The organism is Brucella sp. BE17 (assembly GCF_039545455.1).
Classification (GTDB): Bacteria; Pseudomonadota; Alphaproteobacteria; order Rhizobiales; family Rhizobiaceae; genus Brucella.
The window spans coordinates 1,848,640-1,959,677 of the sequence record NZ_CP154467.1 but is presented as its reverse complement, the minus strand read 5'-3'; the positions used below and the strand labels follow the sequence as shown (position 1 = coordinate 1,959,677).

Below are 111,038 nucleotides of genomic sequence, written 5' to 3'. Positions count from 1 at the left end.
GATTAATGAGCAACACCTTCATATCCACACGGTCGATATGTTCGCGCGCAAGTTCTGCGTCGAGCCGCGATGCATCGGAAATATCGGTGATGAGGCGATCGAGACGACGCACATCATGCTGGATGACATCGAGAAGCCGCTTCCGCGAATCGTCACTCTTTGCGAGCGGCAACGTTTCCACAGCGCTGCGCAACGAGGTGAGCGGATTTTTTAACTCATGACTGACATCGGCAGCGAAGCTTTCAATGGCTTCGATACGTGTATAGAGCGCATCGGTCATATCGCGGATCGATGTGGAGAGGTGTCCGACCTCGTCCTGACGTTCGGAAAAATCAGGAATCTCGACGCGGCTTTTAACACCATGACGAACGCGGTCGGCTGCGGCCGCAAGCTTGCGCAAGGGACTTGCAATCGTCGAGGCGAGGAACAGCGACAGGATCACCATTACCAGCGCCACCACGCCAAAGACGCGGAATACCGCCATGCGCTCGGCCTGAACGATCTTGTCGATGTCATCGCCTTCGGTGGAGAGCAGCAAAACACCTAAAATAGCACGCGAGCGCTGGACTGGAACCGCAACCGATACCACGAGCTCGCCTTTTTCATTGCGCCGTTGCGCCGTCTGCGGCGAGCCGGACAGCGCCTTGACGATTTCGGGAAAAGCCAGCCCGTTGCCGCCCGGTTGTTCCTGATAGGTCGAACCGCCGCCATAAAACAGGGCCATCATCCAGTTACTGAAACGCTCCCAAAAATCGGGGGCATCTTCTTCAATCGGCGGCAGATCATAGCGCAGCACCGGGCCGGCAGAGGGGAAGCTCGTCGAATAGAGCGCGCGCGAATCAAGCAACATATTGGCATAGCGGTCATAGATGCGCGCCCGTGTGCTGGTTGGCGAAATCAACCGGCGCAGCAACGGAGAAACCTTTTCGGGATTGATCGGAAACTCCCAATTGTCGGGCGAATCAGGCGAGGGCGTCAGGCTTTGCCCGGCCTGAAGCTCCAGGAGCTTTTCAGGGTCGATCAGCAGCGAATTGGTATCAATCGTCGCCGAAGCCGAAATTGCGGCTGCGATAATCTTGCCCTGTGTCAGGAGACTTTCGATCTTGGCATCGATCAGTCCTTCCCGAAACTGGTTCATGTAGAGAATGCCTGAAACCAGTACTCCGAGCGCTGCAAGATTGAGAAACAGGATGCGTCGCGTCAGGCTTGAAAACAGGTACTGGCCCAGAAACTTGCGGAAAGGCGCAAAAAAACGCCGCCAGAATACCGAGCGTTGCCGCCGGGCCCTGCGCTCCCGCCAACCAGCTTTAGGCCTTGCAAGGCCATCGTTCCGGGTCTCTGCGACCATCTTATCCTGTTACTCAAATTAACCAGTGCCGGACCCGTGTATGTGCCCGGCACCTTTGCTATCGATCACTCACGCCTCGCGGAAGCGGTAGCCGACGCCGTAGAGCGTTTCTATCATTTCGAAACTATCGTCGGCTTCCTTGAATTTCTTGCGGAGCCGCTTGATGTGGCTGTCAATCGTCCTGTCATCCACATAAACCTGATCATCATAGGCCGCATCCATCAGCGCGTCACGGCTTTTCACAACGCCGGGGCGCTGCGCCAGCGAATGCAGGATCAGGAATTCCGTAACGGTGAGGGTGACGGGTTCGCCCTTCCAGGTACAGGTATGGCGTTCCTGGTCCATGACGAGCTGGCCGCGTTCCAGTGATTTCGCCTGCTGGCCGGTCGACTTCGCCGTGCCATCGCGCGCTGCGACCCGGCGTAAAACCGCCTTGACGCGCTCCACCAGCAAACGCTGAGAAAACGGCTTGGTGATGAAATCATCCGCCCCCATCTTAAGCCCGAAAAGCTCGTCGATCTCATCATCCTTCGAGGTGAGAAAAATGACGGGCAGATCGGATTTCTGACGCAGGCGGCGCAAAAGCTCCATACCATCCATGCGCGGCATCTTGATATCGAAAATCGCAAGATTAGGCGGGCGAGCCATCAGACCGTCCAGCGCCGAAGCGCCATCCGTATAGGTTTCAACCCGGTAGCCTTCCGACTCAAGCGCGATAGACACGGAGGTCAGAATGTTGCGGTCATCATCGACCAGCGCAATCGTCTGCGTTGCCGAGGCTTCCTTCATGCGGGCCTTCTCCTTATTCATACCGTCCGGTTAAACCGGCTTTTTGCAGTTCTGTTGTGGTGGCGAGCCTGATTTTGCAACTTGCAGGCTCAAAGCGCCGATACTGTAACCCAATGCTATAACAATGGGGCCGCATTTGCAGTACAAATTAGGTACAAAATGTGGCAGCCGCGCAAGAAGCTTTAAATTGGGTTTTGACGAATCACAAATTGGCTCATACACGCACTGGTTGTTTGTGATAAATAATACACGCAAAAAATAGACAATTAAACGATTTAAAAGAAATTCAAATTTTTTAAATCGATTAAATATTTGAATTCTCTCAGTTAATCTGTTTCTGACTTCGCATCCCTGCATCATTCAGAAAGTGGCGGGGCATTTTTATTTAACGAACCACACCGCGGAGACACCATGAGAGAGACCGGCATTCACAATACGGCCGCTTCCATTTCCACTTCAGGACTAAAGGAGCTCTCCGCAGTCTTTTATAACTTTGGACCGGCCAAGCTTTATGAGGAAACCATCCGGCGCGGCGAAGCAGAACTGACCGCACAGGGCGCATTGGTGGCACGCACCGGCCAGCATACCGGTCGTTCGCCCAAGGACAAATTCGTTGTGCGCGACGCCAATACGCAAGATCAGGTTTGGTGGGACAACAACAAGCCGATGACGCCTGAGGCCTTCGCGCTTCTTCATGCGGATTTTATCGAACACGCCAAAGGCAAGGAGCTTTTCGTTCAGGATCTCGTCGGCGGTGCTGACAATGACAACAAGCTCAATGTGCGCACGATTACCGAATATGCCTGGCATTCGCTGTTCATCCGTAATCTGCTGATCCGCCCTGAGGAGGCAACACTTGCCGCCTTCGTCGCAGAGATGACCATTATCGACCTGCCGTCCTTCAAGGCCGATCCGACACGCCATGGCGTGCGCAGCGAAACGGTAATCGCCGTCGATCTCACAGCCAAGATCGTCTTGATCGGCGGTACATCCTATGCCGGTGAAATCAAGAAATCCGTGTTCACGGCCCTCAATTACATTCTGCCTGCCAAGGGCGTTATGCCCATGCATTGTTCGGCCAATGAAGGCCCGAATGGCGACACCGCCGTGTTCTTCGGCCTTTCGGGGACCGGCAAGACCACGCTGTCCGCTGATCCAAGCCGCACGCTGATCGGTGACGACGAACATGGCTGGGGCGAAAACGGCGTCTTCAATTTTGAGGGCGGCTGCTACGCCAAAACCATTCGTCTCTCCGCCGAAGCGGAGCCGGAAATCTATGCCACCACGCAGCGTTTCGGCACGGTTCTGGAAAATGTCGTGCTCGATGAGAACCGTCAGCCGGATTTTGATGACGGATCGCTGACCGAAAACACCCGTTGCGCCTATCCGCTCGATTATATCCCGAATGCTTCCAAGACCGGCACTGGCAACCAGCCGAAAAATATCATCATGCTGACAGCAGATGCGTTTGGTATCATGCCGCCCATCGCAAAACTCACGCCAGCGCAGGCAATGTATCACTTTCTGTCAGGCTATACCGCAAAGGTTGCCGGAACCGAAAAGGGCGTAGTTGAACCGGAAGCCACTTTCTCGACCTGCTTCGGTGCACCCTTCATGCCGCGCCATCCGTCGGAATACGGCAACCTGCTGCGCAAGCTGATCGCCGAACACAAGGTCGATTGCTGGCTTGTCAATACAGGCTGGACCGGCGGCGCATACGGCACAGGCAATCGCATGCCGATCAAGGCCACGCGCGCGCTGCTTGCTGCAGGCCTTGACGGATCGTTGAATAACGCCGAATTCCGCACTGATCCGAATTTCGGCTTTGCCGTTCCGGTTGCAGTCCCCGGCGTCGACAGTGCCATTCTCGACCCGCGATCGACCTGGGCCGACAAGTCAGCTTATGACGCCCAGGCCAAGAAGCTTGTCGACATGTTCGTCAGCAATTTCGAAAAATTTGAAAGCCATGTCGATCATGATGTGAAGGATGCGGCACCCACAATCCAGATTGCTGCCGAATAACAAAACTATCCTGAGGAGGAGAGAAGGCCCGGCTGAAAAGCCGGGTTTTCTTTTGTTCAACGCGGCCAAAATATTGTATGGCTTTGCCCATGGAAGAAAGCCGCAATATTATCCGCATCACAAAACGCCTGAGCATCCGCGAGGATGACCTTGAGGAGAGCTTTATCCGCGCATCAGGCCCCGGCGGGCAGAATGTCAACAAAGTCTCGACCGCTGTTCAATTGCGCTTTCATGCCGCCCGTTCCGGCCTGCCGGAAGAGATATTGGCGCGGCTTTTCAAACTGGCCGGACAGCGCAGCACCAAGGACGGCGATATTCTAATCGAGGCCAATCGTTTCCGCATGCAGGAGCGTAACCGCGAGGATGCACGCGAGCGGCTAATCGCTTTGATTGCCAAGGCCGCCGAACCACCACCGCCGCCACGTAAGAAAACCCGACCGACCAAGGGGTCTGTCGAAAGACGCCTCAAAGCCAAATCCGGACGTTCAGAAGTCAAGAAGGGCAGGGGCAAGGTCTCGTTCGATTGAAACCGATCAGATTTTCCTGAGCGCGACTTCCTCAATCAAGTGATCGCTACCCTTGCGAAGGATAAGATCAGCGCGCGGCCGGGTGGGAAGAATATTTTCGCGTAGGTTCTTCATATTGATATTGTTCCACAGGCCTTCACCGATTGAACGCGCCGCTTCCTCAGATAGCTGCGAATAACGATGGAAGAAGGATTGTGGATTGACGAAAGCCGTCTCGCGCAGACGCATGAAGCGGTCAATATACCATTTGTGAATAAGATCGGCTTCCGCATCGATATAGATCGAGAAGTCAAAAAAGTCCGACACGAACGGCACCATCTTGCCGTCTTCGGGCAGATCACGCACCTGAAGCACGTTGATGCCCTCGAAAATCAGAATGTCGGGCTTGTCAACGATCTGGTATTCGCCCGGAAGCACATCATAGGTCAGATGCGAATAGAGCGGCGCCCGAACCTGGGCCATGCCAGCCTTGATGGCGGATAAAAACCGCAGCACCGCCCCAACATCATAGCTTTCAGGAAATCCCTTGCGCTCCATCAGGTTTTCAGCCCGCAAAAACTCATTAGGATAGAGAAAGCCGTCAGTCGTCACCAGATCGACCTTGGGGCTTGAAGGCCAGCGAGCGAGAAGCTCTTTCAAAATACGCGCTGTTGTGGATTTTCCCACGGCAACTGAACCGGCAATGCCGATGATGAACGGCGTCTTGAAACGCTCTTCCATATTGAGGAATTGCTGGCGCTGGCGAAACAGCAACTGGCTTGCTTCCACATGCGCATAGAGAAGTCGTGACAGCGACAAATAGATGCGCCGAACTTCATCAAGATCAATAGGATCACCCAGCGAACGCAGGCGTTTGACTTCTTCATAAGTGAGGGTGAGGGGGGTGTCCGCACGAAAACCCGCCCATTCTATCGCCGAGAAGAAACGATAGGGCGAGTAGCGCGATGGCGTCAGCTGGTCCACTTTCTCCCACATAGTGTCGCGGTCCTCCCTCAACGCAAATTCTGCACTCAGAGCTTTTGGTTCCATTTGCATTCAGGCTTTACGACTGGCCTTCTCCTCAAGGCCCGTCTGCGCCGTGCGACGCTGCAACTCCTCAAGAACCTCATTGAGCGGCACGTCCGCAATCTTGAGCACCAACAGCAAATGATAAAGCAGATCAGCGCTTTCCGTGACGATTTCCGCGCGGTTGCCTTCGACTGCGGCAATCACCGTTTCCACGGCTTCTTCACCGAGTTTTTTGGCGGCCCTGGTCTGGCCCTTTGCAACAAGGCTGGCCGTATAGGACGATCCGTCGTTCACGCTGGCGCGTTGCGCAACAATGCGTTCGAGGTCGGCGAGCGTGAACTGGCTCATCAAAATTCCTTCAGATTTTTAGCGAACCGGATCGAGCCGCATTGGAATACCGGCTTCAGCCATATAGCGCTTTGCCTCGCCGATCGTATAGGTACCAAAATGGAAAATCGACGCGGCAAGCACTGCCGTGGCATGGCCATCGCGAATACCTTCGACCAGATGATCGAGATTGCCGACGCCGCCCGAAGCAATCACCGGAACCCGTACGCTGTCGGCAATGGTGCGGGTCAGCGCAATATCATAGCCCGCCTTAGTGCCGTCGCGATCCATGGAGGTCAAAAGCAATTCGCCAGCACCAAGGCTCACCACCTTCTGCGCAAACTCCACAGCATCGATGCCGGTAGTCTCACGCCCGCCATGGGTAAAGATTTCCCAGCGATCTGCTTCACCGGCACCCGAAACCTTCTTGGCATCAATCGCCACCACGATGCACTGATTGCCGAATTTGTCGGCGGCTTCGGCGACAAAATCCGGGTTCTTGACCGCCGCCGTGTTGATCGACACCTTGTCGGCACCCGCCAGCAGCAGCTTGCGGATGTCAGAAACCTGACGCACGCCGCCGCCAACCGTCAGCGGCATGAAACATTGCTCAGCTGTACGGGCGATAACGTCAAAAATTGTCTCGCGATTGTCCGAGGACGCCGTGATGTCGAGGAAGCACAGTTCGTCGGCACCCGCCGCATCATAGGCGCGGGCCGCTTCCACCGGATCACCGGCATCGATCAGATCAACGAAGTTGACACCTTTGACAACACGACCGTCTTTAACATCGAGGCACGGTATCACTCTTGCTTTCAGCATTGTTGTCCTCGATCTGTCGCGTCTCTTTTTAGCTTTGCCTGTCCTCGCGGTCCGGCCTGCGCCGGACTGTTCGCTGCGGGTAGGCGATGGCGACCGTCTTTGACATCGAGGCACAATATCACTCTTGCTTTCAAGGTCATTTTGATGCCCTCAGAACGGACAGCGCTTCCGCTGGATCAATACGCCCATCATAAAGTGCACGACCGGAAATCGCGCCTTCAAGTTTTTGCGCATCAGGTGCTGCAAGGCGCTTTATATCATCCATGGAAGCAAGGCCACCGGATGCTATGACTGGAATGGAAACGCTGTCGGCAAGTTTTAAAGTCGAATCCCAGTTGATGCCAGCCAATACGCCATCACGGTCGATATCGGTATAGATGATGGCGGCAACGCCTGCGCCCTCAAATTTTTGCGCAAGCTCGATCACGCCAAGCTCGGATGCTTCCGCCCAGCCTTCAACAGCGACATAGCCACCCTTGGCATCGATGCCAACGGCAATCTGGCCCGGAAATTTTTTGCACGCCTCAATCACCAGCGCCGGATCGCGCACGGCGATGGTGCCCAGGATGACACGCTTCAAGCCCTTGGACAGCCAGCTTTCGATATGTTCGAGTGTGCGAATGCCGCCGCCAAGCTGTACCGGATTTTTGGTGGCTTTGAGGATCGCTTCCACAGCTTTGCCATTGATACTCTCGCCCGCAAAAGCGCCGTTGAGATCGACCACATGCAGCCATTCAAAACCCTGATCCTCAAAGGCCCTGGCCTGGGCTGCGGGATCTTCATTATAGACGGTGGCCTGATCCATGTCGCCAAGCTTCAGGCGCACGCATTGACCGTCTTTCAAATCGATGGCGGGAAAAAGAATCATATTCTCAGGGCTTCCATTTCAGGAAATTGGCAATCAGCGCAAGGCCGAGCAACTGGCTCTTTTCGGGATGGAACTGCGTACCTACCATATTGTCGCGACCGACCGTTGCCGTGACATCGCCACCATAATCGGTGACTGCCAGAACGTCCGTCTCGTTTGTCGCAGCGAACATATAGGAATGCACGAAATAGGCATGCAAGCCGTTTTCGCCGGTATCGATTCCGTCAAAGATCGGGTGTGAATGTTTCACGTGAATCCGATTCCAGCCAATTTGTGGAATCTTGAGAGATGGGTCGGACGGCGTCATTTCGCGCACGTCACCGGCTATCCAGCCAAGACCTTGCGTCACTTCCTTTTCCAGTCCGCGTTCGGACATCAACTGCATGCCGACGCAAATACCAAGGAAAGGCCGCGCTTTATTCAGCACCACATCATTGAGCGCTTCGACCATGCCGGGGACGGCATCAAGGCCACGCCGACAATCGGCATAGGCGCCAACACCGGGCAGCACGATGCGGTCCGCAGAGGCCACACGATCGGCATCGGCGGTCAGTTCGATTTCGGCATCAATGCCGCTTTCATGGGCGGCGCGTTCAAAGGCCTTGGTGGCCGAGCGAAGATTGCCGGAACCATAATCGATAATTGCAACACGCATTGTCAGTTTTCTCCGCGATGGCCCACAAAGCCAATCGTCGAACCAGTGGAAGAATAAGCGGGGCGGGCGACCTGATGTGTCCATTCGGGCGCGGGTGCATGGGGGTGGACTGCACGCGGCTCTTTGCGATCATGGAAATAACGGATTTCCGCTTCTTCCAGATTGGCGGCATCGATTATCGCTTTTTCCGCAAACCCGTGACGCCTGTATTTGGCAATTTTCCAGTTAGCGCCTTCGAGTGCGACAAAGATGGAAACCAGCAAGGTGATAAGTGGAACGGCATTGGCAATACCGAGCATTGAACCGCCAAAACCCAGCAAGATCGTAACGCCGAAAACAGCCGCGGCCTCGAACCACAAACGCTGGAACAACAACCACACAACGGGGAGGATGAGTGCAAGCACATGGAATCCATCGCGCACGAACACGGCATTCTCAGCATTTTGAGAATCAACTGGTTCCAGCACGACGAATTGCGCCATAATTTATCCCTTCAGCGAACCCTTGGTCGAGGGAATTGCGTCCTTCTGGCGCGGGTCGGTTTCAAGCGCTGAACGCAGAACCCGGGCCACCGCCTTGAAGATCGATTCGGCAATATGGTGATTGTTGGCACCATAATGATTGTTGATGTGTAGCGTGATGCCGGCATTGATCGCAAAGGCTTGAAAGAATTCGCGCACCAGTTCCGTATCGAAAGTACCGATCTTGGCTGTGGTGAAATTCACGTTCCAAACGAGATAGGCGCGACCGGACACATCGACCGCAGCCCCCGTCAGCGTGTCGTCCATGGCCAGATCCATCGAGGCATAACGCATGATGCCACGACGTTCACCCAAAGCTTTGGCAAGAGCTTGCCCCAGCGCGATGCCGGTATCTTCCACTGTGTGGTGATCGTCGATATGCAGATCGCCCTTGGCCATGACGCGCATATCAATCAGCGAATGGCGCGAAAGCTGTTCGAGCATATGATCGAAAAATCCAACGCCGGTTGTGATGTCGGATTTTCCAACACCGTCCAGATCGACGGAAACAGCAATACTGGTTTCCTTGGTGGCGCGTTCGATACTGGCCTTGCGAGTGCTTTCAGCAGACATAGCGTTCCTCATGACAATGCTAAGCCGCGTTCTAGAACAGCTTGCGCGCTTTGCCAAATGCTTTTGCTTGATCAAGCCTGATTGAGCGGTGAAGTGATTTATCGGTTTGCATTTCAATCGCAGCTTCTTAAATATTCAGAACGAAACGCGATTCACCTCCTTTAAAAGGCGAGCACGTTTCAATTTCACATGCAGGGATCTGCGCAATCGCCGTTCGGGATTGCACGGATCGCCAAAGGAGTGATCCATGATCGAACACAATCCCACGACAATTTACGGCACCACCATCGTCACCGTGCGCAAGGGCGGCAAGGTGGTGATTGCCGGTGACGGGCAGGTCTCGCTCGGCAATACGGTGATGAAGGGCAATGCGCGAAAAGTGCGCCGCATCGGTAAGGGCAATGTCATTGCCGGATTTGCAGGTGCCACGGCTGACGCCTTCACGCTGCTCGAGCGCCTTGAAGCCAAGCTTGAACAATATCCCGACCAATTGATGCGCGCCTCCGTGGAACTCGCCAAGGACTGGCGTACCGACCGCTATTTGCGCAAACTAGAAGCCATGATGCTGGTCGCCGACAGCAAGGTGACGCTGGCGCTCACCGGCACAGGCGACGTGTTGGAGCCCGAACATGGCGTCATGGCCATTGGTTCCGGCGGCAATTATGCGCTCGCAGCAGCCCGCGCGCTGGTCGATACCGAAAAGGATGCCGAGGAAATCGCCCGCAAGGCGATGGAGATTGCAGCCGATATCTGTATCTACACCAACCACAGCATCCTTGTTGAAAGTCTCGACGCTGAATGAGCACGCTCACGCAGGCTTCCCCTTCCAAAGCACATCGTTGGGGCCTTGGTGCTCTGATTGTCCTAGCCATCCTCGGAGTGCAAGCTTTCTGGCTTTATCTCGACGGGCGAATTGTCATGTGCGAATGCGGCACCGTAAAATTATGGTCCGGTTCGTTGATGAGCGAAAACTCCCAGCATATATCCGACTGGTATACGCTCTCGCACATCATTCATGGCTTTCTGTTCTACTGGCTTTTGACCATCATTGCACCCAAAGCCCCGCTGGGTCTGAGGCTTGCTATGGCAGTCGGTATCGAAGCTGCGTGGGAACTGATTGAAAACTCGAATTTCATAATCGAACGCTATCGCGCCAATACATCCTCTGTGGACTATTTTGGCGACAGCATCATCAATTCGGTTTCCGACACCATTGCAGCTCTCATCGGCTTTCTTCTTGCTGCCAGATTGCCTACCAAAATCACCGTCGCGCTTGCGCTGTTCTTCGAAGTTCTGGCGCTGATCGTCATTCGCGACAATCTCATACTCAACGTGATCATGCTGCTGCATCCGTTCGAGTCCATCAAGCAGTGGCAAAGCGGACTATAATCATGAGTAATTTTTCTCCCCGCGAGATCGTTTCCGAACTCGACCGTTTCATCATTGGGCAGAACGACGCCAAGCGTGCGGTTGCGGTTGCTCTGCGCAACCGCTGGCGCCGCCAGCAGCTGGAAGGCCAGATGCGCGAAGAGGTGATGCCGAAAAATATTCTGATGATCGGACCGACCGGTGTCGGCAAAACGGAAATCTCCCGTCGTCTGGCAAAACTTGCCGGAGCGCCTTTCATCAAGGTCGAGGCTACGAAATTCACCGAAGTGGGTTATGTCGGTCGTGACGTGGAACAGATCATCCGCGATCTGGTCGAGGCAGCAATCGGGCTTGTGCGCGAAAAGAAGCGCGAGGAAGTTAAAGCCAAGGCGCATATCAATGCCGAGGAACGCGTTCTCGACGGTCTTGTCGGCAAGACGGCCAGTCCCGCCACCCGCGACAGTTTCCGTAAAAAACTGCGCGAAGGCGAGCTGGACGACAAGGAAATCGAAATCGAGGTGGCTGATACGGGTGCAGGCCAGAATTTCGAGATCCCCGGTATGCCCGGTGCCAATATCGGCATGATCAATATCGGCGATATTTTTGGCAAGGCCATGGGCGGACGCACCAAGACGCGCAAGACCACGGTCAAGGAATCCTATTCCATCCTGATCAATGACGAATCCGACAAGCTGCTCGATCAGGACCAACTTGTGCAGGAAGCGCTGCGTTCGACCGAAAATGACGGCATCGTCTTTCTCGACGAAATCGACAAGATCGCCTCACGCGAAGGGGGAATGGGCGCAGGCGTCTCGCGCGAAGGCGTACAGCGCGATTTGCTGCCACTGGTTGAAGGCACCACGGTTGCCACCAAATATGGACCGGTAAAGACCGATCATATATTGTTCATCGCATCAGGTGCTTTCCATGTCTCGAAACCGTCCGACCTTCTGCCGGAGTTGCAGGGCCGCCTGCCGATCCGCGTGGAGCTTAACGCGCTGACGCGGGAGGATTTCCGCCGTATTCTGACTGAAACCGAAGTCAGTCTCATCAAGCAATATATTGCACTGATGGCGACAGAAGAGGTGACATTGGAAATCACCGATGATGCCATTGATGCATTGGCCGATATTGCCGTCGACCTCAATTCGACCGTCGAGAATATCGGCGCGCGCCGTCTGCAGACGGTGATGGAAAAGGTGCTGGACGATATTTCGTTCCATGCACCCGACAAGTCGGGATCGGAATTTAAAGTCGATGCAGACTATGTCCGCAAGACCATTGGCGATCTGGCGAAAAACACCGATCTGTCGCGCTTTATCCTTTAAACAAATGACAGAGCCTGATTTGGGATACTTGGCGGTCTCTCAAATCAGAATTATGTGGCGGTAAAAAATTGTTATTTTCTACTTTACAAATTAAGTATAGAATATCCTTTTAATAAGGAGAATTGCGATGAAAAATTTTAGACGCATTTTATGCACTACACTTATTTTTGCATCCGCGATGGGGTCTAGTATAGTTTATGCTCAAGCTTGGATTTGCTTAACTGATCCTTTCGAGGCCCCGCTTTGCCCTGGTTTATGCAAGAATTCTTTTTTACCCTATGATGTATGCATGTGAAATGAATCGCTCTATCGAGTGACCGGAAAGCCACGGCTCCGTTTCCTTTCTTATCTTGGCAAAGAAACCCCTCGACTTCCATCGGGGGGTTTTTTAATTTGCGCCAAATTTTACATATCCTTTACCATGTCGGGGCGGTTTGCGCACAATGACCAGTCGATTGAACCGTGTTGCAGGCATCTGCCTCGCCATCGCTTTTTCCTGCCAGAGCGCTTTTGCAGCCATTACGGTCCCGCTAGGAAACCGGAATGCCGAACAGCCGCCCATTCCGGGCGCTTCGGCCAAGCGCACGCGTGAACTCAGCACCACTTACGAGAAAAAATACCAGAAGATTTATAATCTTCTCAAACGCGATGCATCGCTGCGCTCGAAAATCCGTGCGACGGCGACAGCCTACGGCATCGACCCTATCCATATTGTCGGCGCAATCGTCGGCGAGCACACCTATAATGTCGATGTCTATGACCGGCTCCAGACTTATTACGTCAAGGCAATGTCCTATGTGAAGCAGGGCGTAACGTTTGGCTATAATGGCGAGAGCATTGGCCAATTCGTCAAGCGGCCTGAATTTTCTGAATGCCTGAAATACAAGAACAGCTATGCACTGTGGTCCTGCCGCGAGAGTATATGGAACAAAAACTTTCGCGGAAAATCGGTTGGCGGAAAATCTTATCCGAACAATCGTTTCAGCGCCGTGTTCTTCCAACCCTTCTATGCAGGCCAGACTTTTGGTCTTGGCCAGATCAACCCGCTGACTGCGCTTCAGATGTCGGATATGGTCAATCGGGTCTCCGGCCTGCCTAAACTCAATGCCGAAGACGGGAATACGGTCTATAAAACCATCATGGATCCCGATCTGACGCTGCCCTATATTGCAGCAACGCTGAAACAGTCGATCACGGCCTATCGCCAGATCGCCGATTTCGACATTTCCAACAATCCGGGGCTGACGGCAACGCTCTACAATACCGGCGGCGCCGATGCCCGCGCACGGGTTCTTGCCAATGAAAATGCAAAGCGCAAGGCTTCGGGACAGAAACCTGTCATGCCGCAGGAAAATTACTATGGCTGGCTGGTTAATTCGAAGCTCGATGAACTGAAGGCGCTATTTTAGAGGCGCGGTTTTATACCCCGGCGGCGTTTGCGCGCCGCTTCTATTTCTTCACTTAAATGTTTGATCGTCTCCCGATCGATGAGGCGGATATTGCGTGCCAAAAGATTGGCAAGCTCGGTTGCCTGTGGCGACAAGCCTGACGTATCGATCACCACGCGTGGATGCGAAACAGCCGCAAGGTTCTGCAACTCCTCCGCCTCGTCCCAGATAATGTTGAAGAAAGTAATGATGCGTTGCAGCATATCCCATGTCGGCTGGCCGCGACGGCCATGTTCGAGCGCCGAGAGATAAGCAGGCGAAACCCGTAACGCTGCCGCCATATCCTTTTGCGTCACATTGCGCTCTTCGCGAAGTTCGCGCAGTTTTTTGCCAAACGGGGTCATCGCAGCATTCCGCCTGTCTGTGTCTGCTTACGCAGGCGCACATAAAGCGCGCCATGCCCGCCATGATGATGCGCCGCATCTTCATAGGCACTGACCAGAAGCCGGAACAACGGCGTCGAAAACCAGTGCGGCACCGCCTGTTTCAAAACCCCTTCGCTGCCAAGCGAACGCCCCTTGCCGGTAATCACCATGACATGGCGCAATCCGCGTCCATGCGCATTCAATAAAAAGCTGTAGAGCAGTTCATAAGCATCGCTTTGCGTCAGACCATGCAGATCAATGCGCGCCTCGATATCCACGCGTCCCTTGGAAATCTTGCGATGGGTTGGCTTGTCGAGCGGCCGGATTGGCAGGTCGCGTGGTGCTGCAGTTTTTTGCTTGGGTTGGGAGGGCGGCTTTTCAGACGCGGCCTGCTTCAGCGGCTTTTTTTCAATTTCCTGCGCCATTACAGAGTCGAAATCCGGGAATTCTTCTGCTTTCGGCTTTCTTGCGCTGAGCGGTTTGGCGGTCCTTGCAACAGATTCCCAGAGAATGCGATCCTCTGGCCGCAGATAATCCCTGCCCTCTTTGTCGGTGTTTCGCCTCATGCACACGCCCCCAAAAGCCCACGCGGCACCAGTGCATAAAATTCGACTTGATCCTTGATGCCGCCGGCGATTTCTCCTGCCGCATTGCCCGATCCAGCAAAGAGATCGCCACGCGCTGGCCCGACAATCGCCGTACCCGTATCCTGCGCGATCATCAGTCGCGAGAAGGCCGCATTCTCAAAGGCCTTCACATCGGGCGCATGCACATGGATTGGGGTGCCAAATGTATGAAGCAATCGATCAACCGCCATCGAGCGCCCCGGCGTGAGCGGCACTTTGGCCGCAGCGATCTGTCCGAGTGCGGGATCTACAACCGGGGCTTCGCGAAAAAAGATATAGGAGCGGTTCTGCCAGATGAGATCATCGGCCCGCTCCGGGTGCTCATTCAGCCAGGCGCGGATACTCTGCATTGAAATTTCAGCGGCTGCGATCTCGCCTTTATCCACCAGAATGCGCCCGATGCCGGTAAAGGGATGGCCGGTTTTAGCTGAGTAAGTGATGCGCGTGAGCGTGCCATCATCAAATTTCAACCGCGCCGCACCCTGCACATGGGCGAAAAAAGCGTCAACCCGATCCGCGACATAGGCTATTTCCAGCCCGCGTCCTGCGAGAGCGCCCTGTTCGATTGCCGCACGGTCCTCAAATTCAGCCAGGCCGTCCGCTGTCGCCTTGGCAAAGGCAAAAGAGGGATCAAAACCAGTCGGCCGGTTTTCATCGGTGATTTTGACGAGCTCGTCTGGCTTTTTGAGAAACGGAACGTTGAACTGAGCATCCGGAGTACGAGAAGCTTCAATTTCTGGCTCATAGAAGGCGGTTACAAAACCTTGCGCCTCAATTCGGCAGGGAATGAAATAGTGCTCAAAGAAAGCACGTGCGCTTAAAATATCGGGATTATTGAACAAACGAGCGGCGGTGAATGCCGGTTGAAGCGCCTCAAATGCAATACCGAGCCTACCGCTTTTATAGCTATTCTGCGCTGCATATTCGGCGGAACGGCGGAACGCGGCAAACGCGGCAGCCTGATCGTCGCCGTTCCATCCCGGACAATCGGAAAAGCTTACCGGATTGAAGATTTTGTCCAAACCTGTCACACGCGCCAACCCGGTTCAAATAAAAGGCTGTCTTCATAATAAGGAGACAGCCTGTCGATTTTAATCGTCGGCTTCGGTTGCGACAAGCTTCCAGTTGGGATCTCGCGACCCTGTATCACGGGCGAAAGTCCAAAGATCCTTGATCTCCACCACGTTTTCCGGGTCGCCGTCGATCAGCTTGTCTTCCTTATCGAGTGTGGAAGAAATCATCTGGCTGATGATGTTGATCGTCACATGGGCTTCCGAGCCCTTCATTTCGGCAGAAGCAATCTCGGCCTTCTCAATGCCGACGAAAGAAGAGCGGACGCTTTCGCCACGCTGTTCACGCTCGTCTATAGCCGCAACAAACCCCTCGTAAACCTCCTTGGAAAGAAGGTTTTTCAGACTCGTGCGATCGCCATTGGCAAAAGCCATCACGATCATTTCATAGGCAACCTTCACACCCTCGACGAATCGCGCCGGATCAAAGGTCTGGTCTGCCGCATAGATGGCACGAAGGCCGTCATTGACCGGCGTGCCGACGGGCGCAATTTTGTCGAAAGCCGCAAAGTCTTTTTCGGTGGAACGCCGGGGCAGGGCGACGACATTATCCGTTTCACCTGCTGGGGCACCCGAATCCGCACTACGCGCTGACGTATAGGGATCGAAAGGGGGCTTTTCATTTCCGGTACGGCGGCCAAGAACATTTCTCAGCTGGAGAAAAATAATCACCGCTACAATGAAAAAGAAAATCGTGCCAATGTCGAAAAATTCCATACCGCCTGCCATTTATTGACGGAGAAGGCAAAAAAGCCCGATCCAGTCGTGAATAATTGTTCCATACATATAGATCGGCTTGCCCCATCATTCAAATCCAGATCGCGCATACCTATCTTAATTGACGTGATATAATGTCCAAATTCGTTCCGATCCATAAAAAGCTACATTTAAAGCTATATTCGGAGCCTTTACGAAACCTTGAAAGGCCTTGATTGACGTGTCCCCTTCTCTCGCTCCACTCGCCCTTCTGGCTATGCCCTTTGTCGAGATCGCCGGTTTTGTGATCGTCGGCAGTCATATTGGCGTGCTGGCGACCCTGGGATTGGTGATTTTAAGCGCCATGCTCGGTTTTTTCCTACTGCGTGTGCAGGGCATAGGACTTCTGAAACGAATCCGCGAGGAAAGCGCGGCAGGCCGGGTTCCGAACCGTGAAATGGTCCACGGTGCCATGCTGGTCATGGCGGCGTTTCTGCTGATCGTTCCGGGTTTCGTAACCAGTCTTTTCGGCGTCCTGCTTTTCATGCCCTTCATACGCGATATCGTATGGGACCGTTTTTTACGCGGGCGCATGGTCGTTGCCACGTCCACCACCTATTCGCGCGGCTATGGAACGCATCAGCCCCCGGTTCAGGATCACGTGATTGATCTCGATCCGGAAGATTATACCGCCAAACCCAATGAGAATTCGCCGTGGAAAAGAGATCGCAAGGAGAACTGACTTTGCGCGTTTCCGGCTTGAAAGCCTTTCTTGCCTCATCTTCGCTCACATGCTAGCCAAGCATTCCGGCCTCAGGGCTCCCGTATCAAACATCGAGAAGAAGGCATACCGATAATGAGCGATAAAGCCGCTGCGGGCGAAATCAAGAATGGCAACGGCGCAAGTGCCGAACCGGCTCTCAACATTCTGGCGCAATATGTAAAAGATTTGTCCTTTGAAAGCCCAGGCGCGCCTTTGTCGCTGCGCCCGCGTGAAAAGGCTCCGTCGATCAATATCAATGTCAACGTCAACGCCAATCCGCTGTCCGAAACGGATTTCGACGTCGTTCTGACGCTGGAAGCTAAAGCTGTCGACGGCAAGGATGTGCTGTTCAACACGGAACTCGTCTATGGCGGTATTTTCCGTATTCAAGGTATTGCGCAGGAACATATGCTGCCCCTGCTGTTCATCGAATGCCCGCGTCTGCTGTTCCCATTCGCACGCCAGATCATTGCTGACGCCACGCGCAATGGCGGTTTCCCGCCACTGATGATCGATCCGATTGATTTCGCACAGATGTTCCAGCAACGCATGGCTGAAGAACAGGCCAAGAATGCTGTAAAGAGCTGATAGCTGATTATCTGGAATTATTAAAAAAAGCCCGGCATCGACCGGGCTTTTTTCATGAAAGATATTTTTTCCAGATTGCCTTATCGCCCATCTTGTCCACCAATGCATGATGAGCGGCGCGCTCGGCCTCGGAGAGGCGGGACGGCAAAGGTTGGGGACGGGCAATGATCTCGATTGCCGTATCGCGATCGTTTGTTTGCTGATTACGTGAAGTATTTTCCACACTCAGACCAAGAGCGGTCTGCTTGCCACCCATCAGCTCGATATAGACATCGGCCAGAATTTCGGAATCGAGCAGGGCCCCGTGCAATTTGCGGTGCGTATTATCGATGCCATAGCGCTTGCACAGCGCATCAAGCGAATTCGGCCCCATCGGATGCTTACGTCGGGCAAGCGCCAGCGTATCCAAAATACGGTCGACGGCAATTTCCGGCCTGCCAATGCGCGCCAGTTCCGCATTGATAAAACCAAGATCAAACATAGCGTTATGCGCGACCAGTATCGCACCATCGAAAAATTCGCTGAACTCATCAACAATTTCCGCAAATGTCGGTTTATCCAGCAATTGCTCATTGCTGATGCCGTGGATGGCCAGTGCATCGGGATGCACCTGGCGACCCTGCGGATTAATGAATTTATGGAAGGTATTACCGGTCGGGAATTTATTGATCAGTTCTACGCCACCGATTTCAATCACCCGATCCTCCAGTCTTTCCAGACCGGTGGTTTCCGTATCGAAAACGATCTCACGCATGGACGAACCTCATCATCATTTCGGTATTCATAACACGCCCGATTGTCTTATTCGGCGTGTTCCTGCGGCTTTCCACGTAATTTCTCGATCAAATCGGTAATCTGTCGACGCATATCATCAAGACCTGTGCTCGAATCGAGCACAAAATCCGCCCGCGTCCGCTTTTCAGCATCCGGCATCTGACGCGCAAGAATGGCGTCTAACTTTTGCTCGCTCATGCCGGGCCGCGCCAGCACACGCTGACGCTGTACCGCTGCCGGTGCTGAAACCACCACAATTTTATCGACACGTGCTTCACCGCCGGTTTCAAAAAGCAGTGGAATATCAATCAGCGCCATATCCGCGCCGCTTGTTTCAGCCTCACGTAAAAAAGCCTGCTCCTCTTCGCGCACCAGCGGATGGACGATAGCCTCCAGCTTTTTCAAAGCTTGCTGATCGCCCAAAACAGCCGCAGACAGTTTTTCCCTGTCCACGACAGTTTCATCCACCGTACCGGGAAAAGCCGCTTCAATGAGCGGTGCAGCACGGCCTTTATAAAGCCGGTGCACAGCTTCATCAGCACTATGAACCGGCACACCCACTGCCGCAAACATGGCGGCTGCAGTAGTTTTCCCCATACCGATTGAGCCGGTGAGCCCGATCACAATCATAGGGACCCGGCCTTTTTAATATCGTCAAGAATATGGTCGCGAAGCGCTTCGCTGACCTCAGGCCGCACACCAAACCAGCGTTCAAAGCCCGGCACCGCCTGATGCAGCAACATGCCAAGACCGTCCACTGTTTTAAGCCCCGCTTGTTCTGCCTGTTTGAGAAACGGCGTTTTGAGCGGTACATAGACAATGTCGGTGGCGACCGCATGTTTGGGCGCGTAAGCAAGATCGAGCGGAAAAGCCTCCTCATCGCCGTGACCGCTCATGCCAAGCGATGTGGTGTTGACGATGAGATCCGCCTCTGCCACATGGGCTTCAGCCTCATCCCAGCCACTGGCCGAAACGGCAGTGCCAAAATGCGCAGATAATTCCTCGGCACGGCTTAGCGTGCGATTGACAACGGTAATGCGCGAAAACCCGCGTGTGATAAGCGCATGGACGATAGCGCGACTTGCACCGCCCGCGCCCAGAACCAGCGCCGTATCCGCATTATCCCAACTCGGTGCACCGGCGTCGAGGTTGGAGGCAAAGCCATAGGCATCCGTATTGCCGCCCCATAATGTGTTATTTTCAAACCACAGCGTATTGACCGCACCAATGGCTTTTGCCGCGTCATCGAGCTTTTCGGCAGCACTAAAAGCTGCTTCCTTATGTGGTATGGTGACATTGCCCCCGGCAAATCCCTGTTGCCCAAGTGAAAGCACAAAGGCGGAAAAATCTTGCGGCGCAATTTCGATGGCGTCATAACTGCCTTCAATCCCCAATTGCTTCAGCCAGAAGCGATGGATCAACGGCGAGCGTGAATGCTTGATCGGGAAGCCGGTCACAAAGGCTTTGTGTGCTGTCGTCATTTCAACCATCGATCAGTTTTTCCTTACGCAGTTTGGCCAGCAACGGTAGCAACGGCAGACCTACAATGGTGAAATAATCGCCTTCGATCTTCTCGAAAAGCTGGATTCCCGGTCCTTCGATCTGGTAAGCGCCGACGCTTGAAAGGGCAGCCTCACCAACCTGACCCAGATAGCGGCCAATGAAAGCCGGATCGAGCGCACGCATGGTCATATGCGCGACCGAAACATGCCGCCACAGGGTTTCGCCGTTTCTCACCAGCACAACACCGCTGTTGAGCGCATGCGTACGACCGGAAAATTGCAGCAATTGCCGACCGGCTGCTTCCATATCGGCCGGCTTGTGAAAAATTTCATCACCGAGCGACAATGTCTGGTCGCAGCCGATAATCACGGCATCCGGATTTTTCTCACTGACATCAAGCGCCTTGGCTTCCGCCAACACCTGCGCCACATCTTGCGGTGTGGCACCCGTTTCATAAAGCGGCGCTTCAACGGCGCGCTCGTCAATATCCGCGCTTGCGGTGGAAAACTTCATGCCCGCATTTTTCAACAAGGCGGAACGGAAGGGACTTTTGGAAGCCAGAACAAGCTTTTCCGTCATGATCAATATCCTTCTTTCTTGTCCGTTCGAGATCCGCTTCGCAACAGAGCCAGAATCGCCGCCGCTGTTTCCTCGATGGAGCGGCGCGTGACATCGATCACCGGCCAACCGTGACGGCTGCATATATTGCGCGCATAGGTCAATTCCTCTGAAATTGTAGCGCGATCCGTATATAATCCCGTATCGAGTGATGGAACATTGCCAAGCGGGCGATTCTGCCTGATCTGTGAAATACGCTCGGCTGTAGCGACCAAACCAACAATCAGCGGACGCTGCGCGGTAAAAAGCACGTCCGATAGAGGAATGCCCGGCACAATCGGCACATTGGCGGCTTTCACACCGCGATTGGCGAGATAAATGCTGGTCGGCGTCTTCGAGGTTCGCGAAATACCAACGAGAATAACATCCGCCTCTTCGATATCGAGCGGCAATTGGCCGTCATCATGCTCCATGGTGAAGTTGAGGGCGTCGATGCGGCGAAAATAATCGGCATTAAGGACATGCTGCGCGCTGGCGCGTCGATGCGCCGGCGCTCCGAGATAAGATTGAAATATATTGAGCACCGGCTCCAGCACCGAGACGCTCGGTACGCCCAGTTCCGCGCAAGCTTCATCAACAATCACCGCAAGCTTCTGATCAACGATGGTGTAAAGCACAATCCCCGGTTCAGCATCGATATCTTGCAGAACCTTACGCAACTGTTTTTCGGTACGGATCAGCGGATAGATGTGTTCAATAGCGCGTGCATTGGCATATTGAGCGGCTGCCGCCCGCCCCGCAGCGAGCAGAGTCTCTCCGGTCGCATCAGAAATCAGATGAAGATGAAAGTAGGAAAGCGGTCTGGTCACAGTTTTCTTCCCCTCCTGTTGATGTCTGTGCGTAAAAGCACTGCACTTGAAACAAGCCATGGCAGGCTGGGCAAAACTTGGCAAGTCATCCACAGGCAGCGAACATGTGCCGATTATCCCCCCACATCTGTGGACAAGACTCACAATTTGGATAAGCTTTGTATTAATTCCCAGCTTTTCCACAATGGCACATAAACTGCGTCAATAAGTAACCCTTTATCTTAAAAGAGGGAATTGAGTTTTCACCGTTTTCGATCAGACTAGCGGTGGATAATCGCACAGGATGATTGTGGCAGAGTTAAAGCGGGGAAAAATCTCGAACAAATGCTAATCCCCGATACCAACAGACTCTAAGAATCAAAAGATTCCAGAATCTTCCCTTTTTATATGGAAACAGCACTGGATAACTTTCCACGCATATCCGCATAAACAACCTAACAGGTGGAATACGAAGACATGAAACGTAAGGTCCTGAAAGTTATCGATGGCGAAACGGTCTTTCCACCTCCAATCTGGATGATGCGTCAGGCTGGGCGCTATCTGCCCGAGTATCGAGAAACACGAAAAAAAGCCGGAAGCTTCCTCGATCTGTGTTATTCGCCCGATCTGGCAGTCGAAGTGACGCTTCAACCAATTCGTCGTTATGGCTTTGATGCAGCCATTTTGTTTTCCGATATTCTGGTTGTCCCGCACGCGCTTGGGCGTGATCTTCGCTTTGAAGAAGGCAAAGGGCCTTTGATGACTCCGATGGATGCCGATGAAATATTCTGGCTTGAAACCGAAGGCGTCGCCAAACGGCTGGAGCCGGTCTATGAGACGGTTCGGTTGTTGCGGGCACAGTTGCCTGCGGAAACAACGCTGTTGGGCTTCTGTGGCGCGCCGTGGACGGTTGCGACCTATATGATCGCCGGTCACGGCACTCCCGATCAAGCGCCCAGCCGTCTTTTTGCCTATCGTCACCCGGAAGCTTTTGAGAAGCTGCTGAATGATCTGGCTGATGTGTCTGCCGAATACCTTATCGAACAGCTTCATGCCGGGGCAGATGCCTTGCAGATTTTCGATTCCTGGTCCGGCGTTCTGGATGAAGATTGTTTTGAGCGTTTCTGTGTGCGCCCGGTGGCACGTATCGTTGAGAAGGTAAGGGCAGTTTATTCTGACGCCCGTATCATCGGTTTTCCAAAGGGTGCCGGCATGCTTTATGCTGGTTATCGCGAAAAAACCGGCGTTAATGCACTGGGGCTAGACTGGTCGGTTCCGTGGAGTTTTGCACAAGACCTGCAAAAAAAAGGCGCCATACAAGGCAATCTCGATCCCCTCCGACTTGTTGCGGGTGGCGGCGCGCTGGATGAGGGGGTGGATGCAATTCTTGAAAATCTGGGGCAGGGACCGCTGGTCTTCAATCTGGGTCACGGTATTACGCCACAAGCACCAGTCGAAAATGTCCAGCGCATGATTGATCGCGTGCGGGGAGCAGCAGCATGACAAACGTCAAACGTGAAAATCGTGGCTCAGTCGTTCTGATGCGTACCATCGTTTCGCTTGCTATCGTTGTCGTGGGAGTTTGGGCATTGTTTCACGTGAATCCGTCCGATGCCTATCTCTGGGTCAAGGCGATCCATGTGATAGCGATCATCGCCTGGATGGCAGGTATGCTCTATCTGCCGCGTCTGTTTGTCTATCATGTCGCGACAAAGTCCGGCTCGGAAGCATCCGAAACCTTCAAGGTCATGGAAAAGCGATTGCTGCGCTTCATCATCAATCCCGCCATGGCGGTAAGTTGGATTGCAGGGCTGTGGATGGCTTGGGAAATTTTTGGCTTCAAGGGTGGATGGCTGCATGGCAAGTTGCTGCTTGTCGTGCTGATGTCCGGCCTTCACGGCTATCTTTCCAAAGCGACGCGCCTTTTTGCTGAGGACCAGAATACGAAATCTGCGAAACATTGGCGAATCGTCAATGAAATCCCAACCGTGCTGATGATCCTCATCGTCATTCTGGTGATCGTGAAGCCTTTCTGATTTACGGTAATTTTTCAAAGAAGCCCGGCAAATTTCCGGGCTTCGTCCTTTTTCCTATTGAATAAAATTTTAATCATCCTTAAGTGGGACTTGCTCATGCTGCTGTTAACCGGTATGAATGAGCACACTTCCCACCATAATAGCAGCCTTCGATGCCGGTCACGCAACGCCGCTGACCAACTTTCCGAACTCACTGCATTTTCTCCTTATATTTCAAAAGAGTTCCTCATCCATGCAGGAAATGAAACTACAAGAACTTAAAAACAAAACACCGGTCGAGCTTCTGGCCTTTGCCGAAACGCTTGAGGTTGAAAACGCCAGCGCCATGCGCAAGCAGGAACTGATGTTCGCGATCCTCAAGAGCCTCGCCGCTCAGGACGTCGAAATTATCGGCGAGGGCGTTGTTGAAGTGCTGCAGGACGGATTTGGCTTTCTGCGTTCAGCCGACGCCAATTATCTGCCAGGACCGGACGATATTTATATTTCGCCTTCCCAGCTTCGTCGCTTTTCGTTGAAAACCGGCGATACGGTCGAAGGTCCTATCCGTGGGCCTAAGGAAGGCGAACGCTATTTCGCACTTCTCAAGGTCAACACAATCAATTTTGAAGACCCGGAAAAAATCCGTCACAAGGTGCATTTTGACAATCTGACGCCGCTTTATCCCAATGAGCGCTTCAAGATGGAACTGGAAGTTCCAACGTCCAAGGATCTGTCCTCGCGCGTCATTGATCTGGTAGCACCTCTTGGCAAAGGCCAACGCGGTCTGATCGTCGCGCCGCCGCGTACTGGTAAGACGGTTCTGCTGCAAAATATCGCCCATTCCATCACCGCCAATCATCCTGAATGCTATCTGATCGTTCTTCTGATCGACGAACGTCCGGAAGAAGTGACCGATATGCAGCGCTCGGTGAAGGGCGAAGTCGTTTCCTCAACCTTTGACGAACCGGCGTCACGTCACGTTCAGGTGGCGGAAATGGTCATCGAAAAGGCCAAGCGTCTGGTCGAACATGGCCGAGACGTAGTGATCCTGCTTGATTCCATCACCCGCCTTGGGCGCGCCTACAACACGGTTGTGCCGTCTTCCGGCAAGGTTCTGACCGGCGGTGTTGATGCCAATGCGCTTCAGCGTCCAAAACGTTTCTTTGGTGCTGCCCGTAACATCGAAGAAGGTGGTTCGCTCACCATCATTGCAACGGCGCTCATCGATACCGGCTCGCGCATGGACGAAGTGATCTTCGAAGAATTCAAGGGCACCGGCAATTCGGAAATCGTTCTTGACCGCAAGGTTGCTGACAAGCGTATCTTCCCGGCGATGGATATTCTCAAATCCGGTACGCGTAAGGAAGACCTGCTGGTGCCGCGCGCCGATCTGCAGAAGATTTTCGTTTTGCGCCGCATTCTGGCGCCGATGGGAACGACCGATGCGATCGAGTTCCTGATCGACAAGCTCAAGCAGACCAAGGGCAATGCCGAATTCTTTGATTCGATGAATACGTAATTCTTTTTGCCCAAAAAGAATTGAATTTAGCCGTACTGGTTTTTTGCCAGTGCGGCTTTTTCAGTTTCTTTGCTTGTATTTTCACACATGTCTTCGTCCCAAAACCGGTTCCTACTGGTTTTGGGAGATGTTTTTTAGAAGGCTCTGCAACGCTTCGGGGTTTCTGACGGGTGGCAGACAGACTTGGCCTTTGCAAAGCCAGGCGCAGGGTTGTGTTGTCTGTACGTTGCCGCCTGTCGGAAGCTGAATAGTCGCGTCTGGCTTGAAAGCGATAATCTTGTCCAGTCGGCGCGGATCGGGTTTATGTCGGGCAACAGAAACGAGCGCATCTGTTTCGCCTTCACTGGCAATGACTAATGAGAGTGGTTCTGCTGCAAAGCGGGCGGCGTTCAAAATGCCGATCTGTCCATATTGTTGCACCGTTGCCCGACCCAGTGCGTGTTCTATGAGTGTCTGATTGCTTTGATAAAGTCCCATATCGCCGGTTGCCAGAAAGAGCCGCGTCAATGCTTCGATAATCTGGCTGGTGGCGCTCGGGATGGCATCGTCATAATCGCCATAGCTGTGCAGAATGACGTCGTCAGCATCGAGTGCCGTCAGGCGATAATTGCCGGAATTATCTTTATGATGACGATCGAGCGCTCCCTTGAAACTGATTGCATCGTCCAGATAAGTTGTTTCGGCTGTAGCCTCATAAAGAGCGAGGGCCGCATTGATCATGCCAGCATAATCGGTCGAAAGCGCCGGATAGACTGTCTTCAATCCCATCCGGCAATGCGGTAGCTCTCCATCACGCTGCGATGCCCTGATTGCATCATACGCCTTGATCGCATGCGTAATCCACTCCGGCTGTTGAAAACTACTACCCGCCTCTGTAAGTGCGCGGATAGCCAGCGCATTCCAGTCTGTCAGTGCCTTGTCATCTCGAGCTGGAGCGATGCGCGTTCTGCGCAGGGTGAGAAGTTTATCTTTGGCTGCTTTAACGGCAGACGGTGGGAATGCTTGCACGTCCGTTGCATGCAGGCGGGAGAGGATGTTTTTACCCTCCCAGTTTCCGTCTGCGGAAACCCCATAAAATAATTTCAACGCTGGACTATCGTGACCCGTGACCGCATCAATTTCATCTTCACTCCAAACGTAATATTTTCCTTCTTCGCCTTCGCTGTCTGCATCGAGGCTGGATGCAAAACTTCCATCCGGTAAACGGAGGTCTTCAATCAACCAATCTACAGTTTCTTCGATTCGGATACGGAACAGTTCATTTTCAGTTTCAGCATAAGCATAATTGGCGTGGCGGATAAGCTGGGCATTATCATAAAGCATTTTCTCAAAATGCGGCACGAGCCAATTTTCGTCCGTGCTGTACCGACATAATCCACCTCCGAGGTGATCGTAGATTCCCCCTTGCAGCATGTTTTGGAGGGAATGGATAAAACTATTTCGGTGCTGAACCTGACCATTATAGAGCCAGGCCAACCAGAGCGCATCCATGAAAGGTGCATTGGGAAATTTGGGAGCGCCCCTTGTACCACCGCGGTCGGTATCGAACAGGCCATAGATGCGTGCGACTGTCTTATCAAACAGAGCAATATCGTTCTGCTTACCCTCATTCTGAGCGGCAAGGCGTCCTTCCAGATGTTCGAACAGCGCACGGGAATTATGGTTAATTTTTCCCTGATCATTCTGCCAGAGATTGTTTACGGCGGTCAGTACATCAATAAAGCCTGGCATACCCTGCCTTGGATGGCGTGGAAAATAGGTTCCGCCCCAGAATGGCTTGCCGTCCGGTCGCAAGAACATGGTTAGCGGCCATCCCCCTTGCTGCCCCATTGCGCCAAGTGCCGCCATATAAATCTGGTCCACATCCGGGCGTTCCTCACGATCGACTTTAATGTTCACGAAGGATTGGTTCATGACGTGCGCGACATCCGAATCCTCGAAAGACTCATGGGCCATCACGTGGCACCAATGACAGGCAGCGTAGCCAATAGAGAGCAGGATTGGACGGTTGAGGCTTTGTGCCTCCTCTAGTGCTTCCTTACCCCATGGTCGCCAGTGGACGGGATTGTTGGCGTGTTGGCGCAGATAGGCGCTCGCTTCGTCTCCTAGTTGATTGCCACGAATAACCGTCATGAGGCTTTCCTTTCTTCTTTTGAATGAATATGCACAAACCATTCGCAAACAGCTTCTGTTTTACAGTCGATATAGGTCAGGAAAAGCGATGAGCGACATTACAATGCATCAGGATACTATTTTTGCCTTGTCCAGTGGGCGACTGCCTTCTGGCGTCGCTGTCATTCGTGCGTCTGGCCCAAAAGTTCGATTCATTATCGAAACGATAGTCGGAGAAGAACTCACACCGCGTTATGCCGCATATAAAACATTCCGCTCCCGAAATGGTGATGCCATTGATCGCGGTCTGGCACTCTATTTTAAAGGACCAGAAAGTTTTACCGGCGAAGATTGTGTAGAATTTCATCTGCATGGCGGAGTCGCTGTCGTTGAAAAGTTACTTCGGGAACTGTCAGGCATTGCCAATTGCCGCATAGCAGAGGCCGGGGAGTTTACACGCCGGTCTTTTAGCAACGGGAAAATGGATTTGACCATTGCTGAGGGCATTGCAGATCTCATCGCGGCTGAAACCGAAGGGCAAAGGCGCCTCGCCATGCAAGTAGCGTCGGGTTCTCAACGCCAGCTTTACAGTGACTGGCGCCAGCAATTGCTTCGAGCAAGAGCTTTTATTGAGGCTGAATTAGACTTTGCTGATGAAGGCGATGTCCCCGGTTCTGTTGCGGAACAGGTGTGGGCATCACTGCAAACTCTGCAAAAAGTGATTGCGCAGCATATTGAAGGCGGAAAACGCGCTTCTATGTTGCGTGAAGGTTTGCATGTGGTGATCGCCGGAGCGCCTAATGCCGGCAAGTCAAGCTTGTTGAATTTTCTAGCCGGTCGTGAAGTCGCTATAATTTCCGAAGAGGCTGGAACAACACGCGATCTTATCGAAGTCAAACTCGATCTTGGCGGAATAGCTGTTTTCGTTACTGACACTGCCGGTTTGCGGGAAACTGAGAGCGCTGTTGAAAAAATCGGTATCGAGCGTGCTAAAGCGCGCGCCTCCGAAGCCGATTTGGTCCTGTTACTGCAAGATATGAACAATCCGCTGGAAGTATCCCTTCCTGACACAGAGACCGATCTTTGGCTGGTCGGGACTAAAGCCGACATATTCAGTGAGCACTCGCGACGCTGGGAGAACATGATATCGACCCTAACAGGTGAGGGGCTAGATGAACTCATCACCAAGCTTCAGAATTTTGCGGAATCGAAAATAGGCCGGATATCGGAGGCAGTGCCCACACGGCAGCGTCACATTAATCTCTTGAATTCAACATATGAAGAAATTGGCAAAGCCATTGCGAACGAAAACTTGCCACTGGAATTACGCGCTGAAAATATGCGCCTCGCCTCGCAATATCTCGGCCGCATCACAGGCGATGTTGATGTGGAGGAAATATTGGACGTAATTTTCTCTCAATTTTGCATTGGCAAATGATTCACGTGAAACCAACTCTTTAATTCGACAGGGAATGTTTCACGTGAAACAAACTGTGGAATCATGACTATGAAGTTGACTCAATCATCCTTCCGTGAATCGAGCTAACAGCGGCGATAGGCCAAAATATTTTCGATAGAGCTTTTGTTTCAAGGCTATTCGTGGCAAAGAAGGCTAAGATGGTTGTGCGTGAATGTCGTATTAGACAATCACTTTTGCGGCCGACGATTTAATGAATCAGGATTAAATGCAATGAGCTCGGCCGATACCGCCGTTTATGATGTCATTGTTGTTGGCGGTGGTCATGCTGGCTGCGAAGCGGCATCAGCTGCCGCACGCGCAGGCGCAAAAACCGCCCTAGTTACCCATCGCTTTGATACGATCGGCACCATGTCGTGTAATCCTGCCATTGGTGGGCTTGGTAAGGGCCATCTTGTGCGAGAAATCGATGCACTTGATGGATTGATGGGGCGTGTTGCTGACAAAGCAGGCATACAGTTCCGACTTCTCAATCGACGTAAGGGCCCGGCAGTCCGTGGCCCGCGCACGCAGGCTGATCGCAAACTTTATCGTCTGGCTATGCAAGAAATGATTGGCGCTCAGGAAAACCTGAGCGTCATTGAAGGTGGCGCTTCTGATATCAAGACGAAGAACGGTTATATCACGGCAGTTGTTTTGACTGATGGCCGCGTTTTGCATTGCGGTTCAGTCGTATTGACGACAGGAACGTTCCTTAATGGTCTGATCCATATCGGCGAGAAAAAGATACCTGCCGGTCGCATGGGAGAAAAACCGTCGTTGGGGCTTTCCGATACGATGCTTGCGCTTGGCTTTACATTGGGTCGATTGAAGACTGGCACGCCACCACGCCTTGATGGACGCACCATCGACTGGCAGAGCCTTAACATGCAATCGGCGGATGCCGACCCGGTTCCGTTTTCGCTTTTGACCGACCGTATTACCACACCGCAAATCGATTGTGGTATTACACGCACAACGCCTGAAACCCATGATGTCATCCGGGCCAATTTACATCGTTCGGCGATGTATTCCGGTTCAATCGAGGGGATCGGGCCGCGTTACTGTCCCTCAGTGGAAGACAAGATCGTCAAGTTTGGTGATCGTGATGGACATCAGATTTTCCTGGAACCAGAAGGTCTGGACGACGATACGGTTTATCCGAATGGTGTTTCCACCTCTCTACCGGAAGATGTGCAACTGGATATACTCAAGACTATTCCAGGTCTTGAAAAAGCAACCATGTTGCAACCGGGTTACGCTATTGAGTATGACTTCATTGATCCGCGCGAATTAAAACGTAGTCTGGAAACGCGTCGTGTGAGTGGATTGTTTCTGGCCGGCCAGATCAATGGCACTACCGGTTATGAAGAAGCTGGCGCTCAAGGCCTTGTCGCAGGCTTGAATGCCGCCCGCCGGGCAGGTGGCATTGAGCCAGTCATCATCCAGCGGACCGAAGCGTATATTGGCGTGATGATCGATGATTTGACGTCGCGCGGTGTGAGTGAGCCTTATCGCATGTTTACGTCACGTGCTGAATTCCGGCTTTCGCTGCGAGCTGATAACGCTGATCAACGATTAACACCTTTGGCCGAAGACTTTGGCATCTTGGGGCATGAACGCAAAGAGCGCTTTCATGCACGTCTGAATGCGCTTTCAGGTGCACGTTCCTTGAGTCAATCATTGTCCATTACGCCCAATCTGGCCAGTCGTTATCAACTGCACCTCAATCATGATGGGGTAAGGCGCTCCGCGTACGATCTTTTGTCATACCCTGACATCGATATTGAACGCTTGAAAATAATCTGGCCTGAATTGGATACAATTGACCCTGTTACGCGCGAAGCGTTGGAAATCGAAGCGCAATATGCCGTTTATATGGAGCGACAACGGAGCGATATCGCTGTTATGGAGCGGGAAGAGCGCTTGTATATTCCCGAGGGTCTGGATATTGATTCCATTTCGGGGCTCTCCAACGAATTGAAGCATAAGTTGAAACAGCGCCGACCTGAAACAATTGCAGAAGCCCAGCGCGTGGATGGAATGACACCCGCTGCTCTGGCTTTATTGATCGCACAGATAAAAAAGCATGGCGTTCGCCAACGTGCCGCTTCTGACCTTTCCGAAGGAGCGGGAGCGGCGTGAAGGAGGATGATCGTTTCAGTAGTCTGCGCGCCATTCACCCGACTGTTTCACGTGAAACAGCGGATAGGTTGGTTGCATTCGAAAGTCTGTTTTATAAATGGTCAAAGGCGATCAATCTTGCATCTCCTTCAACGCTCTCCGATCTCTGGAACCGTCATATTCTTGATAGCGCGCAACTGTTTGCTTTCGCACCAGAAGCGCATCGTTGGTTAGATATAGGTTCCGGCGGGGGCTTCCCAGGTATTGTCACGGCCTGTTACCTTGCGGAAAAGCCCGGAACAAGCATCGATCTTATTGAGAGCGCTGGTAAAAAAGCAGCTTTCCTGCGTACGGCTGCGGGACATTTGGCTATTCCCGCCCATGTCCATGCTGCCCGTATTGAGGCGATGTGGGGTAAACTTGATGCTCCGGATATCGTGACAGCGCGTGCGCTCGCCTCTTTAAGTGATCTTTTTCACCTTTCGGAGCCCTGGTTAAAAAGTGGGGCCAGAGCACTTTTTCAAAAAGGACGGGATTACCAGCGTGAAGTAAGCGAAAGCCGTATTCGTTGGGATTTTGATCTGGTAAAACATACAAGTGCTATCGATCCAGCGTCTGTTATTCTCGAGATCAGCAATCTGCGACGTAAAATCGATTGATGACGGGATTAGTGTGCATCGGCAAGCAGCAAGGGCGGCGAATGAACAGGATGTCCAGAATCATAACCATTGCAAACCAGAAAGGCGGGGTCGGTAAGACGACGACCGCTATTAATCTGGCAACAGCTCTGGCTGCTATCGGGGAATCGGTACTGATCGTCGATCTCGATCCTCAGGGGAACGCCAGCACGGGGCTCGGTATTGATCGTCGTAATCGGCCACTGTCTTCCTATGACGTGCTGACACAGGCTGCGACCATCCCGGAAGCGGCAATACAGACCGATGTACCAAATCTGTACATTGTACCGTCAACGTTGGATCTTCTTGGTATCGAGATGGAAATAGCACAATCGGCAGATCGTACGCGTCGCTTACGCGATTCGTTGCGTTTCGATTCTGCCGTTTCTGAACGGTTTTCCTATATTCTCGTCGATTGCCCTCCTTCGTTGAATCTTCTGACTCTGAATGCTATGGCTTCAGCCGATTCGGTGCTGGTGCCTCTACAGTGCGAATTTTTCGCGCTGGAGGGATTGAGCCAGCTCCTACAGACGGTTGATCAGGTGCGTTCGACAATCAATCCCGATCTAAGTATTCAGGGGATAGTGCTGACCATGTTCGATAGCCGCAACAATCTCGCGGCGCAGGTGGTAGATGATGTTCGTTCCTTCATGGGAGAAAAGGTCTATCGTACAGTTATTCCGCGCAATGTGCGGGTGTCCGAAGCGCCTTCGCATGGAAAGCCGGCGCTCCTTTATGACCTTAAATGTGCGGGCAGCCAGGCTTATCTGCAACTCGCCTCAGAAGTTATCCAGCGTGAGCGACAGCTAAAAGCGGCATAAAGTAGCAAGAGGCTGAAATATCGATACCAATCCAACTGCAGGAATTGCCGACCAATGAATGACGATCCCTCAAAAAAGCGCCTTGGCCGCGGGCTGGCTGCTCTGATCGGCGAGATTGATCGCCCGGTTGAAGAGCGTAAAACGTCGGTTTCAGTGGAGCGTAATGTGCCGATCGAATTCGTCACGCGCAATCCACGAAATCCCCGACGCATGTTTTCTGAGACTGAACTGGAAGATTTGGCGCAGTCGATCAAGGAACACGGCGTCGTCCAGCCGGTTGTCGTGCGTCCGGCACCAGGACAGCCAGACCGTTTTGAGTTGATTGCTGGTGAAAGGCGCTGGCGCGCATCGCAGCGCGCTGGGGTTGATACGATTCCGGTCATCCTGCGTGATGTTGATGATCGTGTAGCGCTGGAAATCGCGATCATTGAAAACGTTCAGCGAGCAGATCTGAACGCGGTTGAAGAAGCTCTTGGGTATCAACAGCTTATTGATAATCATGATTACACACAAAATGATCTTGCGCAGGTAATTGGCAAGAGCCGTAGCCATGTGGCTAACACGTTGCGTCTTTTGAAGCTGCCTGAGAAAGTGCAGGAATTCATTTCTGATGGCGCTCTATCGGCTGGTCATGCCCGTAGCCTGATTACGATGGAAAACCCGACCCAATTAGCGGAAAAGATCGTTAAAGAGGGGCTTTCGGTTCGTCAGGTTGAGGCTCTGGCTCAGGCTGAGGCGCGCGGCGATAGCCGGAAAAAGCCAACAAGATCAGTTCCTTTTGAGAAAGATGCGGATACCAAGGCGCTGGAAAAGCTCCTTTCCGATGTCACCGGCATGAACGTCGAGATCAATCATCGTGAACGTGGTGGCGAAGTCAAAATCCGCTATAGTTCACTTGAGCAGCTCGACGAGATTTGCCGCCGCCTTCAGAGCTGATGATACCTAAGTATTCAGAAAGCCCCATATGTATAAAAGAATCTGTCGCAAAAATTTTTGTGTGACAAAGCGTGGCTGATCGCTGGACGCAACTATGCTGCAAGCGCTGTAAAGGCACTGTTACCTTAATCGAAGCGTAAACATCAGCGGCGGAAAATCGCTTGTCTGAATTCCGCATAACAGATGCGTCAAAGAATAAGTTACGTCAGTAATTTCGTTAAAGTAACAGTGCCTTTCTATCAGATTGCGTAGGCTAAGATTGTAAGTCAGGTACCATCGAACACACAGAAGGATGACGGACTTATCGAAATGGCGGCCTTTGAAAATCGAATAATCCAGCTTCTTGAAAGCTCGAAACCCTATATCAGCCCTCGTTGACGAAACATTTGCAACAGGTCCGTATAAAATGGAGCTTTATTTTTTATCGTCTTGCATTGCGTAGTGCTTCAACACCAATTGCCAGTAGGCATTGACGGATAATTGGTATGGATAATGCTGCATTCTGCCGACTTTCAAGCACAGCGCGCTGAATACGGTCAAGCGCACGGCTGAGGCTTTCGCCGTTCCAGCGGCTAACCACCGTCTCTATGAGCTTCTTGCGATTGAAAAAAATGGGTGGTCTGGCACCTGCTATCACCACAGATGCACTCTTGCGCTCGGTGTCGGCAATATAGCGCAAATTCTGGATTTGCTGAAACTGACGCATGGCGGCGTTAAGCAGCAAAAAGGGTGCGGTTCCCGACTTCACCAAGCGATCGAATGCGGCTTCGAAACGCGAAAGATTGCCAGAAAGCACGGCATCGATGACTTCGTCGATTGAGAGACCGGCCACATCGCCAACGGCTTCACGTACATCATCAATGTCTATCCGCTCCTTTCCCAGCGCATACAGGCATAGCTTTTCCAGTTCACCGCGCGTGGCAAGGCGGTCACCTCCGAGGCTTGCCTGTAACAATTGCCTGCCATCAAGTGTTATCTGCATTTTCCATTCGGCGAGTACTGAATCAATCACGGCATCGATGCTGCGTGCGTCATCCGTATAGCAGGGTAGCGCCATTGCGGCGGACGCATTTTCCACCGCGCTGCGTAGGCCTGCACCTTTTTTAAGGTCCCCGGCCTCGACCAGAATATAGGTTTCGACAGGCGGTTGGGTTGCCAGATGCTTGATCGCTTCAGCCAACTTCTTCTGGCCCGCGGCATTTTTGATCCAGATCAGCCTTTCCCCGCCGAACATGGAAATTGTGCTAGCCTCGTCGGCAAGTTTAGCCGGATCGGCGTCAATCTCGTCCGCCTCCATGCGAATGACGGCAAAGGGATCGTCCAACGGAAGTTTGGTCGCCTCTGCATAACGGCGCGCGCGCTCGTTCACCAGTCCCTTGTCGGGACCGTAAAGCAGAACGACCGGAAACGAGCTGTTGGGCCTGGAGAGGAAACCCTCGACTTCGTGTGCTTTCTTTTGTGCCATATGCCGTTCTTAGAGCATTTTGTAGGAAAGTGCGAAGCGGTTTTGCTCATTATGAAGCAGGGTGAGACTTTGCTTTTGACTATTCGATCAACAGCGCGTCGTCATCCAGCGTCTGGCCGCGTACCTTGCGGAACATTTCGATGAGATCTTCAACGCCCAATGTCTTGCGTTTATCGCCAGTGACGTCGAGCAGCACCTTGCCGCCGTGCAGCATGATGGTACGATCGCCGTAATCAAGCGCCTGACGCATGGAATGCGTCACCATCAGGGCTGTGAGCTTGTTTTCAGCTATAAGTGTACGGGTCAGTTCCATGACGAACTCGGCCATGCCGGGGTCAAGCGCTGCCGTGTGTTCATCGAGAAGCAGCACTTCGGAACCGGCAAGTGTTGCCATGATCAATGAAAGGGCCTGACGCTGCCCGCCGGACAAAAGCTCCATGCGGTCATGCATGCGGTTTTCGAGACTGAGATTGAGGCCCGCTACCCTGTCGCGAAACCAATCGCGCCGACCCGAGCCAAGGGCATGGGCCAGGCCGCGGCGCTTGCCACGTGAAGAAGCCAGCGCCAGGTTTTCCTCGATGGTGAGCGCGCCGCAGCTGCCAGCCAGCGGATCCTGAAATACACGTGCGACCAGCCCGGCGCGATCTGCTGTGGATTTACGGGTGACATCCCGTCCTGCAATGTTGACCTTGCCACCGGTCGCTATGACATCACCGGCCAGCACACCCAGCATCGTCGATTTGCCAGCGCCATTGGAGCCAATAACCGTAACAAACGACCCTTGATGCATCGTCAGGTTGATCTTTTTCAAAACCTGCTTTTCAAGCGGCGTGCCGCGTCCAAAAACAACATCGATATTCGACAACTCGATCATGCTGATGCTCCCCCGCGGCGCAGACGCGGCAATATCAAGGCAAAGGTGACGAGTAGGGCTGTGGCAATATTCAAGTCAGATGCCTGCAGGCCGACGGTACTGCCGTTTGAAAGCGCGAGCTGGATTGCAATACGGTAAATCACAGAGCCGATTACACAGCCAATAAGGATGACCAGCAGATTCCGGGTGCGCAAAATTGTTTCACCGATGATGACAGCGGCAAGGCCAACCACGATGGTACCGACGCCTGATGTGACATCGGCGAAGCCGTTTGTCTGTGCAAAGAGCGCGCCTCCCAGCGCCACAAGCGCATTGGAAAGCGCCATGCCGAGATAGATCTGGCGGTCTGTGCGTACGCCCTGAGCGCGCGCCATTTTCGGATTTGCGCCGGTTGCCCGCATGGCGAGCCCCATATCGCTCTCCAGAAAGCGCCAGACGAGAATGACCGCCAGCACAACCAGAACGAACAGGAACAGAGGGCGGACATAGTATTCTGCCAGTCCGTGGCCGAAGAAGGGGCTCAGCATGGTGTCCTGATTGATGAGCGCTATGTTCGGTTTTCCCATGACGCGCAGGTTTACCGAAAAAAGCGCAATCATCGTGAGAATGGACGCAAGCAGATTGAGAATTTTAAAGCGCACATTGAGGGTCGCTGTCACCAGCCCGGCAATCGATCCAGCAATCATTGCAATGCCGGCTGAAAGCCACGGATTCCAGCCAGCCAGAATGAGCACGCCGGTTACCGCAGCGCCGAGCGGGAAGGAGCCGTCGACTGTCAGATCAGGAAAGTCCAGCACGCGAAACGCCAGATAGACGCCGATGGCTACAAAAGCGAAGACGAGGCCCAACTCGACCGCACCCCAAAAGGCGATCTGACTCACAACGGCGATCCTTGTATTTTGCCGCGACCAATTGCGATCACGTATAGTTCTGGTTAGAGCCTGTCCAGCAGGAAGCGGAGCTTCTTGTGAATGCCTCTGGTGATCATGCAAACTACGGATTTCCCGCCGCGCATTCCGACCCGATACAACTGCAACGTTCTTGCACGCAAGCTTTATCGTTCCGGATGCGCCAAAATGTGCCGGTCTGTGGGACTAATACAACTTTGAAAAAGGCGGAAATTTATCAAATTTCCGCCTTTGCATCATTATTCAGGCCCGAAAGACAGTCAGTTGAAGCTTACTCAACCTTGCTCGTGGCGCGGTCGATGACGGCCTTTGGGATTTCAACGCCCATCTTCTTGGCGGCGCTGAGATTGATCACTAAATCGGTGCCCTTGGCGATATCGACGCCAATGTCACCTGGCTTTTCGCCATTCAGAATCTTGACGACAACCGCGCCCGTCTGCTTGCCGACATCGTAATAGTTGAAACCGAGTGCTGCCATTGCACCACGCTTGACCGAATCCGTATCGGCGGTGAAAAGCGGCATTTTGCTTTCCTCAGCAACACCCACTGCACTTTCAAGGGCTGAAACAATGGTGTTGTCGGTTGGCACATACATGGCATCGGCACGGCCGGAAAGTGCCTGTGCTGCACCTTTCACTTCTGCGGATTTCGTCGCAGCTGACTCAACGATTTCGATATCTTCGGCAGATGCTGCTTCCTTGAGAGCTGCCAGAAGCGATACGGAATTTGTTTCACCCGAATTATAGAGATAGCCAAGCTTCTTGATATCCGGCATGATTTCCTTGATCAGCTTGATATGCTCGACCACAGGCGACATGTCGGAGAGGCCGGTTACATTGCCACCGGGCTTTTCCATATCCTTGACGAGTTGCGCGCCGAGCGGATCGGAAACGGCTGTGAAGACAATCGGAATGTCGCGGGTGGCCGAAACCACAGCCTGCGCCGAAGGAGTTGAGATCGGCACGATCACATCAGGGCCTTCGCCGACGAACTGACGGGCGATCTGTGCGGCGGTTGCCGGGTTGCCCTGAGCGGACTGATAGACGAATTTGAGATTTTCGCCCTCTTTGAAGCCGGCCTCGGCCAGCGCATCTTTCACGCCATCGCGGGCAGCATCAAGAGCTGGATGTTCGACAATTGCCGTCACGGCGACCGTGACATCTTTTGCGTGGGCAGTTATGGCGATCGATGTTGCGGCGAGCAAGGCCAGAAGCGTGGCGCGAAATTTGGAACCCATTGAAATCTCCCCTATCCTGATGCGTTAACGCTGTTAGATTTGCTTAATGAAGTTGTGCAGTTAAATCAATAAGCACGCGCAGCGCATATCCGGTGGAAGTACTTACGGGAGGAAATATGAGCGATTTCGCAATTGTCACGGGCGGAAGCAAGGGGATCGGTGCACATCTCGTTTCAGCTTTCGTGGACGCAGGCTATGCCGTGGCCTTCAGCTATAAATATGATGAAGAAGCGGCCCTATCGCTGGCTGATACAATAGAGGCGGCAGGCGGGCAGGCGCTTGGCCTGGAATGCGATGTGGGCATTGGCGAGGAGGTGGAGGCCTTTTTCGACGAGGCCTGTGGCTGGTTTGGTGACGCGCCGGATGTTTTGGTCAACAATGCCGGTATTCAGACTTGGGCGTCGCTGCTGGAACTCTCCGAGGAAGATTGGGACGAAGTCATCCGCACAAATCTCAAAGGTTGCTTTCTCAATACGCAGACCGCAGCAAAACGCATGGTTGAAGCCGATAAAAGCGGTTCCATCATCAATTTAGGCTCGGGCTGTAACAAGCTCGCCTTTCCACGGCTCGTTTCCTATACGGCATCGAAGGGGGGGATCGAGCAACTGACCAAGGTGACGGCTGCAGAACTGGGCCCGCATGGCATTCGTGTGAATTGTGTCGCGCCAGGTGCCATACTCAATGATCGCACCGCACAGGAACAGCCGGATTATGCGGAAAGCTGGAGCCGCATTACGCCATTAAGGCGCGTCGGGGTCGTAGAAGATATTTCGGGGCCTGTGCTGTTTTTCGCCTCTGAGGCCGCGCGCTTCGTAACCGGTCAGACACTTTGGGTCGATGGCGGGGTCTTTTCGCAGGCGAACTGGCCGTAAGAGCCGGTTCAGGAACTGCAATGGTGATCCCGACAGGAATCGAACCTGTGACCTACAGATTAGGAATCTGTCGCTCTATCCTACTGAGCTACGGGACCAACCGATAAACCATCCGCAAGCCGATGCTGTGCGAATGGTTCGACACATACTGTCTTTCGCCTCTGCCGCCAACCCCGCAAAAGCAGCCGCAAACGTTTTTCTGGGTGAATATTTAAGGTGCAAGTGCTGTTTCCACCAAAGCCACAAAATAGCTAACCCCATAGGGAATGGCGTCGTCGTTGAAATCATAGGCGGGATGATGCAACCCGGGCGTGTCGCCATTGCCGAGAAAAACATAGGCACCGGGACGGGCTTCGAGCATATAGGAGAAATCCTCTGCCGCCATCATTGGTGCGACGGCTGCATTCACCTTGCGTTCGCCCGCAACGCTGTGCGCAACACGCGCAGCAAATTCGGTTTGGGCATCGTGGTTAAAGGTCACCGGATAATTGTTGCGGTAGCGCATGATAATCTCGGCGCCAGTCGCAGCCCCAATACCGTCAGCAACTTCACCGATCCGGAGTTCGGCAAAGGCGCGGGTTTCCTTGCGCAATGTCCTAACCGTTCCTGAAAGCGTGGCTTTTTCGGGAATGACGTTATGGGTGTCGCCAGCATGAAATTGCGTCACCGAAATAACGAGCGAATCCAGTGGATCGGTATTGCGCGATACGATGCCCTGCAAGGCGTTGAGCAATTGCGATCCCGCAAGGATCGGATCAATGACACGATGAGGCTGGGCCGCATGGCCACCGCGTCCGGTGATAAAAAGATCGAACTCATCGGTTGCCGCCATGATCGGGCCCTTGCACATGGCAAACTCACCGACGGGGAGGCCCGGCATATTATGGATGCCGTAAACTTCCGAAATACCGAACCGGTCCATGACACCGTCTTCGACCATGGCCTTTCCGCCAGCTCCACCTTCTTCCGCAGGCTGGAACAGGAGGATGACAGAGCCGCGAAAATTGCGCGTTTCGCATAAATATTGCGCGGCACCCAGCAGCATGGATGTATGGCCGTCATGGCCGCAGGAGTGCGCCTTGCCGGGGGTTTTCGATGCCCATTCCACACCGCTCGTCTCAAGGATCGGCAGGGCGTCCATATCGGCACGCAAAGCAATTGCCCGTCCATCACCATGTCGGCCTTTGATAACGCCGACAACGCCGGAGCGTCCAATTCCTGTTTCTATCTGGTCACAACCAAATGTCTGCAATTTTTCCGCAACGAATTTTGCGGTTTCATGTACGTCATAAAGCAGTTCGGGATTCTGGTGCAGCTTTCGGCGCCATGACGCTATTACAGGTTTATTTTCAACGGAATGATTGAGCACTGGCATTGGAAAAGCTCCCCGGACTGGCCGAACTGGGATGATATGATTTGTGAAAATAACGATATGACGTTTGGGTGAAAGCAGGCAATCCCTGTTTGCCTTTTACTCGCCACATGGCATAGATAAGAGCAAGGTTAATCCTTTTTTAATCACGATTGTTGTGCTTGGTCATGTTCGAGGGCGAGCTGGCTGCATGGAATTGGACTGAAAAGGTCAAGCTCGTCTTGCGTGCTGTTGTTGATTGGAACTGTACAATGATGTCGAAGTCGTTGAAAATCTGGTTTGTCACTGCAACCATGAGTGTTGCGGCAATGGCATCGGCTGAAGCCAATCCGTCGATCGCCGTCGACGTGGCGACCGGCAAGGTTTATTCCCAGCAGGAAGCTTTTCAGCGCTGGTATCCGGCATCGCTCACCAAGATGATGACTGCCTATGTGGCTTTCCGCGCTCTTCAGTCTGGACGGATGACGCTGGATTCGCCCGTTAGAATGACGGTGCGCGCGGCCAAGGAGCCGCCGAGCAAGATGGGCTACAAGCCCGGTTCCGTTATGACACTTGATACGGCACTGAAAATCATGCTGGTAAAATCCGCCAATGATGTTTCGGTTGCGGTTGGTGAAGCGGTGGGCGGGAGCGAGGCCGGTTTCGTCAAGTTGATGAATTCGGAAGCACAGCGCATCGGCATGGTCGGCTCGCATTTCACCAATCCGAACGGCCTTCACGATCCCAACAATTATACCACGGCGCGCGATCTGGCGATTTTGGGCGTGCAGTTGCGCCGCGAGTTTCCCCAATATGCACATTATTTTTCGACTGAAGCGATCAATCCGGGTGCCGGCAGAAAAGTCGAGGCCAATTACAATATCCTGCTCGGTCGTTATGACGGCGCCGATGGGATGAAAACAGGTTTCGTTTGTGCCTCGGGCTTCAATCTTGCCGGATCGGCAACGCGCAATGGCCGTACCGTACTGGCAATCGTGCTTGGTGCGGACCGGCAGGAAGCTCGCGCCGTTCAGGCCGCACAGCTGATGTCTGAGGCTTTCCGCACCCGCGCTTCGGGTGATGTTACCCTGGCCACGCTGCGTCCTGCGGCGGGCGGTAATCTCAATCAGGCCACCGATATGCGCAAGACCATCTGCAACCAGCAGGCCATGGCGGATCGCTGGGACGGCCGCGACGTTGAAGGGCGCCTGCGGATCAATTCGCCCTATATCCATGCCATGGATCGTGATCCGGTCGCGGTGCAGGTGGGCCTTGTTTCAGAGCCCGGGCCGGTTACCAAGCCGAGCCAGCTTGATATTTCACAAATTCCGGTTCCCATGCCGCGCCCGCAGCGCGGGGTAAAGACGACGGCCATCAACTGATCGCCCGAATGACCGGTCCAGAAATGTGCCTTTCGGAATATCTTGTTATTTCCGGGCGATAGCATCTCCAACATCAAGTATTTATAATGGCAAATCCTATTCCCGTTTCTGTTTTGACCGGCTTTCTTGGCTCAGGCAAGACGACATTGCTCAATCGACTTTTGAAGGACCCGGCGCTCAGCGACACGGCGGTGATCATCAACGAGTTTGGCGAGGTGAGTATCGACCATCTGCTTGTCGAGCAGGCGAGCGAAGGGGTGATTGAGCTTGCGGATGGCTGCCTGTGCTGCACGGTGCGCGGCGAACTTGTCGATACGCTTGCCGACCTTATAGACCGTTTGCAGACGGGCAAGATCAAGGCGCTGAAACGCATCATTATCGAGACCACAGGCCTGGCCGATCCCGCACCTGTCCTGCATTCAATCATGGGACATCCGGTGCTCATGCAGGCGTTGCGGCTGGATGGCGTTCTGGCAACGGTTGACACCGTCAATGGTATGGCGACACTGGATAATCATGAAGAAGCGGTCAAGCAGGCGGCCATGGCCGACCGGGTCATCCTGACCAAGAGCGATTTGCCGGAGGCGCAGGCCGGATTATCCGCCTTGAAGGCGCGGCTGAAACTGCTCAATCCCGGCGCGGAGCTTTTAACCGCAGGCAAAGACGAAGCGGGTTATGCTGCGCTTTTTGAATGCGGCCTCTATAATCCTGAAACCAAATCGGCTGATGTGCAGCGCTGGCTCAAGGCCGAAGCCTATGCCGATCACGATCATGATAACGGGCATCACCATCATGATCATCACGCACATACGCATAATCATGAACACCACCACCATCATGATGATGCGATCCGGTCTTTCTCGTTAAGGCATGATGCGCCGATCCCGCTTTCGACTTTTGAGATGTTTCTCGACCTTCTGCGCTCGGCGCATGGCGAGAAGCTTCTGCGCGTCAAGGGCGTTGTGCAGATTGCCGAAGACCCGGAGCGCCCAGTGGTCATCCATGGCGTGCAGAAGATTTTTCATCCGCCGGCAAGGTTGCCGCACTGGCCGCAGGATCAGGAAGGCAAACGCGAGACACTGCTGGTAATGATCGTCAAGGATTTGCCGGAGAGCTACGTGCGCGAGCTTTTCGATGCATTTCTCGGGCGGCCGAGCGTTGACCGGCCTGATCGCGCCGCACTCACCGAAAACCCGCTCGCCATACCCGGTTACTCGCCAAGAACGTAGAAGCCTTTACCGGCTATTTCTTGCGGATAAGAAACCGGTGCAGGCTTTCATCTTGTTCCTGCGTAACCAGCTCGTGGCCCTCCTGGGTACAGAAATGCGGGAGGTCGATGCCGGATAGCGGATCGGTTGTTTCCACCCACAGCAGCGCGCCACTCGCCAGTCTGACCAGCCGGTTGCGGGTTTTCAAAACGGGAAGAGGGCATTTAAGCCCCCTCAGATCGTAAACAGGAATGCAAGCGTCCGGTAGCATCACTTACCGCCGATTTTCCACCATGGCTTCTTTGCGTCTGGTGTAGCGGCAGGCGGGGTCTGCTCCGCCGTTTGCGTGACCGTGCTTCCGGTTGTCATGGGTGAGATGCCGTTGGGCGCTTCGGCTGCCGGGGTGGCTGCGATAGCAGTTGGTTGCGGTGCCGGGGCAGGTGTCGCGGGGACCGTATCCGGTGCACCGGCTTTTTCAGCCGAGGCTGGCGAAAGCGACGGCGGTTGGCGGCTTACCTTTTCGCCACGTGCCCGCGCCGCACTCCAGGCTGAAACGAGTTTGGCTTCCGCAATCCCCTGAATGGAAGGTGCTGGCTTTTTCTGTGCTGCACTGAATGCGCTCTGGAAGGTTTTCTCGTAAGATGCGTAGGACATGGCTTCGGCATTCACCGAAGGCGGGCAAGCCTCGGTCGGCGACAAAGCCTGACCATCGGGCGTTGAAACGTTGAACACATAGCGCTTTTCGCAGACGTCGACTTTCGGCGGAACCTTTGTCGTCTCAAAGGCGTCGTAGCCCTGCTTGAGCATTTTCCAGAATGCGTAGTTTGGATCGCTCTTGTAGCGCGCCATATTGGCAGTGGTCATGCGGAAGGGGAATGCCTGAATCTGGAAATCGCGCTGACCGCCCTTGAAGGCGTCGCGCCCAAACGCATAGATTTCAGCAACACTTTCATCGGTCATCGAATAACAACCCGACGAAGAGCACGCACCATGCACCATCAGATGCTGGCCTGTGCGCTGGTTGGCTTTATCGTAAGCGTTGGGGAAGCCGATGTTGAAGGCTAGATAATATTGCGATTCCGGATTCATCTGCGCCGGACGGACGTTATAAAAGCCTTCGGGTGCCTGACGATCGCCCTCGACAAATTTCGGGCCAAGCTTGCCCGACCATTTGCAGATTTCGTAAGATGCAATCTGATCGTACTTGCCGTTGTTCTTCTGCTTCCAGACTTCCAGAACGCCCTCTTCCTTGAAGATACGCACCATGACTGGCGACGTGCGGGTCATACCCTTCGCCTTCATCTTGGTGATGATCTTGTGCGGCAGCGGCTTTTCAGCCCGCAAGCTCAGATCGGATACGGATGAGCCCTGACAACCCGCGAGAAGAGCGGTTGCCATGACTGTGCCGAGTATTGCGCTTCTGATCTTCATATCGCATCGAGTCTGTTTATGGCGGCAAAAGAGCCGGTTTCCTGTAAGGGGATTTTACAAACCAAATCTTACGGTATCGTTTACGAAACCCTTATCGGGTATCTAAAAATAAACGCCACGGCAATATGGCTGAAATCTCAGGAGGATGCAAATTCCGATCATGCGCGGTATGCGGGCAGAAATGACGCCGCATACAGAGCGATTAGAGATTGCGTCCGATCTGCAAAAACTTCTGGCGGCGTTCCTGTTTCAGCGTTTCGCCGTCAACATCCTTCATTGAACGCAGCGATGCAGTGATAATATCGCCTGCCGCGTCAATCACCGCTTCCTTGCCGCGATGGGCGCCACCGAGTGGCTCTGGGATAATGCCGTCGATCACTTTCAGCTCGAACAGATCTTGCGCGGTGATCTTCATATTGGATGCTGCATCCTTGGCGCGCGTGGAGTCATGCCACAGGATCGAGGCTGCGCCTTCCGGTGAAATGACCGAATAGATGGAATGTTCGAGCATATAGACGCGGTTGGCGACGGCGATCGCGATAGCGCCACCCGAACCGCCTTCACCGATGATGATCGAAATGACCGGAACGCGCAGTTTGAGGCATTGAGCCGTAGAGCGGGCAATGGCTTCGGCCTGACCGCGTTCTTCTGCGCTCACACCCGGATAGGCACCGGCTGTATCGACCAGTGTAATGAGGGGAAGCTGGAAGCGGTCGGCCAGTTCCATGATGCGGACAGCCTTGCGGTAGCCTTCAGGTCGCGCTGAGCCGAAATTATGCTTGAGTCGGGTTTTGGTGTCCGAGCCTTTTTCCTGACCAAGGATTGCCACCGGCACACCGTTAAATCGGGCAAAGCCGCCCTGAATGGCTTCGTCATTGGCGAACTGGCGATCACCGGCCAAGGGTGTGAATTCCGTGAACAGCCGTTCGATATATTCGAGGCAATGCGGACGATCCGGGTGGCGGGCGATCTGGGCTTTCTGCCATGGCGTCAGCTTGCGATAAATATCTTTCAACGCATCGGCTGAACGTTTCTCGAGGCGACTGATTTCGTCGCTCATCTCGACGCTGCCTTGTTCCTGTGCGAGCTTCTTCAGCTCCAGAATCTGGCCTTCGAGATCAGCGACGGGTTTTTCAAAATCGAGATAATTGTACATCGGGCCTGACTGTTCGTGCGTTTACCAGAGATTAGCGCCATGGAAAAAGGCTGTTTTACGGCGCATTACATATTCGCTACGGGTGCAACTTGCAAATTTTAGCTTTCTCATAGCGGCAGGTGGATTAATCGGCAAGCGGATGATGCTCACTGACAAGTTTATGAAGTCTTTCTTCCAGCACATGCGTGTAAATTTGTGTCGTCGAGATATCGGCATGCCCGAGCAATTGCTGAACGGTGCGCAGATCGGCACCATTTTGCAGAAGATGACTGGCAAAAGCGTGGCGCATGACGTGTGGGGAGACGGCTGCGGCCGATAATCCCGCACGTGCCGCAAGCCCTTTGAGTTCTCGCGCAAAAACCTGTCGGGCTAGATGGCCGCTTTCGGAAAAGGCAGGAAACAGCCACGAATTATCCTCGATGCCGGGCAGCGAATCACGTGCGCTGAGAAAATTTTGCAGTGCGTCAAGGGCCTTTGGTGATAGCGGAACCATGCGGTCTTTCGCGCCCTTGCCACGCACCATCAAAAAGCGGTGATCTGTTCGCGCAACGCTGGCTGGCAGGCTGACCAGTTCGGAAACGCGCAAACCGGTCGCGTAAAGTGTTTCGATCAGCGCATGCAGACGCAGTGCCTTAATGCGTTCGCCTGGATCGGATGGCTCGATGGCTTCCAGGGCCGCGCGGTCAAGCAGGCGGGTAACATTTTCCACGCTCATGATCTTAGGCAGCGGCTTTTGCTTTTTGGGCGCATCGATGATGCCGGTGGGGTCGTCCTTGCGATAGCCTTCGGCGTAAAGAAAACGAAAAAACTGCCGCAAGGCTGACAGGCGACGCGCCTGTGAGGTAGCGGCAAAACCTTCGGTTGCCATGGCATTAAGTATTGCGCGTATGTCGTCGGCGTCCGCTTCCGCAAGATTGACCTTTCGTGTGACCAGCACGTCTGCTGCTGCTTGAAGATCGCGGGAATAGGATTCGAGCGTATTGCCCGCCGCGCCCCGTTCTGCACTCATCATTTCCAAAAAATTCTCGATTGCCAGCGATGCGCGCATTGTCATTCATTCCCGGGGATTTCTGTTCCAGCCTGTTTTGGTGAAATCGCAAGGGGTTTTAAATGAGTTGCAGGAATTTCAACCGACATCTCATGTGTTTGCGGTTTGACGAAATTGGCGAGTGCATAGATCGCGCCATAGGTGATGGCGGCAAGGAGGCCAAGAAAAGCAAGAAGGCGCGTCAGAGTGGGCATGCTGCCTTTATGATGCGGCATGAAGGCGAAAGCAAGGATATGCATGGATTGATGCGGCGGTTTTGAAAACGCTGTCTTTGCGTCTCATTGGATGAAAGCCATTGACGCCGCGTGGTTTTTCATGTCGAACCGATGCAAATGGATGAGGTCGATGAGCAGTACAGACAAACAAGCCGGTCCGCATGAGAAAGCCGAGGCAATCCGCACCCTGCTTGGTACGAGGGTGGTCGTTCTTGTCGGGCTGATGGGGGCGGGAAAGTCCACTATCGGCCGTAAGGTCGCATCCATGCTTGGATTGCCGTTTCGCGATGCCGATAACGAGATCGAAGCGGTTTCGCGCATGTCCATTGCCGAATTGTTCGAAAGCTATGGCGAGAAAGAGTTCCGCGATCTGGAACGGCGTGTCATCTTGCGGCTTCTCGACGATGGTCCCATGGTTCTTGCTACAGGTGGCGGCGCTTATATGAATGCCGAAACCCGCGCAGCAATTGCCGAGGCTGGCGTTTCAGTATGGCTCAATGCGGAGCTTGATGTGTTGATGGAGCGCGTTTCACGTCGCCAGAACCGTCCTTTGCTTAAAAACAGCAATCCGCGTGGTGTCATGCAGAAACTGATGGACGAGCGCTACCCGGTCTATGAGATGGCCGATCTGCATCTGGTGACACGCGACGAGAAAAAAGAAGTGATTGCCGACGAACTGATCGAGGTTCTCAACCGCCATCTTGATACATCGACTGGAGAATGAATATGACTGCCGCTTCGCCTTCTTCCAAAAACGTCACCGTTCCGGTTTCGCTGGGCGAGCGTTCCTATGACATCGTGATCGGTGACGGGCTGATCGAGCAGGCGGGCGAGGAGATCATCAAGCGTGTCAGGCACGCCCGCGTCGGGATTGTTACCGACGAAAACGTTGCACAATCCCATCTCGAGAGGCTGACGCAGAGTTTTGAGCGTGCGGGCATTGCCTCGACATCGGTGGTGGTCGGACCGGGCGAAAAATCAAAATCCTTTGAAACGCTTCAAACCGTCACCGAAGCAATTCTGGAAGCGCGGCTGGAGCGCGGTGATCTGCTGGTGGCTTTCGGCGGCGGAGTCGTTGGCGATCTGGCAGGCTTTGTTGCGGGCATCGTGCGGCGCGGCATGGATTTTGTGCAGATACCGACCTCGCTGCTGGCACAGGTGGATTCGTCCGTGGGCGGCAAGACCGGCATCAATACCACTCAGGGCAAGAATCTGGTCGGCGTTTTTAACCAGCCACAACTGGTGCTGGCCGATAGCAGCGTTCTCGACACGCTCAGCCCACGTGAGTTTCGCGCCGGTTATGCGGAACTCGCCAAATATGGTCTGATCGACCGTCCTGATTTCTTCGAATGGCTGGAGAAAAACTGGCAGGAAATCTTTGCGGGTGGTGCAGCGCGGGTGGAGGCGATCGCTGAAGCCTGCCGCTGCAAGGCGGCCGTGGTTGCCCGCGACGAGCGCGAAACCGGTGATAGAGCACTTCTCAATCTTGGCCATACTTTTGGCCACGCGCTGGAAACAGCCGTGGGCTATGATTCGACCCGTCTGGTCCATGGTGAGGGCGTTGCCATCGGCATGGCACTGGCGCACCGCTTTTCGGTCAAGATGAATCTCTGCGGTGTTGAAGCGGCTGAACGGGTCGAGGCGCATCTCAAAGCTGTCGGCCTGCCGACCTCGCTTGCGCAAGTGCCGGGCGGTCTGCCGCCTGCGGAAAAGCTGATGGATTATATAGCGCAGGATAAGAAAGTTGCGCGCGGTGCTCTCACCTTTATCCTGACGCATGGCATTGGCAAGTCCTTCATTGCCAAGGACGTTCCGCCTGCCGCCGTGCTGGAGTTTCTGAAAGAACGGTTGGCCAGGGACGTTTAAGTTATGGCTGTACCGACGAGCAAGCTCGAATTACTGGCAGCGATCCAAAAGAATTACGACACCCTTGTACGTGATTTGAAAAAGGTCACGCTTGAACAGGCCGCTTTGAGCACCATGGAAGGGCATGCGCAAGGCACCTTGATGAGTGTGCATGACCTCGTCGCCTATCTGGTCGGCTGGAACGAACTGGTGCTAAAATGGTGTCGACGAAGCGATCAGGGCCTGCCAGTCGATTTCCCGGAAACCGGCTTTCAGTGGAACGAACTCGGCAAGCTCGCGGGAAAATTCTATGAGGATTATGCCGAATTGAGTTTCGAAGCGCTCCTTGCGCGTTTCGATCAGGCGAAATCAGATCTTGTCCGGCTGATCGAATCATCGAGTGACGAGGTGCTTTACGGGGCGCCCTGGTATAAGAAATATACGCTGGGCCGCATGATCCAGTTCAATACATCCTCGCCCTATGCCAATGCACGGGCACGCTTGCGCAAGTGGCAAAAGGCGCTGCGCGAGGCATAATCAGCGGCGCGTGGGTTCTTGCGGTGCGGATGGCTCCAGCGCAAGCGCGTGCACGCCGGTTGCAAGCTCGTGGCTGAGAACCTCATTGATGGCGCGATGGCGTGCGACACGGCTCATATCGGCAAAGGCTTGTGCCAAGATGCGGACGCGAAAATGCGTCTCACCGGTGCCGTCATAGACTTCATCATGGCCGCGATCATTATGATGATGACCGGCGTGAAGGTGGCTTTCATTAATGATTTCAAGTTGTTCAGGAGAAAACGCTTCAGTTAGCTTTGCTTCCATAGCGCTTTGTTTGCTGTTTTGAATGGACATCCGGGTCGATTCTCCCCATATAGGTGCTGAGCCTCATATAGATGCCGCTCCGGCAGCGATCGGTGGGGCAAATCCGCACAGGAAACATTTTGCTTCGAAAATTCGCCCTGAACACCAGCCAGTAGCCGGTCGGAGCGAAATGTCAATTCTTGTTTCGTCACTCTTAAATTCGCATAATCCGATTCGATGACAACGAACTCAAAATTTTTCGACAGTATCCGTATCCCGACCAAGAAGAAGGCGCAGGCGAAATCCAGCGCCCAGATTTGCCAGTGGGATGGTTGTGAAAAGCCGGGCACACACAAGGCACCGGTTGGACGTATGCGCGAGGGTGAATATTTCCACTTCTGCATCGACCACGTGCGCGAATATAACAAGAGTTTCAATTATTTCTCAGGCCTGGAAGATGGCGATATCGCCAAGTTCCAGAAGGATGCCATCACCGGGCATCGTCCGACGTGGTCCACAACGAACAACTCTACGGCCAAAGCGCGGACTTCGCCGGATATGGCCAAAATGCGTTCAGGATCGGCGGCCTATCACAACCGCATCCGTGATCCATTCAATGTGATCAATGAAGCCAAGGCGCAGGTCCCGAACCAGAAGGCGCAGCGCAAGCCGCGCACACTGGAGATAAAAGCGCTGGCCACCCTTGGTCTTGAGCCAAATTCGACTAGCGATAAAATCAAGGCGCGTTATAAAGAGCTTGTAAAGCAACACCATCCTGATGCGAATGGCGGTGATCGCGCCTCTGAAGAGAGATTTCGCGATGTCATTCAGGCGTATCAATTGCTCAAGCAGGCAGGGTTTTGCTAAAACCTGATTGCGAGAGCGCATCCCGAAAAGTGTGAAACGGTTTTCGGAAAAAGATACGCGTAAACAAAAGCGGTGTAGCTTTGACGGACATTCTTCTGCCGTGCCTTGTCCGCGCGGTTTCAAGCACGGATGCCCGCAACGAATGACGGAAGGGGCATCGTCCGGCTTGCCGGAGAACAATGCCTCTCATATATGAATGTTGCGGCGGGATGATCCTGCCGCCCTGGAGGCATGATGAACAAGGTTGAGCGGGATATCGCCAATTTGCCGGATACGAAAGTATCGGTCCGCGAAGTGTTTGGAATCGATTCCGATATGACGGTGCCAGCCTATGCGGCAGGCGACTCTTACGTACCGGAGACGGACCCGGACTATCTTTTCGATCGTCAGACGACGCTCGCGATCCTCGCCGGATTTGCCTATAATCGCCGTGTCATGGTGTCTGGCTATCACGGCACCGGCAAGTCGACCCATATTGAGCAGGTCGCGGCACGCCTCAACTGGCCGTGTGTTCGCGTCAATCTCGACAGCCATGTCAGCCGTATCGATCTCGTCGGCAAGGATGCCATCGTGGTCAAGGATGGCATGCAGGTCACGGAATTCAAGGACGGTATTTTGCCATGGGCCTATCAGCACAATGTTGCGCTGGTCTTTGACGAATATGATGCCGGTCGTCCGGATGTGATGTTCGTCATTCAGCGGGTTCTGGAAACGTCCGGCCGCCTCACGCTTCTCGACCAGAGCCGCGTCATTCATCCGCATCCCGCTTTCCGTCTGTTTGCTACGGCCAATACAGTCGGTCTTGGCGACACCACCGGGCTCTACCACGGTACACAGCAGATCAATCAGGCGCAGATGGACCGCTGGTCGATTGTCACCACGCTCAACTATCTGCCGCATGACAATGAAGTGAATATCGTTCTCGCCAAGGCCAAGCATTACCAGAATGCGGAAGGCCGTATTATTGTCGATAAGATGGTACGCGTTGCCGATCTGACGCGTCAGGCTTTCATCAATGGCGATCTTTCGACCGTGATGAGCCCGCGGACGGTGATCACCTGGGCGGAAAATGCGGCGATCTTCGGCAATGATATCGGCTTTTCCTTCCGCCTCACATTCCTCAACAAGTGCGACGAGCTTGAACGTGCCACGGTGGCTGAATTCTATCAGCGCGCCTTTGGTGAGGAACTGCCGGAATCGGCGGCCAATATCGTTCTGTCATAGAGCGCCTTGCGTTCTTTCGGACGCATAAAGGACGCTCTATGTATTGAATCTACGCATCGTGCTTTCCAAAAAATCGTAACCGATTTTTAGGCCGATGCGCTAGGCCGTGTGCCTGCCACTGTAAGCAAGGTGGCAGGCGATGAAATGTTGATGCAGGATTGAGCATATGTCGGGCCAAATGTCAGGAATGGGCGATAATTCGCGTGAGCGTAAAACGGGACCGGTTGATTCCGAGCCGTTCAAGCGAGCGCTGACGGCTTGCATGCGAGCGATTTCCGGTGAGAATGAGCTGGAAGTGGCATTCAGCAATGATCGCCCGGCACTGACCGCCAACCGCGCCCGACTTCCTGATCTGCCCAAGCGCCCCACATTGCACGATGTAGCGGTGACGCGGGGCCTGAGCGATTCCATGGCGCTTCGACAGGCCGAACACAATCCGCGCATTCACGTGACGCTTGCACCCGAAGGAAAGCAGGCCCGTGCCATCTTCGACGCGGTCGAGCAGGCACGCGTGGAAGCGATTGGCGCACGTGCCATGCGCGGCGTTGCCGATAATCTGGCATCCATGCTTGCGGATAAATATGCCCGATCCAGTTTTGCGACAGCGACCGAGAAGGACGATGCGCCGCTTGAAGAAGCGGTATCGCTTCTTTTGCGTGAAAAACTGACCGGACGTAAGGCACCACCCGAGGCTGGAGCGGTGCTTGATCTGTGGCGTGATTGGATCGAGGAAAAAGCCGGCTCTGATCTAGATCGGTTGAGCGACAATCTCGGTGATCAGCAGGCTTTTGCACGCACGGTTCGCGATATGCTTGCTTCCATGGATATGGCGGAAGAGCTCGGGCAGGAAGAGCCGGGCGACGAGCAGGAGCAGAATGAGGAACAGACGCCCGATTCTGATGAAAACGAAGAGGGTGGTGACGAGACTGAGGAAGGTTCTGATTCCGCGGAAAGCGATGAATCCGATGATTCAAGCGACGAGGGCGAACAGGGCGAAATGGAAGCCGCTGACGCCTCTGCGGATGACATGGACGACAGCGAAGATATCGACGCGGAAACGCCGGGCGATACGCGGCGTCCCAATCAGCCTTTCGCCAATTTCGCCGAGCATGTCGATTACAAAGTCTTCACCCGCGAATTCGATGAGGAAGTCGAAGCGGTCGATCTCTGCGATGAGGCCGAACTTGAGCGTTTGCGCGCATTCCTCGATAAGCAGCTTGCCAATCTGCAGGGTGTGGTTGGGCGGCTTGCCAATCGCCTGCAGCGCCGCCTGATGGCGCAGCAGAACCGCTCCTGGGATTTCGATCTCGAAGAGGGTTATCTCGATACGGCACGCCTGATGCGCGTCGTGACCGACCCGACACAGCCGCTTTCTTACAAGATGGAGCGCGACACTGATTTTCGCGATACGGTGGTGACGCTGGTACTGGATAATTCCGGCTCCATGCGCGGACGTCCGATCACGGTTGCCGCGACCTGTGCCGATATTCTTGCACGCACGCTGGAGCGCTGCGGCGTGAAGGTCGAAATTTTGGGCTTTACCACCAAGGCATGGAAGGGCGGCCAGTCGCGTGAGGCATGGCTTTCACGCGGAAAACCTGCCAATCCGGGCCGTCTCAACGATCTGCGCCATATCATCTACAAGAGCGCGGATGCACCCTGGCGCCGTGCGCGGCGCAATCTTGGCCTGATGATGCGCGAAGGGTTGCTGAAAGAGAATATTGACGGTGAAGCGCTGATCTGGGCGCATCAGCGTCTGCTCGGCCGACCTGAACAGCGCAAGATATTGATGATGATTTCAGACGGTGCGCCGGTCGATGATTCGACACTTTCGGTCAATCCGGGCAACTATCTGGAGCGGCATTTGCGGGCTGTCATAGAAGAGATCGAAATCCGCTCACCTGTGGAACTGATCGCCATTGGTATCGGCCATGACGTGACGCGCTATTACCAGCGTGCCGTGACCATTGTCGATGCCGAGGAACTCGCGGGCGCCATGACAGAGCAGCTTGCTTCGCTTTTTGAAGAGCAAGGTTCTGGCGCATCCGCTGGGCGCGGCAGACGTCGTGCAGGCGGACGCTAAACTTTATCGAGTGGATTGGCGGTCTGGCGCATAGAGCGTCGGCGCAAAGATCGCCAGAATCGCGCCATAGGGAATGAGCATCAACGTTCCCATAACGACTTTCACGAAGAAATCACCAAAGGCCAGTGACGCCCATAGCGGCATGCCAAGGCCAAGGAAGGCCGCAGATTCTGTCAGCGAAGAATCTGGCAGTCCAGTGATCCTGTCGAGCCATGCGAACTGAGCGGCGAAAGCGATGGAGAAAAACAGTACCGTATCGACCACGGAGCCAAACATGGCGGCTGCAAATGGTGCTTTCCACCATGTCTTGCGGCGTAATTTGTCGAAAACCGTAATATCCATCAGTTGCGCGATCAAAAATGCGCTGCCCGATGCGATGGCAATGCGCGGGCTTGCCAGCCAGATCGACATGATGACGCCAAGGATAAAGCCAGCATAGACGACCCTGCGTGCGGCGTGAGGGCCAAAACGGCGGTTTGTCAGATCGTTGACGAGGAAGGCGACTGGATAGGTGAAGGCACCATAGGTCAGTAATTCGCCAAGGCCAAAATGCTCGAACGGATACTGAACCAATATATTTGACGCGGCAACTGCCGCACACATGGCTGCAATGGCTGGCAAAAGGCGTGAAAAAGCGGGTGTCTCAAGAGGCATTTTTTTATCCTGGGGTATGGAACCAGCAAAAAAGGCCGACACGTGCCGACCTTTTTTGTCAAATTTTCGAGGCCGGTTGCTTATGCAGCAGCAGCTTCAGCCTGCTTCTTGGCGATCTGACGCTTCAGAAGACGGGCGCGCTGTGACAATTCCTTGTCGTCGGACTTGACGAGGAACGCATCCAGACCGCCGCGATGCTCGACCGAACGCAAGGCGTTGGCGGAAACACGCAGACGATAGCTCTGGCCGAGGGCTTCGGACATCAGCGTCACGTTGCAGAGGTTCGGCAAAAAGCGGCGACGCGTCTTGTTGTTCGCGTGGCTGACATTGTTGCCGTACTGGACCGACTTGCCGGTCAATTCACAAGCGCGGGACATTTTGGTCTCACCTTTAATTTCGTTTTCAGGCCCTGACCTAATTGTCCGAACTCAAGCAATCAAAGCAGCACATGTGCTGCTGGCGCGCGATCTCGGACAGGCGGCCTATCGGGAAAGTCGCGTTTCTATAGTGACAGGAGCGCACGCCGTCAAGATAGATTCCGTCATAGGCGGCAATGGACGCGCCAAAAATGCGGTTTTGCGGCATCTGCCAGTCTCACGAAGGGCATGCGATCATAACTTCGCCGGTTTTGCCTGCTGCACAGTTATTGTATCAAGGAATCGAAAGCAACTTTTTGGCAGCTCAATAGGGTTGAAAACTATGCGATCCCGATATTTTCGGGTGGGAAGCAGAAAGGAACGCCGCGCATGATCGAACCGCCGCTGGGTACGAGCCCTATTTGGGTACGGTGTGCAGGGACGGCGCGCCTTATTGCTCTCGCTTTTGTGACAATAGCTTTTTCGACTGTTTTCGCGCTCGGGGCTTTCCCGATTGCTACGGCGACGGCAAAAGATCTTTATAGGACCGAATACGATATTTCGATTTTTGGTCTGTCGATTGCGCGGTCTGCTATCGAGACGGCGGTCAGTGGCCCAAAATACAATCTGAACGGGCGCTTTCTCACCTCTGGGCTTGCCCGGGTCTTCGACGATACCAACGGCGTGGTGCGGGTTACGGGCACGGCGGCGAAAGGTAAGGTCGTCTCCGGTAGTTTTGATCTCGATTACAAACATGGCCGCAAGAACAAACGCACCACGATCCGCTTTTCCAATGGCAATGTCGTTTCTTCGGATAATCAACCGCCAGTCAAGAAACGCGATCCATGGGTGGAAATCTCCCCCCAAGACCTCCTTAATGTCAGCGACCCGTTGAGCGCCCTTATGATACCGGCCAGCGACCCGCTTTCTGTGTGCAACCGCTCTATCAACGTTTACGACGGGCAAACGCGTGCCCAGATCAGGTTATCCTTCAATGGAACGGAATCTTTTACAACTGATGGCTTTACCGGCGAAACGGTGATTTGCTCGGCTAAATTCGTTCCCGTTTCCGGCTATCAGAAGGGCAAGAAATCGATCGATTATCTGGCAAACCGCAGCCGCATCAGCGTTTCTTTTGCTGCACTTGGCAATTCCGGTATTTACGCGCCGGTCGTCGCGCGGATCGGCACACGAATCGGGACGCTGAAAATTTCCGCCACCCGCTTTGGAAAAGTACAATGAATTCTCATCAATGCTGCTCGTGCAAGCATTCCTCATGATTGCCCAAAATCTCGATTACCCGGCATTGATCGATCCGCCCATGCGCCGTGCAGTCCACCATGCGTTGCAATTCAGTTTTCAAGGATAAAAGCTTGGCGATGCGCTGTTCGACATCGGCAAGCCTCGCGCGTGCAATGGCGTCGGCAGCGGCACAGGATTGATCGGGATTATCCTGCAGACCAAGCAATGTGCGTATTGCTTCCACGTCAAAGCCGAGATCACGGGCATGACGAATAAATAAAAGCCGCTGGATATCGCTTTTGTCATAAAGGCGGCGATTGCCTTCAGTGCGGGGTGGGGCGGGCAGAAGCCCGATCTGCTCGTAATAGCGGATCGTCGGTACTTTAACCCCACTGGTTTTCGAAGCTTCGCCAATTGCAATATTCATCTGCATTTTTCTCTTGCTCCTCTAGTCACTAGAGGATGTAGACCTTTCTCAAGGTACTTCAAGATGCAATCTTCAAGAGTGAGAAAATGAGCCACACAGATCGCGCACACGACCATGAAGAGCATAGTCATGAACATGCGGGGCATGATCATGATCACGGACATGCTCAGGAAAAGGAAATCGCGGCCTCGAAAAACAGTTTCCGTTTCCGCGTCGAGGGAATGGATTGCGCTTCCTGCGCAACCAAAATCGATACAGCGGTGCGCAGGGTTTCGGGCGTAGAAGATGTTTCAGTTTCGGTCACCAATGGCGCTATGACCGTCAATCACGATGGTTCAGCACAGCGCGATGAAATCGCCGCCAGGGTGAGCGCATTAGGCTATAAGGCAAATGTCGAGGCTGCGACGGACAAATCCGCAAAACATGCCTCTCCTGTTGAGATCAAGCGCTGGTGGCAGAGCGGCAAGGGACAGATGATGCTCGCCTGTGGCGGTGCTTTGGTTTTGGCCTATGTCATAGGCCATCTTTATCCGCCTGTAGCGCTCTGGGCCTTTACCGCCGCCATGCTGGTCGGTCTGGTTCCGATTGCCAGACGCGCCTATGTGGCCGCGATCAACGGAACGCCGTTTTCCATCGAAATGCTGATGACGATTGCAGCCATTGGCGCCGTTATCATCGGAGCAACCGAAGAAGCCGCCGCTGTCGTTTTCCTGTTTCTCGTCGGTGAGCTGCTTGAAGGGGTTGCCGCAGGGAGGGCGCGCGCCAGCATCCAGTCGCTGACGACCTTGGTACCCAAAACCGCTTTTCTCGAAAGCGATGGCACGACACGGGAAGTATCTGCCGAGGAACTCAAGGTCGGCGATGTGATTTCCGTGCGACCGGGTGATCGCATGCCTGCCGATGGCGACATCATTTCCGGCGAAAGCGCTGTTGATGAAGCACCCGTCACTGGTGAAAGCACACCGGTGGGCAAGGGTGTTGGTGAAAATGTCTTTGCAGGCACGATCAACGGCGATGGTGTGTTGCGCGTCAAAGTCACGGCGGAGGCCCAGGACAACACCATCGCTCGTGTCGTGCGGCTGGTGGAAGAGGCGCAGGAAGCCAAAGCCCCGACCGAACGCTTCATCAATCGCTTTTCGACCTGGTATACGCCGGGCGTGGTTGTTGTTGCCGCGCTGGTTGCCATTCTACCGCCGCTTGTGGCGGGCGCTCCATGGGGCGAATGGGTTTACAAGGGGCTTGCCATTTTGCTGATCGGTTGCCCCTGTGCGCTGGTTATCTCGACACCGGCAGCCATTGCAGCGTCACTCTCGGCAGGCGCACGGCGCGGACTTCTGATGAAGGGTGGCGCAGTGCTGGAAAACATCGGCAAAGTGAGCGCGGTCTGCTTTGACAAAACCGGCACATTGACCGAAGGCAAGCCGACGGTGACAGATGTGCTGCCATCAGCACTGTCGTCAGATGATGTGTTGCGTCTGGCAGCTTCGCTGGATGCGGGTTCCAGCCATCCGCTGGCCTTGGCGATTGTGGGCGCGGCAGAAAAACAAGGCCTCAAAATAGCCCCGGTTACCGCCGGCAAGGCGCATGGCGGCAAGGGCGTGTCGGGCGTGGCGGATGGTCGAGAGCTTTTTCTGGGTTCGCGCAAGGCGGCGGATGAAATCGCAGCCATTCCAGACGATCTGGCTAAGCTTATTGCGGCTTGCAATGATGAGGGCAAGACGGTTTCGGTACTGGTGGCGGATGGCAAGATTGCCGGAGCGATTGCCATGCGTGACGAGCCGCGTGCCGATGCGATTGCCGGGCTTAAAACCCTCAACGATGCAGGCATCCGCACACTTATGCTGACAGGCGATAACAGCCGCACAGCAGAAGCGGTTGGTCGCGACATTGGGATTGAGGTTAGGGCCGAACTCTTGCCGGAAGACAAACAGCGTATCGTCGGAGACTTGCGTAAGGAAGGCGCTATCGTTGCCAAGGTTGGTGACGGCATCAACGATGCTCCCGCCTTGGCTGCCGCGGATGTCGGCATCGCTATGGGCGGTGGCACCGATGTTGCGCTGGAAACTGCCGATGCCGCGGTCCTGCATGGCCGTGTCGGCGATGTTGCGGCTATGGTTGATCTCTCCAAACGTACGATGCGCAACATTCACCAGAATATCACGATTGCGCTTGGCCTCAAGGCGGTCTTTCTGGTGACGACAGTGCTGGGCATTACCGGTCTCTGGCCAGCCATTCTGGCCGATACGGGCGCAACGGTCTTGGTCACGATCAACGCGCTACGGCTCCTGCGTCAGCCGCAATAGGATAACAACGGACCGGCGAAGTTGCTTCGCCGGTTTTCTTTATTCGCCAATCAATTCGCGAATGCGCTCGCCATATTGCTTGCCGAACTCAACATGTTCGGGATTGATACCCTTTACCTCATCGATCAACTGATCTTCTTCTTCCGCATCGGCTGCTGCAAGCGCGCTCATCATGGCGAAATAGGCCAGAAGATAATCCCTCGGCTCGATGTTTTCTTCTTTCATGATCGCGACGACCTGTGGTCTTGATTCCAGACTTTTGAGCATGGATTCGAACGAAGGCTGTGCGATCTGCCCTTCTTCCGCAGTCGGTGAAAGCTGCATGGATTCAAGCTTTGCATGGATTTTTTCCATACGAGCAAGCAAATCCTCGCTGAGTTTGAAATTATTGACTTCCGCAGGCGTTTCCTTGGGCTGCGCAACTGCGAAAATATCCTCCGCCTGTGCAGAATGGATCGCTACAGGCAGCATCAGGACTGACACACCAACGCACACGGCACGATTGAGACGCTTGACGGTAGAAAACAGTGTGATCTCATTCATCCTAGAAGAGGTCCTTTCGCTTGCGGATTTCTGCAAATACAGCCTCGTCGGAAGCATCATCCATATTGAGTCGGGTGCGGATTGCGCGGTCATGCCAGCGTAAAAACGGGTTGGTTGCCATTTCGAGCGCGATAGATGTTGGCAGCGTCATGCGGTCTGCGGCCCGTAATCTGGCGATCGTATCGGCACGTTCCTTCAACGCCGAATTGTCCGGGTCGATGGTGAGCGCAAAACGGGCATTGCTCTGCGTATATTCGTGGCCGCAATAGACCGCCGTGTCGCCCGGCAGTGCCACCAGTTTTTCCAATGATTGAAACATGGTTGCAGGCGTTCCTTCGAGCAGTCGTCCGCAACCGAGCGCAAACAGTGTGTCGCCGGTAAAGGCGGCTTTCGCCGAAGGAATGTAGTATGAAACCTCACCCGCTGTATGTCCCGGCGTCGCGATTACATTTACGGTGAAGAGCCCGAACGTGAATGCATCGCCGTCCCGTACCGTGCGGTCGATGCCGGGAATTTTATCTTTCTCCGCCTCGGGGCCGATGATGCTGACGCCGAATTTGGCCTTCAGCGCTTCATTGCCTTCGACATGGTCGAGATGGTGATGGGTCGTGAAGATGAAATCCAGTGTCCAGCCGCGCCGATCGAGCGCGGTTTCGATGGCTTTTGCATCGGGCGCATCGATGGAGGCCGTCAAATCGCTTTCCGGGTCATGGATGAGAACGCCATAATTATCGCTGCGACAGATAAACTGTTCGATATCGAGCCGTTTGTCGATGTGTGCCATGGCATCCTCCTTCAATCAGTCGTTTTTGGCTTCCGGTAATGAATGTTTCTGGATAAGCGGCATTTGTGAAAGTGTGAAGACGACAGTGATCGGCATGATACCCCAGACCTTGAAGGCAACCCATGCATCGGTCGAGAAATTTCGCCAGACCACTTCATTGGTAACGGCGAGAAACAGGAAGAAAAGTCCCCAGCGAAAGGTGAGCTTTTTCCAGCCTTCTGCATCAAGCTTGAAAGCCGAATCAAACACATAACCAAGCAGTGATTTTCCAAACCACAGACCCATGAGCAGGATAGCACCAAACAGGGTGTTGACGATGGTCGGCTTCATCTTGATAAAAGTGTCATTATGCAACCACAGCGTCAAGGCACCGAAAACCAGAACCACGACGCCTGAAATCAACGGCATCATGGGTAGCGTACGCGTCATAACCCATGAAATACCAAGCGCCAGAAGCGTTGCGACCATGAAGAGGGCAGTGGCCAGAAAGATCGGCTCGCCGATCTGGCCGAGCACTGGGAAGCGCTCGATCAGGCTTTCGCCGCGTGCATTGGCAAAAAAGAAAACCAGAAGCGGTCCTAGTTCCAGCGCAAGCTTCAACAGCGGCGGCACTTCTTTGCGCTCAGCTTCGGTCTTTTGCGCGGGATCGCGTTCAAAAATAGGTTTTGTCATCAATGTACTCCTGAAATGGCTTTTGCAAAATCGCTTGCTGAAAAAGGTTCAAGGTCATCGACGCCTTCGCCCACACCGATAAAGTAGACGGGTAATTTATGTTTTGCCGAGATCGCCACCAGAATACCACCACGTGCGGTACCGTCGAGCTTTGTCATGACCAGACCGTTGACGCCTGCGATATTCTTGAAAATCTCGACCTGATTGAGTGCATTCTGTCCGGTGGTGGCGTCGAGTGTCTGAAGAACCGTATGCGGGGCTTCCCCGTCGTGTTTTCCCAGAACACGAACGATTTTTGCCAATTCGTCCATCAGCTCAGTTTTGTTCTGCAATCGCCCGGCCGTGTCGATGATCAGCACATCGCTGCCAGCTTCCTTGGCCTGTTGCCAGGCATCATAGGCAAGGCCAGCCGCATCGGCACCAAGCTTGCTTGAAACTACAGGAGAGTTTGTGCGTTCGCCCCAAATGTGCAGCTGTTCGATGGCGGCGGCTCGGAATGTGTCACCAGCCGCCAGCATGACTTTCAGCCCGCCTGCGGTGAGCTTTGCCGCAAGCTTGCCGATGGTTGTGGTCTTGCCGGTGCCGTTGACGCCGACCACCAGAATGACATGCGGCTTGTGCGACAAATCAAGTTCGAGCGGTTGGGCCACGGGTGTGAGCACTTTTTCGATTTCCGCGCCCATGATGGTGCGCACTTCCTCGCCGGTCACGTCCCTGCCATAGCGCCCTGATGACAGCGCATCGGTCACGCGCATGGCTGTTTCAAGACCGAGGTCGGCTTGGATCAGCACGTCTTCGAGGTCCTGCAATGTCTCGTCGTCAAGTTTGCGCTTGGTGAAAATGCCGCCGATGGAGTCGCTCAGCGAGCTGGAAGAACGGGCAAGGCCGCGCCGCAGACGCTCGAACCATGAAAGCCTTGGTTCTGGCGTAGCTTCAACCGGTGTTTCTTCCTGCTTTTCCTCAACCGCCTTGCTGACCTTGACCTTCTGGGGCTTTAACGGTGCCGGGGGCATAACCTCTTCTACAACGGGGGAGGCAGTGACGAGTTCCGCTTCGGGCAGCGTCGGTTCAATAATCGTTTCGGATTGCGGCTGCGCGTCAGCTTCAACCGGCACCTCGACGACAGGCTCCGCAACGGGAGGTTCCATGACCGGCGGCTGCTCGATCGGAATTTCGATTTCGGCAATCGGGTGTTCTGGCGGGTGTTCTGGCGGCTGTTCTGGCTCTGCTTCGGCAACCGTTGTGACGACAGGCTCGGGTTCAACAGGGACAACATCCGCAACGGGCGCCTCTTCCGGCGCTTGCGTTTCGCGCATGTCGGGGATCGGTTGTTCGACCGGCTTTTCCTCGACCTCCTTCTTGCCGAAGGAGAACATTTTCTTGATGAAGCCCATTGCCATGAATTTTTATGCCCTTTTAAGCCGCTTTCGGCTCCGCCTGACGGGTGAGGAGTTTTTCACCATCATGGCCCGTCACAATTCGTTCGATGATTTCGCCCGGCTGGCCCGTTTCGACAGCGGCAAGCGTAAAGCCTTCCGTGCGGCCAAAACCTTCCTTCTCGATCAGGAGGCGCTGTACGCTATGTGTCAGCGAAGCGAGATGTTTTTCATAGGCGCGGTCGCCGACTGCGCGCAGGCGCGCGGCGCGTTGCTTGACGATGTCGCGCCGGACTTGCGGCATGCGGGCCGCAGGCGTGCCTTCACGCGCACTATAGGGAAAGACATGCAGATGCGTGAGGCCGCATTCCTCGACGATTTTCATCGAGTTTACAAACATATCTTCGGTTTCGGTGGGAAAACCCGCGATGATGTCGGCACCGAACACGATATCGGGGCGCAGCCTGCGCACATCTTCACAAAAGCGGATCGAATCCTCGCGCAGATGGCGGCGCTTCATGCGCTTTAAAATCATGTCATCGCCCGCCTGAAGAGAGAGATGCAGATGTGGCATCAGGCGCTTTTCAGTGGCGATTGCCTCCATCAGCTCATCATCGGCTTCAATGGAGTCGATAGAGGACAGGCGCAGGCGCTGCAAATCCGGCACTTGAGTAAGAACCGTCTTCACCAGCTTACCGAGGCGGAGGTTTCCCGGAAGGTCCGGGCCGTAGGATGTCATATCGACGCCGGTCAGCACCACTTCTCTATAGCCATTATCGACAAGGCGCTTGACCTGATCGACCACGCCGCCCATCGGGACCGAACGTGAATTGCCGCGGCCATAGGGGATGATGCAGAAGGTGCAGCGATGATCGCAGCCGTTTTGTACCTGCACGAAAGCGCGTGCGCGGCCTTCGATGGCATCAACCATATGGCTTGCGGTTTCACGCACTTCCATAATGTCGTTGACGCGCACCTTTTCGAACTGGTTGACGCCAAAATCCGGCAACATGCGGTAGGAGTTGGCCTTGAGCTTTTCCTCATTGCCCAAAACCAGATCGACTTCATCCATGGCTTCAAACTTGCCGGATTCAGTCTGTGCGGCGCAGCCGGTGACGATGATACGCGCTTGCGGGTTCTCACGTCGTGCCTTGCGGATTGCTTGGCGTGCCTGACGCACGGCTTCTGCCGTCACTGCACAGGTGTTGAAGATGATTGCGCCGTCTTTCAACTCGCCAAGGCCAGCGCTATCTGCCTCCCGCTTCATTACCTCGGATTCGTAAGTGTTGAGGCGACATCCGAATGTTACGATATCGACAGCCATTACGCTGCTCCGCGATTGTTGTTTCTGGCGTACTCCCATTCGCCGGTTGCGGGATCAAAAATTCCGTCAAATTCCCATTCGGCGGGGCCGGTCATCATGACGTGATCATCATCGCGCCATTCGATCTGCAAGGGGCCGCCGGGCACATGGACAGTGACTTTGCGCTCTGTTCGGTTGGTTCGTACGCCGGAGACGGCTGCGGCACAGGCAGCCGATCCGCAGGCAAGCGTCAGCCCAGCGCCGCGTTCCCATGTTCGCAAAGTTATTGCATCACGGGCCGTTACTTGCGCAACGGAAATATTGGCGCGTTCCGGAAAGATCGGATCGTGTTCAAGCAGCGGTCCATAGGCATCAAGCGCATAGGACCAGACATCGTTTTCGACCCAGAAGATCGCATGCGGATTGCCCATGGAGGCAATGGACGGTGATTGCAGGACGGGCGCGTCGGCAGGACCGGCGAAGAGGTCAACGGCGCGTGTGTCGGCGACTTCATGGGCGAGGGGAATGTCCTGCCAGCCAAAGCGCGGCTTTCCCATGTCGACGGTGATGAGGCCGTCTTCATGTTCGTTTGCCGTCAAAACGCCTGCAAGCGTCTGAAAGACGTATTCTTTTTTGCCACTTTCTTGCGATAGCCATTGCACGACGCATCGTGTCCCATTGCCGCAAGCCTGTGCCTGTGTGCCATCGCAATTGATGATCTCGATATAGTGATCGGTTCCAGCAGTCCTTGCATCATGAATGGCCATGATCTGGTCGAAAGCAGTGGCACTTTGGCCTGCAAGCTGAATGGCAGCAGCAGGCAGAATGCGATCATCGCGCCCGCGCATATCGGCAACAATGATCTTGTTGCCGAGCCCGTTCATCTTGGTAAAGGCTGCCCTATTGGCCATAGCTGTCGTGGTTCCGTTCTTTCTGCAACTTGCTTTTTGCAACGCAGACGTTTGAATGTCTATCCGGCGTCTATATGGCGGAAAAGCAAGCAAATTGCCAGTGCTACGCGCATATGCGCAATCCATTGTCGTTTTGGCTAAGTCGTTTGGGTTGTGGTGTCCTGAAACTGTGGCCTTCCTGTGCCAGTCCCATATATTTATGCGCGATTTCCGGTCGGATCAGCTACCATAAGGCAATTTGACGGGATCCAGTGTTGATTTTTTAACCATATAGCCATTTTATCGCAGCAATATCGTTCCAATTGCCGGATCTCGCGCGGATGAGATGCCGCACAATCCCAAGATTTCGACCGAAATGGAGAACCAGATGGGTATTTCGAAAGCAAGTTTGCTGAGCATCGTGGCAGCCGGTATCGTGTTGGCCGGTTGCTCCCGGATGGGTAATCCCGGACCTGTCGCGGCAACTGGTCCGGCGCCGCTTAATGCTGCCCCGCAAGGCACGGTGCATAAGGGTAATCTTAATTCACCAAATGCTGCGCAGTTCCCGACGGCTCCGGTCAGCAATATGCCAGTAGATGATGCAAATACACAGGTTGCCAGTCTGCCACCCGAATCGGCACCGGATCTGACGCCGGGCAGCGTTGCTGGCGTCTGGACCGCTTCGCTCAATGGGCAGAGCTGCAAGGTTGCGACGCCTCAGACCAAATATGGGCAGGGTTATCGCGCGGGACCGCTACGCTGTCCGGGCGAATTGTCGAACCTCGCCTCCTGGGCCGTCAACGGCAAGCAGCTTGTTCTTTATGATGCATCCGGGGGTACGGTCGCATCGCTCTATTCGTCTGGTCAGGGCCGTTTCAATGGTCAGACATCGGGTGGTCAGTCCTTGTCGCTGTCGCGCTGATACAAGCAAAAACTCCTTAGAGTGCATTCCGAAGAGCATGAAACGGTTTTCGGAATGCACGTTCATGCAAACAATGAGAGCGCCGATCTGATTGTAGCAGATCGAAACGCGCTCTAATAACGAAGCGTCTTCGGACTGCTCCGTCTCTTTTAGCGAGGCTCAACGCCCGATCATGTCTTTCGACGGCAATCTGAAGGCTTATCCGTCTGTTCGCGAACGCTATGATGCGATGGTTGCGGCGGGCGAAGTGGATAAAGACCCGGCCCAGCTCGATCTCACCGACCGTTATGACCGGCTGATGGAAGAAGTCTGTACAAAGCGACTTTCGCGCAAGTCCAGCGCGCTGGGATGGCTGTTCGGCAAGCGCAAACCAGCACAGGAAATCGTCAAGGGGCTTTATGTTCATGGCGAGGTCGGGCGCGGCAAGACCATGTTGATGGATATGTTCTTTTCGCTGTTGCCGGTTGAGCGCAAGCGGCGGGCGCATTTCAATGATTTCATGGCCGATGTGCATGAACGCATCAATGCGCACCGGCAGGCGCATAAGCGTGGCGAAACCAAACAGGATGATCCTATTCCACCCGTCGCCGATATTTTGGCGGAGCAGGCCTGGGTTCTGTGCTTCGACGAGTTTACCGTGACCGATATTGCGGATGCGATGATCCTGTCGCGTCTGTTCAGTGCCTTGTTTTCGCGGGGCGTGGTGCTGATTGCAACCTCGAATGTCGCGCCGGACAATCTTTACAACAATGGTCTCAACCGCCAGCTTTTTCTGCCCTTTGTCGACATTTTGAAAAAACACGTCGAGGTCATCAACCTCGATTCGCGCACCGATTACCGTCTGGAAAAACTGGATCGGCAGCCGGTTTATCTGACACCGCTCGGGCCGGAAACCACCAAGCGCATGGATGCGGCATGGGCTGCCCATAAAAATGGTGCTGAGGAAAAAGCCGATATCATCCGCATCAAGGGCCGCGACATTTCCGTGCATCGTTCGGTTGCGGGGGCTGCACGGTTTTCATTCGATGAACTTTGTGCGCAGCCGCTGGGTGCGTCTGACTATATCGCTATTGTCAATCGCTATCCGTCTTTGTTCGTCGATGACGTGCCGGTGCTCGATCAGGCACGACGAAACGAAGCCAAGCGCTTCATCCTGCTGGTCGATGTTCTTTATGATAATCATGCCCGCGTGTTCATGACGGCTGAAGCGCAACCCGAAAAGCTTTATCTCGCGACAAGCGGAACCGAAGCCTTTGAATTCGACCGCACCGCTTCACGTCTGTTTGAGATGCAGAGCGCGGATTATCTTGAGGCTTTTTCCCAAAAACACCCGGCCTGACGGGATCGTTTACCCACTTTCATCCTGTTGCCATAGACTGCGCTTAAGGAAGATGGGGCCAATTTATTGGAAGGGCGCGTGTTCTGCGGAATCCGGACAGTTGCGGCTTTTGCCTTTAATTCGCCAGATTATTTTGACGTTTACGTAAGAAAAATTAAATCTAACCGATTGAAAATATTGGTCGCAAAATAATGAGTTGAGTTTTTCTGCAAAGAGTCATATCGAACGCATTGCAGCGCGTAGGTGTTTCCGGGCCGTATCCGGATGGCTTCATGCGTTTCTGGATCAAACTTGAGGAAAGAAACAATCATGGCACGCAACAAGATTGCCCTCATCGGCTCTGGTATGATTGGCGGCACGCTCGCTCATCTTGCTGGTCTGAAAGAGCTTGGCGACGTCGTCCTTTTCGATATTGCGGAAGGTACGCCGCAGGGCAAGGGACTGGATATTGCCGAATCTTCTCCGGTTGACGGTTTTGATGCGAAGTTCACCGGCGCAAATGATTATGCTGCCATTGAAGGCGCTGATGTCGTCATCGTCACCGCAGGTGTGCCGCGCAAGCCGGGTATGAGCCGCGACGATCTCCTGGGCATCAACCTCAAGGTCATGGAGCAGGTAGGCGCTGGCATTGCAAAATATGCGCCTGAGGCTTTCGTTATCTGCATCACCAACCCGCTCGACGCGATGGTCTGGGCCTTGCAAAAATTCTCGGGCCTGCCCGCACACAAGGTCGTCGGCATGGCCGGTGTTCTCGATAGCGCCCGTTTCCGCTACTTCCTCGCTGAAGAGTTCAAGGTGTCGGTTGAAGACGTCACTGCATTCGTGCTGGGCGGTCATGGCGACAGCATGGTGCCGCTCGCCCGTTACTCGACTGTTGCAGGCATTCCGCTGCCCGATCTCGTCAAGATGGGCTGGACCTCGCAGGACAAGCTCGACAAGATCATCCAGCGCACCCGTGATGGCGGAGCTGAAATCGTCGGTCTCCTGAAGACCGGCTCAGCTTTCTACGCACCGGCTGCATCCGCCATCCAGATGGCTGAATCGTACCTCAAAGACAAGAAGCGTGTTCTGCCGGTCGCAGCACAGCTTTCCGGTCAGTATGGCGTCAAGGATATGTATGTCGGTGTTCCCACCGTCATTGGTGCCAATGGCGTCGAACGCGTGATCGAGATTGATCTCGACAAGGCCGAGAAGGCCGAGTTCGACAAGTCGGTCGCCTCCGTTGCCGGGCTTTGCGAAGCCTGCATCGGTATTGCTCCGTCACTCAAGTAATTCCAGTTAAGGCCGGGTGTGAACCCGGCCTTTTCAGGCTGTCAATTCGTACCGGCTCGCCAAAGCGGTCGGGAATCCGCAGAGGACAACCAGATGAATATCCACGAATATCAGGCCAAGCGCCTGCTTCACACATATGGCGCACCGATCGCCAATGGTGTGGCTGTTTATTCCGTCGAACAGGCGGAAGAATGGGCAAAGACGCTTCCCGGACCGCTTTATGTCGTCAAAAGCCAGATCCATGCTGGCGGACGTGGCAAGGGCAAGTTCAAGGAACTGCCTGAAGACGCCAAGGGCGGCGTGCGTCTTGCAAAGTCGATCGAAGACGTTGTTTCCCATGCCAAGGAAATGCTTGGCAACACCCTTGTCACCAAGCAGACTGGCCCGGCTGGCAAGCAGGTCAACCGTCTTTACATCGAAGATGGCGCCGATATCGAGCGTGAATTGTATCTCTCGATCCTGATCGACCGCACGGTTGGCCGTCCGGCTTTCGTGGTTTCCACCGAAGGCGGCATGGATATTGAAGCCGTTGCCGAAGAAACGCCTGAAAAGATCGTCACCGTTGCCATCGATCCGGCCAAGGGCGTGACCGATGAAGATGCGGCCAAGCTTGCGGATGCATTGAAGCTCGAAGGCGAAGCCCGTGAAGACGGCGTAAAGCTTTTCCCAATCCTCTACAAGGCCTTCACCGAGAAGGATATGAGCCTTCTCGAAATCAATCCGCTGATCGTCATGAAGAATGGCCGCGTGCGCGTTCTTGATGCCAAGGTGTCGTTCGACGGCAATGCGCTGTTCCGCCATGCCGACATCCTCGAATTGCGCGATCTGTCGGAAGAAGACGAGAAAGAAATCGAAGCTTCCAAGCACGATCTTGCTTATGTGGCGCTCGATGGCAACATCGGCTGCATGGTCAATGGCGCGGGCCTTGCCATGGCAACCATGGATATCATCAAGCTCTACGGTGCAGAACCTGCCAACTTCCTCGACGTTGGTGGCGGCGCTTCGAAAGAGAAGGTGACGGCTGCATTCAAAATCATCACCGCCGATCCGGCTGTGCAGGGCATTCTGGTCAACATTTTTGGCGGCATCATGAAGTGCGACGTCATCGCTGAAGGCGTGATTGCGGCAGTCAAGGAAGTCGGCCTCAAGGTTCCGCTGGTTGTCCGTCTTGAAGGCACTAATGTGGAACTCGGCAAGAAGATCATCAACGAATCGGGCCTGAATGTCATTTCGGCTGACGATCTCGACGATGCGGCGCAGAAAATCGTCGCTGCAGTGAAGGGGAATTAAGGCATGTCCATTCTCGTCAACAAGGACACCAAGGTTCTCGTACAGGGCCTGACCGGCAAGACCGGCACTTTCCACACCGAACAGGCGCTTAGCTATTACGGCACGCAAATGGTCGGCGGTATCCATCCCAAAAAGGGTGGCGAAACCTGGGAAGGCGCCAAGGGCGAAAAACTGCCGATTTTCGCAACCGTCGCGGAAGCCAAGGAACGCACCGGTGCTGATGCTTCGGTGATCTATGTTCCACCGGCAGGCGCTGCGGACGCAATCATTGAAGCCATCGAGGCTGAAGTCGGTTTCATCGTCTGTATCACCGAAGGCATTCCGGTTCTCGACATGGTGCGCGTCAAGGAGCGTCTGGAACGCTCGAAGTCGCGTCTGCTCGGACCGAATTGCCCCGGTATCTTGACCCCTGAAGAGTGCAAGATCGGCATTATGCCGGGCAATATCTTCAAGAAGGGCTCAGTGGGTGTTGTTTCGCGCTCCGGTACGCTTACCTATGAAGCAGTGTTCCAGACCTCAAACGAGGGTCTTGGCCAGACAACCGCTGTCGGTATCGGCGGCGATCCGGTCAAGGGCACTGAGTTCATCGACGTTTTGGAAATGTTCCTCGCCGATGATGAAACAAAGTCGATCGTCATGATCGGTGAAATCGGCGGTTCGGCAGAAGAAGACGCGGCGCAGTTCATCAAGGACGAAGCCAAGCGTGGTCGCTCCAAGCCGATGGTCGGCTTCATCGCGGGTCGTACCGCGCCTGCCGGTCGCACCATGGGGCATGCCGGAGCGGTTATTTCCGGCGGCAAGGGCGGCGCAGAAGACAAGATTGCCGCCATGGAATCGGCTGGCATTCGCGTGTCGCCGTCGCCGGCACAGCTCGGCAAGACGCTGGTCGAAGTGCTTAAGGGCTGAGACCGGTCACACGGTTGAATATCCCGGCATCGGCGTGAAGCCGCTGCCGGGTTTGGCATAGGAAGCGGTAAGCCGATTCCTGAAGCGTTTGAGTAAAATGGCATTTTCCGGGGCTGTTGCGGCTTCTCCCCGGTAGCGTGAGGGATGAAGGTTTGATAAAAATCTTCCGGCCCGCGCAATCAGTCGCTGACAAGGAGACGGAGCAAGGCTCCGGGTAGACCATGGCAAGGCAAGAACAGGCCAACGACGTTTTCGCCCTTACCTCGTTTCTCTATGGCGGCAATGCCGACTATATCGAGGAACTGTATGCCCGTTATGAGGACGATCCGAATTCGGTCGATCCCGAATGGCGCGATTTCTTTGGCAAACTCGGCGACAATGCCGAGGATGTGAAGAAAAACGCTCAAGGCGCGAGCTGGACCAGGGAAAACTGGCCAATTGCCGCCAATGGCGAACTGATTTCCGCACTCGACGGCAATTGGGCCGAAGTTGAAAAGCATGTCACCGAAAAGCTCAACGGTAAGGCTGCCAAGGGTTCAGCCGGTGCCCCGCTTTCGGCTGAAGAGATCGCACAGGCAGCGCGCGACAGCGTGCGCGCCATCATGATGATCCGTGCCTATCGCATGCGCGGCCATCTGCATGCCAATCTCGACCCGCTCGGTCTTTCTGAAAGGCCGGAAGATTATAACGAGCTGGAGCCGTCAAATTACGGCTTTACGCCTGCCGATTACGATCGCAAGATTTTCATCGACAATGTGCTTGGTCTTGAATATGCGACCGTGCCGCAGATGCTTGCAATTCTCAAGCGCACCTATTGCGGCAATATTGGCGTCGAATTCATGCATATTTCCGATCCAGTGGAAAAGGCATGGATTCAGGAACGCATAGAAGGTCCGGACAAGGGCTATGCCTTCACCGCCGAGGGCAAGAAGGCCATTTTGTCCAAGCTGATCGAGGCCGAAGGCTTTGAGCAGTTCATTGACGTCAAATATAAGGGCACCAAGCGCTTCGGCCTTGATGGTGGCGAAGCGCTAATCCCGGCGCTGGAGCAGATCGTCAAGCGCGGCGGCTCGATGGGTGTCAAAGAAATTATCTTCGGCATGCCGCATCGCGGTCGTCTGAACGTACTTTCCCAGGTCATGGGCAAGCCGCATCGCGCTATTTTCCATGAGTTCAAGGGTGGCTCCTATGCGCCCGACGATGTGGAAGGTTCGGGCGATGTGAAATACCATCTCGGGGCTTCTTCGGACCGCGAATTCGATGGCAATTCGGTTCACCTGTCGCTGACGGCAAACCCCTCGCATCTTGAAATCGTCAATCCGGTCGTCATGGGCAAGGCACGCGCCAAGCAGGATCTGCTGGCAGGTCGCTCGCGCGGTGAAATCGTGCCATTGAGTGAACGCGCCAAGGTTCTGCCGTTGCTTCTGCATGGCGATGCGGCCTTTGCCGGTCAGGGTGTCGTGGCTGAATGTTTTGGCCTTTCGGGTCTTCGTGGTCACCGCGTTGCCGGAACATTGCATTTCATCGTGAACAACCAGATCGGCTTTACGACCAATCCGGCCTTCTCGCGCTCTTCGCCCTATCCGTCGGATGTGGCCAAGATGGTGGAGGCACCGGTGTTCCACGTCAATGGCGACGACCCGGAAGCTGTGGTCTTTGCCGCCAAGGTTGCAACCGAATTCCGCATGACTTTCCACAAGCCCGTCGTCATCGATATGTTCTGCTATCGTCGCTTCGGTCATAATGAAGGCGACGAGCCGTCCTTCACGCAGCCGTTGATGTATAAAGCGATCCGCGCCCACAAGACCACCGTTCAGCTTTATGGTGACAAGCTGATCAGTGAGGGGCTTGTCGGCCAGGAAGACATCGACCGCATGAAGGCGGAATGGCGCGAAAGGCTTGAAACAGAGTTTGAGGCCGGACAGAGCTACAAGCCGAACAAGGCCGACTGGCTGGACGGTGCTTGGGCAGGTCTGCGCGCCGCCGACAATGCCGATGAACAGCGCCGCGGCAAGACTGCCGTTGCGATGAAGACGCTGAAAGAAATCGGCAAGAAGCTTGTTGAAGTGCCAAAGGATTTCCACGTCCACCGCACGATCCAGCGTTTCCTCGACAACCGTTCCAAGATGATGGAAACCGGTGAGGGTATCGATTGGGCAACGGCTGAATCGCTGGCATTCGGTTCGCTGGTCGCTGAAGGCAACCCGATCCGCCTTTCGGGTCAGGATGTCGAGCGCGGCACCTTCTCGCAGCGCCATACGGTACTCTACGATCAGGAAAACCAGAGCCGCTATATTCCGCTCAACAATATCCAGAAGGGTCAGGCGATCTACGAGGTCATCAATTCGATGCTCTCGGAAGAAGCCGTGCTTGGCTATGAATATGGCTATTCGTTGTCGGAACCGCGTGCGCTGACGCTCTGGGAAGCGCAGTTCGGCGATTTCGCCAATGGTGCGCAGGTCGTCTTTGACCAGTTCATCTCGTCGGGCGAACGCAAGTGGCTGCGCATGTCGGGTCTGGTCTGCCTTCTGCCGCATGGCTATGAAGGTCAGGGACCGGAACATTCCTCGGCGCGTCTGGAACGCTGGTTGCAGATGTGCGCAGAAGACAACATGCAGGTCGCAAACTGCACGACACCGGCCAACTACTTCCATATTCTGCGCCGTCAGATGAAGCGTGACTTCCGCAAGCCGCTGATCATGATGACGCCGAAATCGCTGTTGCGTCACAAGCGTGCCGTGTCTTCCTTGAGCGAGCTTTCGGGCGATTCATCCTTCCACCGTCTGCTGTGGGACGACGCACAATACAACAAGGGCGAGATCAAGCTCCAGAAGGACGCAAAAATCCGCCGCGTGGTATTGTGCTCGGGCAAGGTCTATTACGATCTTTACGAGGAGCGTGAAAAGCGCGGTATCGATGATGTCTATCTGTTGCGCGTCGAGCAGCTTTATCCGTTCCCGGCCAAGGCACTCATCAATGAGCTGACGCGTTTCCGTCAGGCAGAAATCGTCTGGTGTCAGGAAGAGCCGAAGAACATGGGCGCGTGGTCTTTCATCGACCCGTATCTGGAATGGGTGCTGGCGCATATCGATGCCAAGCACAAGCGTGTGCGCTATGCTGGCCGTCCGGCTGCTGCATCGCCTGCAACGGGCCTGATGTCCAAGCATCTTGAACAGCTCGCCGCATTCGTTGAAGATGCGCTTGGAAAATAAGATTGATTGTTGCGGAGCCACTCTCGTGGCTCCGTTCTCAAATGCATACAAATCCTGAAGTTTGAAGATCAACGGAAGAAAAAACCATGGCTACCGAAATTCGCGTTCCCACGCTTGGGGAGTCCGTAACCGAGGCAACCATCGGCAAGTGGTTCAAGAAGGTTGGCGAAGCTATTGCCGCCGATGAACCGCTGGTGGAACTGGAAACCGACAAGGTTACGGTCGAAGTACCGGCGCCGTCTGCCGGTGTGCTGGTTGAAATCGTGGCACAGGAAGGCGACACGGTTGAATTGAACGCGTTGCTCGGCCAGATTTCCAGCGATGGCGCCGCAGCCGCCCCCGCTGCGAAAAAGGAAGAAGCCAAGCCCGCCGCTGCTCCGGCATCTGCGGCCGCAGCTGCCGCTCCTGCATCGACAGGTCCGGCCATGCAGCCCGCACCCGCCGCATCCAAGTTGCTTGCTGAAAACAATCTTTCCGCCGGTCAGGTCGAGGGTTCTGGCAAGCGTGGACAGGTACTGAAGGGCGACGTTCTCGACGCAATCGCCAAGGGTGTTTCAACGGCTCCTGCTCCAGCCGCCGCTGCTGCCCGCCCGGCATCTTCAGGCGATGACGCATCGCGCGAAGAGCGCGTAAAAATGACCCGCCTGCGCCAGACGATTGCCCGTCGACTTAAGGACGCGCAGAATACGGCAGCCATGCTCACGACTTACAACGAAGTCGACATGTCCGCCGTTATGGATCTGCGCAAGCGCTACAAGGACGTGTTCGAGAAAAAGCATGGCGTGAAGCTCGGCTTCATGGGCTTCTTCACCAAGGCGGTTACGCATGCGCTAAAGGAACTGCCGGCTGTTAACGCCGAGATCGACGGCACCGACATCATCTACAAGAACTTTGCCCATGTCGGCATGGCTGTCGGCACTGATAAGGGCCTTGTGGTTCCGGTCATCCGTGATGCCGACCAGCTGTCGATTGCAGGCATTGAAAAGGAACTGGGCCGTCTTGCCAAGGCAGCGCGGGACGGTTCGCTTTCGGTCGCTGACATGCAGGGTGGCACGTTTACCATTACCAATGGTGGCGTTTACGGCTCGCTGATGTCCTCGCCGATCCTCAATGCGCCGCAGTCGGGCATTCTGGGCATGCACAAGATTCAGGAGCGTCCGGTTGTCGTCGGCGGTCAGATCGTCATCCGTCCGATGATGTATCTGGCGCTCTCCTACGATCACCGCATCGTGGACGGCAAGGAGGCCGTAACCTTCCTCGTGCGCGTCAAGGAAAGCCTGGAAGATCCGGAACGTCTGGTTCTCGACCTCTAAGGATCAAAGCCTATGGAGCCGGGTTTGTTGTCCGTTTCGCCTTTTCTACCCTTGATTGGCTGGAGTGTGGTCCTGCTGATGGTTCACATCTTGCTGCAGGGTTTTATGGCGACACGCGAACTCGGCTCAAAATGGAATGCCGGTCCGCGCGATGAAGGGCGAAAACCCACCGGGCCTCTGGCCGGTCGTGCGGAACGTGCATCCAACAATTTCCGCGAAACCTATCCGGCTTTCGTGGCGCTGGCTTTGGCACTTGTGCTCAAAGGCGATGCGCAAGGTTTTGGGCTTTATGGCGCGTGGCTGTGGTTTGCATGCCGTATCGTCTATATTCCGCTTTATCTGGCCGGTATTCCCTATATTCGCTCTGTTGTCTGGCTCGGGTCTCTGTTGGGAATTGCCCTGATGTTTGCAGCTCTCGTCTTCTTTTGACGGCAATGGGGAGGTGAGGAGATATGATGCATCCATATCTGTTTGAACTGGCGTCCCTGATGGCGATCTTCGCCTTTGCCATTGTGTCGCCGGGTGCTGACCTCGCTATGGTCATCCGCCAGTCGCTGGTGCATGGGCGGCGGGAGGCGATCATTACGAGTTTTGGCATTGGTGCTGCACTGATGATGCACGTCACCTATACGGTGCTGGGTCTTGGCCTTATCATTTCGCAGTCGATCTATCTGTTCAACATCGTCAAATGGTGCGGTGTCGCCTATCTCCTCTATATTGGCTTCAAGGCCTTGCGGGCGGGTTCAACGAAGATAGACGTCGATACAACAGCGGATAACGCTTCTAAAAGGCAGAGTTTTGCCAAGGCTTTCGGGCTTGGCTTTGCCGCAAATGCGCTCAATCCCAAGGCTGTTTTCTTCTTCCTGTCGATTTTTTCGACCGTTGTGCACGCGCATACGCCAACGGAAATCAAGCTCGGTTATGGTGTTGTGATGGCTGCAACACTGATCGGTTGGTTCGTGAGTGTGAGTCTGTTCATGACCACGCCAAAGATGCGCAATGCATTTTCGCGCGCGTCGAAATGGATCGACAGAACAAGCGGCGTGGTTTTCATTGCGCTTGGACTTAAACTTGCTACTGAAAAATCTATGTAAGAAGCATTGAAGTCATAGTTTTGGGAATCAAAATTCCCGCTGAATTATCTGCCGCAGGGCTGAGGGAGAACAACGAATGCATGCGATGCAAAAGATTTTCAGAATGGCGGCGGTATCCGTCATCACTGTGTCGATTTTCTCCTCGGCGGCGCAGGCAGCATGCACGCAGAACCGCGCCATTTATAAGGATCACAACGGTGACTACACGCTGAGTTTTCAGCCCGAGCAGCCCAACGATCTCAAGATGAGTCCGGCGCCGACCAACGAGTTTACAATCACGACCGACAGTAAACCGGATTTCAAGTTAAAAGGCATGGTGATTTGGCCTGAAGAGGGCATCGCACGTCCTTATGCGCTGCTGACATTCAACTGCCAAAATGATGGGTCGGATTCCGAAGATCTGGACGATTGCAGCCTCTGGCAGGGCGTTATCTATGCGCTGAAGGAAAGTGCGGAAGCCGAAGTTCTGCCAAAGGCCGAAGAACCAGCCGCGCAGGCCGTGCTTTTGCCCGATCTGGTCACGGCACTGGACGGATATGATTTTGGTGCGGCCAAGCCGGAAAAGCCCCTTGATTGGGAAGTCTTCCGCTTTCAGGGTTGCACACCAGACGAAAACTGACCGGCATTGCGCTTGGTTGTATGAAAAACGTTAAGACAAAGTCTGAAAAGGGTAATTCAATGTCTTATGATGTGGTTGTCATCGGTACGGGTCCCGGCGGATATGTGGCTGCGATCAAGGCCGCACAGCTCGGACTTTCTGTAGCTGTGGTCGAAAAGCGCAAGACTTTCGGTGGCACCTGCCTGAATGTCGGCTGCATTCCCTCAAAAGCGCTCCTGCATGCGTCCGAAGTCTTTGCCGAAGCCGGTCATTCCTTCGATGCTTTGGGCGTTGAAGTGGGCCAGCCAAAACTCAATCTGGAAAAGATGCTTGCCCATAAGGACACGACCGTGAATGCCAATGTGTCCGGCGTTGAATTTTTGTTCAAGAAGAACAAGATCAAGACCTTTATCGGTACAGGCAAGATCGTCGCCAAGGGCAAGGTTTCGGTGACCGCTGAAGACGGCAAGGTCGAGGAAATCGAAGCGAAAAACATCATCATCGCCACAGGCTCGGATGTTGCAGGTATTCCGGGTGTGAAAGTCGATATTGACGAGAAGGTCATCGTTTCTTCGACCGGTGCGCTTTCCTTTGACAAGGTACCCGGCAACCTCGTTGTCGTTGGCGGTGGTGTGATCGGTCTGGAACTGGGTTCGGTCTGGGCACGTCTTGGCTCAAAAGTAACGGTCGTGGAATATCTCGACAAGGTGCTTGGAGCGATGGATGGCGAGGTTTCCAAGCAGTTCCAGCGTATGTTGGAAAAGCAGGGCATAAGCTTCAAGCTTAGTGCCAAGGTAACGGGCGTCGAAAAATCGGGCAAGGGTGCCAAGGTGACCTTCGAGTCGGTCAAGGGGGGCGAAGCCGAAACGCTCGACGCCGATGTGGTTCTCATTTCCACCGGTCGCCGCCCCTATACGGATGGTCTGGGTCTTGCCGAGGCAGGCGTCAATCTCGATGAACGTGGTCGTGTGGCAATCGACGGTCATTGGCGCACCAATGTTGAAGGCATTTTCGCCATCGGCGATGTGGTGCAGGGACCAATGCTCGCGCATAAGGCGGAAGATGAAGGCATTGCTGTTGCCGAAATCATCGCCGGTCAGGCCGGACATGTGAATTTCGATGTCATTCCAAGCGTCGTTTACACGCAGCCGGAAGTGGCTTCAGTGGGCAAGACCGAGGAAGAGTTGAAAGCTGCCGGTATCGATTACAAGATCGGCAAATTCCCCTTCACCGCCAATGGCCGTGCGCGCGCCATGCAGCACACCGACGGCTTTGTGAAAATCCTCGCTGATAAGGCGACGGATCGCGTTCTGGGCGCGCATATTCTGGGCTATAATGCTGGTGAAATGATCCATGAACTGGCTGTTCTGATGGAATTTGGCGGCTCGTCGGAAGATCTAGCGCGCACCTGCCATGCGCATCCGACCATGTCGGAAGCGGTGCGCGAATCGGCACTCGCGACTTTCGCAAAACCGATCCACATGTAAATAATAAGGCCCGCGCAAGCGGGCCTTTCTTTATGCATCGTCTTCACTACTGATTTGCAGGCGGGCTGGCTGGAGCAGGCGTTGCAGGCTCACTCTGGGTCGCTGCAGGCGGTGGCGCTGACGTGTCGGTTCCACCATCGCCCTTATAGAAGAAATAACCGATCAGAAGAACAGCGACGAGCAGTACGGCTGCAAGAAGATAGCTGCTCCCGCCTCGTGTAGGCTGAGGCGGCATTCCTGTCGGGTCGACAAGTCTCGGATCGGTATTGATGGGGTTGGGCCTTGCGTCATTTCGGGGATCAAGCGGGTCAACCATTGCACACTCCTCCATTTCCGCACCTTAGTGATAACGCGGGCAGAAGAGGATTGTTCCATCAGGTTGAATTCAGAGTGGTGTCAAGCGATAGCCTTTACCGCGCAAAAGTTCCACCACTCCTTCCTTTCCCGGTAAATGCAGAGCCCCAACGGCGATGAAAACATTGCCCTGTTCAAGCAAGGGCAAGGCGCGTTCCGCCATGGTGTGGTTGCGGTCGTTGATCAGCACCTTCTGAAACAGATCATAATCCGCGTCAGGCAGATCATCCGGTACCAGTTTGCGCAAGGCAGGCATGATCAGTCCTGTTTCACCTTGAAGATAAAGCTGCAAGGTGGTTTCCATCGCGTCCTCGACCTGGTCACCATAATCGACCATGGCAACAAAATTGCGGATATGGAAATCGAGCGGCAACCGGTTTATGGCTTCGAACTGTGCGGCGGTGGTTTCCAGGCCTTCTATCGGACGGCCTTCGGCCTGCGCATCGGTTGCAAGCACGATGTCGAGCATTTTTTGACCATTTCCCGCCCGCTCGCGTTCGCATTGCGGCAGCATCAACATGCTGGAAAGCACAAAAGGCTTCATCTTGCCAATCGCATCCAGCACGAAGCCGCGTTCGGTGAGCTTTTGTTCGATCTCCGCCGCTCTTTCCGGTGGTAGGTGGGATTTTAGCGTGCTGCCATCGGTGAACAGCAGAAGATCGGGTTGTTCGATGCGGATATTCAAAAAAGTCCTGGGGTCTATGATATCCGTGGCCTCGATGACCACTTTGTCCGCGGATTGATACGCGCTTTTTACGGCTGGCGGCAGGTTCAGAACACGCGGATCACTGAAATGAATGGTGCCGAAGAGATAGGAAGATGGGGCTCCATCCTTTTCGATTTTCCAGATGCGGCCGCGATGATTGGGAATGGCCGCAGCTTCTTTCTGCAATGTGTTCCATGTGGTGGGATCGTTCTTTTGCAACGCGTCAAGCAGATTGACGCCGCGCGTGGTGCAGGCCGAAGAGTTTTCATCTGCACGAGCATTGGGCGCACCGGCGAACACGGCGCAGAGAAGAAAGAGGAAGAGCTTTTTCATGGCTGCACTATAAATTGTTTTATTCATGGAAACAGACACAAACTTACGCGCGTGGGTGCGCCTTGTCATAGACTTCGAGCAGGCGCTCGGTGTCGACACCTGTATAGACCTGCGTCGTGGAAAGGCTGGCATGACCGAGCAGTTCCTGAATGGTACGCAGATCACCACCGCGTCCCAGAAGATGGGTTGCAAAGGAATGGCGCAAAGCATGTGGGGTCGCGCTGTCTGGAAGTCCCAGACCGGCGCGCAGTTTTTGCATTTCGCGCTGGATGATGGCGGCATGAAGCAGACCGCCTTTGGCACCGCGAAACAAGGGCTTGTCGGCGGAAAGATCAAAAGGGCAAAGTTCGCGATATTGTGCCACCGCACGATAGACGATCGGCAGCAAGGGCACGAGCCGCGCCTTGTTGCCCTTGCCTGTGATGATGATCGAAAGTGCTGAAGAGTCAGAGAGCGCATCGCCCATAAGCCCGAGCGCTTCGGAAATCCGCAGGCCGCAGCCGTAAAGAAGCGTCAGGACGGCGGCATTGCGCGCAGCAATCCATGGTTCTTCCGCCATTTGCTCATGGGCGGCCACAACGCGGCGTGCGTCATCGGCTGTGAGCGGTTTGGGCAGCGATTTGGGTTGTCGGGGCGCTCTTATGGCACTGGCTCCGGCGGCATTGGCAAGACCGCGTTTTTCCAAGTGTCGCAACAAAGAGCGAACTCCGGCCAACCCACGTCCGAGCGTGCGTGCACCCGCACCATCATTGCGACGATTGGCGAGAAAGGAGCGCAGGTCGGCCACGCGCAGATTGCTGATTTCTTTCAGTGATGGCGGTTCACCGAGATGTGCGGTGAGAAAATGCAGAAACTGTCGCGTGTCACGCTCATAGGCATCAAGCGTATTGGCGGAAAGACGGCGCGTGTCTTTGAGCGTTTTCAGCCATTCTTCGCGCGCTGCTGCTAAATCCGCGCTGGCCGGGATAAGAATTTCACTCTTCATCGTCATTTTAAGCAGCCGCCTCAAGTTGCAGCCTGTAGTCTGGCAGGGATAAGTTTCCGCCTCGTAAATGTACAAGCCGCATTTTTCTTGGACGTGGGCGCAGGAATTGAGTAAGCGATGATTAATCGACCTAAAAGAACGGAATTCTTCATGCCGCGCCCACAAAACCCGATCCAGCTTGCCGTCATCGGTGCCGCGCAAGGCATACGCGGCGAAGTCCGGGTCAAGTCCTTTACTGACGATCCGTTGTCGATAGCTGATTACGGACTGCTTTATGACGATGCGGGAAAGAGCTACGAAATCCTTGAAGCGCGACCGGCCAAGACAGTTGTCGTTGTGCGGTTCAAGGGCGTCAACGACCGCAATGCCGCTGAAGCGCTCACCGGGACTGCGCTTTATATCGACCGTTCGCAATTGGCCGACGACGATCTCGATGAGGATGAATATTTTCATACCGATCTCATCGGGCTTGCAGCAATCGACGCGGAGGGCAAGGATTATGGTGTGGTCAGCGCCTTGTTCGATTTTGGCGGCGGGGATCTCATTGAGCTGAGCCTGAAAGGCAAGCGTCCGATGCTTATTCCGTTCACTGAAGCCGCTGTGCCGGAAATCGATTTCGACAAGGGTGTACTTGTTGTCGATCCCGTTGCTGCAGGACTTATCGCTGATGACGATGACGGGGATGATGATGGGCATCGCGAGCGACCGAAAAAATCATGACCGGGCTACAGTCGAAAGAAATTGAAACCAACGGCTTTCATGCATCGGTACTGACGCTTTACCCGGAAATGTTCCCGGGGCCGCTCGGTATCTCTCTTGCGGGCAAGGCACTTGCCGAAAGTAAATGGCAGCTGGATACCGTACAGATCCGCGACTTTGCAGAAGGCCGACATCGTATGGTGGACGATACACCGTCCGGCGGTGGTGCCGGAATGGTCATGAAGCCCGATGTGGTGGCGCGCGCACTCGATTGCGTTGCCGATGGCCGTCCGATGCTGCTGATGAGTCCGCGTGGGAAACCGTTGGCGCAAAAGCGGGTGCGCGAGCTGGCCGATGGTCCGGGAGCCATCGTTCTCTGCGGGCGTTTTGAAGGTGTCGACGAACGGGTGATCGAGGCGCGCAATCTCGAAGAGGTTTCCATTGGCGATTACATTCTTTCGGGTGGCGAGACGGCAGCTATCGTTCTGCTTGATGCCATTGTGCGGCTTTTGCCCGGTGTGATGGGCAATCAGCAGTCAGGTGAGACGGAAAGTTTTGAAACCGGGCTTCTGGAACATCCGCATTATACCCGCCCGCAGGTGTGGGAAGGCCGCTCAATCCCCGATATACTGACCTCCGGCAACCATGGCGCCATCGACAAGTGGCGTCACAGCGAGGCCGAACGCATAACGCGTGAGCGGCGGCCCGATCTATGGGACGCTTATCGCGAGGGTAAACGCAAATGAACCTGATCCAGCGGCTCGAAAGTCTTTCACTCGCGCTGCTGGCGCTTGGTGCTTATTGGGTAAGCGGCGTGAGCTGGTGGTTGTTTGTGATTCTTATCCTCGCGCCCGATGTGTCATTCTTTGCCTATCTCAAAGGTCCGCGCACTGGTGCCGTCATTTATAATATCGCGCATAGCTGGATTGGTGTTGTGCTCGTGGCGGTGCTTGGTTGGGTGATGAGCTGGCCGCTTTGCTTTGCGATTACGCTTATTTGGGCGGTTCATATCGGTATTGACCGCGCTCTCGGCTTTGGTCTTAAATATGGAACCAGTTTTCAGGATACGCATCTCGGACGCATTGGCGGGAAATAGCGAAATCGTAGCCTTGATATTGATTCATTTCACCCAATGGTGTATTGCCGCGCCAGTTCGGAAAAATCCGGACATCCTTGATCTACGTTGGGCGAAGCCCGACGGCTATAAACCAATAAATGGTGTACCGCTCCTGCCTGATTTTTCAGACATAGCTGCAAGGCCAAAGATGCTTAGTGGCAAGTGCAGAGCGCTCTGACTGTTTGAGAAGAACTCAAGAAGGATAAAGACGATGAATATTATTCGTCAGCTTGAAGCCGAACAGGCAGCAAAGATTGAAGAAAAGCGCAAGCTTCCCGCATTCCAGCCCGGCGACACTGTTCGTGTTCAGGTTCGCGTGACCGAAGGTACGCGTACCCGCGTGCAGGCATACGAAGGCGTTTGCATTGCGCGTTCCGGCGCTGGCCTCAATGAAAACTTCACCGTTCGCAAGATTTCCTACGGCGAAGGCGTGGAGCGTGTATTCCCGGTTTATTCGCCGATCGTTGAAGGCGTTGAAGTTGTTCGCCGCGGTAAGGTCCGTCGCGCGAAGCTGTACTACCTGCGTGGTCTTACCGGTAAGGCTGCTCGTATCGCAGAAAAGAAAGACAACCGCTCCAAGGCCGAGCGCGAAGCAGACAAGCGCGCCGCTGAACGCGATGCCGCCGCTGCCAAGGCTGCCGCCGCAGAATAAGTTTTTGGCGCAATTTTACGAAGAAGGCGGCTTCGAGCCGCCTTTTTTGTTTGTTATCCATTTTTAATTGGTAATATACGCCATATTTTTTTAGAAATTTTGTAATATTCTTACTGCGACACCCTGTTGCGGTTGCAGTTTCTTGACGAATTGCAGCGGCAGGTGCATATGACAGCCAAGTTAAGAACCGTTCAAAGGAACCTTCGCAATGAGCGCGCCGCGTACACTTTATGACAAGATCTGGGATGACCATGTAGTGGATCAGCAGGACGACGGCACCTGCCTCCTTTATATTGATCGCCATCTTGTGCACGAAGTGACAAGCCCGCAGGCTTTTGAAGGTCTGCGCATGGCAGGCCGCAAGGTGCGTCATCCCGAAAAAACGCTGGCCGTGGTCGATCACAATGTGCCCACCTCACCGGATCGTATCAACGGCATCAAGAACGAGGAAAGCCGCATTCAGGTCGAAGCTTTGGCCAAAAATGCCGCTGATTTCGGCGTTGAATATTATTCCGAGCGCGATCGCCGTCAGGGCGTCGTACACATTGTTGGACCGGAACAGGGCTTTACGCTTCCGGGCATGACGATTGTCTGTGGCGATAGCCATACCTCGACCCATGGTGCCTTCGGCTCTCTGGCACACGGTATCGGCACGTCCGAAGTGGAACACGTTCTGGCAACGCAGACGCTGATCCAGAAAAAGGCAAAGAACATGCTGGTGCGTGTTGATGGTCAGCTTGCCCCTGGCGTAACCGCCAAGGACATCACCCTTGCCATTATCGGGAAAATAGGTACCGCTGGCGGTACTGGTTATGTGATCGAATATGCGGGTGATGCCATTCACTCTCTGTCGATGGAAGGCCGCATGACGGTCTGTAATATGTCGATTGAGGGTGGCGCCCGCGCCGGTCTGATCGCGCCTGACGAGACGACATTCGCCTATATCAAGGATAAGCCGCGTGCGCCGAAAGGTGAAGCTCTCGCGCAGGCGATTGCTTATTGGAAGACGCTGCATTCGGATGAGGGTTCGCATTTCGACAAGATCGTTGAACTGGATGCGGCAAAGATTTCGCCGGTCGTCTCTTGGGGGTCTTCACCCGAAGACGTGGTTTTTGTGACCGACAGCGTTCCTGATCCCGACGAGATTTCGGACGAAACCAAGCGCGCATCCAAGTGGCGCGCGCTGGACTATATGGGTCTCAAGCCAGGTACAAAGATCACCGACATCGCGATTGATCGCGTTTTCATTGGTTCCTGCACCAATGGCCGTATCGAAGATTTGCGCGATGCAGCTCGGATGGCTGCGGGCAAGAAGGTTGCCGCAGGCGTGAGTGCCATGATCGTGCCGGGTTCGGGGCTGGTCAAGGAACAGGCCGAAGCGGAAGGTCTCGATAAGATTTTCATCGAAGCAGGCTTTGACTGGCGTGAGCCGGGCTGCTCGATGTGCCTTGCCATGAATGACGACCGCCTGAAGCCGGGCGAGCGTTGCGCGTCGACCTCGAACCGAAATTTCGAGGGCCGTCAGGGATTTAAAGGCCGCACGCATCTGGTTTCGCCAGCCATGGCGGCGGCTGCAGCCATCGCCGGACATTTTGTCGATATCCGCAACTGGAACTAGGTTTTAACCTCTTGCATTAGAAAGCCGCCGGGCGCCCCCGGCGGCTTTTTTGTTTTGAAGAATATAATATGCGTCGTGCGGATGACCTTGAAGAAGGTACAACTGCATTTAAATCGAATTAGATGCGCTCTTTTTGCATGTCCTTGAAAACAGTTGCAAAACTGCTCTCAATTTCTCCATGAGGTGCTTTACCTTTGCCCCATACGACGGATAGAATTGCATGACCTCTTTGAAGTCCTGACGTTTCACATGAACGCGATGCAGGGCATAAACGACAGGGATTGTGTCAATGACTACAGAACATGCCGTCGATATTGCGTTTCTTCATCTGCGCGATGCGCACGACCTCGCACCCCTGCTTGCGAGCTATACGCAGGCCTTGAAGCGCGGCGCACCACGCCGGCCGGATGATTTTTACGCCGAGCATCTGCTTCAGGATCGTGCGACGGAAATTCTCGGCGCAAGCGTGGACGGCAGTCTGGTGGGTTTCGTCATTTTCTATGATCTTCCTGAACCCGTTTCTGGCCTACGCGCCGGACAGGTGGACCATATCTATGTTCATCACGATCACCGCGGCAAAGGCATCGCCAAGGCGCTGATTGATGTACTTGCCGATAAGGCGGAAGAGCGTTCCTGGTCGAAGCTGGTGCTCAACGCGCCGCGGGTGCCCGAAGACGGTCGCAAGCTCTATGAGCAGATCGCAATGGCTGCCGACTGGTCGAGCTATGTGATTCGATTCGGCAATTAAACCGCTTAGAAAAAGTGGATGAAATTACACATGTTTTTTTGGATTGCGGACTTCAAACGATTGAAGTCCGCAATCACGCGAAAGTGTCGCCATGGTGCGACCAATTGCTAGCCTTTTGATGGAAAAGCGTCTTTGACGTGGTGGTAAAAGCGCAGTAGAAAGCGCCACATAGACCGTATGCCACGGCCTTGCCATATTTCTTGGGTCGCGCAGCGCGGGATAAATTTAATCCCTTGCGTCTGGCGCAAAACCCAGCCCGGGTTGCAACAACCCGTCATCTGATCCGCTAAGCGTTTTTTTGCGCAGACGGGTTAGCGAGGAACCGTCAGGGAAGCACGAGTGCCATGACACAATCGACTGTAACACGCCAGCGTCCTTTGTCGCCGCATCTGTCCATTTACAAGCCGAAAATCACCATGACGATGTCGATCGTGCATCGCATCACGGGCGCAGCACTTTATTTTGGTACGCTGCTTCTCGCCGCATGGCTGATCGCTGCGGCAGTGAGCGAAGAAGCCTTCAATTGCGTGAATGCGCTTTATGGCTCCTGGATCGGACTGCTTGTGCTTTTCGGCTACACCTGGGCGCTGCTGCATCATCTGGCAGGCGGCGTGCGCCATTTCATCTGGGATATGGGCGCGGGTCTTGAAAAGCATATAGCGACCAAAATTGCCGCGATCACCCTTATTTTCTCATTGGCTGCGACCGTGCTCATCTGGGCCGGCGTGTTTTTGCTGGGCTGAAAGGATGTCTCACATGGGTGATATGCGTACGCCGCTCGGCAAAGTTCGCGGTCTTGGCTCGGCCAAGGAAGGCACAGGCCATTTCTGGTATCAACGCATGAGCGCGGTTGCGCTTGTACCGCTGGTTCTTTTCTTCATCGTTCTCATCATATCACTGCACGGCGCAAGCTATGCGGAAGTGCGCACAGCCCTTTCCCATCCGCTCACAGCGATCATCATGGCTTTGTTTGTGCTGACCGGCGTTTATCATATGCGTTTGGGCATGCAGGTTATTATTGAAGACTATATTCATAGCGAAGGCATGAAGATCGTGCTGGTGATGCTGAACACCTTCTTTGCGGCGGTGGTTGGTTTTGCCTGTGTTTTTGCGATCCTTAAGCTGAGCTTCGGAGGTTGATAGCCCGATGGCTAGTGCAGTAAATAACGCAGCGCCTGCTGCGGGGGCCAAGGCCTACAAATTTATCGATCACAAATTCGACGTCGTTGTCGTCGGTGCCGGTGGTGCCGGGCTGCGCGCGACGCTCGGCATGGCCGAGCAGGGGCTGAAGACGGCTTGTATCACCAAAGTGTTCCCGACCCGCTCGCACACAGTTGCAGCACAGGGCGGCATTGCGGCTTCGCTGAAAAATATGGGACCGGATAGCTGGCAGTGGCACATGTACGATACCGTCAAGGGGTCGGACTGGCTGGGCGACACGGATGCCATGGAATATCTGGCGCGTGAAGCGCCTGCCGCCGTCTACGAGCTCGAGCATTACGGCGTGCCGTTCTCGCGTACCGAAGAAGGCAAGATTTATCAGCGCCCCTTCGGTGGCCATATGCAAAATTTCGGTGATGGTCCGCCCGTGCAGCGCACCTGTGCTGCTGCCGACCGCACAGGTCACGCGATCCTGCACACGCTTTATGGTCAGTCGCTCAAAAACAATGCGCAGTTCTTCATCGAATATTTCGCGCTTGATCTGATCATGACCGATGGCGTGTGCACCGGCGTCGTTGCATGGAACCTCGATGATGGCACCATCCACCGCTTTGCCGCAAAAATGGTGGTTATGGCAACGGGTGGTTATGGCCGCGCCTATTTCTCGGCGACCTCCGCGCATACCTGCACGGGTGATGGCGGCGGCATGGTGGCGCGCACCGGCCTGCCGCTTCAGGACATGGAATTCGTGCAGTTCCATCCGACCGGCATTTATGGTGCAGGCTGCCTCATTACCGAAGGCGCACGCGGTGAGGGCGGTTATCTGGTCAATTCCGAAGGCGAACGTTTCATGGAGCGCTATGCGCCGTCCGCCAAGGACCTTGCCTCGCGTGACGTTGTTTCGCGCTGCATGACCATGGAAATCCGCGCCGGTCGTGGTGTGGGCCGCAACAAGGATCACATTTTTCTGCATCTCGACCATCTCGATCCGGCGGTTCTGCATGAACGCCTGCCGGGTATTTCGGAATCGGCCAAGATTTTCGCAGGCGTGGATTTGACCAAGGAGCCGATCCCGGTTCTGCCGACGGTTCACTACAATATGGGCGGCATTCCAACCAATTACTGGGGCGAAGTGTTGAACCCGACGCTGGATGATCCCGATCGTGTGCAACCCGGCCTGATGGCTGTTGGCGAAGCCGGTTGCGCTTCGGTGCATGGTGCCAATCGTCTCGGCTCAAACTCGCTGATCGACCTTGTGGTGTTTGGCCGTGCGGCGGCAATCCGTGCCGGTCAGGTCATTGACCGCAATTCCAAAATACCGGATATCAACGAAGCGGCCGTTGAAAAGATCATGGATCGCTTCGACCGTCTTCGTTATGCCAACGGCTCGACGCCCACCGCTGAGTTGCGCGAAAAGATGCAGCGCACCATGCAGGAAGATGCAGCCGTGTTCCGCACCTCCGAATCGCTCAAGCAGGGTTGCGAGCGCATGGCGGCAATCTGGAAAGAAATGCCGGATATAAAAGTTTCGGACCGTTCTATGATCTGGAATTCCGATCTCGTCGAGACGCTGGAACTCGAAAACCTGATGGCCAATGCCATGGTGACAGTGGTTTCCGCCGAAGCAAGACAGGAAAGCCGCGGCGCACACGCGCATGAGGACTTCCCCGACCGCAATGATGCCGAATGGCGCAAACACACACTATCGTGGCTGTCGCCGGAAGGCGATGTCAAGCTCGATTACCGCCCCGTGCATCTCGATCCGCTGACGACCGAGGCGGAAGGCGGCATCGATCTCGCCAAGATTGCGCCCAAGAAGCGCGTTTACTGATCGGGGACATGAGCAATGGTTGAACTCGTACTTCCCAAGAATTCCCGCCCGCAGGAAGGCAAGACATGGCCGCGCCCGGATGGTGCCAGCAATGTCACGGAATTCCGCATTTATCGCTGGTCGCCGGATGACGATGAAAATCCGAGCATCGACACCTATTATGTCGATCGCGACGATTGCGGCCCGATGGTGCTCGATGGTCTTTTGTATATCAAGAACAAGATCGATCCGACGCTGACGCTGCGCCGTTCGTGCCGCGAAGGCATTTGCGGCTCCTGCGCCATGAATATCGATGGCGCCAATACGCTCGCCTGCACCAAGGGCATGGACGACATCAAGGGCGCCATAAAAGTCTATCCGCTGCCGCATATGCCGGTGGTGAAGGATCTCGTGCCGGACCTCAACAATTTCTACGCCCAGCACCGTTCAATCGAGCCATGGCTCAAGACGGTATCGCCGGAGCCGCAGAAGGAATGGCTGCAAAGCCATGATGACCGCCAGAAGCTCGATGGGCTTTATGAATGCATCCTGTGCGCTTGCTGCTCGACCGCGTGCCCGAGCTATTGGTGGAACGGCGACCGTTATCTTGGTCCAGCGGTGCTGTTGCAGGCCTATCGCTGGCTGATTGACAGTCGCGATGAAGCCAAGGGCGAGCGCCTCGATAATCTGGAAGATCCGTTCCGGCTTTATCGCTGCCACACCATCATGAACTGCACGCAGACCTGCCCCAAGGGGTTGAACCCCGCCAAGGCGATTGCGGAAATCAAGAAGATGATGGTCGAACGCCGCGTTTAATGGTGGCAAAAATTATGGAACAGGAAAAAGGAGGGCGGATGCCCTCCTTTTTCATTTGGTGCCTTGATCTTTGCTTGGGCGAAGATATGTCTTGAAGAAGTCATTACGGACAGGACGTAACGCCCATGCTCGATCATATCGGCTTCAATATTTCCAGCATGCCAAAGTCATCTTCATTCTATGATGCGGCTTTGGCGCCGCTTGGCATCACGCGCGCCATGGAATTCGGTGACTGGCTGGGTTATGGCCGCAACGGCAAGCCCGAATTCTGGATCGGCAAGCAAAAGGGCGCAAGGCTTGAAGGTGTCCTCCATGTGGCCTTTTCTGCAGGCACCCGATCCGAGGTCGACCGCTTTTACGAAGCGGCGATGGCCGCAGGCGGCAAAGATAACGGCAAGCCGGGCATCCGTGAGCATTATCATCCCGATTATTATGCGGCTTTCGTGCGCGACCCCGATGGCCATAATATCGAGGTCGTTTGTCATATGCCGGAATGAAAAGGCGGACCTGAAGTCCGCTTTTAACCGGTCGCTTAAATCAGCGTCGCATCCAGCGTCACTTCGATTGCGCCCAGCGCCTTCGAAAGTGGACAGGATTCCTTAGCCTTAGTCGCAAGGCCTTCGAAATCCTCCGCTGAAATATTTGGGACACTGGCATTGAGCGTCAGGGCACTGCGTGTGATCTCGAAACCACCGCCATCGGCAGGTTTGACCGTGACTGCCGCGGTAGCTTCAAGCTTTTCAGGCGGCGTACCATTTTCGGTGAGCATTGCCGATAGCTGCATGGCAAAACAACCGGCATGCGCCGCTCCCAGAAGCTCTTCAGGGTTGGTGCCGCCCGCTCTCATCCTCGAAACGCGCCTTGAAATCATAAGGCAGGTCCTTGAGGGCACCGCTTTGGGTGTTGAGCGTCCCTTTACCTTCCTTGAGCGTACCTTGCCAGACTGCGGTTGCTTTCCTGTCCATTGCAAAACTCCTTATCGATGATGGTTTCACATCGATATAGGGCGCTTCCCGGCTTCTTCCAGCTCTGTTTTTAGATGGCTTCACCCTGCAAAAGGCGTGGAGACTTGTCTGAAAGCCCCGCTGCTTGTCTCGTGAAAAAGCTTTTGAGGCTTGGCACACGGTCGACCAGACCCAGACCGATATCACGAACCGAGCGGATGGCGGGATTGTCATTGGAAAAGAGCCGCGTCAGCACATCGGTGGTGACACCCATCTGCACGGTCTCGAAACGACGCCAGCTCTGGTAGCGCTCAAGGGCTGCAAAAGAGCCTATGTCGAGGCCGAGGCGGTCTGTTTCGACGACCACTTCGGCAATGGCTGCGGCATCGCGGAAGCCGAGATTAAGGCCCTGTCCGGCTATCGGATGAATACGGTGGGCGGCGTCGCCAATGAGCGCAAAGCGCGGCTTGATGAAATCGCGCGCCAGTGTGAGGCCGAGCGGAAAGGCGCGGCGCGGGCCTTCGACCTTCAATGCGCCCAGCCGATGGCCGAAACGTTGTTCCAGTTCGACGTCGAAAACGAAGTCGTCTTCACGGATGAGCCGTTCGGCATCGGCCGTACGCTCGGTCCAGACCAGCGAGCTGCGATTGCCTTTCAGCGGCAGGATAGCGAAGGGACCGGATGGCAAAAAATGCTCGTCGGCGCGTCCGCCATGCGGTTTTTCGTGGGCTACGTTGCAGACGATGCCCGACTGGCCGTACTCCCAGTTCACCGTCTTGATCCCGGCCTGATCGCGCAGGCGTGAGCGCGCGCCGTCGGCTGCAATCAGCAGTCGCGACTGGATCGTTGCGCCATTGGACAGCGACACGGAAACCGATTCGGCACCGGTTTCGAAATGATCCACGCTCGTGGCTGCGAGAAAGTCGATGCCCAGGGTTGCTGCCTTGTTGTGAAGGGCCGTATTCAGCACCCGGTTTTCCACCATATGCGCAAAAGGCTCGCCCGGCTCCACATCGCCCGAAAAGGTTAGAAAGACAGGGCGTACCGGGTCGGATACACGCGAATCGGTGATGACCATTTCGGTGATGGGTTGCGCATCGGCCACGATTTCCTGCCAGCAACCGAGCTGTTCGAGCATGCGTGTGGCAGCAGCTGCAATGGATGAGGCGCGCGGGTCGGTTTTCCATGCACCAGCAGGTGCGCCATCGACAATGGTCACGGAAAGGTGGGGCGCTGCGGATTTGACCGCGACTGCCGCAACGAGGCCGACATAACCGCCGCCTGCGACAAGCAAGTCGGTGTTGCGGGGGCTGGTCTGTTTGGCAGGCATTGGCTCGTCCTTTCCAGATCGTTCACTCTATGTTTCTGACACAAATGCGGCCATAGTGAAGCCGCTATATTGCCGCGCCGGAATGCGCCCTGAGGGGCATGCTTGACATGGTTGAGGCATCCGGCACAAACATGAAGCACATGTTGAATATCATATAGGGTCGCAGGAGGCAGGCTGTCCATGTCCGATCATGAAAACGCTGAAAAACAGCAGACCAATGCCATGCGCGAACTCTTGACGCTTCTCGACCTCGAGACGCTGGAGATGGATCTCTTTCGCGGCAATAGCCCGCAAGTGGGCTGGCAGCGGGTTTTCGGCGGGCAGGTGATCGGACAGGCGCTGATTGCAGCACAGCGCACCGTCGAGCCAGAACGGCATGTTCATTCGCTGCACGCTTATTTCATGCGTCCGGGCGATCCCAAAATTCCGATTATTTTCGAGGTGGATCGTATCCGCGACGGATCCAGTTTCAATACGCGCCGCGTTTTAGCCAAGCAGCATGGCAAGGCTATTTTTGGGCTTTCAGCCTCGTTTCAGATCGATGAGGATGGGCTCGATCATCAAATCGCCATGCCTGAAGGTGTGCTTCCGCCGGAACAATTGCTGGGCGATCGCGACATCAAGGAGCAATATCTCCATATGGCTCCTGCCAACGTACGCAAATATTGGGAGCAGGAGCGGCCGATCGAAATCAAGCCGGTGTCATTGGCGCATTATTTCTCGCGCGAAAAACTCGATCCGGTTCAATATGTCTGGGTGCGTGCAACGGGTGTCGTGCCCGATGATCGTGGGCTTCAGGCGGCGATCCTCGCCTATCTGTCGGACATGACGCTGCTGGATACATCGCTTCATCCGCATGGACGCTCGATCTTCGACCGGGACTTGCAGGTTGCAAGCCTCGATCATGCCATGTGGTTTCATCGTTCGTTCAAGCTCGATGACTGGCTGCTTTATGCACAGGATACCCCCAGCGCTTCGGGCGCTCGTGGTTTTAATCGGGGATCTCTTTATACGCGCGACGGCGTTCTGGTGGCTTCGGTCACGCAGGAAGGCCTCATTCGTGTGCATGCAAAAGAAAAGTGATTAAAAAATAACCATCAATAGGGCTGGCGATTAAATATTAGACAGTCTCGTGAAATACTGTTTTACGGCCGCTGCATCGAAGTGGGAAATCCCGAATCATCTGAATCGGTTCGCTGGCGAGCGTCCCCGTATTGTGGGCCTTAAATCCCGGAATAGGGGGACTCTGACAAAAAATATCTTTTTGCTTCCATAAAACTGCGCCAATAAACTGCGGTTGGCACGATTTTTGTTTCTCTCTTATCGAACCGGTCTTTTCAGCGCAGTCGCGTTTGAAACCGCCCTTCGACGGAGATAATCGATGCTCATAACAAAAAGATTAAAGCAAACGGCTTTTGCTACCCTGCCAGCGCTGCTCGTTCTGGCAAGCAGCGCAATAGCGCAGGACGCCGAGCCAGCCCCGACGCTTGATACAGGCGATACAGCGTGGATGCTGACCTCAACGGCGCTCGTGCTGATGATGACTATTCCTGGGCTGGCACTCTTTTATGGCGGCATGGTGCGCAAGAAAAACGTGCTTTCCACGGTGATGCAGAGTTTTGCCGTCACCTGCCTCATGTCGGTGTTGTGGATGGTTGCAGGCTATTCGCTGGCCTTTACCGATGGCGGCTCTCTCAACGCCTATATTGGCGGCTTCTCGAAAGCCTTCTTCTCCGGCGTGACGATGGATTCGCTTTCGGACACCATTCCTGAATATCTTTTCATCGTCTTTCAGATGACCTTTGCGATCATAACGCCTGCGCTCATTGCCGGCTCGTTTGCCGAGCGCATGAAGTTTTCCTCCATGCTGGTGTTTTTGACGCTTTGGCTATTCATCGTCTATATCCCGGTCGCACACTGGGTATGGGGCGGTGGTTTCCTGGGCTCCGACGGCGTTCTCGACTTTGCGGGCGGTACGGTCGTGCACATCAATGCCGGTGTCGCCGGTCTGGTGGCTGCCCTCATTATCGGCAAGCGCGATGGTTACGGCCAGACCAACATGGCGCCGCATAACCTCGTTCTCTCGGTCATCGGTGCTGCCCTTCTGTGGGTTGGCTGGTTCGGGTTCAATGCGGGTTCCGCTGGAGGTGCGAACTCGCTGGCTGCCGTTGCCATGCTCAATACGCAGGTTGCCACCGCTGGTGCCGCACTTGCCTGGATGTTTGCGGAATGGGCAATTTCCGGCAAGCCAAGCATTTTGGGCATTATTTCAGGTGCTGTGGCAGGTCTTGTTGCTGTCACGCCTGCCGCAGGCTTCGTCAATCCGACGGGCGCGTTGATCCTTGGCATCGTTGCCGGTGCGATCTGCTACGTTGCTGCTGTCAAGATCAAGCATGCGCTTGGCTATGACGATTCGCTCGATGCTTTTGGTGTGCATGGCGTTGGTGGCTTCATTGGAGCGGTTTTGACCGGCGTCTTTGCCGATACGGCGATCAATGCGGCTGGCGAAGGTGCAACCGTGGGCAAGCAGTTTTTCGGAGCAGCCATCACGGTTGTCTATACGGCGATTGCAACGGCGATCATTCTTTATGTCGTTAAGGCCGTCATGGGGCTACGTCCAACCAAACAGGCTGAACTCGAAGGTCTCGATATCGCCCTGCACGGCGAATCCGTTCAGTAAAGCCACCAGTCTCCCAAGATTAGAAAGGCGCGGGCGACCGCGCCTTTTTCTATTTTGTGTTGAGCGTCTGGATGGTTAATGAGGAATTAACCATCGCTGATTTAGGATCGCCCCGATCAATTGCGCCCGAAGCGTTTCAAGCTGCCGGGCATTGTGTAAAATCTGGTTCGGGACTGGCTTGAGATGCGGCAAGGATACGCGCCATCATACCCGCTGCGTGATGAGCGGATGAGCGAAGACAGGCTGAAACTGGCCAATATTTTCCGCAGGCAGCTTTATATTCTGCTGGGGCTTGGCCTGTTGGCGCTGTCTGCCATGGCGGTGGGTGCGCTTGCGACGTGGAATGTGGCTGATCCCAGTTTCAGCCATGCGACCGACAATCCGGTGACCAATGCGCTCGGCTATCCAGGTGCCGTCTTCTCAGATATTGCCATGCAGTTCCTTGGCCTTGCCAGCGTGCCTGCCTTATTGCCGCTGGTTGTGTGGGCGCTGCTGGTAATGACACGCGGCGGTATTGGCCGTGTTGCAAAGCGTAGTGTCGCCTGGATTGCGTCCGCGCTTTTATTTGCCGCCATGGCGAGCTGTTTTGCCGTTCCGTCAAGCTGGCCGATGCCGATCGGATTGGGCGGCGTGCTCGGTGATATGCTTTTGCGCTTTCCGGGCCTGTTTCTTGGCCAGTTTCCGCAAGGCGCCATTGCCTCTATCATAGCGCTTTTTCTGGCACCTTTTGCCCTCTGGCTGTGCCTGTTTGCAAGCGGTATCGTTGGTAGAAGTGCCGTGACAGTTACGCCAGCCAAGCCCGAACAGCGTCCCCAAGAGCGCAATGCGTCCGAAAATGATTTTTCCGAAGATGGTGAGGCCGGTCGGGGCTTCCCGTTTATCGGGGCCGTAACCCATCTGGCGCTGATGGCGAGCGCCAATTTCAAACGCCTGACAGGCTTGGGGCGCAAGCGCGCTCATAATGGTTTTGACGAACCGCGTGCTGCGCGTAAAAGATCGCGGCACGAACCCGGGTTTGGTCCTGCAGCTGATGATGACATGCCGTTCGACACGGATGATGGCGATGTGGCACCGCTTGCCGGTGAAGAATGGCATGATGCGCCGCCTGCGCGGCGCCGCAAGCCGCGCGTTGAACAGGCAGCATCCTCGCCGCGTCCCGGCTCGCGCATCCAGCGTGAAGCCCAGCCTTCTTTCTTGAAAGATGGTGGCGCGTTTGAAATGCCGTCGCTGCATTTCCTTGCCGAACCCAAAGCGGTGTCACGCGACATGTCACTGTCCAAGGATGCGCTGGAACAGAATGCGCGTCTTCTCGAAGGCGTGCTGGAAGACTTCGGCGTCCGTGGCGAGATCATCAATGTAAAGCCGGGTCCGGTTGTAACCCTTTACGAGCTTGAGCCTGCACCGGGCATTAAATCCTCTCGGGTCATTGGTCTGGCCGACGATATCGCCCGTTCGATGAGCGCGATTGCCGCGCGTGTAGCGGTTGTTCCAGGGCGCAATGTGATCGGCATCGAATTGCCGAACCAGAAGCGCGAAATGGTTTATTTGCGTGAAATGCTGGCCAGCCGTGATTTCGAGCACACCAAGGCGAAGCTTGCGCTGGCGCTCGGCAAAACCATCAATGGCGAGCCGGTCATTGCCGATATCGCCAAGATGCCGCATGTGCTTGTTGCCGGTACGACCGGGTCGGGCAAGTCTGTTGCGATCAACACGATGATCCTGTCGCTGCTTTATCGCATGACGCCGCAGGAATGCCGCCTGATCATGATCGATCCGAAAATGCTGGAACTCTCCATCTATGATGGTATCCCGCATCTCCTCACTCCGGTTGTGACCGATCCCAAGAAGGCGGTCGTGGCGCTTAAATGGACCGTGCGCGAGATGGAAGACCGCTATCGCAAGATGTCGAAGGTCGGCGTGCGCAATATTGACGGTTTTAACCAGCGTGTCGGACAGGCGCAGAACAATGGCGAGCGTATTGCCCGCACCGTGCAGACCGGCTTTGACCGCAATACTGGCGAGGCGATCTACGAGACGGAAGAACTCGATCTCGAACCCATGCCCTATATCGTCGTCATCATCGATGAGATGGCTGATCTGATGATGGTCGCGGGCAAGGATATCGAAGGTACAGTGCAGCGTCTGGCACAGATGGCGCGTGCGGCGGGCATCCATGTCATCATGGCAACGCAACGGCCAAGTGTTGATGTGATTACCGGCACGATCAAGGCCAATTTCCCGACCCGCATTTCGTTCCAGGTGACCTCCAAGATCGACAGCCGCACCATTCTGGGTGAGCAGGGCGCCGAACAATTGCTGGGGCAAGGCGACATGCTGTTCATGGCTGGTGGTGGGCGCATCCAGCGCGTTCACGGTCCTTTCGTCGGTGATGACGAGGTTGAGCGCATCGTACAGCATCTGAAACTTCAGGGCGTGCCGGAATATCTCGATGCGATCACCGAGGATGAGGAAGAGGACGAAGGCGCTGTTGCGTCGGGAACGTCCGGTCTGGAGAACTCCGACGATCCCTACGATCAGGCGGTTGCCGTTGTGCTGCGTGACAAGAAAGCATCGACATCCTATATCCAGCGTCGTCTTGGCATCGGCTACAACCGTGCCGCGTCGATTATCGAACGCATGGAAGAAGAAGGCGTCGTCGGCCCAGCCAATCATGCCGGCAAGCGTGAAATCCTCGTGCCGGCCGGTGACGACGACGATTACTGACCCAATAAGCTGATAGTATCGCGCCATACTCGCGCCAAAGTGGCGTCATAGCTTGCCTGGATGATGAAGAGAAAGAGTCTGCCAATGATGTTTTCCCACTTTTTTGCGCGTCTATCTGCCTTTGCAAGAACCGGCCGCTTGGTGACTGCGCTGGGAACGGCAACGTTGGCGGGTACACTGACTTTGACTGCATCGGCTTTTGCGCAGGCGCAGAGCGGTGTGGCCTCGGCGCAAAAAATTGCTGATCATTTTTCATCTGTGCGTACTATGACAGGCAAATTCGTGCAGTTCGGCCCTAAAGGCGAGCAGACGGGCGGTACCTTTTATATTGAGCGTCCCGGCAAAATCCGCTTCAACTACGATAAATCCCCCATCCGGGTGATTGCTGATGGCGAATCAGTCGTGATCAATAATCGCAAACTCGACACATGGGATCTCTATCCTCTGTCCAAGACGCCACTGAAACTGCTTCTCGCAAGCCGTATCGATCTGGGCGGCGGCCGTCTGGAAAGTGTCAAGCAGGACCCGGATATGACGACGCTGGTGCTGGGTGACAAGTCCGTCTTCGGCAATTCCAAAATCACCATGATGTTTGATCCGAAATCCTATGATCTGAAGCAGTGGACCATCACGGATGCCCAAAAGCTTGATACGACGGTGATGATTTTCGATTTACGCACCGGTGTTCGATTTACCGACGACATGTTCAAAATCGATTACACGCGCATTGCGATGAAGCGGAAAAACCGCTGAGCGGAGCTTCTGTGCGTTAACGGTGTTTTATCCGGCACGGATATTTGCATTTGGCCAATAAGTGGATAGGTTCGCGGCAATCCTTCGATAGCCGCGAGTTTTTCCCATGAGCTTTTCTGTCGCCACCTGGAACATCAATTCGGTGCGCCTGCGCATGCCGCTGGTCGAGCAGTTCCTGCGTGATTATCAGCCCGATGTTCTGTGTCTTCAGGAAACCAAATGCCCGGACGATCAGTTTCCGTCTAAAGGCTTTCGGGCTCTGGGCTATGAGCATATCGCGATTAGCGGTCAGAAAGGCTACCACGGCGTTGCAACCGTTTCACGCCGCCCCTTGAGCCATGTCGAGAAAATCGGTTTTTGCGATATGGGTGATTGTCGGCATCTGAGTGCTGTCGTGGACGCCGGGGCCAAAAAGCTTCGTATTCATAATTTTTATGTGCCTGCCGGTGGTGACGAGCCTGACCCGGCAATCAATCCAAAATTTGCGCACAAACTTTCTTTCCTTGAAGAAATGCGCGCCATAAAGGCCGATCGACAGGATGGTTTTTCTTCGCTTTTGGTGGGTGACCTCAATATCGCACCACTTGAAAACGATGTCTGGTCGCACAAGCAGCTCTTAAAAATCGTCAGCCACACGCCGATCGAGACTGAAACGCTGGAAGATCTGCGCGTCAAGGGTGGCTGGAGCGATCTGATGCGCCATCTCATTGCGGCAGATCAGAAAATCTATACGTGGTGGAGTTATCGTGCCAAGGACTGGAATGCTGCCGACCGGGGTCGAAGGCTTGATCATGTCTGGGGTTCGAATGATCTCGAAAGCGATATCGAGGACTTGCAAATCCTGCGCGATGCGCGTGGCTGGGATCGTCCGTCCGATCATGTTCCGGTAATCGCAACTTTCAATTTGGGTTAGAGCGCATCCCGAAAAGTGGGAACGGTTTTCGGACAAGATGCGCGTCAGATCAGATAATCAGCGCACGGTCTGCTTCAATCAGATCAGCTTTAGTCCGCAAGGCGCGGTGCGACCTTTTCGATCTCGCCGATCAGCCGCACGAGGCTTTTACTGATATGGTTATGCAGAGATGCCGCCACTTCCGGATATTCCTCGAGAATGCGCCGGAAGATTGAACGGCTGATACGAATCACTTCTGTTTCAACATCCGCGACCGCGCTGGTAAGCCTATTCGCCTGGGCGATCAGAGCCATTTCACCAAGTATCGTGCCCGATCCGACCGTGCGCACCGTTGCACGCGCATCCTCGACTTCCCGAAACAGCGTAATCGTACCAGAGACGACGATATAGGCGCAGTCCGCGCTCTGACCTTCGCTGAATAGTTCGCGACCGCTGCGCAGCACCAATCGCTCTGCACCAAAGGCGAGCAGGCGCAACTGTTCGGGTGAAAGAGACCCGAACAGGTCGACCTCGCCGAGTATCTGGATATCGTCGTCTAGCGCCATTGGCTGTCAATACACCTGCGTTTGGCAAAGGCCATTACGGGACAAGTTTGTATCCCCCGCTTTCCGTTACCAGAAGTGCTGCGTTGGACGGATCCTTCTCGATTTTCTGACGCAGGCGATAGACATGGGTTTCGAGCGTATGGGTGGTCACGCCTGAATTATAGCCCCAGACTTCTTCCAGCAGCACATCGCGGCTGATCACCTTGTCGCCGGCGCGATAGAGATACTTGATAATCGCTGCTTCCTTTTCAGTCAGGCGGATTTTTCCGCCCTTTTCGTCGGTAAGCAGTTTCTGACCCGGCTTGAATATGTAGGAGCCGACGGTAAAGGTCGCGTCTTCACTCTGCTCGTGCTGGCGCAACTGCGCGCGGATGCGGGCGAGCAGAACGGCAAATTTGAACGGCTTGGTAACATAGTCGTTGGCACCCGATTCGAGACCCAAAACGGTGTCTGATTCGGTATCGTGGCCCGTCAACATGATGATCGGGGGCTTGAAACCGCCTTTGCGCAACAGCTTTACCGCCTCGCGTCCATCCATATCTGGCAGGCCGACATCCATAATCAGAAGATCAACGGTGCCATTACGGGCGGTCTGGATGCCTTTGGTGGCGTTATCTTCTTGAAGAATCTGGAACTCTTCGCACAGCTCAAGCTGCTCGACGAGGATCGAACGCAGATCTTCATCGTCATCGACAATCAGAATTGTACGGCCTGTCATGCCTGTCCTCGTTACTCTTTGATTCAATTGCTCATATAGGGTTATGACATTTAATAAGGCGAAGTTGAAGCGGCTAAACGCTGAAGTATATTTTGTTAAGCTCAATTAGGCCTTTACGATAGTGTAGTGGAGACGCTCTTGACCAGACATTATGCCGGGTGGTCGGCCCCTCGTGGGATCAAGATAATCGATGTGCGTGCCAAGCCGGGACATAAAACACGCGGCCTACTTGTTGCTGGCAATCTGGTGATGCAATGCGCCCTTGGCAAGGGGGGAATCAGTGCTTTCAAGCGCGAAGGTGATGGTGCGACACCCTTGGCTGCCATGCGCGTGCTTCATGGCTATCGGCGCTGTGACCGTGGCAGCTTGCCACCCTCGGCGTTGAAACTTCGTTCGATACGGCGGCGGGATGGCTGGTGCGATGCGCCGCAAGATGCCAATTACAATCGTCCCGTCCGGCTTCCCTATGCACCAAGCCACGAACGCATGTGGCGTGATGATGGACTTTATGACGTGTGTATCGTCTTGGACTGGAATATCCGCCCGCGCCGCCGGGGCTGCGGGAGCGCCATCTTTTTTCATCTTGCCCGTCCAGACTATGCGCCGACTGAAGGTTGTATTGCGCTCAAACGTGCCGATATGGCACGGCTTCTGCCGCTTTTGTCACGCTGGACGATCATCCGGGTGTTGCGATGAAAGGGTTTGCGCTGCTGGCATGGTGCCTTAGCAGAATTCCCAGACGGTTGTGCGTTTAACCTCGGCATCTTCCAGCGCGCGCGTGACTGGCACCGTATAGACGGCGAGCTGGTGCAGCCGGTCTTTTGGCAGATAGGCACGCCCCGGATCGCCGACAACGACCAATGCTCCGCGTTTTGCCAGCGCCGAAAACCACGGAACAAGCCGGTCGGCGAGCGGCTTGTCATAAAAGACATCACCCGCCAGAACCACGTCCCAGCCTTTATCTGCTCCGATCAGATCTTTGGAAACAGGCTCCACCACAACCGCATTTGCATCTGCATTGATTTCAATGGCTTGAAGCGCAAAAGGATCTATATCGGAAGCGATGACACTTTTCGCGCCCGCTTTGACCGCAGCTATGGCGATAAGGCCGGAGCCAGATGCGAAATCGAGAACGGACTTGCCAGTCACCTTGTCGGCGTTATCCAGAATATAGCGCGCAACACCCTGGCCGCCCGCCCAGGCAAAAGCCCAGAAGGGCGGCGGCAGTCCGATGGTCGCCAGTTCTTCCTCGGTTCTGTGCCAGAGATCATGCGCTTCATCGGCAAGATGCAGCCAAATTTCCGGCACATGTGGCGGTGCTTGCAGCGTGGTATTGACCGCAATAAAGTCGCGTGTACGGCGATCCGCCGGATCGATCATCAGATCTTACTGGCGTCGAGTTCGCCCATGCGACAGACTTCGATCCATTCATCTTCCATCACCGGCTGCACCGAAAGGCGCATGGAGGTGACGAGCGCCATATTTTCGAGCTTTGGATTGGCTTTGACATCTTTGAGCGTAACGGGCTTGGGCATATCGCACACTGCCTTGATATCCACGCAATCCCAGCGTGGATCGTCGGTGGTGCTGTCGGGATGGGCGAGTTTGCACACTTCGACGATGCCGACGACTTCCAGACCTTCATTGGAATGATAGAAAAAGCCCTTGTCGCCCAGCTGCATGGCGCGCATGTTGTTGCGCGCCTGATAATTGCGCACCCCATCCCACTGTTCGCCTTTTTCACCACGGGCCTTTTGCATCTCCCATGACCATTTGAACGGTTCCGATTTGAACAGCCAGTAAGCCATGCTGCACCTTATGCGTTTGAAGGATTGTTAATGGCCCAGTTCCAAGGGCGCACGATCACCTCGGCAAAAAGTCCTGCTTTGGCATACGGGTCATTGACGGCGATTTTTTCCGCTTCAACCTGGTCTCCGGCCTCGACCACTACAAGACTGCCGTTCGGCTTGCCGTCATCACCCAAAAAGGGCCCGGCGAATTTCAATACATCGCCAAGTCCGTTGAGATAGTCAAGATGGGCCGGGCGTGTGTCGAGGCGGACTTGCAGATGGTCAGGCTTGTCGGTGCAAAGAAGTGCAAACAGCATGGTTAGTCCTCGGATTTCAGGGGTCTGTTGATGAGATTGTTCACCGCTTCGTCTATGGTGACGGTGCCGCTTAAAAGCGCGCCGACCGCATCGATGATGGGGGCGGAGATATCATATTTTTTGCAGAGTTGAGCGGCAATCGGCGCGGTCGCGACCCCTTCCGCCAAAGGACGGTTGGACAGGTCCTCACCGCGTCCAAGCGCAAGCCCATAGGAATAGTTGCGCGATTGCGGCGACGAACACGTCAGCATCAGATCGCCGAGACCCGACAATCCCATAATGGTTTCCGGCTTCGCGCCCATGGCTTGGCCAATGCGGCGCAATTCTGCGAAACCGCGTGTAACGAGCGCTGCCTGCGCGCTGGCACCATACCCGCGCCCGATGGCCGCTCCGGCTGCAATCGCCAGAACATTTTTAAACGCGCCGCCGATTTCCACGCCTTTGAGATCAGTGGTCGAATAACACCGGAACGCCGGACCGGAAAGGAGTACGGCAAGTTCTTCAGCCGTTTCCTCTTCCTCGCAGGCGATGGTTACCGCAGTGGGCAGGCCACGCGCCACATCACTTGCGAAGCTCGGGCCGGAAAGTGCTGTGATACGGTGTTTTGGCAGCACTTCCGCCACGATTTCCGACATCAGCCGCCCAGTCTCGCGCTCAATGCCTTTGGCACAAAGAACCACAGGTACGGATTGCGGAATGAAGGTACTGAGTTGCGACAATCCTTTGCGCATGGCCTGTGCCGGAATAACCGCTAGAACCGCGTCAGCCTTTGTTAGTACCTCTTCGGCATTGCTGCTGGCACGGATACCTTGCGGCAGGTCGATCTCGCCAAGATAGCGCGGATTGCGACAGTCTTGATTTATGGCTTTAACCGTTTCGCTGTCACGCGCATAAAGTGCGGTTTCATGGCCGCCCTTGACGGCCATGACGGCAAGAGCCGTCCCCCATGCGCCGCCGCCCAGAACGCTAATTTTTGCGCGCTTGCTCATGCCTTGGCTCCACGACGTCCGGTGCCGAACATGGGCTTTGATTTCTCATCGAGCGGCCAGCGCGACCGCGGCGCGATGTCGAGCGAATCGGGTTCTTTGCTGTTGGCGCGCTCCGCACCGGCCCAGGCGATCATTGCGGCATTATCGGTGCACAGATCAAGCGGTGGCGCGACAAAGCTGAAACCATGTCTTTCGCACAGTATTTCCAATGCAGCGCGCAGGGTCTTGTTGGCTGCAACACCGCCCGCAACTACCAGTGACGGCGTGGCACAATCAGGAAACTCATCCTTGAACCGTTCCAGCGAGCGCCGGACGCGGTCTGTAAGCGTGTCGGCAACGGCTTCCTGAAACGAGGCGCAGATATCGGCGACATCACGATCAGAAAGGGGCGCGAGTTCGGTCGCGGTCTGACGCACGGCGGTCTTGAGGCCGGAGAAGGAAAAGTCGAGCCGCGCTTCGCCCTTGAGCGGTCGCGGCAGGGCAAAGCGCTTGGCATCCCCCTGTAGTGCCATGCGTTCGACGGCTGGCCCGCCGGGATAGTTGAGCCCCAGAAGTTTGGCGGTCTTGTCAAAAGCTTCGCCCAGCGCATCATCAATGGTTGTGCCGAGGCGCTCATACTGGCCAAGGCCTCGCACGAGCACCATCTGCGTATGACCACCCGAAACCAGCAGCAGGAGGTAGGGAAATGCCAGCCGGTTGGTCAGCCGCGCGGTCAGCGCGTGGCCTTCGAGATGATTGACGGCATAGAAAGGTTTTTGCGCGGCCATTGCCAGCGCCTTGGCAGTCATCAAACCGACGATCAGTCCGCCGATAAGGCCGGGGCCAGCGGTTGCGGCAATAGCATCGACTTCTTCAAGCTTTGTGTCCGCATCGTTCAAAGCGCGTTCGATCAGCTTGTCCAGCGCCTCGACATGCGCGCGGGCAGCAATTTCCGGTACGACGCCGCCATAGGGTTCGTGTTCGGCGATCTGGCTCAAAACGACATTGGACAAGATACGCCCTTCGCCCTTATCGTCACGCTCGACGATGGCTGCGGCTGTTTCGTCGCAACTGGTTTCTATTCCAAGAATGCGCATTTGCGGTTAGACCCTGCCTGTCTCATATTTCATGCAACCCGGTATCATGGACGAAGCGATATGCAAACAGCCTCCTCGAAAATCGGCCCGTTAAAGATCGGTACGCGGGGGAGTCAGTTGGCGCTGGCACAGGCTGAGGAAACGCGTCGCCTTCTTGTTAAGGCGCACGGGCTGGCGCAAGAAACGATAGAAATCGTGCCGATGTCGACAGCTGGTGACCGTATTCAGGATCGCCCGCTTTCGCTGGTCGGCGGCAAGGGTCTTTTTACCGAAGAAATAGAAGCGGCCCTCAAGGATGGTCGCATCGATATGGCAGTGCATTGCACCAAGGATATGCCCACGGTTTTGCCGGATGGTCTTCATCTTTCTGTTTTTCTGCCCCGCGAAGACCCGCGTGATGCTTTTATCGGTCGCAATGTCAAAAGCTTCTCCGATCTGCCACAAGGAGCGATCGTCGGCTCCTCATCCCTGCGCCGACAGGCAATAATCAAGCGTCTTCGTCCCGATATCCAAGTGGTGATGTTTCGCGGCAATGTCCAGACGCGCCTGCGCAAACTGGCGGAAGGGGAAGTGGACGGCACTTTGCTTGCCTGTGCTGGATTGAACCGGCTCGGCCTTTCGGAGGTCATTAGCGAACATCTTTCGCCGGATGTTTTTCTGCCCGCGCCGGGGCAGGGCACTTTGGCGATTGAAAGCCGCCTCGGGGACGAAAGGATTGACGCCTTGCTGCAACCACTGGCGCATCGCGATACGCATGTTGTGACCGCCTGTGAACGCGCTTTTCTGGCCACGCTTGACGGTTCCTGTCGTACGCCCATTGCCGGTCTGGCGACGGTAGAAGGCGAAAGTATAAGCTTTCGCGGGATGGTTCTGCGGCCGGATGGTTCTAAGGCGCATGAGGTTCATATTGACGGCTTTGCAAGTGAGGCCGCGAAACTTGGTGAAGAGGCGGCTATACGCATCCGTGCGGAAGCAGGTTCACATTTCTTCACCGACTGGGATTGATAATGCGTGGCGGGGATCGAGAGGAAGTTGCAAGACAGGTTTTGGTGACACGCCCGGAGCCAGCCGCTTCGCAAACCGCCGTCCGTTTGACCCGTGCCGGGTTTACGCCTCTATCGCTACCGCTCACCCGCACGGTCGCACTTCCCTTCTCCTTGCCTGAAATGCGTTTCGATGCGCTGACGGTCACCAGCGCCAACGCATTCCGGCATATCGAACCACACGTGCTGCAAGCTTGTCTTGATCTGCCGCTTTTTGCCGTGGGCGAAGGGACCGCGGATGCGGCGCGGCGCGCCGGGTTTTTACAGGTGAGCGAAGGGGGTGGCGATGCGGTGCGTCTTGCAGAAACCATCCGAAAAGCTTTACCGCAAGGCGCGCGGCTTCTTTATTTTGCCGGACACATGCGCCAACCGATTTTCGAGGAACGCATAAAAGAAGCTGGTCTCGAGATGGTGGTACGCGATGTCTATGATATCGAGATGATCGATTATACTGTGCCGGAGATCATGCAAGTCCTGGGGGATGCGGTTTTTGATGCAGTTCTGCTTTATTCTGGCGTGGCAGCTGAGCGCTTTGTCGATATGATGCACAAGATAGAGCATCCATTCGATGGACAAACCCGATTTTTGTGCATTTCCGGGCGCGTTGCTGAAAAACTTCCTGCGAAATGGCAGCAAAGAGCGCTTGTCGCAGACCACCCTGACGAGAATGGCCTTTTCAGGCTTCTTGCCAAAGTTTGACTATTTTGGCGCAACCTTTCTTCATTTGACGATTTTATCTGCTAGAGTCACGGGGATCAAACATCTGTGACGACGAGAGGACCCATGGCGAAATCCGGCACTCCGCGACATTCCAAACCGGCCCGCAATCCTGTGACGATCAATCTTGATTCGTCCGAAGTTAAGCGCATCAACGAGCCGGATGGTTCCAAAACGACGCCTGCCGCCGAGCCGGTTGGCCCTATCAAGACGAAGGATGTCGGCAAAGATAATGGCGCTGAAAAGGTGGCGGGCGCTGAAAAGTCGTCGGGTTCGTCTGCAAAGCCCCCCTTTACTGCGGGTGTGAAACCGGAAAAGGAAAAGCCGCGGGTAACGGATGGCGGAATATCTTCATCCATGCCACCACCTCCTTCCTCCGCGCAAAAATCTGGCATTGGTGCTTCCCATCTTCTGGCGGGTATTGCTGGCGGTGTGATTGCACTCGGCGGTATGGCCCTTTTGCAATGGGCAGGTGTGTTGCCGTCTTCGGGTGGGCGTGTAACGCCAGAACAATTGTCTCAGGTCGAAAAGCAGATTGCGGATTTGCGCGATAATCCTGCACCAGCACCGCTCGACGCTGAGAGCAAGACCGAACTTGCCCAGTTGCAGAAAAATGTCGAGGCGGCGGAAATCAAGTCCGAGGCTGCGGTTGGCGAACTCACAAAGCTTCAGCAACAAATCGCTGCGAGCACATCAGAAGGTGTCGCACCTGCCGAAATTGAAGCTTTGACCGGGCGTCTTGATGCCCTCGACAAGGAATTCGCAACGGCGCGAGAGCGCGTTGATCAGGCCGCCAGTGCGGTCTCCGGTAATGATGGTGCTCTTTCCGCACTGGAATCGAAACTTGTGGCACTGGAGGAAAAGATTGGTGAAGCGTCGCGCCAGCCGGACATGGCGGCGCTGATTGCCGCCAATGCGCTGAAGACGGCCATCGATCGCGGCGGATCGTTCAAGACGGAACTCGATACTTTCGCTTCGCTTGCGCCGCAGGACAACGACGTGGAGGTATTGCGTTCTTTCGCCGAAAAAGGTTTGCCAACGGTTGCGGAGTTGAATTCCCGGTTTGGAGATGTCGCCAACCGTATCGTTGCGACGGAAAACAAGCTGCCTGCTGATGCCGGTGTCTTTGATCATCTGATGGCTAGCGCCAAAGGGCTGGTCGCCGTGCGGCCCGTTGCAGGAGACGTAGAGGGGGAAGGTGTTGGTCCGACGACTGCGCGCATGGAAGCAGCACTCAACAAGGGTGATCTTGAGCGCGCGATAGCCGAATGGGAGCAGCTTCCCGCAGACGCCAAGGCGACATCGAAGGAGTTTGCCGATCAGCTGAAAGCGCGCCGCGATGCCGATGCCGTGATCCAGCGTCTTGTTACCCAGAGCCTCACGCCAAAAGCGCCGGCTGATGCGAGCGGAGGTGCTGTGGCACCTGCCGCCAACTGAGGAGGCAGTCATGCTGCGTGTTCTGTTTTATCTGGCTCTCACTGCGGCTCTTGGTTTCGGTTTTGCGTGGTTGGCTGATCGTCCCGGAGAAATCGACGTCGTCTTCTCCGGCAATCATTACAATGTGCCGCTGATCACCGCTGCGGCCGGTGTCGTCGCCCTCGTGGCAGCGGTCATGCTCCTTTGGTGGCTGGTCAGAAGCCTTATCCAGTCGCCTCATCTTTTGCGCCGTCATTTTCGGGCGCGCAAACGTGACCGAGGCTACCAGTCGTTGTCGACAGGGCTGATTGCGGCTGGTGCCGGTGACGCCGAAGCCGCACGTCGTATGACGCAGCAGGCTGGAAAATTGCTCAATTCCGACCAGGAGCCGCTTATCAAGCTTCTCGAAGCACAAACAGCGATGCTGGAAGGCCGTGACGCTGATGCCCGCAAAGGGTTTGAGGCGATGCTGGAAGACCCGGAAACGAGGCTTCTGGGATTGCGCGGCCTTTATATCGAAGCCCAGCGCGTAGGCGCGCTGGAAGCGGCGCGCCATTATGCCTCCCAGGCTGCAAGTCAGGCACCACAACTCGAATGGGCTTCATCTGCGGTCATGGGACAGCTATGCGCTGATGGCGACTGGGAAGGGGCGCTCAAGCTTGTGGATGCACGCAAGCAGGTTCTCTCCCATGGCAAGGAAGTGGCTAAAAAGGAGCGTGCCGCTCTTCTGACGGCAAAGGCTATGGCAACGCTGAATGTCGATCATGCGCATGCAAAGGTGGACGCGCTGGCGGCAAACAAGCTTGCACCCGATCTCGTGCCTGCGGCTGTGGTGGCTGCTCAGGCGCTTTTCGCGGATGGTGAAGTGCGCAAGGGTTCGAAGGTATTGGAAGCGGCGTGGAAACGTTTTCCGCATCCGGATATCGCTTCAACCTATATTCACGCCCGTGCCGGCGACACGGCACCGGATCGTTTGAAACGCGCACGGCATCTGGTTTCGCTGCGCGCCAATACCGTAGAAGGCAGCATGGCATTGGCGCGTGCGGCCTATGATGCTGGCGATTGGCGATTGGCACGAGACAATGCCCAACAGGCATTGCGCGCGCGCCAAAGCGAAGGCGCGTATCTGCTGCTTGCCGATATCGAGGAAGCCGAAACCGGTAATCAGGGTAAAGTGCGGGAATGGCTGGCGCAGGCGGTCAAAGCACCTCGCGATCCGGCCTGGACCGCGGATGGTTATGTTTCAGAGCGCTGGTCTCCGGTTTCGCCGGTGACTGGTCGGTTGAACAGTTTCGAGTGGAAGGTGCCGGTTGTCGAACTTGCTCCGGCAATCGAACCTGAACAGCCAGAAATCAGGGGACCGGAGGCAGCTCAAAAGACTGTGGTTCCTGTTCTGGTGGGCACAGAAAAGGAAGAAGAACCTGTTTGGGACACACCCGCCAAGTCTGCGCTTCAACCTGATACCATAGAGGCGGAAATCGCTGTTCCTCAGGCGGAGCCGGTTAAGCTTGCGAAGCCTGTCGAAGAAAAAAAACCGGACGACCATCAGCCGCAACCCGTGCCGGATGCTTTCGCTCTCCACGATGACGAAGAACAACAAGGGCATCCTCATCTTATTGTCGATGATCCTGGTGTGGAGAGGCAAGAAACATCGAAGAAGGTACAGGGAGGCTTGCGGCTTTTTTAAGCGTTGCTTAAAAACAACGCTTGTCGCCTCATTTTCATCGAATAATGCGTCATGACGATTAAGGCGTTGTTTGCGGCCTTCATCTGGTTACCTATTCGCAGTACAAATAAAAATATTGCGTTTGGTGAGGGGTGAATGTTCGATCGTCTTATGGAAATTTTTCGGGAATTGCCCGGAAGCGGATTTCGGGATCGTGGCGAGAAATTTGCCGATGATGACCCTCGCCTTGCCGCTGCAGCCTTGCTTCTGCACCTCATGAATGTCGACGGTGAGAGCGATGAAAGCGAACGTCTGAAACTGTCCTCGACCCTTTCACTCAAATATGGCGTCAAGGGCGATGCGCTCAAGCAGCTGCTCAAGGCCGCAGAACTGGCGGATCAGGAAGCTACTGACCTTTCAAGTTTCACGTCGGTTCTAAAAGAAAAGCTCGACTATCAAGCCCAACTCGATTTCGTATCCCTGATGTGGGAAATCGTATGCGCGGACGGCGAGGCGCGAGAACTGGAAACCACGGTTGTGTGGCGTATTGCAGACCTCATGGGCATCCGCGACACGGATCGCAACGCTATCGAGCTGCGTGCGCAACAGACAAACCGTAGCGCTCCAGTTTTCTAATCTTCCTAAAGCGTGTCGCAAGTCTTTATCCCATCGAAGCAGGGTCAGAAATCAGTCCAGTGGACTGATCTGCCTGCGTAGGCGGTTCCCGTTTTTGGGAGACATGCTGTAACGTCAGGTCCGTCCTTGCAGGTGGCGGGCTTTTCGCAATTGGGGGAACATCGCCGCCCATGCGATTGCGACCGCGATGGAGCCAACGCCGCCGATGATGACGGCGGGTGCGGCTCCGATCGCTGCGGCCATCAACCCGGCGCGGAATTCGCCCAGTTCGTTCGAAGCACCGACAAAAACCATGTTCACAGCATTGACGCGACCGCGCACATTATCCGGGGTCCAGAGCTGCATCAGCGTTTCACGGATATAGACGCTGATCATATCAGCAGCCCCTGCCAGTGCCAGCGCTGTTACCGACAGCCAGGTCAGGGTAGAAACCCCGAATATGACGTTGAACAAACCAAACAAGCCGACGAACACGAACATGATGCGTCCGGCATGGTCGTGGATGGGATGACCTGCAAGCCATAGCGCCGTCAGTACCGCCCCTATTCCCGGTGCAGCGCGCAAGAAGCCGAGGCCCCACGGACCGAGATCCAGAATATCGCGGGCAAAAATGGGAAGCAGCGCCACGGCACCACCGAGCAATACGGCAAATAAGTCGAGCGATATGGCGCCCAGAACGATCTTCTCTTTCCAGATATAGCGAAAACCGGCGAGCATGCTGGAAAGCGAGCGTTCTTCCGTGAGCGTATGCTGTCTTGGCTTCGGGATTGAGAAGATGAGAACAGAGCCCATAGCCAGAAAAAGCGTGGCGACACTATAGGCTGCTTCAGGCGATACCCCGTAAAGCAAACCACCTGCGACTGGCCCGACGACGGTAGCGACTTGCCAGGCTGACGAATTCCATGAAACGGCATTGGCAAAATCTTCGGTCGGGACCAGATTAACGACGAGCGATGCCGAGGATGGCCCTAGGAAGGCGCGAGCCACGCCGAAAATCAGCAAAGCGCCAAAGACTGTCATCGGTTCGAACAGGCCGGTCACGGTCAAGGCGAGCAATAGCGCGGTTACGATGGCTTCCAGAACCAGCGACAGTCCCATGACAAGCCGACGCCCGAAACGGTCGGCAGTCGCGCCGGTTACCAGAACGAGCAGCAGCGCAGGCAGGAACTGTACCAGCCCGACCATACCAAGATTAAAAGCGTCGCGGGTCTGGTCGTAAATCTGCCAGCCAACCGAAACGCTGACGATCTGCACGGCAAAGGCACTGAGAAAGCGTGCGCCCCAGTATTTCTTGAAAGCGGAATGGCGGAAAGCGGCATAGCGATCCGCTGCAGAAATATCTTTGGAGGGGGACATCGCTGAAAAACATCAAGAGGAAAGACTTTTGTTACTTAGCCCATCCTTCCAACGACTGGAAGCACTTTGTTGGAGTCGCTGGGACCCCCCTATTTTCACCGGCTTTCGCTGGAAGTGTATAAACGAACAAAGGCCGGCATTGTGCCGGCCTTTGTTTGAACCTGATATTCGATCAGTCTTTTCCGAGTAGACCCTTCCAGATGACTGCGCCAATTGCTGCGCCGATCAGTGGAGCAACCCAGAACAGCCATACCTGGCTCAGTGCTGCCGTTTCCGCGAAAAGCGCCACGCCGGTGGAGCGGGCCGGATTGACCGAGGTGTTGGTGACCGGGATGGAGACGAGATGGATCAGCGTAAGGCCAAGACCAATGGCGATTGGTGCAAAGCCAGCCGGAGCGCTCGAAGACGTCGATCCCAGAATGATGATGATGAAGAAAGCCGTCAGAACAACTTCGATCAGCAAGGCTGCTGTCAGGCTATAACCGCCAACACCATCTACAGCACTGGGCGACAATTCGCCATAACCGTTCGACGCAAAGCCCCCAGCCGTGAAGCCTGTCTTGCCCGAGGCGATCAGGTAGAGGACGGCGGCTGCGGCAATGGCGCCGAGGACCTGAGCAATCCAATAAGGGATCAAATCCTTTGCCGGAAAGCGACCACCGATGAGAAGACCCAACGAAACCGCTGGATTAAAATGTCCACCGGAAATGCCGCCGACAGCATAGGCCATGGTCAGGACTGTGAGACCAAAGGCCAGGGACACACCAACGAAACCGATGCCAAGATCAGGAAATGCGGCCGCAAGGACAGCGCTGCCGCAGCCGCCAAACACGAGCCAGAAAGTGCCGAAAAACTCAGCAGATAGTTTGTTCAACATGTAAATCCCCACGCTTGGTGTAGTGAAAATGCTTGTATGCGAATCATATCAAAATAACTATATCTGTGCACGTTTCTTTCATCAATGCGATTTTAACTGTTCTTATTTCGTCTTGACTTCATAATTATATTTTTCCAGAGTCGAAAACGAGCTGTAATTTATATTATATTAGAGAAATTTCTTAAAATTCTGATGGCACTTTTAAACGAGCAAGGAAAAGGGGGAGGTTTCCCTCACCGTCTATCCATAAATCCGTTTCAGATTTGGCTGTGTTGATATTGCAGCCATGGCCCCAGACACGTTATAAGTGTAACTGCCGCGTCAAGGCGCCATACGCCTTTGCGTGACCAAACGGCACTCTGCGTTTATCTTGGCAGTGTTTCATGACAGGGAGTTCGCGGCTTGAATAAGTGGTTTTATATGAGGCCTCCTTTCCAATTGAGCGCGTCAGATTTTTTGCTGCGCGCCATCATCGGCGTTCCGCTTGCAGTCGTTCTTTCTGGATGTGCTGCGACGGCCTGGACGGAAAAGGTCACGATCGATA

The 111,038-nt window shown here is 54.7% G+C and carries 113 protein-coding genes, 1 tRNA gene and 2 pseudogenes (2 of these 116 only partly in view); 61 read left to right on the top strand and 55 right to left on the bottom strand.

What is annotated here, in order from left to right; genetic code table 11:
* Positions 1 to 1,348 carry the 5' portion of a sensor histidine kinase gene (locus AAIB41_RS09560; RefSeq protein ID WP_343313094.1) on the bottom strand. It extends 467 nt beyond the left edge of the window, so 1,348 of the gene's 1,815 nt are visible here — the first part of the coding sequence; the start codon lies at positions 1,346 to 1,348; its stop codon lies off the left edge, out of view.
* A 69-nt stretch (positions 1,349 to 1,417) separates the two neighbouring features.
* Positions 1,418 to 2,137, bottom strand: coding sequence for a response regulator transcription factor (locus AAIB41_RS09555; RefSeq protein WP_343313093.1), 720 nt, complete (start codon positions 2,135 to 2,137; stop codon positions 1,418 to 1,420).
* Between the two features lie 411 nt (positions 2,138 to 2,548).
* Here AAIB41_RS09555 and AAIB41_RS09550 point away from each other — a divergent pair, with 411 nt between their 5' ends.
* Both AAIB41_RS09550 and arfB read left to right on the top strand, forming a co-directional pair.
* Complete coding sequence (locus tag AAIB41_RS09550) at positions 2,549 to 4,159, top strand: phosphoenolpyruvate carboxykinase (protein WP_343313091.1); 1,611 nt, start codon at positions 2,549 to 2,551, stop codon at positions 4,157 to 4,159.
* Between the two features lie 77 nt (positions 4,160 to 4,236).
* Positions 4,237 to 4,686, top strand: coding sequence for an alternative ribosome rescue aminoacyl-tRNA hydrolase ArfB (gene arfB, locus AAIB41_RS09545; RefSeq protein WP_343313090.1), 450 nt, complete (start codon positions 4,237 to 4,239; stop codon positions 4,684 to 4,686).
* Positions 4,687 to 4,692: 6 nt separating this feature from the next.
* Here the strand turns inward: arfB and coaA are convergent, their stop codons facing one another.
* The 7 genes from coaA to hisB all read right to left on the bottom strand — a co-directional run bounded on the left by coaA (position 4,693) and on the right by hisB (position 9,460).
* Positions 4,693 to 5,661 carry a type I pantothenate kinase gene (coaA, locus tag AAIB41_RS09540; protein WP_343313089.1) on the bottom strand — a complete coding sequence of 323 codons (969 nt, stop codon included), beginning with the start codon at positions 5,659 to 5,661 and terminating at the stop codon, positions 4,693 to 4,695.
* Between the two features lie 60 nt (positions 5,662 to 5,721).
* Complete coding sequence (locus tag AAIB41_RS09535) at positions 5,722 to 6,042, bottom strand: phosphoribosyl-ATP diphosphatase (protein WP_343313088.1); 321 nt, start codon at positions 6,040 to 6,042, stop codon at positions 5,722 to 5,724.
* 18 nt (positions 6,043 to 6,060) lie between these two features.
* On the bottom strand, positions 6,061 to 6,843 hold the full coding sequence (hisF, locus tag AAIB41_RS09530; protein WP_343313087.1) for an imidazole glycerol phosphate synthase subunit HisF: 783 nt from the start codon (positions 6,841 to 6,843) through the stop codon (positions 6,061 to 6,063).
* A gap of 136 nt (positions 6,844 to 6,979) precedes the next feature.
* Complete coding sequence (gene hisA, locus AAIB41_RS09525) at positions 6,980 to 7,711, bottom strand: 1-(5-phosphoribosyl)-5-[(5-phosphoribosylamino)methylideneamino]imidazole-4-carboxamide isomerase (protein WP_343313086.1); 732 nt, start codon at positions 7,709 to 7,711, stop codon at positions 6,980 to 6,982.
* 4 nt (positions 7,712 to 7,715) lie between these two features.
* A complete protein-coding gene (gene hisH, locus AAIB41_RS09520) occupies positions 7,716 to 8,366 on the bottom strand; it encodes an imidazole glycerol phosphate synthase subunit HisH (RefSeq protein WP_343313085.1) in 651 nt (216 codons plus the stop codon).
* A gap of 2 nt (positions 8,367 to 8,368) precedes the next feature.
* The gene (locus AAIB41_RS09515) at positions 8,369 to 8,848 is read right to left on the bottom strand and encodes a DUF2628 domain-containing protein (RefSeq protein ID WP_343313084.1); all 480 of its coding nucleotides are present in this window, start codon (positions 8,846 to 8,848) and stop codon (positions 8,369 to 8,371) included.
* A gap of 3 nt (positions 8,849 to 8,851) precedes the next feature.
* Positions 8,852 to 9,460 (bottom strand): imidazoleglycerol-phosphate dehydratase HisB, encoded by a 609-nt coding sequence (gene hisB / locus AAIB41_RS09510; RefSeq protein WP_343313083.1) that lies wholly within the window; start codon positions 9,458 to 9,460, stop codon positions 8,852 to 8,854.
* A 247-nt stretch (positions 9,461 to 9,707) separates the two neighbouring features.
* On the opposite strand from hisB, the gene hslV reads away from it, so the two are divergent.
* The 4 genes from hslV (at position 9,708) to AAIB41_RS09490 (ending at position 13,565) form a co-directional block, all read left to right on the top strand.
* Positions 9,708 to 10,262 (top strand): ATP-dependent protease subunit HslV, encoded by a 555-nt coding sequence (gene hslV / locus AAIB41_RS09505; protein ID WP_343313082.1) that lies wholly within the window; start codon positions 9,708 to 9,710, stop codon positions 10,260 to 10,262.
* Positions 10,259 to 10,849, top strand: a complete 591-nt coding sequence (locus AAIB41_RS09500; protein WP_343313081.1) for a DUF2585 domain-containing protein — start codon at positions 10,259 to 10,261, stop codon at positions 10,847 to 10,849. The genes hslV and AAIB41_RS09500 overlap by 4 nt, the downstream gene beginning before the upstream one ends.
* Before the next feature lie 2 nt (positions 10,850 to 10,851).
* Positions 10,852 to 12,156, top strand: coding sequence for an ATP-dependent protease ATPase subunit HslU (gene hslU, locus AAIB41_RS09495; protein WP_343313080.1), 1,305 nt, complete (start codon positions 10,852 to 10,854; stop codon positions 12,154 to 12,156).
* A 443-nt stretch (positions 12,157 to 12,599) separates the two neighbouring features.
* Entirely contained in the window at positions 12,600 to 13,565 is a 966-nt protein-coding gene (locus AAIB41_RS09490; RefSeq protein ID WP_343313077.1) for a DUF1402 family protein, read from the top strand.
* On the opposite strand, the gene AAIB41_RS09485 is transcribed toward AAIB41_RS09490, so the two are convergent.
* Genes AAIB41_RS09485 through AAIB41_RS09470 form a run of 4 tightly spaced genes read right to left on the bottom strand, consistent with a single transcriptional unit; the run spans position 13,562 to position 16,382 of the window.
* Entirely contained in the window at positions 13,562 to 13,948 is a 387-nt protein-coding gene (locus AAIB41_RS09485) for a helix-turn-helix transcriptional regulator (RefSeq protein WP_343313076.1), read from the bottom strand. The genes AAIB41_RS09490 and AAIB41_RS09485 overlap by 4 nt on opposite strands.
* Positions 13,945 to 14,535 (bottom strand): Smr/MutS family protein, encoded by a 591-nt coding sequence (locus AAIB41_RS09480; protein WP_343313075.1) that lies wholly within the window; start codon positions 14,533 to 14,535, stop codon positions 13,945 to 13,947. Before AAIB41_RS09480 ends, AAIB41_RS09485 begins: the two co-directional genes overlap by 4 nt.
* Positions 14,532 to 15,626: a murein transglycosylase A gene (locus AAIB41_RS09475; RefSeq protein WP_343313074.1), complete on the bottom strand. Its 1,095-nt coding sequence runs from the start codon at positions 15,624 to 15,626 to the stop codon at positions 14,532 to 14,534. Before AAIB41_RS09475 ends, AAIB41_RS09480 begins: the two co-directional genes overlap by 4 nt.
* 60 nt (positions 15,627 to 15,686) lie before the next feature.
* On the bottom strand, positions 15,687 to 16,382 hold the full coding sequence (locus AAIB41_RS09470; RefSeq protein ID WP_343313073.1) for a Tim44/TimA family putative adaptor protein: 696 nt from the start codon (positions 16,380 to 16,382) through the stop codon (positions 15,687 to 15,689).
* 220 nt (positions 16,383 to 16,602) lie between these two features.
* Here AAIB41_RS09470 and AAIB41_RS09465 point away from each other — a divergent pair, with 220 nt between their 5' ends.
* Together AAIB41_RS09465 and secB are read left to right on the top strand one after the other, a co-directional pair.
* Positions 16,603 to 17,103 (top strand): FxsA family protein, encoded by a 501-nt coding sequence (locus AAIB41_RS09465; protein WP_343313072.1) that lies wholly within the window; start codon positions 16,603 to 16,605, stop codon positions 17,101 to 17,103.
* Positions 17,104 to 17,217: 114 nt separating this feature from the next.
* The gene (secB, locus tag AAIB41_RS09460; RefSeq protein WP_343313071.1) at positions 17,218 to 17,712 is read left to right on the top strand and encodes a protein-export chaperone SecB; all 495 of its coding nucleotides are present in this window, start codon (positions 17,218 to 17,220) and stop codon (positions 17,710 to 17,712) included.
* 52 nt (positions 17,713 to 17,764) lie between these two features.
* Here the strand turns inward: secB and dnaQ are convergent, their stop codons facing one another.
* The 5 genes from dnaQ to AAIB41_RS09435 are packed head-to-tail and all read right to left on the bottom strand — an operon-like array spanning position 17,765 to position 21,416.
* Positions 17,765 to 18,466 carry a DNA polymerase III subunit epsilon gene (gene dnaQ, locus AAIB41_RS09455; protein WP_343313070.1) on the bottom strand — a complete coding sequence of 234 codons (702 nt, stop codon included), beginning with the start codon at positions 18,464 to 18,466 and terminating at the stop codon, positions 17,765 to 17,767.
* Between the two features lie 47 nt (positions 18,467 to 18,513).
* A complete protein-coding gene (gene coaE / locus AAIB41_RS09450; protein WP_343313069.1) occupies positions 18,514 to 19,116 on the bottom strand; it encodes a dephospho-CoA kinase in 603 nt (200 codons plus the stop codon).
* Positions 19,113 to 19,976, bottom strand: coding sequence for a shikimate dehydrogenase (locus AAIB41_RS09445; protein ID WP_343313068.1), 864 nt, complete (start codon positions 19,974 to 19,976; stop codon positions 19,113 to 19,115). The genes coaE and AAIB41_RS09445 overlap by 4 nt, the downstream gene beginning before the upstream one ends.
* Complete coding sequence (locus AAIB41_RS09440) at positions 19,969 to 20,568, bottom strand: Maf-like protein (RefSeq protein ID WP_343313067.1); 600 nt, start codon at positions 20,566 to 20,568, stop codon at positions 19,969 to 19,971. The genes AAIB41_RS09445 and AAIB41_RS09440 overlap by 8 nt, the downstream gene beginning before the upstream one ends.
* A 2-nt stretch (positions 20,569 to 20,570) precedes the next feature.
* On the bottom strand, positions 20,571 to 21,416 hold the full coding sequence (locus AAIB41_RS09435; protein ID WP_343313066.1) for a pyruvate, water dikinase regulatory protein: 846 nt from the start codon (positions 21,414 to 21,416) through the stop codon (positions 20,571 to 20,573).
* Between the two features lie 456 nt (positions 21,417 to 21,872).
* On the opposite strand from AAIB41_RS09435, the gene hemE reads away from it, so the two are divergent.
* The 3 genes from hemE to rho all read left to right on the top strand — a co-directional run bounded on the left by hemE (position 21,873) and on the right by rho (position 24,929).
* Positions 21,873 to 22,898, top strand: a complete 1,026-nt coding sequence (hemE, locus tag AAIB41_RS09430) for a uroporphyrinogen decarboxylase (protein ID WP_343313065.1) — start codon at positions 21,873 to 21,875, stop codon at positions 22,896 to 22,898.
* Complete coding sequence (hemJ, locus tag AAIB41_RS09425; protein ID WP_343313064.1) at positions 22,895 to 23,431, top strand: protoporphyrinogen oxidase HemJ; 537 nt, start codon at positions 22,895 to 22,897, stop codon at positions 23,429 to 23,431. The genes hemE and hemJ overlap by 4 nt, the downstream gene beginning before the upstream one ends.
* Positions 23,432 to 23,663: 232 nt before the next feature.
* Positions 23,664 to 24,929 (top strand): transcription termination factor Rho, encoded by a 1,266-nt coding sequence (gene rho / locus AAIB41_RS09420; protein WP_343313063.1) that lies wholly within the window; start codon positions 23,664 to 23,666, stop codon positions 24,927 to 24,929.
* A gap of 111 nt (positions 24,930 to 25,040) precedes the next feature.
* Here rho and AAIB41_RS09415 read toward each other — a convergent pair whose 3' ends face one another.
* A complete protein-coding gene (locus AAIB41_RS09415; RefSeq protein ID WP_343314725.1) occupies positions 25,041 to 27,062 on the bottom strand; it encodes a thioredoxin domain-containing protein in 2,022 nt (673 codons plus the stop codon).
* Positions 27,063 to 27,150: 88 nt separating this feature from the next.
* Between AAIB41_RS09415 and mnmE the strand changes: the two genes are divergently transcribed.
* The 5 genes from mnmE to AAIB41_RS09390 all read left to right on the top strand — a co-directional run bounded on the left by mnmE (position 27,151) and on the right by AAIB41_RS09390 (position 33,055).
* Positions 27,151 to 28,479 (top strand): tRNA uridine-5-carboxymethylaminomethyl(34) synthesis GTPase MnmE, encoded by a 1,329-nt coding sequence (gene mnmE, locus AAIB41_RS09410; RefSeq protein WP_343313062.1) that lies wholly within the window; start codon positions 27,151 to 27,153, stop codon positions 28,477 to 28,479.
* 252 nt (positions 28,480 to 28,731) lie between these two features.
* Positions 28,732 to 30,642, top strand: a complete 1,911-nt coding sequence (gene mnmG / locus AAIB41_RS09405; protein ID WP_343313061.1) for a tRNA uridine-5-carboxymethylaminomethyl(34) synthesis enzyme MnmG — start codon at positions 28,732 to 28,734, stop codon at positions 30,640 to 30,642.
* Positions 30,639 to 31,280 carry a 16S rRNA (guanine(527)-N(7))-methyltransferase RsmG gene (gene rsmG, locus AAIB41_RS09400; RefSeq protein ID WP_343313060.1) on the top strand — a complete coding sequence of 214 codons (642 nt, stop codon included), beginning with the start codon at positions 30,639 to 30,641 and terminating at the stop codon, positions 31,278 to 31,280. The genes mnmG and rsmG overlap by 4 nt, the downstream gene beginning before the upstream one ends.
* A gap of 41 nt (positions 31,281 to 31,321) precedes the next feature.
* On the top strand, positions 31,322 to 32,119 hold the full coding sequence (locus AAIB41_RS09395) for a ParA family protein (protein ID WP_343313059.1): 798 nt from the start codon (positions 31,322 to 31,324) through the stop codon (positions 32,117 to 32,119).
* A 54-nt stretch (positions 32,120 to 32,173) separates the two neighbouring features.
* On the top strand, positions 32,174 to 33,055 hold the full coding sequence (locus AAIB41_RS09390; RefSeq protein WP_343313058.1) for a ParB/RepB/Spo0J family partition protein: 882 nt from the start codon (positions 32,174 to 32,176) through the stop codon (positions 33,053 to 33,055).
* Positions 33,056 to 33,289: 234 nt separating this feature from the next.
* Here the strand turns inward: AAIB41_RS09390 and AAIB41_RS09385 are convergent.
* The 5 genes and pseudogenes from AAIB41_RS09385 to AAIB41_RS09365 all read right to left on the bottom strand — a co-directional run.
* Positions 33,290 to 33,382 (bottom strand): annotated as a pseudogene (locus tag AAIB41_RS09385) (IS6 family transposase); the annotation flags it as partial.
* A gap of 94 nt (positions 33,383 to 33,476) precedes the next feature.
* On the bottom strand, positions 33,477 to 34,520 hold the full coding sequence (gene holA / locus AAIB41_RS09380; protein ID WP_343313057.1) for a DNA polymerase III subunit delta: 1,044 nt from the start codon (positions 34,518 to 34,520) through the stop codon (positions 33,477 to 33,479).
* A gap of 79 nt (positions 34,521 to 34,599) precedes the next feature.
* Positions 34,600 to 35,394: an ABC transporter ATP-binding protein gene (locus AAIB41_RS09375; protein WP_343313056.1), complete on the bottom strand. Its 795-nt coding sequence runs from the start codon at positions 35,392 to 35,394 to the stop codon at positions 34,600 to 34,602.
* Positions 35,391 to 36,275, bottom strand: a complete 885-nt coding sequence (locus tag AAIB41_RS09370) for an ABC transporter permease (protein WP_343313055.1) — start codon at positions 36,273 to 36,275, stop codon at positions 35,391 to 35,393. Before AAIB41_RS09370 ends, AAIB41_RS09375 begins: the two co-directional genes overlap by 4 nt.
* A gap of 298 nt (positions 36,276 to 36,573) precedes the next feature.
* A complete protein-coding gene (locus AAIB41_RS09365; RefSeq protein ID WP_343313053.1) occupies positions 36,574 to 37,539 on the bottom strand; it encodes an ABC transporter substrate-binding protein in 966 nt (321 codons plus the stop codon).
* Positions 37,540 to 37,655: 116 nt separating this feature from the next.
* Between AAIB41_RS09365 and AAIB41_RS09360 the strand changes: the two genes are divergently transcribed.
* Positions 37,656 to 38,411: an SDR family NAD(P)-dependent oxidoreductase gene (locus AAIB41_RS09360; protein ID WP_343313052.1), complete on the top strand. Its 756-nt coding sequence runs from the start codon at positions 37,656 to 37,658 to the stop codon at positions 38,409 to 38,411.
* 21 nt (positions 38,412 to 38,432) lie between these two features.
* On the opposite strand, the gene AAIB41_RS09355 is transcribed toward AAIB41_RS09360, so the two are convergent.
* Positions 38,433 to 38,509 (bottom strand) — tRNA-Arg (locus AAIB41_RS09355).
* Positions 38,510 to 38,622: 113 nt separating this feature from the next.
* A complete protein-coding gene (locus AAIB41_RS09350; RefSeq protein WP_343313050.1) occupies positions 38,623 to 39,786 on the bottom strand; it encodes a M20 aminoacylase family protein in 1,164 nt (387 codons plus the stop codon).
* 248 nt (positions 39,787 to 40,034) lie between these two features.
* On the opposite strand from AAIB41_RS09350, the gene AAIB41_RS09345 reads away from it, so the two are divergent.
* Entirely contained in the window at positions 40,035 to 41,144 is a 1,110-nt protein-coding gene (locus AAIB41_RS09345; RefSeq protein ID WP_343313049.1) for a D-alanyl-D-alanine carboxypeptidase family protein, read from the top strand.
* A gap of 86 nt (positions 41,145 to 41,230) precedes the next feature.
* Positions 41,231 to 42,373, top strand: a complete 1,143-nt coding sequence (locus AAIB41_RS09340) for a GTP-binding protein (protein ID WP_343313048.1) — start codon at positions 41,231 to 41,233, stop codon at positions 42,371 to 42,373.
* 13 nt (positions 42,374 to 42,386) lie between these two features.
* Here the strand turns inward: AAIB41_RS09340 and AAIB41_RS09335 are convergent, their stop codons facing one another.
* From AAIB41_RS09335 to AAIB41_RS09315, 5 genes are all read right to left on the bottom strand, one after another.
* Positions 42,387 to 42,623 carry a sulfurtransferase TusA family protein gene (locus AAIB41_RS09335; protein ID WP_343313046.1) on the bottom strand — a complete coding sequence of 79 codons (237 nt, stop codon included), beginning with the start codon at positions 42,621 to 42,623 and terminating at the stop codon, positions 42,387 to 42,389.
* On the bottom strand, positions 42,623 to 43,783 hold the full coding sequence (locus AAIB41_RS09330) for a murein L,D-transpeptidase family protein (protein WP_343313045.1): 1,161 nt from the start codon (positions 43,781 to 43,783) through the stop codon (positions 42,623 to 42,625). Before AAIB41_RS09330 ends, AAIB41_RS09335 begins: the two co-directional genes overlap by 1 nt.
* Positions 43,784 to 43,985: 202 nt before the next feature.
* Positions 43,986 to 44,939: an acetyl-CoA carboxylase carboxyltransferase subunit alpha gene (locus AAIB41_RS09325; protein WP_343313044.1), complete on the bottom strand. Its 954-nt coding sequence runs from the start codon at positions 44,937 to 44,939 to the stop codon at positions 43,986 to 43,988.
* Between the two features lie 124 nt (positions 44,940 to 45,063).
* Positions 45,064 to 45,987, bottom strand: coding sequence for a site-specific tyrosine recombinase XerD (gene xerD / locus AAIB41_RS09320; protein WP_343313043.1), 924 nt, complete (start codon positions 45,985 to 45,987; stop codon positions 45,064 to 45,066).
* A 2-nt stretch (positions 45,988 to 45,989) separates the two neighbouring features.
* Positions 45,990 to 46,181, bottom strand: a complete 192-nt coding sequence (locus AAIB41_RS09315; protein WP_343314724.1) for a recombinase — start codon at positions 46,179 to 46,181, stop codon at positions 45,990 to 45,992.
* A 151-nt stretch (positions 46,182 to 46,332) separates the two neighbouring features.
* Between AAIB41_RS09315 and AAIB41_RS09310 the strand changes: the two genes are divergently transcribed.
* Genes AAIB41_RS09310 through AAIB41_RS09300 form a run of 3 tightly spaced genes read left to right on the top strand, consistent with a single transcriptional unit; the run spans position 46,333 to position 48,584 of the window.
* Entirely contained in the window at positions 46,333 to 46,926 is a 594-nt protein-coding gene (locus AAIB41_RS09310) for a shikimate kinase (protein ID WP_343313042.1), read from the top strand.
* Between the two features lie 2 nt (positions 46,927 to 46,928).
* The gene (gene aroB / locus AAIB41_RS09305) at positions 46,929 to 48,068 is read left to right on the top strand and encodes a 3-dehydroquinate synthase (RefSeq protein ID WP_343313041.1); all 1,140 of its coding nucleotides are present in this window, start codon (positions 46,929 to 46,931) and stop codon (positions 48,066 to 48,068) included.
* Between the two features lie 3 nt (positions 48,069 to 48,071).
* Positions 48,072 to 48,584: a ClbS/DfsB family four-helix bundle protein gene (locus AAIB41_RS09300; protein WP_343313040.1), complete on the top strand. Its 513-nt coding sequence runs from the start codon at positions 48,072 to 48,074 to the stop codon at positions 48,582 to 48,584.
* On the opposite strand, the gene AAIB41_RS09295 is transcribed toward AAIB41_RS09300, so the two are convergent.
* Positions 48,585 to 48,899 (bottom strand): BolA family protein, encoded by a 315-nt coding sequence (locus tag AAIB41_RS09295; RefSeq protein ID WP_343313039.1) that lies wholly within the window; start codon positions 48,897 to 48,899, stop codon positions 48,585 to 48,587.
* Between the two features lie 186 nt (positions 48,900 to 49,085).
* Between AAIB41_RS09295 and AAIB41_RS09290 the strand changes: the two genes are divergently transcribed.
* The 3 genes from AAIB41_RS09290 (at position 49,086) to cobT (ending at position 53,022) form a co-directional block, all read left to right on the top strand.
* On the top strand, positions 49,086 to 49,715 hold the full coding sequence (locus AAIB41_RS09290; RefSeq protein ID WP_343313037.1) for a J domain-containing protein: 630 nt from the start codon (positions 49,086 to 49,088) through the stop codon (positions 49,713 to 49,715).
* 234 nt (positions 49,716 to 49,949) lie between these two features.
* Positions 49,950 to 50,939, top strand: a complete 990-nt coding sequence (cobS, locus tag AAIB41_RS09285; RefSeq protein ID WP_343314723.1) for a cobaltochelatase subunit CobS — start codon at positions 49,950 to 49,952, stop codon at positions 50,937 to 50,939.
* Positions 50,940 to 51,105: 166 nt separating this feature from the next.
* Positions 51,106 to 53,022 (top strand): cobaltochelatase subunit CobT, encoded by a 1,917-nt coding sequence (gene cobT, locus AAIB41_RS09280; protein ID WP_343313036.1) that lies wholly within the window; start codon positions 51,106 to 51,108, stop codon positions 53,020 to 53,022.
* A gap of 3 nt (positions 53,023 to 53,025) precedes the next feature.
* Here the strand turns inward: cobT and AAIB41_RS09275 are convergent, their stop codons facing one another.
* Together AAIB41_RS09275 and rpmB are read right to left on the bottom strand one after the other, a co-directional pair.
* Entirely contained in the window at positions 53,026 to 53,676 is a 651-nt protein-coding gene (locus AAIB41_RS09275) for a VUT family protein (protein WP_343313035.1), read from the bottom strand.
* Positions 53,677 to 53,756: 80 nt separating this feature from the next.
* Positions 53,757 to 54,053: a 50S ribosomal protein L28 gene (gene rpmB / locus AAIB41_RS09270; protein WP_185916983.1), complete on the bottom strand. Its 297-nt coding sequence runs from the start codon at positions 54,051 to 54,053 to the stop codon at positions 53,757 to 53,759.
* 369 nt (positions 54,054 to 54,422) lie between these two features.
* On the opposite strand from rpmB, the gene AAIB41_RS09265 reads away from it, so the two are divergent.
* A complete protein-coding gene (locus tag AAIB41_RS09265) occupies positions 54,423 to 55,274 on the top strand; it encodes a DUF3108 domain-containing protein (RefSeq protein WP_343313034.1) in 852 nt (283 codons plus the stop codon).
* A gap of 7 nt (positions 55,275 to 55,281) precedes the next feature.
* On the opposite strand, the gene AAIB41_RS09260 is transcribed toward AAIB41_RS09265, so the two are convergent.
* The gene (locus AAIB41_RS09260) at positions 55,282 to 55,707 is read right to left on the bottom strand and encodes a helix-turn-helix domain-containing protein (RefSeq protein WP_343313033.1); all 426 of its coding nucleotides are present in this window, start codon (positions 55,705 to 55,707) and stop codon (positions 55,282 to 55,284) included.
* A gap of 80 nt (positions 55,708 to 55,787) precedes the next feature.
* Here AAIB41_RS09260 and AAIB41_RS09255 point away from each other — a divergent pair, with 80 nt between their 5' ends.
* Complete coding sequence (locus tag AAIB41_RS09255; protein WP_343313031.1) at positions 55,788 to 58,004, top strand: heavy metal translocating P-type ATPase; 2,217 nt, start codon at positions 55,788 to 55,790, stop codon at positions 58,002 to 58,004.
* Positions 58,005 to 58,043: 39 nt separating this feature from the next.
* Here AAIB41_RS09255 and AAIB41_RS09250 read toward each other — a convergent pair whose 3' ends face one another.
* From AAIB41_RS09250 to dapF, 6 genes are read right to left on the bottom strand one after another with little or no spacing between them, the layout of a single operon-like run.
* Entirely contained in the window at positions 58,044 to 58,547 is a 504-nt protein-coding gene (locus AAIB41_RS09250; RefSeq protein ID WP_343313029.1) for a hypothetical protein, read from the bottom strand.
* A gap of 1 nt (position 58,548) precedes the next feature.
* Complete coding sequence (gene gloB / locus AAIB41_RS09245; RefSeq protein WP_343313026.1) at positions 58,549 to 59,331, bottom strand: hydroxyacylglutathione hydrolase; 783 nt, start codon at positions 59,329 to 59,331, stop codon at positions 58,549 to 58,551.
* A gap of 15 nt (positions 59,332 to 59,346) precedes the next feature.
* Positions 59,347 to 60,003, bottom strand: a complete 657-nt coding sequence (locus AAIB41_RS09240) for a septation protein A (RefSeq protein ID WP_343313024.1) — start codon at positions 60,001 to 60,003, stop codon at positions 59,347 to 59,349.
* Positions 60,003 to 61,403: a signal recognition particle-docking protein FtsY gene (ftsY, locus tag AAIB41_RS09235; RefSeq protein WP_343313023.1), complete on the bottom strand. Its 1,401-nt coding sequence runs from the start codon at positions 61,401 to 61,403 to the stop codon at positions 60,003 to 60,005. The genes AAIB41_RS09240 and ftsY overlap by 1 nt, the downstream gene beginning before the upstream one ends.
* A gap of 16 nt (positions 61,404 to 61,419) precedes the next feature.
* Positions 61,420 to 62,703 (bottom strand): tRNA (N(6)-L-threonylcarbamoyladenosine(37)-C(2))-methylthiotransferase MtaB, encoded by a 1,284-nt coding sequence (gene mtaB / locus AAIB41_RS09230; RefSeq protein ID WP_343313021.1) that lies wholly within the window; start codon positions 62,701 to 62,703, stop codon positions 61,420 to 61,422.
* A complete protein-coding gene (gene dapF / locus AAIB41_RS09225) occupies positions 62,703 to 63,593 on the bottom strand; it encodes a diaminopimelate epimerase (RefSeq protein WP_343313019.1) in 891 nt (296 codons plus the stop codon). The genes mtaB and dapF overlap by 1 nt, the downstream gene beginning before the upstream one ends.
* 367 nt (positions 63,594 to 63,960) lie before the next feature.
* On the opposite strand from dapF, the gene AAIB41_RS09220 reads away from it, so the two are divergent.
* The 11 genes from AAIB41_RS09220 to lpdA all read left to right on the top strand — a co-directional run bounded on the left by AAIB41_RS09220 (position 63,961) and on the right by lpdA (position 77,005).
* A complete protein-coding gene (locus AAIB41_RS09220) occupies positions 63,961 to 64,494 on the top strand; it encodes a protease inhibitor Inh/omp19 family protein (RefSeq protein WP_343313017.1) in 534 nt (177 codons plus the stop codon).
* Positions 64,495 to 64,666: 172 nt separating this feature from the next.
* Positions 64,667 to 65,833, top strand: coding sequence for a cell division protein ZapE (gene zapE / locus AAIB41_RS09215; RefSeq protein WP_343313015.1), 1,167 nt, complete (start codon positions 64,667 to 64,669; stop codon positions 65,831 to 65,833).
* Between the two features lie 309 nt (positions 65,834 to 66,142).
* Positions 66,143 to 67,105, top strand: coding sequence for a malate dehydrogenase (gene mdh, locus AAIB41_RS09210; RefSeq protein ID WP_343313012.1), 963 nt, complete (start codon positions 66,143 to 66,145; stop codon positions 67,103 to 67,105).
* Positions 67,106 to 67,198: 93 nt separating this feature from the next.
* A complete protein-coding gene (gene sucC / locus AAIB41_RS09205) occupies positions 67,199 to 68,395 on the top strand; it encodes an ADP-forming succinate--CoA ligase subunit beta (RefSeq protein ID WP_343313010.1) in 1,197 nt (398 codons plus the stop codon).
* A gap of 3 nt (positions 68,396 to 68,398) precedes the next feature.
* Positions 68,399 to 69,301, top strand: coding sequence for a succinate--CoA ligase subunit alpha (gene sucD / locus AAIB41_RS09200; RefSeq protein WP_343313008.1), 903 nt, complete (start codon positions 68,399 to 68,401; stop codon positions 69,299 to 69,301).
* A gap of 221 nt (positions 69,302 to 69,522) precedes the next feature.
* Positions 69,523 to 72,513 carry a 2-oxoglutarate dehydrogenase E1 component gene (locus tag AAIB41_RS09195; RefSeq protein WP_343313006.1) on the top strand — a complete coding sequence of 997 codons (2,991 nt, stop codon included), beginning with the start codon at positions 69,523 to 69,525 and terminating at the stop codon, positions 72,511 to 72,513.
* A gap of 86 nt (positions 72,514 to 72,599) precedes the next feature.
* The gene (gene odhB / locus AAIB41_RS09190) at positions 72,600 to 73,826 is read left to right on the top strand and encodes a 2-oxoglutarate dehydrogenase complex dihydrolipoyllysine-residue succinyltransferase (protein ID WP_343313004.1); all 1,227 of its coding nucleotides are present in this window, start codon (positions 72,600 to 72,602) and stop codon (positions 73,824 to 73,826) included.
* Positions 73,827 to 73,838: 12 nt separating this feature from the next.
* A complete protein-coding gene (locus tag AAIB41_RS09185; RefSeq protein ID WP_343313003.1) occupies positions 73,839 to 74,255 on the top strand; it encodes an MAPEG family protein in 417 nt (138 codons plus the stop codon).
* A 26-nt stretch (positions 74,256 to 74,281) separates the two neighbouring features.
* The gene (locus AAIB41_RS09180; RefSeq protein ID WP_343314722.1) at positions 74,282 to 74,920 is read left to right on the top strand and encodes a LysE family translocator; all 639 of its coding nucleotides are present in this window, start codon (positions 74,282 to 74,284) and stop codon (positions 74,918 to 74,920) included.
* Positions 74,921 to 74,996: 76 nt separating this feature from the next.
* A complete protein-coding gene (locus tag AAIB41_RS09175; protein WP_343313002.1) occupies positions 74,997 to 75,539 on the top strand; it encodes a hypothetical protein in 543 nt (180 codons plus the stop codon).
* A 59-nt stretch (positions 75,540 to 75,598) separates the two neighbouring features.
* A complete protein-coding gene (gene lpdA, locus AAIB41_RS09170; protein WP_343313000.1) occupies positions 75,599 to 77,005 on the top strand; it encodes a dihydrolipoyl dehydrogenase in 1,407 nt (468 codons plus the stop codon).
* Between the two features lie 46 nt (positions 77,006 to 77,051).
* On the opposite strand, the gene AAIB41_RS09165 is transcribed toward lpdA, so the two are convergent.
* The 3 genes from AAIB41_RS09165 to AAIB41_RS09155 all read right to left on the bottom strand — a co-directional run bounded on the left by AAIB41_RS09165 (position 77,052) and on the right by AAIB41_RS09155 (position 79,389).
* Positions 77,052 to 77,321 carry a hypothetical protein gene (locus tag AAIB41_RS09165; protein WP_343312999.1) on the bottom strand — a complete coding sequence of 90 codons (270 nt, stop codon included), beginning with the start codon at positions 77,319 to 77,321 and terminating at the stop codon, positions 77,052 to 77,054.
* A 69-nt stretch (positions 77,322 to 77,390) separates the two neighbouring features.
* Positions 77,391 to 78,398 carry a TraB/GumN family protein gene (locus AAIB41_RS09160; protein ID WP_343314721.1) on the bottom strand — a complete coding sequence of 336 codons (1,008 nt, stop codon included), beginning with the start codon at positions 78,396 to 78,398 and terminating at the stop codon, positions 77,391 to 77,393.
* A gap of 43 nt (positions 78,399 to 78,441) precedes the next feature.
* On the bottom strand, positions 78,442 to 79,389 hold the full coding sequence (locus tag AAIB41_RS09155) for a tyrosine recombinase XerC (RefSeq protein WP_343312998.1): 948 nt from the start codon (positions 79,387 to 79,389) through the stop codon (positions 78,442 to 78,444).
* A 144-nt stretch (positions 79,390 to 79,533) separates the two neighbouring features.
* On the opposite strand from AAIB41_RS09155, the gene rimM reads away from it, so the two are divergent.
* The 11 genes from rimM to AAIB41_RS09100 all read left to right on the top strand — a co-directional run bounded on the left by rimM (position 79,534) and on the right by AAIB41_RS09100 (position 88,501).
* The gene (gene rimM / locus AAIB41_RS09150) at positions 79,534 to 80,103 is read left to right on the top strand and encodes a ribosome maturation factor RimM (protein ID WP_343312997.1); all 570 of its coding nucleotides are present in this window, start codon (positions 79,534 to 79,536) and stop codon (positions 80,101 to 80,103) included.
* On the top strand, positions 80,100 to 80,828 hold the full coding sequence (gene trmD / locus AAIB41_RS09145; protein WP_343312996.1) for a tRNA (guanosine(37)-N1)-methyltransferase TrmD: 729 nt from the start codon (positions 80,100 to 80,102) through the stop codon (positions 80,826 to 80,828). Before rimM ends, trmD begins: the two co-directional genes overlap by 4 nt.
* Positions 80,825 to 81,178, top strand: a complete 354-nt coding sequence (locus tag AAIB41_RS09140; protein WP_343312995.1) for a DUF4260 domain-containing protein — start codon at positions 80,825 to 80,827, stop codon at positions 81,176 to 81,178. Before trmD ends, AAIB41_RS09140 begins: the two co-directional genes overlap by 4 nt.
* Before the next feature lie 232 nt (positions 81,179 to 81,410).
* Positions 81,411 to 81,851 carry a 50S ribosomal protein L19 gene (gene rplS, locus AAIB41_RS09135; protein ID WP_343312994.1) on the top strand — a complete coding sequence of 147 codons (441 nt, stop codon included), beginning with the start codon at positions 81,411 to 81,413 and terminating at the stop codon, positions 81,849 to 81,851.
* 208 nt (positions 81,852 to 82,059) lie between these two features.
* Entirely contained in the window at positions 82,060 to 83,469 is a 1,410-nt protein-coding gene (gene leuC / locus AAIB41_RS09130) for a 3-isopropylmalate dehydratase large subunit (RefSeq protein WP_343312993.1), read from the top strand.
* A gap of 289 nt (positions 83,470 to 83,758) precedes the next feature.
* A complete protein-coding gene (locus AAIB41_RS09125) occupies positions 83,759 to 84,217 on the top strand; it encodes a GNAT family N-acetyltransferase (RefSeq protein WP_343312992.1) in 459 nt (152 codons plus the stop codon).
* 344 nt (positions 84,218 to 84,561) lie between these two features.
* Positions 84,562 to 84,960 (top strand): succinate dehydrogenase, cytochrome b556 subunit, encoded by a 399-nt coding sequence (gene sdhC, locus AAIB41_RS09120; RefSeq protein ID WP_343312990.1) that lies wholly within the window; start codon positions 84,562 to 84,564, stop codon positions 84,958 to 84,960.
* 4 nt (positions 84,961 to 84,964) lie between these two features.
* The gene (sdhD, locus tag AAIB41_RS09115) at positions 84,965 to 85,357 is read left to right on the top strand and encodes a succinate dehydrogenase, hydrophobic membrane anchor protein (protein WP_343312989.1); all 393 of its coding nucleotides are present in this window, start codon (positions 84,965 to 84,967) and stop codon (positions 85,355 to 85,357) included.
* A 7-nt stretch (positions 85,358 to 85,364) separates the two neighbouring features.
* Positions 85,365 to 87,209, top strand: coding sequence for a succinate dehydrogenase flavoprotein subunit (gene sdhA / locus AAIB41_RS09110; RefSeq protein ID WP_343312988.1), 1,845 nt, complete (start codon positions 85,365 to 85,367; stop codon positions 87,207 to 87,209).
* Between the two features lie 15 nt (positions 87,210 to 87,224).
* Positions 87,225 to 88,004, top strand: a complete 780-nt coding sequence (locus tag AAIB41_RS09105; protein ID WP_343312987.1) for a succinate dehydrogenase iron-sulfur subunit — start codon at positions 87,225 to 87,227, stop codon at positions 88,002 to 88,004.
* Positions 88,005 to 88,129: 125 nt separating this feature from the next.
* On the top strand, positions 88,130 to 88,501 hold the full coding sequence (locus AAIB41_RS09100; protein WP_343312986.1) for a VOC family protein: 372 nt from the start codon (positions 88,130 to 88,132) through the stop codon (positions 88,499 to 88,501).
* Positions 88,502 to 88,536: 35 nt separating this feature from the next.
* Here the strand turns inward: AAIB41_RS09100 and AAIB41_RS09095 are convergent.
* Positions 88,537 to 88,969 (bottom strand): annotated as a pseudogene (locus tag AAIB41_RS09095) (OsmC family protein).
* A 70-nt stretch (positions 88,970 to 89,039) separates the two neighbouring features.
* On the bottom strand, positions 89,040 to 90,278 hold the full coding sequence (locus tag AAIB41_RS09090) for a ubiquinone biosynthesis hydroxylase (RefSeq protein WP_343312984.1): 1,239 nt from the start codon (positions 90,276 to 90,278) through the stop codon (positions 89,040 to 89,042).
* Between the two features lie 180 nt (positions 90,279 to 90,458).
* On the opposite strand from AAIB41_RS09090, the gene tesB reads away from it, so the two are divergent.
* The 5 genes from tesB (at position 90,459) to AAIB41_RS09065 (ending at position 97,348) form a co-directional block, all read left to right on the top strand.
* Positions 90,459 to 91,361, top strand: a complete 903-nt coding sequence (gene tesB, locus AAIB41_RS09085; protein ID WP_343312983.1) for an acyl-CoA thioesterase II — start codon at positions 90,459 to 90,461, stop codon at positions 91,359 to 91,361.
* Positions 91,362 to 91,659: 298 nt separating this feature from the next.
* Positions 91,660 to 92,958 (top strand): ammonium transporter, encoded by a 1,299-nt coding sequence (locus tag AAIB41_RS09080; protein ID WP_343312982.1) that lies wholly within the window; start codon positions 91,660 to 91,662, stop codon positions 92,956 to 92,958.
* A gap of 183 nt (positions 92,959 to 93,141) precedes the next feature.
* Positions 93,142 to 95,682, top strand: coding sequence for a DNA translocase FtsK (locus tag AAIB41_RS09075; RefSeq protein ID WP_343312980.1), 2,541 nt, complete (start codon positions 93,142 to 93,144; stop codon positions 95,680 to 95,682).
* A gap of 60 nt (positions 95,683 to 95,742) precedes the next feature.
* Positions 95,743 to 96,435 (top strand): outer membrane lipoprotein carrier protein LolA, encoded by a 693-nt coding sequence (locus tag AAIB41_RS09070; RefSeq protein ID WP_343312979.1) that lies wholly within the window; start codon positions 95,743 to 95,745, stop codon positions 96,433 to 96,435.
* 106 nt (positions 96,436 to 96,541) lie between these two features.
* On the top strand, positions 96,542 to 97,348 hold the full coding sequence (locus AAIB41_RS09065; protein WP_343312978.1) for an exodeoxyribonuclease III: 807 nt from the start codon (positions 96,542 to 96,544) through the stop codon (positions 97,346 to 97,348).
* Positions 97,349 to 97,437: 89 nt separating this feature from the next.
* Here the strand turns inward: AAIB41_RS09065 and AAIB41_RS09060 are convergent, their stop codons facing one another.
* Both AAIB41_RS09060 and AAIB41_RS09055 read right to left on the bottom strand, forming a co-directional pair.
* Positions 97,438 to 97,893: a cyclic nucleotide-binding domain-containing protein gene (locus AAIB41_RS09060; RefSeq protein ID WP_343312977.1), complete on the bottom strand. Its 456-nt coding sequence runs from the start codon at positions 97,891 to 97,893 to the stop codon at positions 97,438 to 97,440.
* A gap of 34 nt (positions 97,894 to 97,927) precedes the next feature.
* Positions 97,928 to 98,611 (bottom strand): response regulator transcription factor, encoded by a 684-nt coding sequence (locus tag AAIB41_RS09055; RefSeq protein ID WP_343312976.1) that lies wholly within the window; start codon positions 98,609 to 98,611, stop codon positions 97,928 to 97,930.
* 138 nt (positions 98,612 to 98,749) lie between these two features.
* On the opposite strand from AAIB41_RS09055, the gene AAIB41_RS09050 reads away from it, so the two are divergent.
* Entirely contained in the window at positions 98,750 to 99,307 is a 558-nt protein-coding gene (locus tag AAIB41_RS09050) for a L,D-transpeptidase (RefSeq protein WP_343312975.1), read from the top strand.
* A 27-nt stretch (positions 99,308 to 99,334) separates the two neighbouring features.
* Here AAIB41_RS09050 and AAIB41_RS09045 read toward each other — a convergent pair whose 3' ends face one another.
* From AAIB41_RS09045 to tsaD, 5 genes are read right to left on the bottom strand one after another with little or no spacing between them, the layout of a single operon-like run.
* A complete protein-coding gene (locus tag AAIB41_RS09045) occupies positions 99,335 to 99,991 on the bottom strand; it encodes a methyltransferase (protein ID WP_343312974.1) in 657 nt (218 codons plus the stop codon).
* A complete protein-coding gene (locus AAIB41_RS09040; RefSeq protein ID WP_343312973.1) occupies positions 99,991 to 100,419 on the bottom strand; it encodes an EVE domain-containing protein in 429 nt (142 codons plus the stop codon). The genes AAIB41_RS09045 and AAIB41_RS09040 overlap by 1 nt, the downstream gene beginning before the upstream one ends.
* Before the next feature lie 8 nt (positions 100,420 to 100,427).
* On the bottom strand, positions 100,428 to 100,718 hold the full coding sequence (locus AAIB41_RS09035; RefSeq protein ID WP_343312972.1) for a YciI-like protein: 291 nt from the start codon (positions 100,716 to 100,718) through the stop codon (positions 100,428 to 100,430).
* Between the two features lie 2 nt (positions 100,719 to 100,720).
* Entirely contained in the window at positions 100,721 to 101,707 is a 987-nt protein-coding gene (locus AAIB41_RS09030) for an NAD(P)H-dependent glycerol-3-phosphate dehydrogenase (protein ID WP_343312971.1), read from the bottom strand.
* Positions 101,704 to 102,783 (bottom strand): tRNA (adenosine(37)-N6)-threonylcarbamoyltransferase complex transferase subunit TsaD, encoded by a 1,080-nt coding sequence (gene tsaD, locus AAIB41_RS09025; protein ID WP_343312970.1) that lies wholly within the window; start codon positions 102,781 to 102,783, stop codon positions 101,704 to 101,706. The genes AAIB41_RS09030 and tsaD overlap by 4 nt, the downstream gene beginning before the upstream one ends.
* Positions 102,784 to 102,843: 60 nt before the next feature.
* Between tsaD and hemC the strand changes: the two genes are divergently transcribed.
* The 5 genes from hemC to AAIB41_RS09000 all read left to right on the top strand — a co-directional run bounded on the left by hemC (position 102,844) and on the right by AAIB41_RS09000 (position 108,261).
* Entirely contained in the window at positions 102,844 to 103,788 is a 945-nt protein-coding gene (gene hemC, locus AAIB41_RS09020) for a hydroxymethylbilane synthase (protein ID WP_343312969.1), read from the top strand.
* A 2-nt stretch (positions 103,789 to 103,790) separates the two neighbouring features.
* Positions 103,791 to 104,525: a uroporphyrinogen-III synthase gene (locus AAIB41_RS09015; protein ID WP_343312968.1), complete on the top strand. Its 735-nt coding sequence runs from the start codon at positions 103,791 to 103,793 to the stop codon at positions 104,523 to 104,525.
* Between the two features lie 84 nt (positions 104,526 to 104,609).
* A complete protein-coding gene (locus AAIB41_RS09010; RefSeq protein WP_343312967.1) occupies positions 104,610 to 105,980 on the top strand; it encodes a mitofilin family membrane protein in 1,371 nt (456 codons plus the stop codon).
* Positions 105,981 to 105,990: 10 nt separating this feature from the next.
* Positions 105,991 to 107,646, top strand: a complete 1,656-nt coding sequence (locus tag AAIB41_RS09005) for a heme biosynthesis protein HemY (RefSeq protein ID WP_343312966.1) — start codon at positions 105,991 to 105,993, stop codon at positions 107,644 to 107,646.
* A gap of 135 nt (positions 107,647 to 107,781) precedes the next feature.
* Positions 107,782 to 108,261 (top strand): TerB family tellurite resistance protein, encoded by a 480-nt coding sequence (locus AAIB41_RS09000; RefSeq protein ID WP_343312965.1) that lies wholly within the window; start codon positions 107,782 to 107,784, stop codon positions 108,259 to 108,261.
* A gap of 114 nt (positions 108,262 to 108,375) precedes the next feature.
* On the opposite strand, the gene AAIB41_RS08995 is transcribed toward AAIB41_RS09000, so the two are convergent.
* Positions 108,376 to 109,617, bottom strand: coding sequence for an MFS transporter (locus AAIB41_RS08995; RefSeq protein WP_343312964.1), 1,242 nt, complete (start codon positions 109,615 to 109,617; stop codon positions 108,376 to 108,378).
* 172 nt (positions 109,618 to 109,789) lie between these two features.
* Entirely contained in the window at positions 109,790 to 110,494 is a 705-nt protein-coding gene (aqpZ, locus tag AAIB41_RS08990; RefSeq protein ID WP_343312963.1) for an aquaporin Z, read from the bottom strand.
* A 420-nt stretch (positions 110,495 to 110,914) separates the two neighbouring features.
* Between aqpZ and AAIB41_RS08985 the strand changes: the two genes are divergently transcribed.
* On the top strand, positions 110,915 to 111,038 hold the 5' end (the start) of the coding sequence (locus AAIB41_RS08985) for a hypothetical protein (protein ID WP_343312962.1). The gene runs 149 nt beyond the window's last position; only the first 124 of its 273 coding nucleotides appear in the window; it begins with the start codon at positions 110,915 to 110,917; its stop codon lies off the right edge, out of view.

What these genes read in the sequence shown, in the direction of transcription:
- hisB (WP_343313083.1), bottom strand. Translation starts at nt 9,460, where the DNA reads ATGTCTGCTGAAAGCACTCGCAAGGCCAGTATCGAACGCGCCACCAAG.
- gloB (WP_343313026.1), bottom strand. Translation starts at nt 59,331, where the DNA reads ATGGCACACATCGACAAACGGCTCGATATCGAACAGTTTATCTGTCGC.
- AAIB41_RS09325 (WP_343313044.1), bottom strand. Translation starts at nt 44,939, where the DNA reads ATGTACAATTATCTCGATTTTGAAAAACCCGTCGCTGATCTCGAAGGC.
- AAIB41_RS09195 (WP_343313006.1), top strand. Translation starts at nt 69,523, where the DNA reads ATGGCAAGGCAAGAACAGGCCAACGACGTTTTCGCCCTTACCTCGTTT.
- AAIB41_RS09045 (WP_343312974.1), bottom strand. Translation starts at nt 99,991, where the DNA reads ATGATCGATCCGGCGGATCGCCGTACACGCGACTTTATTGCGGTCAAT.
- AAIB41_RS09250 (WP_343313029.1), bottom strand. Translation starts at nt 58,547, where the DNA reads ATGAATGAGATCACACTGTTTTCTACCGTCAAGCGTCTCAATCGTGCC.
- AAIB41_RS09255 (WP_343313031.1), top strand. Translation starts at nt 55,788, where the DNA reads ATGAGCCACACAGATCGCGCACACGACCATGAAGAGCATAGTCATGAA.
- hisA (WP_343313086.1), bottom strand. Translation starts at nt 7,711, where the DNA reads ATGATTCTTTTTCCCGCCATCGATTTGAAAGACGGTCAATGCGTGCGC.
- AAIB41_RS09080 (WP_343312982.1), top strand. Translation starts at nt 91,660, where the DNA reads ATGCTCATAACAAAAAGATTAAAGCAAACGGCTTTTGCTACCCTGCCA.
- AAIB41_RS09390 (WP_343313058.1), top strand. Translation starts at nt 32,174, where the DNA reads ATGAATGACGATCCCTCAAAAAAGCGCCTTGGCCGCGGGCTGGCTGCT.
- zapE (WP_343313015.1), top strand. Translation starts at nt 64,667, where the DNA reads ATGTCTTTCGACGGCAATCTGAAGGCTTATCCGTCTGTTCGCGAACGC.
- hisH (WP_343313085.1), bottom strand. Translation starts at nt 8,366, where the DNA reads ATGCGTGTTGCAATTATCGATTATGGTTCCGGCAATCTTCGCTCGGCC.
- AAIB41_RS09500 (WP_343313081.1), top strand. Translation starts at nt 10,259, where the DNA reads ATGAGCACGCTCACGCAGGCTTCCCCTTCCAAAGCACATCGTTGGGGC.
- AAIB41_RS09265 (WP_343313034.1), top strand. Translation starts at nt 54,423, where the DNA reads ATGATCGAACCGCCGCTGGGTACGAGCCCTATTTGGGTACGGTGTGCA.
- AAIB41_RS09010 (WP_343312967.1), top strand. Translation starts at nt 104,610, where the DNA reads ATGGCGAAATCCGGCACTCCGCGACATTCCAAACCGGCCCGCAATCCT.
- AAIB41_RS09125 (WP_343312992.1), top strand. Translation starts at nt 83,759, where the DNA reads ATGACTACAGAACATGCCGTCGATATTGCGTTTCTTCATCTGCGCGAT.
- AAIB41_RS09100 (WP_343312986.1), top strand. Translation starts at nt 88,130, where the DNA reads ATGCTCGATCATATCGGCTTCAATATTTCCAGCATGCCAAAGTCATCT.
- AAIB41_RS09445 (WP_343313068.1), bottom strand. Translation starts at nt 19,976, where the DNA reads ATGGTTGAAATGACGACAGCACACAAAGCCTTTGTGACCGGCTTCCCG.
- AAIB41_RS09395 (WP_343313059.1), top strand. Translation starts at nt 31,322, where the DNA reads ATGAACAGGATGTCCAGAATCATAACCATTGCAAACCAGAAAGGCGGG.
- sdhD (WP_343312989.1), top strand. Translation starts at nt 84,965, where the DNA reads ATGTCTCACATGGGTGATATGCGTACGCCGCTCGGCAAAGTTCGCGGT.
- coaA (WP_343313089.1), bottom strand. Translation starts at nt 5,661, where the DNA reads ATGTGGGAGAAAGTGGACCAGCTGACGCCATCGCGCTACTCGCCCTAT.
- AAIB41_RS09160 (WP_343314721.1), bottom strand. Translation starts at nt 78,398, where the DNA reads ATGAAAAAGCTCTTCCTCTTTCTTCTCTGCGCCGTGTTCGCCGGTGCG.
- hemE (WP_343313065.1), top strand. Translation starts at nt 21,873, where the DNA reads ATGAAACGTAAGGTCCTGAAAGTTATCGATGGCGAAACGGTCTTTCCA.
- AAIB41_RS09185 (WP_343313003.1), top strand. Translation starts at nt 73,839, where the DNA reads ATGGAGCCGGGTTTGTTGTCCGTTTCGCCTTTTCTACCCTTGATTGGC.
- sdhC (WP_343312990.1), top strand. Translation starts at nt 84,562, where the DNA reads ATGACACAATCGACTGTAACACGCCAGCGTCCTTTGTCGCCGCATCTG.
- hemC (WP_343312969.1), top strand. Translation starts at nt 102,844, where the DNA reads ATGCAAACAGCCTCCTCGAAAATCGGCCCGTTAAAGATCGGTACGCGG.
- AAIB41_RS09300 (WP_343313040.1), top strand. Translation starts at nt 48,072, where the DNA reads ATGGCTGTACCGACGAGCAAGCTCGAATTACTGGCAGCGATCCAAAAG.
- AAIB41_RS09360 (WP_343313052.1), top strand. Translation starts at nt 37,656, where the DNA reads ATGAGCGATTTCGCAATTGTCACGGGCGGAAGCAAGGGGATCGGTGCA.
- mnmG (WP_343313061.1), top strand. Translation starts at nt 28,732, where the DNA reads ATGAGCTCGGCCGATACCGCCGTTTATGATGTCATTGTTGTTGGCGGT.
- hslU (WP_343313080.1), top strand. Translation starts at nt 10,852, where the DNA reads ATGAGTAATTTTTCTCCCCGCGAGATCGTTTCCGAACTCGACCGTTTC.
- trmD (WP_343312996.1), top strand. Translation starts at nt 80,100, where the DNA reads ATGACCGGGCTACAGTCGAAAGAAATTGAAACCAACGGCTTTCATGCA.
- mnmE (WP_343313062.1), top strand. Translation starts at nt 27,151, where the DNA reads ATGAGCGACATTACAATGCATCAGGATACTATTTTTGCCTTGTCCAGT.
- aqpZ (WP_343312963.1), bottom strand. Translation starts at nt 110,494, where the DNA reads ATGTTGAACAAACTATCTGCTGAGTTTTTCGGCACTTTCTGGCTCGTG.
- AAIB41_RS09035 (WP_343312972.1), bottom strand. Translation starts at nt 100,718, where the DNA reads ATGCTGTTTGCACTTCTTTGCACCGACAAGCCTGACCATCTGCAAGTC.
- leuC (WP_343312993.1), top strand. Translation starts at nt 82,060, where the DNA reads ATGAGCGCGCCGCGTACACTTTATGACAAGATCTGGGATGACCATGTA.
- dnaQ (WP_343313070.1), bottom strand. Translation starts at nt 18,466, where the DNA reads ATGCGTGAGATCGTTTTCGATACGGAAACCACCGGTCTGGAAAGACTG.
- AAIB41_RS09550 (WP_343313091.1), top strand. Translation starts at nt 2,549, where the DNA reads ATGAGAGAGACCGGCATTCACAATACGGCCGCTTCCATTTCCACTTCA.
- AAIB41_RS09140 (WP_343312995.1), top strand. Translation starts at nt 80,825, where the DNA reads ATGAACCTGATCCAGCGGCTCGAAAGTCTTTCACTCGCGCTGCTGGCG.
- AAIB41_RS09075 (WP_343312980.1), top strand. Translation starts at nt 93,142, where the DNA reads ATGCGGCAAGGATACGCGCCATCATACCCGCTGCGTGATGAGCGGATG.
- arfB (WP_343313090.1), top strand. Translation starts at nt 4,237, where the DNA reads ATGGCTTTGCCCATGGAAGAAAGCCGCAATATTATCCGCATCACAAAA.
- mdh (WP_343313012.1), top strand. Translation starts at nt 66,143, where the DNA reads ATGGCACGCAACAAGATTGCCCTCATCGGCTCTGGTATGATTGGCGGC.
- AAIB41_RS09260 (WP_343313033.1), bottom strand. Translation starts at nt 55,707, where the DNA reads ATGCAGATGAATATTGCAATTGGCGAAGCTTCGAAAACCAGTGGGGTT.
- AAIB41_RS09295 (WP_343313039.1), bottom strand. Translation starts at nt 48,899, where the DNA reads ATGTCCATTCAAAACAGCAAACAAAGCGCTATGGAAGCAAAGCTAACT.
- ftsY (WP_343313023.1), bottom strand. Translation starts at nt 61,403, where the DNA reads ATGGCAATGGGCTTCATCAAGAAAATGTTCTCCTTCGGCAAGAAGGAG.
- hisF (WP_343313087.1), bottom strand. Translation starts at nt 6,843, where the DNA reads ATGCTGAAAGCAAGAGTGATACCGTGCCTCGATGTTAAAGACGGTCGT.
- AAIB41_RS09415 (WP_343314725.1), bottom strand. Translation starts at nt 27,062, where the DNA reads ATGACGGTTATTCGTGGCAATCAACTAGGAGACGAAGCGAGCGCCTAT.
- odhB (WP_343313004.1), top strand. Translation starts at nt 72,600, where the DNA reads ATGGCTACCGAAATTCGCGTTCCCACGCTTGGGGAGTCCGTAACCGAG.
- AAIB41_RS08995 (WP_343312964.1), bottom strand. Translation starts at nt 109,617, where the DNA reads ATGTCCCCCTCCAAAGATATTTCTGCAGCGGATCGCTATGCCGCTTTC.
- AAIB41_RS09535 (WP_343313088.1), bottom strand. Translation starts at nt 6,042, where the DNA reads ATGAGCCAGTTCACGCTCGCCGACCTCGAACGCATTGTTGCGCAACGC.
- cobS (WP_343314723.1), top strand. Translation starts at nt 49,950, where the DNA reads ATGAACAAGGTTGAGCGGGATATCGCCAATTTGCCGGATACGAAAGTA.
- AAIB41_RS09005 (WP_343312966.1), top strand. Translation starts at nt 105,991, where the DNA reads ATGCTGCGTGTTCTGTTTTATCTGGCTCTCACTGCGGCTCTTGGTTTC.
- AAIB41_RS09480 (WP_343313075.1), bottom strand. Translation starts at nt 14,535, where the DNA reads ATGAGGCGAAACACCGACAAAGAGGGCAGGGATTATCTGCGGCCAGAG.
- cobT (WP_343313036.1), top strand. Translation starts at nt 51,106, where the DNA reads ATGTCGGGCCAAATGTCAGGAATGGGCGATAATTCGCGTGAGCGTAAA.
- AAIB41_RS09470 (WP_343313073.1), bottom strand. Translation starts at nt 16,382, where the DNA reads ATGGAATTTTTCGACATTGGCACGATTTTCTTTTTCATTGTAGCGGTG.
- secB (WP_343313071.1), top strand. Translation starts at nt 17,218, where the DNA reads ATGAGCGATAAAGCCGCTGCGGGCGAAATCAAGAATGGCAACGGCGCA.
- AAIB41_RS09000 (WP_343312965.1), top strand. Translation starts at nt 107,782, where the DNA reads ATGTTCGATCGTCTTATGGAAATTTTTCGGGAATTGCCCGGAAGCGGA.
- AAIB41_RS09365 (WP_343313053.1), bottom strand. Translation starts at nt 37,539, where the DNA reads ATGGGTTCCAAATTTCGCGCCACGCTTCTGGCCTTGCTCGCCGCAACA.
- AAIB41_RS09040 (WP_343312973.1), bottom strand. Translation starts at nt 100,419, where the DNA reads ATGGCTTACTGGCTGTTCAAATCGGAACCGTTCAAATGGTCATGGGAG.
- AAIB41_RS09105 (WP_343312987.1), top strand. Translation starts at nt 87,225, where the DNA reads ATGGTTGAACTCGTACTTCCCAAGAATTCCCGCCCGCAGGAAGGCAAG.
- sucC (WP_343313010.1), top strand. Translation starts at nt 67,199, where the DNA reads ATGAATATCCACGAATATCAGGCCAAGCGCCTGCTTCACACATATGGC.
- AAIB41_RS09165 (WP_343312999.1), bottom strand. Translation starts at nt 77,321, where the DNA reads ATGGTTGACCCGCTTGATCCCCGAAATGACGCAAGGCCCAACCCCATC.
- AAIB41_RS09030 (WP_343312971.1), bottom strand. Translation starts at nt 101,707, where the DNA reads ATGAGCAAGCGCGCAAAAATTAGCGTTCTGGGCGGCGGCGCATGGGGG.
- xerD (WP_343313043.1), bottom strand. Translation starts at nt 45,987, where the DNA reads ATGCGCGCATCGCTGGCAATCGAGAATTTTTTGGAAATGATGAGTGCA.
- hemJ (WP_343313064.1), top strand. Translation starts at nt 22,895, where the DNA reads ATGACAAACGTCAAACGTGAAAATCGTGGCTCAGTCGTTCTGATGCGT.
- AAIB41_RS09055 (WP_343312976.1), bottom strand. Translation starts at nt 98,611, where the DNA reads ATGACAGGCCGTACAATTCTGATTGTCGATGACGATGAAGATCTGCGT.
- rpmB (WP_185916983.1), bottom strand. Translation starts at nt 54,053, where the DNA reads ATGTCCCGCGCTTGTGAATTGACCGGCAAGTCGGTCCAGTACGGCAAC.
- AAIB41_RS09490 (WP_343313077.1), top strand. Translation starts at nt 12,600, where the DNA reads ATGACCAGTCGATTGAACCGTGTTGCAGGCATCTGCCTCGCCATCGCT.
- rho (WP_343313063.1), top strand. Translation starts at nt 23,664, where the DNA reads ATGCAGGAAATGAAACTACAAGAACTTAAAAACAAAACACCGGTCGAG.
- sdhA (WP_343312988.1), top strand. Translation starts at nt 85,365, where the DNA reads ATGGCTAGTGCAGTAAATAACGCAGCGCCTGCTGCGGGGGCCAAGGCC.
- AAIB41_RS09350 (WP_343313050.1), bottom strand. Translation starts at nt 39,786, where the DNA reads ATGCCAGTGCTCAATCATTCCGTTGAAAATAAACCTGTAATAGCGTCA.
- AAIB41_RS09065 (WP_343312978.1), top strand. Translation starts at nt 96,542, where the DNA reads ATGAGCTTTTCTGTCGCCACCTGGAACATCAATTCGGTGCGCCTGCGC.
- AAIB41_RS09275 (WP_343313035.1), bottom strand. Translation starts at nt 53,676, where the DNA reads ATGCCTCTTGAGACACCCGCTTTTTCACGCCTTTTGCCAGCCATTGCA.
- AAIB41_RS09375 (WP_343313056.1), bottom strand. Translation starts at nt 35,394, where the DNA reads ATGATCGAGTTGTCGAATATCGATGTTGTTTTTGGACGCGGCACGCCG.
- coaE (WP_343313069.1), bottom strand. Translation starts at nt 19,116, where the DNA reads ATGATTGTGATCGGGCTCACCGGCTCAATCGGTATGGGGAAAACTACT.
- AAIB41_RS09060 (WP_343312977.1), bottom strand. Translation starts at nt 97,893, where the DNA reads ATGGCGCTAGACGACGATATCCAGATACTCGGCGAGGTCGACCTGTTC.
- AAIB41_RS09440 (WP_343313067.1), bottom strand. Translation starts at nt 20,568, where the DNA reads ATGACGGAAAAGCTTGTTCTGGCTTCCAAAAGTCCCTTCCGTTCCGCC.
- AAIB41_RS09175 (WP_343313002.1), top strand. Translation starts at nt 74,997, where the DNA reads ATGCATGCGATGCAAAAGATTTTCAGAATGGCGGCGGTATCCGTCATC.
- hslV (WP_343313082.1), top strand. Translation starts at nt 9,708, where the DNA reads ATGATCGAACACAATCCCACGACAATTTACGGCACCACCATCGTCACC.
- AAIB41_RS09485 (WP_343313076.1), bottom strand. Translation starts at nt 13,948, where the DNA reads ATGACCCCGTTTGGCAAAAAACTGCGCGAACTTCGCGAAGAGCGCAAT.
- holA (WP_343313057.1), bottom strand. Translation starts at nt 34,520, where the DNA reads ATGGCACAAAAGAAAGCACACGAAGTCGAGGGTTTCCTCTCCAGGCCC.
- AAIB41_RS09345 (WP_343313049.1), top strand. Translation starts at nt 40,035, where the DNA reads ATGATGTCGAAGTCGTTGAAAATCTGGTTTGTCACTGCAACCATGAGT.
- AAIB41_RS09340 (WP_343313048.1), top strand. Translation starts at nt 41,231, where the DNA reads ATGGCAAATCCTATTCCCGTTTCTGTTTTGACCGGCTTTCTTGGCTCA.
- mtaB (WP_343313021.1), bottom strand. Translation starts at nt 62,703, where the DNA reads ATGGCTGTCGATATCGTAACATTCGGATGTCGCCTCAACACTTACGAA.
- AAIB41_RS09015 (WP_343312968.1), top strand. Translation starts at nt 103,791, where the DNA reads ATGCGTGGCGGGGATCGAGAGGAAGTTGCAAGACAGGTTTTGGTGACA.
- AAIB41_RS09090 (WP_343312984.1), bottom strand. Translation starts at nt 90,278, where the DNA reads ATGCCTGCCAAACAGACCAGCCCCCGCAACACCGACTTGCTTGTCGCA.
- AAIB41_RS09240 (WP_343313024.1), bottom strand. Translation starts at nt 60,003, where the DNA reads ATGACAAAACCTATTTTTGAACGCGATCCCGCGCAAAAGACCGAAGCT.
- lpdA (WP_343313000.1), top strand. Translation starts at nt 75,599, where the DNA reads ATGTCTTATGATGTGGTTGTCATCGGTACGGGTCCCGGCGGATATGTG.
- AAIB41_RS09180 (WP_343314722.1), top strand. Translation starts at nt 74,282, where the DNA reads ATGCATCCATATCTGTTTGAACTGGCGTCCCTGATGGCGATCTTCGCC.
- AAIB41_RS09335 (WP_343313046.1), bottom strand. Translation starts at nt 42,623, where the DNA reads ATGCTACCGGACGCTTGCATTCCTGTTTACGATCTGAGGGGGCTTAAA.
- AAIB41_RS09290 (WP_343313037.1), top strand. Translation starts at nt 49,086, where the DNA reads ATGACAACGAACTCAAAATTTTTCGACAGTATCCGTATCCCGACCAAG.
- AAIB41_RS09330 (WP_343313045.1), bottom strand. Translation starts at nt 43,783, where the DNA reads ATGAAGATCAGAAGCGCAATACTCGGCACAGTCATGGCAACCGCTCTT.
- AAIB41_RS09155 (WP_343312998.1), bottom strand. Translation starts at nt 79,389, where the DNA reads ATGACGATGAAGAGTGAAATTCTTATCCCGGCCAGCGCGGATTTAGCA.
- AAIB41_RS09070 (WP_343312979.1), top strand. Translation starts at nt 95,743, where the DNA reads ATGATGAAGAGAAAGAGTCTGCCAATGATGTTTTCCCACTTTTTTGCG.
- AAIB41_RS09555 (WP_343313093.1), bottom strand. Translation starts at nt 2,137, where the DNA reads ATGAAGGAAGCCTCGGCAACGCAGACGATTGCGCTGGTCGATGATGAC.
- aroB (WP_343313041.1), top strand. Translation starts at nt 46,929, where the DNA reads ATGACTGCCGCTTCGCCTTCTTCCAAAAACGTCACCGTTCCGGTTTCG.
- AAIB41_RS09515 (WP_343313084.1), bottom strand. Translation starts at nt 8,848, where the DNA reads ATGGCGCAATTCGTCGTGCTGGAACCAGTTGATTCTCAAAATGCTGAG.
- AAIB41_RS09315 (WP_343314724.1), bottom strand. Translation starts at nt 46,181, where the DNA reads ATGCCCACTCTGACGCGCCTTCTTGCTTTTCTTGGCCTCCTTGCCGCC.
- AAIB41_RS09220 (WP_343313017.1), top strand. Translation starts at nt 63,961, where the DNA reads ATGGGTATTTCGAAAGCAAGTTTGCTGAGCATCGTGGCAGCCGGTATC.
- sucD (WP_343313008.1), top strand. Translation starts at nt 68,399, where the DNA reads ATGTCCATTCTCGTCAACAAGGACACCAAGGTTCTCGTACAGGGCCTG.
- AAIB41_RS09310 (WP_343313042.1), top strand. Translation starts at nt 46,333, where the DNA reads ATGAGCAGTACAGACAAACAAGCCGGTCCGCATGAGAAAGCCGAGGCA.
- tsaD (WP_343312970.1), bottom strand. Translation starts at nt 102,783, where the DNA reads ATGCGCATTCTTGGAATAGAAACCAGTTGCGACGAAACAGCCGCAGCC.
- rplS (WP_343312994.1), top strand. Translation starts at nt 81,411, where the DNA reads ATGAATATTATTCGTCAGCTTGAAGCCGAACAGGCAGCAAAGATTGAA.
- rimM (WP_343312997.1), top strand. Translation starts at nt 79,534, where the DNA reads ATGCCGCGCCCACAAAACCCGATCCAGCTTGCCGTCATCGGTGCCGCG.
- tesB (WP_343312983.1), top strand. Translation starts at nt 90,459, where the DNA reads ATGTCCGATCATGAAAACGCTGAAAAACAGCAGACCAATGCCATGCGC.
- dapF (WP_343313019.1), bottom strand. Translation starts at nt 63,593, where the DNA reads ATGGCCAATAGGGCAGCCTTTACCAAGATGAACGGGCTCGGCAACAAG.